The 115,343-nt window shown below is 72.6% G+C and carries 96 protein-coding genes and 1 tRNA gene (1 of these 97 running past the window's edge); 40 read left to right on the top strand and 57 right to left on the bottom strand.

The genetic code is table 11. The annotated features are described in order from the left end of the window. Positions 1-210: 210 nt before the first annotated feature. Entirely contained in the window at positions 211-1,401 is a 1,191-nt protein-coding gene (locus tag FKN01_RS12030; protein ID WP_143619439.1) for a trans-acting enoyl reductase family protein, read from the top strand. A 3-nt stretch (positions 1,402-1,404) separates the two neighbouring features. Here FKN01_RS12030 and FKN01_RS12025 read toward each other — a convergent pair whose 3' ends face one another. Then, positions 1,405-2,067, bottom strand: a complete 663-nt coding sequence (locus FKN01_RS12025) for an endonuclease V (protein WP_143619437.1) — start codon at positions 2,065-2,067, stop codon at positions 1,405-1,407. 59 nt (positions 2,068-2,126) lie between these two features. On the opposite strand from FKN01_RS12025, the gene FKN01_RS12020 reads away from it, so the two are divergent. From FKN01_RS12020 to FKN01_RS12005, 4 genes are all read left to right on the top strand, one after another. After that, complete coding sequence (locus FKN01_RS12020) at positions 2,127-2,420, top strand: YciI family protein (protein WP_143619435.1); 294 nt, start codon at positions 2,127-2,129, stop codon at positions 2,418-2,420. A gap of 148 nt (positions 2,421-2,568) precedes the next feature. Further along, complete coding sequence (locus tag FKN01_RS12015) at positions 2,569-2,982, top strand: SsgA family sporulation/cell division regulator (protein ID WP_143619433.1); 414 nt, start codon at positions 2,569-2,571, stop codon at positions 2,980-2,982. Between the two features lie 317 nt (positions 2,983-3,299). Then, complete coding sequence (locus FKN01_RS12010) at positions 3,300-4,931, top strand: ABC-F family ATP-binding cassette domain-containing protein (RefSeq protein WP_143619431.1); 1,632 nt, start codon at positions 3,300-3,302, stop codon at positions 4,929-4,931. 174 nt (positions 4,932-5,105) lie between these two features. Beyond that, positions 5,106-6,080, top strand: a complete 975-nt coding sequence (locus FKN01_RS12005) for an acyl-ACP desaturase (RefSeq protein ID WP_143619429.1) — start codon at positions 5,106-5,108, stop codon at positions 6,078-6,080. A gap of 33 nt (positions 6,081-6,113) precedes the next feature. Here the strand turns inward: FKN01_RS12005 and FKN01_RS12000 are convergent, their stop codons facing one another. After that, a complete protein-coding gene (locus FKN01_RS12000) occupies positions 6,114-9,521 on the bottom strand; it encodes a hypothetical protein (protein ID WP_143619427.1) in 3,408 nt (1,135 codons plus the stop codon). A 72-nt stretch (positions 9,522-9,593) separates the two neighbouring features. Here FKN01_RS12000 and FKN01_RS11995 point away from each other — a divergent pair, with 72 nt between their 5' ends. Further along, positions 9,594-10,511 carry a chitosanase gene (locus FKN01_RS11995; RefSeq protein WP_143619498.1) on the top strand — a complete coding sequence of 306 codons (918 nt, stop codon included), beginning with the start codon at positions 9,594-9,596 and terminating at the stop codon, positions 10,509-10,511. A gap of 115 nt (positions 10,512-10,626) precedes the next feature. Here the strand turns inward: FKN01_RS11995 and FKN01_RS11990 are convergent, their stop codons facing one another. The 4 genes from FKN01_RS11990 to ligD all read right to left on the bottom strand — a co-directional run bounded on the left by FKN01_RS11990 (position 10,627) and on the right by ligD (position 14,168). Beyond that, on the bottom strand, positions 10,627-10,881 hold the full coding sequence (locus tag FKN01_RS11990) for a WhiB family transcriptional regulator (RefSeq protein WP_143619425.1): 255 nt from the start codon (positions 10,879-10,881) through the stop codon (positions 10,627-10,629). Positions 10,882-11,003: 122 nt separating this feature from the next. Next, positions 11,004-11,954: a multicopper oxidase domain-containing protein gene (locus tag FKN01_RS11985; RefSeq protein ID WP_143619423.1), complete on the bottom strand. Its 951-nt coding sequence runs from the start codon at positions 11,952-11,954 to the stop codon at positions 11,004-11,006. A 145-nt stretch (positions 11,955-12,099) separates the two neighbouring features. After that, the gene (locus tag FKN01_RS11980) at positions 12,100-13,161 is read right to left on the bottom strand and encodes an ABC transporter permease (RefSeq protein ID WP_143619421.1); all 1,062 of its coding nucleotides are present in this window, start codon (positions 13,159-13,161) and stop codon (positions 12,100-12,102) included. Beyond that, a complete protein-coding gene (gene ligD / locus FKN01_RS11975; RefSeq protein ID WP_143619496.1) occupies positions 13,158-14,168 on the bottom strand; it encodes a non-homologous end-joining DNA ligase in 1,011 nt (336 codons plus the stop codon). Before ligD ends, FKN01_RS11980 begins: the two co-directional genes overlap by 4 nt. A gap of 97 nt (positions 14,169-14,265) precedes the next feature. On the opposite strand from ligD, the gene FKN01_RS11970 reads away from it, so the two are divergent. Further along, complete coding sequence (locus FKN01_RS11970; RefSeq protein ID WP_143619419.1) at positions 14,266-15,330, top strand: ATP-dependent DNA ligase; 1,065 nt, start codon at positions 14,266-14,268, stop codon at positions 15,328-15,330. A gap of 31 nt (positions 15,331-15,361) precedes the next feature. Here the strand turns inward: FKN01_RS11970 and FKN01_RS11965 are convergent, their stop codons facing one another. From FKN01_RS11965 to FKN01_RS11900, 14 genes are all read right to left on the bottom strand, one after another. Beyond that, positions 15,362-16,567: a lytic transglycosylase domain-containing protein gene (locus tag FKN01_RS11965; protein ID WP_143619417.1), complete on the bottom strand. Its 1,206-nt coding sequence runs from the start codon at positions 16,565-16,567 to the stop codon at positions 15,362-15,364. 27 nt (positions 16,568-16,594) lie between these two features. After that, on the bottom strand, positions 16,595-17,344 hold the full coding sequence (locus tag FKN01_RS11960) for a nuclear transport factor 2 family protein (protein ID WP_143619415.1): 750 nt from the start codon (positions 17,342-17,344) through the stop codon (positions 16,595-16,597). 33 nt (positions 17,345-17,377) lie between these two features. Then, positions 17,378-17,908, bottom strand: a complete 531-nt coding sequence (locus FKN01_RS11955) for a nuclear transport factor 2 family protein (RefSeq protein ID WP_143619413.1) — start codon at positions 17,906-17,908, stop codon at positions 17,378-17,380. 75 nt (positions 17,909-17,983) lie between these two features. Then, positions 17,984-18,616 carry a hypothetical protein gene (locus FKN01_RS11950; protein WP_260696857.1) on the bottom strand — a complete coding sequence of 211 codons (633 nt, stop codon included), beginning with the start codon at positions 18,614-18,616 and terminating at the stop codon, positions 17,984-17,986. Continuing rightward, positions 18,613-19,134, bottom strand: coding sequence for a hypothetical protein (locus FKN01_RS11945; protein WP_143619411.1), 522 nt, complete (start codon positions 19,132-19,134; stop codon positions 18,613-18,615). Before FKN01_RS11945 ends, FKN01_RS11950 begins: the two co-directional genes overlap by 4 nt. Continuing rightward, positions 19,131-20,393, bottom strand: a complete 1,263-nt coding sequence (locus FKN01_RS11940) for an MCE family protein (RefSeq protein ID WP_143619409.1) — start codon at positions 20,391-20,393, stop codon at positions 19,131-19,133. Before FKN01_RS11940 ends, FKN01_RS11945 begins: the two co-directional genes overlap by 4 nt. Then, entirely contained in the window at positions 20,393-21,562 is a 1,170-nt protein-coding gene (locus FKN01_RS11935; protein WP_143619407.1) for an MCE family protein, read from the bottom strand. Before FKN01_RS11935 ends, FKN01_RS11940 begins: the two co-directional genes overlap by 1 nt. Further along, the gene (locus FKN01_RS11930; RefSeq protein ID WP_143619405.1) at positions 21,559-22,689 is read right to left on the bottom strand and encodes an MCE family protein; all 1,131 of its coding nucleotides are present in this window, start codon (positions 22,687-22,689) and stop codon (positions 21,559-21,561) included. The genes FKN01_RS11935 and FKN01_RS11930 overlap by 4 nt, the downstream gene beginning before the upstream one ends. A 1-nt stretch (position 22,690) precedes the next feature. Next, entirely contained in the window at positions 22,691-23,707 is a 1,017-nt protein-coding gene (locus tag FKN01_RS11925) for an MCE family protein (RefSeq protein WP_143619403.1), read from the bottom strand. After that, on the bottom strand, positions 23,704-24,735 hold the full coding sequence (locus FKN01_RS11920) for an MCE family protein (RefSeq protein WP_143619401.1): 1,032 nt from the start codon (positions 24,733-24,735) through the stop codon (positions 23,704-23,706). Before FKN01_RS11920 ends, FKN01_RS11925 begins: the two co-directional genes overlap by 4 nt. Beyond that, positions 24,732-26,033, bottom strand: a complete 1,302-nt coding sequence (locus tag FKN01_RS11915; RefSeq protein ID WP_143619399.1) for an MCE family protein — start codon at positions 26,031-26,033, stop codon at positions 24,732-24,734. Before FKN01_RS11915 ends, FKN01_RS11920 begins: the two co-directional genes overlap by 4 nt. Then, positions 26,033-26,830, bottom strand: a complete 798-nt coding sequence (locus FKN01_RS11910) for an ABC transporter permease (RefSeq protein WP_018100210.1) — start codon at positions 26,828-26,830, stop codon at positions 26,033-26,035. The genes FKN01_RS11915 and FKN01_RS11910 overlap by 1 nt, the downstream gene beginning before the upstream one ends. 9 nt (positions 26,831-26,839) lie before the next feature. Continuing rightward, on the bottom strand, positions 26,840-27,700 hold the full coding sequence (locus tag FKN01_RS11905) for an ABC transporter permease (RefSeq protein ID WP_143619397.1): 861 nt from the start codon (positions 27,698-27,700) through the stop codon (positions 26,840-26,842). Next, the gene (locus FKN01_RS11900) at positions 27,697-28,692 is read right to left on the bottom strand and encodes an ABC transporter ATP-binding protein (RefSeq protein WP_143619395.1); all 996 of its coding nucleotides are present in this window, start codon (positions 28,690-28,692) and stop codon (positions 27,697-27,699) included. Before FKN01_RS11900 ends, FKN01_RS11905 begins: the two co-directional genes overlap by 4 nt. 769 nt (positions 28,693-29,461) lie before the next feature. On the opposite strand from FKN01_RS11900, the gene FKN01_RS11895 reads away from it, so the two are divergent. Beyond that, positions 29,462-30,397: a hypothetical protein gene (locus tag FKN01_RS11895; RefSeq protein WP_260696856.1), complete on the top strand. Its 936-nt coding sequence runs from the start codon at positions 29,462-29,464 to the stop codon at positions 30,395-30,397. Positions 30,398-30,477: 80 nt separating this feature from the next. Here FKN01_RS11895 and FKN01_RS11890 read toward each other — a convergent pair whose 3' ends face one another. The 3 genes from FKN01_RS11890 to FKN01_RS33100 all read right to left on the bottom strand — a co-directional run bounded on the left by FKN01_RS11890 (position 30,478) and on the right by FKN01_RS33100 (position 33,345). Continuing rightward, a complete protein-coding gene (locus FKN01_RS11890; protein WP_143619393.1) occupies positions 30,478-31,995 on the bottom strand; it encodes a DUF6801 domain-containing protein in 1,518 nt (505 codons plus the stop codon). A 63-nt stretch (positions 31,996-32,058) separates the two neighbouring features. Next, a complete protein-coding gene (locus FKN01_RS11885) occupies positions 32,059-32,613 on the bottom strand; it encodes a hypothetical protein (protein ID WP_143619391.1) in 555 nt (184 codons plus the stop codon). A 114-nt stretch (positions 32,614-32,727) separates the two neighbouring features. Next, a complete protein-coding gene (locus FKN01_RS33100; RefSeq protein WP_260696855.1) occupies positions 32,728-33,345 on the bottom strand; it encodes a hypothetical protein in 618 nt (205 codons plus the stop codon). A gap of 746 nt (positions 33,346-34,091) precedes the next feature. Between FKN01_RS33100 and FKN01_RS11870 the strand changes: the two genes are divergently transcribed. The 6 genes from FKN01_RS11870 to FKN01_RS11845 all read left to right on the top strand — a co-directional run bounded on the left by FKN01_RS11870 (position 34,092) and on the right by FKN01_RS11845 (position 40,679). Beyond that, on the top strand, positions 34,092-35,306 hold the full coding sequence (locus FKN01_RS11870; RefSeq protein WP_143619387.1) for a helix-turn-helix domain-containing protein: 1,215 nt from the start codon (positions 34,092-34,094) through the stop codon (positions 35,304-35,306). 217 nt (positions 35,307-35,523) lie between these two features. After that, the gene (locus tag FKN01_RS11865) at positions 35,524-35,787 is read left to right on the top strand and encodes a hypothetical protein (RefSeq protein WP_132901570.1); all 264 of its coding nucleotides are present in this window, start codon (positions 35,524-35,526) and stop codon (positions 35,785-35,787) included. 91 nt (positions 35,788-35,878) lie between these two features. Beyond that, positions 35,879-36,352 carry an SCP2 sterol-binding domain-containing protein gene (locus FKN01_RS11860; RefSeq protein ID WP_143619385.1) on the top strand — a complete coding sequence of 158 codons (474 nt, stop codon included), beginning with the start codon at positions 35,879-35,881 and terminating at the stop codon, positions 36,350-36,352. A 4-nt stretch (positions 36,353-36,356) separates the two neighbouring features. Then, positions 36,357-37,571, top strand: a complete 1,215-nt coding sequence (locus FKN01_RS11855) for an acyl-CoA dehydrogenase family protein (protein WP_143619383.1) — start codon at positions 36,357-36,359, stop codon at positions 37,569-37,571. 94 nt (positions 37,572-37,665) lie between these two features. Further along, positions 37,666-38,493: a hypothetical protein gene (locus tag FKN01_RS11850; protein ID WP_143619381.1), complete on the top strand. Its 828-nt coding sequence runs from the start codon at positions 37,666-37,668 to the stop codon at positions 38,491-38,493. A 113-nt stretch (positions 38,494-38,606) separates the two neighbouring features. Continuing rightward, the gene (locus FKN01_RS11845) at positions 38,607-40,679 is read left to right on the top strand and encodes an MDR family MFS transporter (protein ID WP_143619379.1); all 2,073 of its coding nucleotides are present in this window, start codon (positions 38,607-38,609) and stop codon (positions 40,677-40,679) included. A gap of 13 nt (positions 40,680-40,692) precedes the next feature. Here FKN01_RS11845 and FKN01_RS11840 read toward each other — a convergent pair whose 3' ends face one another. Genes FKN01_RS11840 through FKN01_RS11830 form a run of 3 tightly spaced genes read right to left on the bottom strand, consistent with a single transcriptional unit; the run spans position 40,693 to position 42,289 of the window. Further along, a complete protein-coding gene (locus tag FKN01_RS11840) occupies positions 40,693-41,148 on the bottom strand; it encodes a YchJ family protein (RefSeq protein ID WP_143619377.1) in 456 nt (151 codons plus the stop codon). A gap of 44 nt (positions 41,149-41,192) precedes the next feature. Beyond that, a complete protein-coding gene (locus FKN01_RS11835) occupies positions 41,193-41,429 on the bottom strand; it encodes a DUF397 domain-containing protein (protein WP_143619375.1) in 237 nt (78 codons plus the stop codon). Beyond that, on the bottom strand, positions 41,429-42,289 hold the full coding sequence (locus tag FKN01_RS11830; RefSeq protein ID WP_143619373.1) for a helix-turn-helix transcriptional regulator: 861 nt from the start codon (positions 42,287-42,289) through the stop codon (positions 41,429-41,431). Before FKN01_RS11830 ends, FKN01_RS11835 begins: the two co-directional genes overlap by 1 nt. Before the next feature lie 206 nt (positions 42,290-42,495). On the opposite strand from FKN01_RS11830, the gene FKN01_RS11825 reads away from it, so the two are divergent. The 3 genes from FKN01_RS11825 (at position 42,496) to FKN01_RS11815 (ending at position 46,905) form a co-directional block, all read left to right on the top strand. Then, positions 42,496-42,957 (top strand): ATP-binding protein, encoded by a 462-nt coding sequence (locus FKN01_RS11825; protein WP_143619371.1) that lies wholly within the window; start codon positions 42,496-42,498, stop codon positions 42,955-42,957. Next, the gene (locus FKN01_RS11820) at positions 42,951-43,394 is read left to right on the top strand and encodes a hypothetical protein (protein WP_143619369.1); all 444 of its coding nucleotides are present in this window, start codon (positions 42,951-42,953) and stop codon (positions 43,392-43,394) included. The genes FKN01_RS11825 and FKN01_RS11820 overlap by 7 nt, the downstream gene beginning before the upstream one ends. A gap of 127 nt (positions 43,395-43,521) precedes the next feature. Further along, positions 43,522-46,905, top strand: coding sequence for a DUF4132 domain-containing protein (locus tag FKN01_RS11815; protein ID WP_260696854.1), 3,384 nt, complete (start codon positions 43,522-43,524; stop codon positions 46,903-46,905). Here the strand turns inward: FKN01_RS11815 and FKN01_RS11810 are convergent. From FKN01_RS11810 to FKN01_RS11770, 9 genes are all read right to left on the bottom strand, one after another. Next, the gene (locus tag FKN01_RS11810; RefSeq protein WP_143619367.1) at positions 46,900-48,252 is read right to left on the bottom strand and encodes a 6-phospho-beta-glucosidase; all 1,353 of its coding nucleotides are present in this window, start codon (positions 48,250-48,252) and stop codon (positions 46,900-46,902) included. The two genes, FKN01_RS11815 and FKN01_RS11810, sit on opposite strands and share 6 nt — an antisense overlap. 32 nt (positions 48,253-48,284) lie before the next feature. After that, positions 48,285-49,853: a cytochrome P450 gene (locus FKN01_RS11805; RefSeq protein WP_143619365.1), complete on the bottom strand. Its 1,569-nt coding sequence runs from the start codon at positions 49,851-49,853 to the stop codon at positions 48,285-48,287. 89 nt (positions 49,854-49,942) lie between these two features. Then, positions 49,943-50,557, bottom strand: a complete 615-nt coding sequence (locus FKN01_RS11800) for an ATP/GTP-binding protein (RefSeq protein WP_143619363.1) — start codon at positions 50,555-50,557, stop codon at positions 49,943-49,945. After that, positions 50,538-50,909, bottom strand: a complete 372-nt coding sequence (locus tag FKN01_RS11795; protein WP_143619361.1) for a DUF742 domain-containing protein — start codon at positions 50,907-50,909, stop codon at positions 50,538-50,540. Before FKN01_RS11795 ends, FKN01_RS11800 begins: the two co-directional genes overlap by 20 nt. Continuing rightward, positions 50,906-51,313 carry a roadblock/LC7 domain-containing protein gene (locus FKN01_RS11790; RefSeq protein WP_143619359.1) on the bottom strand — a complete coding sequence of 136 codons (408 nt, stop codon included), beginning with the start codon at positions 51,311-51,313 and terminating at the stop codon, positions 50,906-50,908. The genes FKN01_RS11795 and FKN01_RS11790 overlap by 4 nt, the downstream gene beginning before the upstream one ends. Further along, positions 51,310-52,923, bottom strand: a complete 1,614-nt coding sequence (locus FKN01_RS11785; protein WP_143619357.1) for a sensor histidine kinase KdpD — start codon at positions 52,921-52,923, stop codon at positions 51,310-51,312. The genes FKN01_RS11790 and FKN01_RS11785 overlap by 4 nt, the downstream gene beginning before the upstream one ends. 320 nt (positions 52,924-53,243) lie before the next feature. Next, entirely contained in the window at positions 53,244-53,750 is a 507-nt protein-coding gene (locus FKN01_RS11780; protein ID WP_143619355.1) for a MarR family winged helix-turn-helix transcriptional regulator, read from the bottom strand. Next, on the bottom strand, positions 53,747-55,426 hold the full coding sequence (locus FKN01_RS11775; protein WP_143619353.1) for an FUSC family protein: 1,680 nt from the start codon (positions 55,424-55,426) through the stop codon (positions 53,747-53,749). The genes FKN01_RS11780 and FKN01_RS11775 overlap by 4 nt, the downstream gene beginning before the upstream one ends. Before the next feature lie 73 nt (positions 55,427-55,499). Continuing rightward, the gene (locus FKN01_RS11770; RefSeq protein ID WP_143619351.1) at positions 55,500-56,075 is read right to left on the bottom strand and encodes a helix-turn-helix domain-containing protein; all 576 of its coding nucleotides are present in this window, start codon (positions 56,073-56,075) and stop codon (positions 55,500-55,502) included. A 117-nt stretch (positions 56,076-56,192) separates the two neighbouring features. On the opposite strand from FKN01_RS11770, the gene FKN01_RS11765 reads away from it, so the two are divergent. Then, entirely contained in the window at positions 56,193-57,317 is a 1,125-nt protein-coding gene (locus FKN01_RS11765; RefSeq protein ID WP_143619349.1) for an aryl-sulfate sulfotransferase, read from the top strand. 8 nt (positions 57,318-57,325) lie between these two features. Then, on the top strand, positions 57,326-58,657 hold the full coding sequence (locus FKN01_RS11760) for a uracil-xanthine permease family protein (RefSeq protein ID WP_143619347.1): 1,332 nt from the start codon (positions 57,326-57,328) through the stop codon (positions 58,655-58,657). 69 nt (positions 58,658-58,726) lie between these two features. Here the strand turns inward: FKN01_RS11760 and FKN01_RS11755 are convergent, their stop codons facing one another. Then, positions 58,727-59,572 (bottom strand): phospholipid scramblase-related protein, encoded by an 846-nt coding sequence (locus FKN01_RS11755; RefSeq protein ID WP_143619345.1) that lies wholly within the window; start codon positions 59,570-59,572, stop codon positions 58,727-58,729. A gap of 116 nt (positions 59,573-59,688) precedes the next feature. On the opposite strand from FKN01_RS11755, the gene FKN01_RS11750 reads away from it, so the two are divergent. The 4 genes from FKN01_RS11750 to FKN01_RS11735 all read left to right on the top strand — a co-directional run bounded on the left by FKN01_RS11750 (position 59,689) and on the right by FKN01_RS11735 (position 62,854). Then, on the top strand, positions 59,689-60,108 hold the full coding sequence (locus FKN01_RS11750) for a hypothetical protein (protein ID WP_143619343.1): 420 nt from the start codon (positions 59,689-59,691) through the stop codon (positions 60,106-60,108). A gap of 94 nt (positions 60,109-60,202) precedes the next feature. Further along, positions 60,203-60,883: a DUF3105 domain-containing protein gene (locus tag FKN01_RS11745; RefSeq protein ID WP_143619341.1), complete on the top strand. Its 681-nt coding sequence runs from the start codon at positions 60,203-60,205 to the stop codon at positions 60,881-60,883. Continuing rightward, positions 60,880-61,530 carry a DUF305 domain-containing protein gene (locus FKN01_RS11740; protein ID WP_143619339.1) on the top strand — a complete coding sequence of 217 codons (651 nt, stop codon included), beginning with the start codon at positions 60,880-60,882 and terminating at the stop codon, positions 61,528-61,530. The genes FKN01_RS11745 and FKN01_RS11740 overlap by 4 nt, the downstream gene beginning before the upstream one ends. A gap of 88 nt (positions 61,531-61,618) precedes the next feature. Further along, positions 61,619-62,854, top strand: a complete 1,236-nt coding sequence (locus FKN01_RS11735) for an ROK family transcriptional regulator (RefSeq protein ID WP_143619337.1) — start codon at positions 61,619-61,621, stop codon at positions 62,852-62,854. 152 nt (positions 62,855-63,006) lie between these two features. On the opposite strand, the gene xylA is transcribed toward FKN01_RS11735, so the two are convergent. Then, on the bottom strand, positions 63,007-64,176 hold the full coding sequence (xylA, locus tag FKN01_RS11730) for a xylose isomerase (protein ID WP_143619335.1): 1,170 nt from the start codon (positions 64,174-64,176) through the stop codon (positions 63,007-63,009). Between the two features lie 229 nt (positions 64,177-64,405). Here xylA and xylB point away from each other — a divergent pair, with 229 nt between their 5' ends. From xylB to FKN01_RS11715, 3 genes are all read left to right on the top strand, one after another. After that, positions 64,406-65,896 (top strand): xylulokinase, encoded by a 1,491-nt coding sequence (gene xylB, locus FKN01_RS11725; RefSeq protein ID WP_143619333.1) that lies wholly within the window; start codon positions 64,406-64,408, stop codon positions 65,894-65,896. A gap of 84 nt (positions 65,897-65,980) precedes the next feature. Continuing rightward, a complete protein-coding gene (locus tag FKN01_RS11720; RefSeq protein ID WP_185992815.1) occupies positions 65,981-67,246 on the top strand; it encodes a VWA domain-containing protein in 1,266 nt (421 codons plus the stop codon). Then, positions 67,246-68,085, top strand: a complete 840-nt coding sequence (locus tag FKN01_RS11715) for a hypothetical protein (protein WP_143619331.1) — start codon at positions 67,246-67,248, stop codon at positions 68,083-68,085. The genes FKN01_RS11720 and FKN01_RS11715 overlap by 1 nt, the downstream gene beginning before the upstream one ends. 47 nt (positions 68,086-68,132) lie before the next feature. Here FKN01_RS11715 and FKN01_RS11710 read toward each other — a convergent pair whose 3' ends face one another. From FKN01_RS11710 to FKN01_RS11695, 4 genes are all read right to left on the bottom strand, one after another. Then, positions 68,133-69,320 (bottom strand): GDSL-type esterase/lipase family protein, encoded by a 1,188-nt coding sequence (locus FKN01_RS11710; protein ID WP_143619329.1) that lies wholly within the window; start codon positions 69,318-69,320, stop codon positions 68,133-68,135. Between the two features lie 22 nt (positions 69,321-69,342). Beyond that, positions 69,343-69,921 carry a TetR/AcrR family transcriptional regulator gene (locus FKN01_RS11705; RefSeq protein WP_143619486.1) on the bottom strand — a complete coding sequence of 193 codons (579 nt, stop codon included), beginning with the start codon at positions 69,919-69,921 and terminating at the stop codon, positions 69,343-69,345. A gap of 78 nt (positions 69,922-69,999) precedes the next feature. Further along, positions 70,000-72,270: an alpha-xylosidase gene (gene yicI, locus FKN01_RS11700; protein WP_143619327.1), complete on the bottom strand. Its 2,271-nt coding sequence runs from the start codon at positions 72,268-72,270 to the stop codon at positions 70,000-70,002. Positions 72,271-72,322: 52 nt separating this feature from the next. After that, positions 72,323-75,187 (bottom strand): glycoside hydrolase family 3 C-terminal domain-containing protein, encoded by a 2,865-nt coding sequence (locus tag FKN01_RS11695; RefSeq protein ID WP_143619325.1) that lies wholly within the window; start codon positions 75,185-75,187, stop codon positions 72,323-72,325. Between the two features lie 448 nt (positions 75,188-75,635). Here FKN01_RS11695 and FKN01_RS11690 point away from each other — a divergent pair, with 448 nt between their 5' ends. From FKN01_RS11690 to FKN01_RS11670, 5 genes are all read left to right on the top strand, one after another. Beyond that, positions 75,636-77,243, top strand: a complete 1,608-nt coding sequence (locus tag FKN01_RS11690; RefSeq protein WP_143619484.1) for an extracellular solute-binding protein — start codon at positions 75,636-75,638, stop codon at positions 77,241-77,243. Positions 77,244-77,325: 82 nt separating this feature from the next. Next, positions 77,326-78,402 (top strand): sugar ABC transporter permease, encoded by a 1,077-nt coding sequence (locus tag FKN01_RS11685; RefSeq protein WP_143619323.1) that lies wholly within the window; start codon positions 77,326-77,328, stop codon positions 78,400-78,402. Next, positions 78,399-79,361, top strand: coding sequence for a carbohydrate ABC transporter permease (locus FKN01_RS11680; protein WP_143619321.1), 963 nt, complete (start codon positions 78,399-78,401; stop codon positions 79,359-79,361). The genes FKN01_RS11685 and FKN01_RS11680 overlap by 4 nt, the downstream gene beginning before the upstream one ends. Before the next feature lie 50 nt (positions 79,362-79,411). Further along, a complete protein-coding gene (locus FKN01_RS11675; protein ID WP_143619319.1) occupies positions 79,412-81,388 on the top strand; it encodes a beta-galactosidase in 1,977 nt (658 codons plus the stop codon). Beyond that, positions 81,385-83,613, top strand: a complete 2,229-nt coding sequence (locus FKN01_RS11670) for a glycosyl hydrolase family 95 catalytic domain-containing protein (RefSeq protein WP_143619317.1) — start codon at positions 81,385-81,387, stop codon at positions 83,611-83,613. The genes FKN01_RS11675 and FKN01_RS11670 overlap by 4 nt, the downstream gene beginning before the upstream one ends. 69 nt (positions 83,614-83,682) lie before the next feature. Here FKN01_RS11670 and FKN01_RS11665 read toward each other — a convergent pair whose 3' ends face one another. From FKN01_RS11665 to FKN01_RS11645, 5 genes are all read right to left on the bottom strand, one after another. Beyond that, positions 83,683-84,705, bottom strand: coding sequence for a LacI family DNA-binding transcriptional regulator (locus FKN01_RS11665; RefSeq protein ID WP_398931962.1), 1,023 nt, complete (start codon positions 84,703-84,705; stop codon positions 83,683-83,685). Positions 84,706-84,882: 177 nt separating this feature from the next. Continuing rightward, a complete protein-coding gene (locus tag FKN01_RS11660) occupies positions 84,883-86,133 on the bottom strand; it encodes a cytochrome P450 (RefSeq protein WP_143619313.1) in 1,251 nt (416 codons plus the stop codon). After that, positions 86,130-87,425, bottom strand: coding sequence for a cytochrome P450 (locus FKN01_RS11655; protein ID WP_143619311.1), 1,296 nt, complete (start codon positions 87,423-87,425; stop codon positions 86,130-86,132). Before FKN01_RS11655 ends, FKN01_RS11660 begins: the two co-directional genes overlap by 4 nt. A gap of 148 nt (positions 87,426-87,573) precedes the next feature. Next, positions 87,574-89,640, bottom strand: coding sequence for a phosphocholine-specific phospholipase C (locus FKN01_RS11650; protein WP_143619309.1), 2,067 nt, complete (start codon positions 89,638-89,640; stop codon positions 87,574-87,576). Between the two features lie 227 nt (positions 89,641-89,867). Further along, positions 89,868-92,951 carry an Eco57I restriction-modification methylase domain-containing protein gene (locus tag FKN01_RS11645; RefSeq protein WP_143619307.1) on the bottom strand — a complete coding sequence of 1,028 codons (3,084 nt, stop codon included), beginning with the start codon at positions 92,949-92,951 and terminating at the stop codon, positions 89,868-89,870. A 354-nt stretch (positions 92,952-93,305) separates the two neighbouring features. Here FKN01_RS11645 and FKN01_RS11640 point away from each other — a divergent pair, with 354 nt between their 5' ends. From FKN01_RS11640 to FKN01_RS11625, 4 genes are all read left to right on the top strand, one after another. Then, the gene (locus FKN01_RS11640) at positions 93,306-94,034 is read left to right on the top strand and encodes a response regulator transcription factor (protein ID WP_260696853.1); all 729 of its coding nucleotides are present in this window, start codon (positions 93,306-93,308) and stop codon (positions 94,032-94,034) included. A 34-nt stretch (positions 94,035-94,068) separates the two neighbouring features. Next, positions 94,069-96,069: a HAMP domain-containing sensor histidine kinase gene (locus tag FKN01_RS11635; RefSeq protein ID WP_185992821.1), complete on the top strand. Its 2,001-nt coding sequence runs from the start codon at positions 94,069-94,071 to the stop codon at positions 96,067-96,069. 103 nt (positions 96,070-96,172) lie between these two features. Beyond that, positions 96,173-96,517, top strand: a complete 345-nt coding sequence (locus tag FKN01_RS11630) for a hypothetical protein (RefSeq protein WP_143619304.1) — start codon at positions 96,173-96,175, stop codon at positions 96,515-96,517. 90 nt (positions 96,518-96,607) lie between these two features. Further along, entirely contained in the window at positions 96,608-97,210 is a 603-nt protein-coding gene (locus tag FKN01_RS11625; RefSeq protein WP_143619302.1) for a class F sortase, read from the top strand. 10 nt (positions 97,211-97,220) lie between these two features. On the opposite strand, the gene FKN01_RS11620 is transcribed toward FKN01_RS11625, so the two are convergent. Together FKN01_RS11620 and FKN01_RS11615 are read right to left on the bottom strand one after the other, a co-directional pair. Beyond that, positions 97,221-98,042, bottom strand: a complete 822-nt coding sequence (locus FKN01_RS11620; protein ID WP_185992820.1) for an RNA methyltransferase — start codon at positions 98,040-98,042, stop codon at positions 97,221-97,223. A 109-nt stretch (positions 98,043-98,151) separates the two neighbouring features. Then, positions 98,152-98,236, bottom strand: a tRNA-Leu gene (locus FKN01_RS11615). A gap of 257 nt (positions 98,237-98,493) precedes the next feature. Between FKN01_RS11615 and FKN01_RS11610 the strand changes: the two genes are divergently transcribed. Further along, on the top strand, positions 98,494-99,798 hold the full coding sequence (locus FKN01_RS11610; protein WP_143619298.1) for a DUF2254 domain-containing protein: 1,305 nt from the start codon (positions 98,494-98,496) through the stop codon (positions 99,796-99,798). A gap of 14 nt (positions 99,799-99,812) precedes the next feature. Here FKN01_RS11610 and FKN01_RS11605 read toward each other — a convergent pair whose 3' ends face one another. From FKN01_RS11605 to FKN01_RS11575, 7 genes are all read right to left on the bottom strand, one after another. Continuing rightward, positions 99,813-100,817, bottom strand: a complete 1,005-nt coding sequence (locus tag FKN01_RS11605; protein ID WP_143619296.1) for a sugar phosphate isomerase/epimerase — start codon at positions 100,815-100,817, stop codon at positions 99,813-99,815. Positions 100,818-100,830: 13 nt separating this feature from the next. Then, positions 100,831-102,045: a Gfo/Idh/MocA family protein gene (locus FKN01_RS11600; protein ID WP_143619293.1), complete on the bottom strand. Its 1,215-nt coding sequence runs from the start codon at positions 102,043-102,045 to the stop codon at positions 100,831-100,833. 50 nt (positions 102,046-102,095) lie between these two features. After that, a complete protein-coding gene (locus FKN01_RS11595; RefSeq protein ID WP_143619291.1) occupies positions 102,096-103,136 on the bottom strand; it encodes a substrate-binding domain-containing protein in 1,041 nt (346 codons plus the stop codon). Between the two features lie 57 nt (positions 103,137-103,193). Further along, a complete protein-coding gene (locus tag FKN01_RS11590; protein WP_143619289.1) occupies positions 103,194-104,228 on the bottom strand; it encodes an ABC transporter permease in 1,035 nt (344 codons plus the stop codon). Then, positions 104,225-105,751, bottom strand: coding sequence for a sugar ABC transporter ATP-binding protein (locus FKN01_RS11585; protein WP_143619287.1), 1,527 nt, complete (start codon positions 105,749-105,751; stop codon positions 104,225-104,227). The genes FKN01_RS11590 and FKN01_RS11585 overlap by 4 nt, the downstream gene beginning before the upstream one ends. Before the next feature lie 65 nt (positions 105,752-105,816). Further along, positions 105,817-106,998, bottom strand: a complete 1,182-nt coding sequence (locus FKN01_RS11580; RefSeq protein WP_143619285.1) for an ROK family protein — start codon at positions 106,996-106,998, stop codon at positions 105,817-105,819. Between the two features lie 147 nt (positions 106,999-107,145). Further along, positions 107,146-108,096, bottom strand: a complete 951-nt coding sequence (locus FKN01_RS11575) for a beta-ketoacyl-ACP synthase III (protein ID WP_143619283.1) — start codon at positions 108,094-108,096, stop codon at positions 107,146-107,148. A gap of 250 nt (positions 108,097-108,346) precedes the next feature. Between FKN01_RS11575 and fdhD the strand changes: the two genes are divergently transcribed. Continuing rightward, positions 108,347-109,219, top strand: a complete 873-nt coding sequence (gene fdhD, locus FKN01_RS11570) for a formate dehydrogenase accessory sulfurtransferase FdhD (RefSeq protein WP_143619281.1) — start codon at positions 108,347-108,349, stop codon at positions 109,217-109,219. On the opposite strand, the gene FKN01_RS11565 is transcribed toward fdhD, so the two are convergent. Then, entirely contained in the window at positions 109,180-110,190 is a 1,011-nt protein-coding gene (locus FKN01_RS11565) for a bile acid:sodium symporter family protein (protein WP_185992819.1), read from the bottom strand. The two genes, fdhD and FKN01_RS11565, sit on opposite strands and share 40 nt — an antisense overlap. Before the next feature lie 462 nt (positions 110,191-110,652). Here FKN01_RS11565 and FKN01_RS11560 point away from each other — a divergent pair, with 462 nt between their 5' ends. Both FKN01_RS11560 and FKN01_RS11555 read left to right on the top strand, forming a co-directional pair. Then, positions 110,653-112,452 carry a long-chain fatty acid--CoA ligase gene (locus FKN01_RS11560; RefSeq protein WP_143619277.1) on the top strand — a complete coding sequence of 600 codons (1,800 nt, stop codon included), beginning with the start codon at positions 110,653-110,655 and terminating at the stop codon, positions 112,450-112,452. 92 nt (positions 112,453-112,544) lie between these two features. Further along, complete coding sequence (locus tag FKN01_RS11555) at positions 112,545-113,381, top strand: aldo/keto reductase (RefSeq protein ID WP_143619274.1); 837 nt, start codon at positions 112,545-112,547, stop codon at positions 113,379-113,381. A gap of 76 nt (positions 113,382-113,457) precedes the next feature. Here FKN01_RS11555 and FKN01_RS11550 read toward each other — a convergent pair whose 3' ends face one another. Then, positions 113,458-114,393 (bottom strand): trans-aconitate 2-methyltransferase, encoded by a 936-nt coding sequence (locus FKN01_RS11550; protein WP_143619272.1) that lies wholly within the window; start codon positions 114,391-114,393, stop codon positions 113,458-113,460. Between the two features lie 207 nt (positions 114,394-114,600). Here FKN01_RS11550 and FKN01_RS11545 point away from each other — a divergent pair, with 207 nt between their 5' ends. Next, positions 114,601-115,343, top strand: the 5' portion of a protein-coding gene (locus FKN01_RS11545; RefSeq protein ID WP_143619270.1) for a LysR family transcriptional regulator. Its footprint extends 220 nt past the window's final position; the window shows 743 of its 963 coding nt (coding positions 1-743); it begins with the start codon at positions 114,601-114,603; the stop codon falls past the right edge of the window.

Genomic DNA, 115,343 nt, shown 5'->3' with positions numbered 1-115,343 from the left:
GCCCCCAGCGGTATGACACAACTGATGTAACATCGATGATGCTAAGAATGTGCCGCGCTCCGCACAACCCCCTGGGCCGAGCAAGCGCTTAGTTCTTCTCGCGGATACTCATGGATGTTCCCCCATGACCCCCTCCCGCCCGCACACCGCCACGGCGTCCGCGCTAACCTCTGCTCGCTCCGTCCGGCGCCGTCCCCCGTGGAGGCTTTCGTGAACAGGCAGAACGGGCCCGCGCGCCCCCATGACGTGGTCCTCTTCGGCGCCACCGGCTTCGTGGGCGCGCTCACCGCCGAGTATCTGGCCCGGCACGCCCCCGACGGCTGCCGCTGGGCCCTCTCCGGACGCGACCGCGCCAAGCTGGAGAAGCTGCGCACCCGGCTGACCGCCCTCGATCCGCGCTGCGCGGACCTGCCGGTCATCCAGGCGGACGCGGCCGACGCCGGTTCGCTGCGCGCGCTGGCGGAGTCCACGCACGTGGTGGCCACCACCGTCGGCCCCTACGTCTGGTACGGGGAGCGGCTGGTCGCCGCCTGCGCGGAGGCGGGGACGGACTACGCGGACCTGACGGGCGAGCCGGAGTTCGTGGACCGGATGTACGTGGCGCACGACGTCCGGGCCCGCGAGACCGGCGCCCGGATCGTGCACGCCTGCGGCTTCGACTCGGTGCCGCACGACCTCGGCGCCTACTTCACGGTCCGGCGGCTGCCCGAGGACGTGCCGCTGCGCGTCGACGGCTTCGTCCGCAGCAACGCCGTCTTCTCCGGCGGTACGTTCGCCTCGGCGCTCACCGCGCTGGGCCGGGGCCCGCAGACGGCGCGCGCCGCGAAGGAGCGCCGGCTGCACGAACCCCGGCCGGCCGGCCGCCGCGTCCACGCTCCGCTGGGCCGCCCCCGCTTCAGCCCGGAGACCGGCACCTGGGCGCTTCCGCTGCCGACGCTCGACGCGCGGATCATCGCCCGCTCGGCGAGGGCGCTGCCGCGCTACGGCCCCGACTTCCGCTACCGCCACTACGCCTCGGTGAAGCGCCTCCCGGTGGCCCTCGGCGGCACCGCCGCGCTCGGCGTGCTCGTCGGCGCCGCGCAGGTGCCGGCCGCGCGGGAGTGGCTGATGGGGCGTTACGAGGCCGGCACGGGCCCGGACGAGGAGCGCAGGCGGCGCAGCTGGTTCACGGTGCGCTTCGTCGGCGAGGGCGGCGGGCGGCGGGTGTTCACGGAGGTGTCGGGCGGCGATCCGGGGTACGACGAGACGGCGAAGATCCTCGCGGAGTCCGCGCTGTGCCTGGCGCTGGACGAGCTCCCGGCCACCTCGGGGCAGGTCACGACGGCCGTCGCGATGGGCGACGCGCTGCTGGACCGGCTGGTCGCGGCGGGGCTGGGCTTCCGGGTGGCGGCGGAGCGCTGAGCTTCAGCCGGCGGCCTCGCGCAGGGCCCTGCGGCAGAGGGCGTCCGCCCTGCGCGTCGTCTCCGGCTGCCGGAAGTCCCGGGCGAGCGCGAGGGTGTGCGCGACGGCGTTGTCCAGACCGGTGCGGTGCCCGACCGAGACGTAGACCGGCTTGGTGCCGGCCCGGGTGCGCAGGGCCCGGCCGACCTCCTCCGCCCCGTCCAGCAGCGGCGACTGGTCCCCGCGCGCCGGGCCGGGCGGTTCGTAGCTGAAGGTGAACGGGTTCTTGGCGACTCCGATGACCGGGAGCCCGGTCAGGACGCCGAGGTGGCTCGCGAGGCCGAAGCGGCGGGGGTGGGCCCTGCCGTACCCGTCGCAGACGACGAGCCCGGGGTCGGCGCGCAGGTTCTCCAGGGCGGCCAGGACGGTCGGGATCTCGCGGAAGGCCAGCAGCCCCGGGACGTACGGGAAGCTGACCCGGCCGACCGCGGTCGCCTCCTCCACCACCTCCAGCGTCGCGGCGTCGAGCACGACGGCCGCCGCCGCCACGGTGTCCCGGTCGTCGTCATAGGCGACGTCGACCCCGGTCACCCGGCCGGTCCCCGGCGGCGGTCCCGGCTCGTCGAGGATCACCCGGCCGCGCAGGGCGTCCTGGAGGGCACGGGCCCCGGCGGCGTCGGAAGGCATCTGAAGCGCTGTCATGGTCCCCCCACACTACGGGCCGCGCCTGCCGGTAATCTGAGCGCATGTTCGTACTCGAGCTGTCCTACACCGCCCCGCTGGACCGCGTCGACGCGGCGCTCAGCGCGCACGTCGCCTGGCTCGACCAGCAGTACCAGGCCGGGGTGTTCATCGCCTCCGGGCGCAAGAACCCCCGGGACGGCGGGGTGATCCTCGCGGTCGGGGACGACCGGGCGGCGATCGAACGGCTGGCGGCGACCGACCCGTTCGTGGTCGAGGGCGTCTGCGCGTACCGGATCACCGAGTTCATCGCCACCAAGACCTCGGAGGCGCTCGCCCCGTACCGCCGGCGGCTCTGACGGGTGCCGCGCCCGTTACGGGGCACGTGAACAGGCAGCGGTGTGCGGTGACACAGCTCACGCCGTCTCCCGGTGCACGGATCGGCGGCTTCCGTCGTCTCCACGGGTGCCGGGAACCGTTCGTCCGGTCGCGAGAGGGAGCAGGTTCGTGTCCACGGTCATCGAAGAGTCCGTACAGGCCCGCATGGTGGCGTCCGCGCCGCGGATGGAGACGCTGCCCGCCGTCCTGAGCTACGACTGGGCGGACCCCTTCGCCGTGCGCATGGCGTTCCCGGCGCCGGCGACGCTGGAAGGGAGGGAGGTGTCCTGGCAGTTCTCCCGGGACCTGCTCGCCGCCGGGATGGAGGTCCCGTCGGGGCTCGGGGACGTACGGGTCAGGCCGTTCGGCTACGACCGTACGGTGCTGGAGTTCCACGCGGCCGAGGGCATCGCCATGGTGCATGTGCGCACCGCGGACCTGCGGCGGTTCCTGCGGCGGGCCGAGGATCTGGTGCCCCGCGGCCACGAGCACCGCTTCCTGGACCTGGACCGGAGTCTGACCGAGCTGTTCGGTCCCCGCTGAGTCCGCGACCCGCCCGCGCGCGGGGGCCGTTAATTCGATTGCTCCCTCCTACGGCCCCGCGTAACGTTCCCGGTGTCCTTGTCGTCGCCGATTGGAGCAGGCCGTTGAAGGTCTGAGGTCCCGAGACACCGTGTCGCGTGCCATGACCGGCCTGTGCCGTGTCCGCGCGCCCGAGTGCGACCTCAGCTCTCCGAGCCGTCCTCCGCGACCAGGGCCTTCCCTCCGCGATCCCGGAATTCCCCCCGGAACGCGTCGAACGCCAGTGGCCGGTGTCTCGTCCCGTTGCCCTGTCCTTCCTCGCAACCGGGAGACTCCTCATGTCAACCCCCACCGCCCACCTCACCTGCTCCGCCCTCTCCCTCGTCTGGCCCGACGGCGCCCGGGCCCTGGACGGCCTGAATCTGTCCGTGGGCCCCGGCCGCACGGGGCTCGTCGGCCTCAACGGGGCCGGCAAATCGACCCTGCTCCGGCTGCTCGCCGGGGAACTCGAACCCACCGAGGGCCGGATCAGCGTGTCCGGCGACGTGGGCCATCTGCCGCAGAACCTGGTCCTGGACACGGAGTTGCGCGTCGACGCCGCGCTCGGGATCGACGCGGTCCGCGCGGCGCTGCACGCCATCGAGTCCGGTGACGTCGGCGAGGAGCACTTCGCCGCCGTCGGCGACGACTGGGACGTCGAGGAGCGGGCCCGGGCCACCCTGGACGGGCTGGCCCTCGGCCACATCGGGCTCGACCGGACGATCGGCGAGATGTCGGGCGGCGAGTGCGTGATGCTGCGGCTGGCCGCGCTGCTGCTGGCCCGGCCCGACGTACTGCTGCTCGACGAGCCGACGAACAACCTGGACGTGTACGCCAGGCAGCGGCTGTACGCGGCGGTCGACGCCTGGCAGGGGGTGCTCGTCGTCGTCAGCCACGACCGGGAACTCCTGGACCGGGTCGACCGGATCGCCGACCTGCGGGACTCGACCGTCACCTGGTACGGCGGCAACCTCTCCGCCTACGAGGAGGCGCTGGCCGTCGAACAGGAGGCGGCCGAGCGCATGGTGCGCGTCGCCGAGGCCGACATGAAGCGGCAGAAGCGCGAACTGGCCGAGGCCCAGGTGAAACTGGCCCGGCGCAAGCGGTACGGGCAGAAGATGTACGAGCAGAAGCGCGAGCCCAAGGTCGTCATGGGGGCGCGCAAGCGTGCCGCGCAGGAGTCCGCGGGCAAGCACCGGATCATGCACGCGGAGCGGCTGGCCGAGGCGAAGGAGCGCCTGGACGACGCCGTCGGACTGGTCCGCGACGACGACGAGATCCGGGTCGAGCTGCCGCACACCCGGGTCCATCCGGGCCGGGGCGTGCTGGTGCTGCGCGATCTGGAACTCGCGTACGGGGCACGGGTGCGGGGCCGGTACGAGGTGCGCGGCCCGGAGCGCATCGCGCTGGTGGGGCGCAACGGAGCGGGCAAGACCACGCTGCTGCGTACGCTCGCCGGTGAGCTGGCCCCGGTGTCCGGGGAGGCGGTGACCGAGGTCCCGCTGCGCTTTCTGCCCCAGCGGCTCGATGTGCTGGACGACGGGCTGAGCGTGGTGGAGAACGTGGCGCGGTTCGCCCCGGACGCCACCGGCAACCACATCCGGGCGAAGCTCGCGCACTTCCTCTTCCGGGGCGCGCGGGCGGACCGGGCGGTTGGGACGCTGTCGGGCGGTGAGCGGTTCCGGGCGGCGCTGGCCGCACTGCTGCTGGCCGAGCCGGCGCCCCGGCTGCTGATGCTGGACGAGCCGACGAACAGCCTCGACATGGCGAGCGTGGCGCGGCTGACCGAGGCGCTGGCGGCGTACGAGGGGGCGCTCGTCGTGGCCAGTCACGACGTGCCGTTCCTGGAATCGCTGGGCATCACCCGCTGGCTGCTGCTCGACGGCGAGCTGCGGGACACCACGGCGGAGGAGGTGCGTGCCGGGCTCTGACGCGGGAAAACGGGGGGTGTGAGCCGGGCCCGGCACACACCCCCTTCGCGCTCTGATCACGCGGAGTGAGCACCACTCGCCCGTTCGGGCTTGGCCAGAGCCTTACCGCCGCTTTAACCTACGGTCTCGTAACCTACGAAGCCGTAGGTAGCCCTCCCGTCCCCAGGAGCCCTCGTGACCATTACTTCTCCCCACCTCGGCAGTTCACAGGCGTGGACCGATGCCCACCTCCTGTTCGCACTGGAAGAGGTGGTCGAGAAGGAGCTCAACCGGCACCTCAAGGTCGCCAAGGACTGGATGCCGCACGAGTACGTCCCCTTCTCGGACGGGCGCAACTTCCCCGGCGTCTTCGAGGACGGCGAGGCGTGGCAGGCCGATCAGTCCAAGGTCACCGACATCGGCAGGATCGCCCTCGTGGTCAACCTGCTCACCGAGGACAACCTCCCCAGCTACCACCACGAGATCGCCACGCTCTTCGGGCGCGACGGCGCCTGGGGCACCTGGGTGCACCGCTGGACGGCCGAGGAGGGCCGGCACGGCATCGTGATGCGGGACTACCTGCTCACCTCGCGCGCCGTCGACCCGGACAAGCTGGAGCGGTTCCGGATGGCGCACATGGCGGAGGGCTTCGAGTCCGACAACCGCCACTCGATGCTGCACTCCGTGGCCTACGTGGCCTTCCAGGAGCTGGCCACCCGAGTCTCGCACCGCAACACCGGGCACCAGTCGGGCGACCCGGTCTGCGACCGCATGCTGGCGCGCATCGCGACCGACGAGAACCTGCACATGGTGTTCTACCGCAACCTGCTGGGCGCGGCGTTCCAGCTGGCTCCGGACCTGACCATGCAGTCGGTGCGCGATGTCGTCGTGAACTTCCGGATGCCCGGCCACGGCATGCCCGGCTTCGAGCGGGCCGCCGCGCAGATGGCGATCGGCGGCATCTACAACATGCGCATCCACCACGACGACGTCATCCAGCCGGTGCTGCGCTATCTGAAGGTGCTCGACATCGACGGCCTGGGCCCGGACGGCCTGAAGGCGCAGGAGGAGCTGGGCCTCTACATGCACGGCCTGGACACCGAGGCCGCGAAGTTCGACGAGAAGCTGGCCGCGCGGAAGGCCCGGATGGCCGCCCGCGCCCAGGGCTGACCACCACGCGGAGGTGACGCCCCGGGAGGCCGCTCACTCCCGGACCGTCACCTCCGCGTACGCCGCGTCGCGCACCTCCGCCTCCGGGTGGCGCCGCAGCAGCCGGAGCTGGGTCCGCCACGGCCCGGTCCACCCCGTGTGCCGTCCGCCGGCCGCGACCAGCCGCACCGCCAGCAGGCCGTGCGCGAGGCCGCCGTCCTCGGCGAGGCGCCCCGCCACCTCGAGCAGCGTCGCCGCCCCGGCCTCGTCCTGGGGGACGCCGTGGCACGTGGCGTACCGGAGGGCGACGCGGGCGGCGAGCACGGGCCGGCCGGTGACCAGCAGGGCGACGCGGTCCAGCGCGGCGTGCAGCGCGTCCGCGTCGCCGGCCGGGTCCACGGCCCCGGCCAGCAGCTCGGCGGCCTGCGGCACGTAGTCGCGGTGGCGGGCCAGCAGGTCGCCGGCGGCGGCGAGGACGGGGCGCAGGGCCGCGTCCGGGCGCGTCCCGGCCGCCGAGGCGAGGCGGTTCACCAGGTGCACGGCCCGCTGCCGCTCGGGCCGGTCGCGGTCGCTGCCGGCGTCGTCCATGGCGACGGAGTCCGTGAGCGTGCCCAGCGCGCCCAACAGCGCCTGCGCGGCCTCCCCGGAGGCGGCGGGCGCCGCACCGGCCAGCGCTTCGGCGGCCGAGCGCCAGGAGCGGCGGCGCGCCAGGTCCGTCGTGGCGGCGGCCAGCACCTCGCAGATGCCCGGCTCCCACGGTATCCAGCGGGCCACCACGGCGTGGGCGGCGGCGGCCAGCTCCTCGTCGTCCGTGCCGCACACCTCCCGCACCAGGCGCGCGTAGCCGGTGCGGTGGGCGCCCGGCAGGTCCATGGGCCGCACGCGCAGGACGGCGGTGCGCAGCACGGCGGGCCCGGCGGCGGCGTCCGCGAGCAGCCGCCACATCCGCGCGTCGCCGAGCAGTTCGATGGCCCCGGCCACGCAGGCGGCCCGGACGTCCGGGTGCTGGCCGGGATGTGCGTAGCCCTCCGTGACCAGGTCGGCGGCGGCCCTGCGGGGCAGCCGGGCCACGGCGAGCCGGACGGCCTCCTTGCGGCTGGTGACCTTGCCGGTGCCGGGGGCCAGCCGGGCGCGGAGCATCGGGGCGAGGACGGAGGGGCGGACGTCCCGCGAGGCCCGGCCGGCCGCGAAGACGGCGACCCTGGCCCGGTCGTCCCCGGCGTGGGCGAGCAGGGTGGGCAGTACCTCGGGGGCGCGGTCGGTGTGGCCGAGCGCGGTGAGCGCGGCCTCGGCGAGCACGACGTCGTCGCAGCCGGTCCACTCCCCCAGCGCCTCGGCCCCGGTCCCGGGGACGCGGGCCAGGGCGGCGACGGCGCGCGCCCGCCCGTGGAGCGGGAGCTTTCCGTCGCGCGCCGCGTGGCGCAGGGCTCGTTCGGCGGCGCGGTGCTGGCGCGGCACCCAGCGGCGGATCTCGGGCCCGGGGTGGACGGTCCAGGGGCGGCCGGGCGTCAGGAAGCGGCCGTGCGGCGGCGGGGTGGCGAGGTAGGGGTCGAGGAGATCGGTGCGGGTGCGGGTGAGCACCGCCTGGACCTCGGGCAGGGTGCCGGCGGAGGGGTCGAGCGCGAGCAGCTGTTCGACGCGTGCGCCCCGGTCCGCGTCCGGTTCCAGCCACAGCCGGACGGCGGTCCGCGCGGTGGTGACCGAGCCGAAGCGGATCGCCTGCCACAGCAGGTCCTGGAGCTCGGGCAGCCCGGCCGCGCGGCGGCCCAGCGCCCGGACGAGCGCGAACGCGAGCCCGTAGTCGCTCTTCTCCGCGCCCGCCTCCAGCCAGGGCCGCAGCGCCTCGAACACGTCGTGCTCCTGGCCCCTGCGCAGGGTGCGGTCGAGCCGTCCGAGGTCGGCGCCGCCGGTGTTGCCGGAGATCCGGACCAGGGTGCGCAGCGACCAGCTGACCAGGCCCTGTCGTCGCCCGGCGGACGGGCATGCGTCGCCCGGGTCCGGGGCGCGGCGGCCGGTGACGGCGTGTTCGCGCAGCAGCCGCACGGCCAGGGTGCTGAGGGCGTGCCGGGTGGCGTGGGAGGAGTCGCGGGCTTCGACGGCGTCGGCCGCGATCCGGTCCAGGGCCGGTTCCATCGCCTCGGTGAACAGTCCGGCGGGGATGCCCGCGAGGGCGAGGAGGGCGGCCGAGCGGACGGGGTCCTGTTCGTTGCGGAGCCCGGCCATGTCGTCCAGGAGTACGGCGACGGGCCCGGGCGCGCCGGTGCGCCCGGCGTTGCGGACGAGCAGCGGCCAGACGAGGGCCCGGTCGGCGGCGGCCGGCCGGCGGGTGGCGGCCAGCAGCCGGTCCCGGACCTCGGCGGCCGGGAGGTAGGACTCGGCGAGCAGCACGGTGTGCCAGTCCTCGCCCCGTTCGGCGGCCCGGGCGGCCATGCGGCGCGCCTCGTCGGCGACGCCGCTGCGGGGCAGGGCGTCGAGCAGCGCCGCGTCGACGGCGGACCCGCCGGGGCCGCGTCCGGCGGTGACCGCGGTGTGCAGGGCGGTGCGCCGGCCGGGCGGGAGGGCGGTGAGGAGCCGGGCGAGACCGGCGGAGTCCTGGGCCATGGCCCGGCCCAGCTCCACGACGAGTTCTTCGGGCGCGGTGCGGGCCAGTCGGAACAGGACGCCGTCGGGCACCCCGCGCGCCCCGCGCTCCAGCATCGGCCGGGTCTCCGGGCACAGCAGCAGCCGGGCGGTCCGGGCCGGGTCGGCCGCGGCGAGGGCGCCGAGGCGGCGGGCCAGGGGCCACGGGAGGGTGGCGGGGCCGAAGCGGTCGAGCAGATCGAGGACGCGGGCGGGCCGGGCGGCGGCGGTGGCCGCGATCCCGGGTGCGTACCGCCGCCACCACTCCGGGCGCTGCGGCTCGGGCAGTTCGGCGAGCTGCCGTTCGACGGCGTCCAGGAGGGGGCCGGGGTGGCGGCGTCCCAGAGCGCTCCAGCCGCGTACGGCGTACAGCAGCTCGGGCAGCAGCCGGGTGACGGTGTCGGCGGGGCAGCCGGGCAGCAGCACGGCCGCCTCGGCGTCGCCCCAGTCGGCGCGCACCCGTTCGAGGAGCCGGACGGCGAGGCCGGTGCGCCCGTCGTGGACGACGGCCCGCAGCAGGCGGCGGCGCGCGGTGCGGGGCAGGTCGTCCAGGACCCGTTCGTATATTTCGTCCGGGATGCCCAGGCTCCGGGCGACCCGCAGGGCGTGGCCCTGCACGAAGGGGTCCGGGTCGGCGAGGTGCGCGGCGGTCCACTCCGCGTCGCCGCCGACGGCCGCCGCGACGGCGGCGATGCCCCGCTCGTACGGACCACCGCGGTTCAGCTCGTCCAGCACGGGGCGCAATTCCCCCGAAGCGGACAGAACGCGTGCCCGGGCGGCGAGTTCGCGCATGCGCCGGGGGTACGGAAGCGGATCGAGGGCCTTCAGCAGGGCATCGGTCATGGGGTGATTCTGCCGTGCGGGGGTGTGCCGCCCGGGGGCGGGCGGGGACCGTACGCTGTGCCGGTGAAACCTGTGACCCGCTTCGTTCTCATCGGTGCGCCGCTGGCGATAGCCGTCGCCCTCGTCTTCAACACCGGCGGCGACGACGCCGGGCTGCCCACGGACTCCCCCAAGGCCGCCGAGGCCTCGGCCACCGGGCCGGTGAACCCGGACCCGTTCGCGGCGGCGGACGACGAGGAGCGCGCGGAGATGAACAAGCGGGTCGACGGGGCGCCGGCCGGGCTCGCCGCGCCCAGGATGCGCGAGATCGCGTGGGAGCTGCTGGCCAGCGCGGAGGGCTCGACGCTGGACTGGCGCACCCAGTACGCGACGATCGAGGACAGCGGCGACGGCACCGGTTACGCGGCCGGTCTCGTCGGGTTCTGCTCCGGTACGCACGACATGCTCGCGTTCGTCGAGGCGTTCACCGAGGACCACCCGGACAACCCGCTCGCCCCGTACCTCCCCGCCCTGCGCAAGGTCGACGGGACCGGGTCGCACGAGGGCCTGGACCCGGGGTTCACCGGCGCGTGGCGGAAGGCGGCCGAGGACCCGGCGTTCCGCAAGGCGCAGGAGGAGGTCCGCGACAAGCAGTACTTCGAGCCGGCGGTGCGCCTCGCGAAGCTGGACGGCCTCGGCACGCTGGGCCAGTTCATCTACTTCGACACCATGGTGCTGCAGGGGCCCGGGCACGAGGCGGACTCCTTCTACGGCATCCGGCAGGCGGCACTGGCCGAGGCGGACACGGTCGCGGAGGGCGGCGACGAGTCGGCGTACCTGGACATCTTCCTGGACACCGCGCGGGCCGTGATGAAGTCGAAGAAGAACCAGCAGCACGACACCTCGCGCATCGACACCGCGCAGCGCGTCTTCCTGGAGGACGGGAACCTGGACCTGGAGCCGCCGCTGACCTGGAAGATGTACGGCGAGACGTTCCGCATCCCGTCGTGATCCGGGCCTGGTCCGCGCAGCCCCGGACCGGGCGTCCCGCCTGACCGGTCCGGCCCGGTCCGGGGGCCGCGTGCGGACACGGCGGAGGCCGAAGCCGCCCCCGTGCAGCGGGGTTTCAGGCCCGGGCGCGGCCGACTCTGCGCAGCCGCTCCCGCTCCTTCTCGGACAGGCCGCCCCACACGCCGAAGCGCTCGTCGTTGTCGAGGGCGTACTCCAGGCACGCCTGGCGCCCCTCGCAGGCGTTGCAGAGCTGCTTGGCCTCACGGGTGGAGCTGCCGGGGGCCGGGAAGAAGAACTCGGGGCCCGCCTGGGCGCACAGTGCTGTCTCCTGCCAGGAGAAGGCGGGGTCGGTCGCGGTGTTGATCAGCATGACGACCACAGTGCCGGGCCGCGATAAACGACTGATCAACGCCGCGTCAATGGCGCGTCCGCCCGGCCGGCGTGCCGGCACCGCGCGGGACGCCTCGGCGCGGCGGGCCGCCCCTGAACCGCCTACCCGTCGTGTCCGGGGACGGTGCCGTCCCGGTCGGCGACGAGGAGCATGCCGCCCATCCCCCGGTCGGCGTGGCTCTGCACGTGGCAGTGGTACATCCAGGCGCCGGCGCCCACGTGTTCGCCCGCGATCACCTGGAAGCCGAAGGAGTCCGCCGGGCCGACGATCTTCGTGTCGACCACCCGGCTCGGGTCGTCGGGCCCGGTGAGCGTGCCCGTACGGTTGTCGGCCCAGCGGTGACCGTGCAGGTGGAAGGTGTGGTAGAAGTCGCCGTGCGTGATCATGACGACTTCGAGCCGGTCGCCGAGCGTGGCGGTGAAGTCCGGGCTCTCCCCGGCCGGGGTGTTGTTGATCGACATGCCGTTGAAGACGATCGTGATCGTCCGGTCCGGCAGGATGTCGCCCCGGCGCCGGACGACCAGCGGTCCGTAGAGCCCTTCGCGGATGCCGACGGTGCCGTGGTCGGAGCCGACGGCGTGGTCGTGGTAGTGCCAGTAGCCCGCGCTGCCGGGCTGCCAGGTGCCGTCGCGGCGCAGGCCGGGGGCGTGGGTGCGCCAGGTGTACGTACGGGTGCCGCCGGGCTCGACGGTGCTGTGGTTCATCCGGGTGCCGTCGCTGGCGATGTCGTAGTCGACGCCGTGCGCGTGCAGCCCGGCCGGCACGTCCAGGGTGTTGACGAACTCGATGTGCAGGGTGTCGCCCTCGTTGAGCTCGATGAGCGGGCCGGGCACGGTGGCCTCGCCCTTCGCCAGCCCGTAGCCCGTCCGGCCGTCCGGCAGCTTCTCCGCGTACATGCGGATGTGCCGGACCACTCCCCCGGCGGGCGCCCGGCGGAGCCGGCCGGGCAGGGCGGCGGCGCTCGGCGCGGGCAGGGACAACGATGTCACCCCCGCCGCCGCCGCGACCGTGCCGCCCATCAGCATCCGCCGGCTGAGACTTCTGCGGTCCATGTCGAACTCCCCACTGCTGACGGGTGCTGCCGAGGATGTGGCGACGGGCCGTGACGACCCGGGAAAATCGCTTACCCACAGTAAGGAAAAGTCCGCCCCGGGACTGCCAAGCCCGGTGGGCGAGTCGCGAAATACGCCTACCCGATCAGGTGACCTTCGCCGCGTGCTGCGGCATGTGCGCGCGGCCGCCGGGGTGCCGGTGGCGCCACACCCAGAAGACGGTGCACGAGACCAGCGCCCAGGCCCCGAGGACCAGGTAGGGGAAGACCCGCTGGTGGCCCTGGTAGTAGACGGCGGTGTGCTGGGCGTTGACGGAGGCGCCCGGGGGGAGCCAGCGTCCGATGTGCCCGAGGACCGAGGGCAGCAGCGGCCAGGAGACGGCCCCGCCGGACGACGGGTTGCCCAGGAGCACCATCACGCCCCAGGTCGGCAGCATCGCCCAGCGGCCGATCAGGGTGTTGAACATGGTGAAGACCATGCCGGAGGTGAACATCGTGAACGCGAGGATCAGCCAGGACTCCACGAAGGGCAGGTCCACCGCGCCCAGCAGCCAGTCGACCACGGCGGCGATGGCGAAGGCGCCCAGCAGCGCGTAGAGGATCGTGAAGCCGATCCGCTCCAGCGGGATCAGGGCCCGGGCGTGCACGCTGAGCTGGATGGCGCCCACGAAGCCGATGATCACCGCGGCCAGCGAGATGTAGAAGAGCGCGAGCCCGCGCGGGTCGCCCTTCTGGAGCGGTTTGACGTCCTGCACGGCCACCGGGATGCCGAGCGCGTCGCCCACCTTCACGGCGGACTCGCCGAGCAGCTGGGCGACGGCGGCCCCGGAGGCCGCGGCCACGTCCAGAAAGACGCCCCGGTCCCCGGAGCGCACGATGGCGAAGACCTTCTGCTCCTCCAGCGCCTCGCGCGCGGCGGCCGCCGTCGGGTAGACCCGGATGACCAGGGAGGCGTCCAGGGCCTTGTCCATCCCGGCGACGAACTCCCGGCCGCGCGAGGTGTCCGGCTCGCTGACCACGGCGGTCGGGACGCTGTGCGGGGTCGGGTTGGCCATGGCGTAGGTGTAGGAGCCCGCGAAGAGCCCGGCGGCGGCGGAGAGGATGAACAGCAGGACGACCGCCGGGAAGTACGGGGACTCCTTGAAGCCCTGCCACTTCTGGCTCCGGGTCAGCGGACGGCCGTGCGCCCCGTGCTCCGGCTCGCTCACGCCTCGCCGCCCTCGTCACGGCGGGCGCGGCTCGGCTGCACGCGCTTCGGCTCGCCCGGCATCTTCGGGTACTCCGGCGGGTAGGGCAGGTCGCCGGGGCCGCCGTCGCTCGCGTGGCGGTCGGCGAGTTCGAGGAGCGAGTCCAGGCCGAACGCCTCCTGGTCCATGTCCGCGTGCACATCGCCGTGTTCCGCGTACCGCACGGGCATGGTGCGCAGGTCGAAGTCGCGGGGTTCGGCGTCGTCCACTTCCTCCCAGCGCAGCGGTGCGGAAACCGGGGCGTGCGGGAAGGGCCGTACGGAGTAGGCGGAGGCGATGGTGCGGTCACGGGCGGTCTGGTTGTAGTCGACGAAGATCCGCTCGCCGCGCTCCTCCTTCCACCAGGCGGTGGTGACCCGGTCCGGCATCCGGCTCTCCAGCTCGCGGCCGACCGCGATGGCCGCGCGCCTGACCTCGGTGAACGTCCAGCGCGGCTCGATGGGCACGAAGACGTGGATGCCGCGCCCGCCGGACGTCTTGGGCCAGCCGCGCAGCCCGTGCTCGTCCAGGACACCGCGCAGCTCGTGGGCGGCGCGGACCGCGTCGGCGTATCCGGTGCCGGGCTGGGGGTCCAGGTCGATGCGCAGTTCGTCGGGGTGGTCGGTGTCCCCGCCCCGGACCGGCCAGGGGTGGAAGGTCAGGGTGCCGAGGTTGGCGGCCCAGAGGACGGCGGCCACCTCGGTGGGGCACATCTCCCGGGCGGACCGCCCGCTCGGGAAGGCGATCGTGGAGGTGGGAATCCAGTCGGGGAGGTTCTTGGGGGCGCGCTTCTGGTAGAAGAACTCGCCCTCGACGCCGTCCACGAACCGCTGGAGGGTGGTGGGCCGGTCGCGCAGGGCGCGCAGGATGCCGGGGCCGACCGCGAGGAAGTACTCGGCGACGTCCCTCTTCGTGTAGCCCTTCTCCGGGAAATAGACCTTGTCCGGATGGGACAGCCGGACCGCCCGCCCGGCCGCGTCCAGTTCCACCGCTGTGCCAGCTGCTGCCATGTCGGCCACGGTAGGCCGGGCACACATATGCCGCATATCGGGAGACTCCGGTCGCCATACGGTCCACAATCGGTCCATGGACCTGCCGGTGATGCCGCCCGTGAAGCCGATGCTCGCCAAGTCCGTGAAGCGGATTCCGCCGGGCATGCAGTACGAGGCGAAGTGGGACGGCTTCCGGGCGATCGTGCACCGGGACGGTGACGAGGTGGTCATCGGCAGCCGGACCGGCAAGCCGCTGACCCGGTACTTCCCCGAAGTGGTCAGCGCCGTCCGGGAGAACCTGCCGGAGCGCTCGGTGGTGGACGGCGAGATCGTCGTCGCGCACGACGGCCGCCTCGACTTCGACCGGCTCAGCGAGCGCATCCATCCCGCCGAGTCCCGGGTGCGGCTGCTGGCCGGGCGGACCCCGGCCGCGCTGATCGCCTTCGACCTGCTGGCGCTGGGCGACGACTCGCTCCTGGACACCCCGCAGGCGGACCGGCGCACGGTGCTGGAGGCGGCGCTCGCCGGGGCGTCGGCGCCGGTGTATCTGGCCCCGGCCACGACCGACCCGGAGCGCGCCGGGGAGTGGTTCGAGCGGTACGAGGGGGCGGGGCTGGACGGCGTCGTCGCGAAGCCGCTCGACGCGCCGTACCGGCCGGACGTCCGGGCCATGTACAAGATCAAGCACGAGCGCACCGCCGACTGCGTGGTGGCCGGCTACCGCTTCCACAAGAGCGGCCCGGTCGTCGGCTCGCTGCTGCTCGGCCTGTACGACGACAGCGGCGCGCTCCAGCACGTCGGGGTGTGCGCGGCCTTCCCGATGAAGCGCCGCGCGGAGCTCCTCACCGAGCTGGAACCCCTGCGAACCGACGCCGACGACCACCCGTGGCGCGCCTGGGCCGAGGCCGAGGCGCACGCGGGCGCCCGGCTGCCGGGCGCCCCGCGCCGCTGGTCGGGCAAGAAGGACATGTCCTGGGTGCCGCTGCGGCCGGAGCGGGTCTGCGAGGTGGCGTACGACCACATGGAGGGCGACCGCTTCCGGCACACGGCCCAGTGGCGCCGCTGGCGGCCCGACCGTACGCCGGACGGCTGCACGTACGCGCAGCTGGAGGAGGTCGTGCGCTACGACCTCGGCCAGGTGCTGGCGGGCGGCGGCTGAGCCCTTCGGAACACCCGGCCGCCGCCCGGGCTCAGTCCGCCGTGGGCGGCAGGGTGGGGGTGGTGCAGGGCTCGTCCGTCTCGGTGGGGCCGGGCGAGGGCGAGCCGGTGGGCCCGGTGGTGTCGGCCGGGTCGGGCGCCGGGGCCGTGGTGCAGCCCGGGTCCGGCTTCGTGGTGGTCGGCTCGGGGTCTGGGGTGGTGCTCGGGTCCGGGGTGGCGGAGCCGGTGTCCGTGGGGTCGGGCGAGGGACCGGCGGTGTCCGTCGGGTCCGGGTCCGGCGTGGTGCTCGGGCCGGGGCCCTGGGTGCCGGGGGTGGTCGGGCGGGTGGTGGACGTGGGCTGCGGGCCGACCTCGATGCCACCGCCGTCGTCCTCGGAGCCGGACCCGCCCACGGGGTGCTCGGGCTTGTTCGGACTGCCCGCGCCGGGGCTCCTGGGGATGGGCCCCGTGCCGTCGGTGACCGGGTGGGTGCCCTTGCGGTAGAACTCCAGCCAGGACAGCACCGTGCGCAGATAGGTTTCCGAGTGGTTGTAGCTGAGGATCGCCCGGTTCATGTCGGAGGGGATCGACAGATCGCGCGTCCCCGCGCACAGGTAGGCCCCGGCGGCGAGCGCCGCGTCGTACACGTTGTTCGGGTCCCGGCGCCCGTCGCCGTTGCCGTCGCGGCCCCAGTGCGCCCATGTCGAGGGGATGAACTGCATCGGGCCGACCGCCCGGTCGTACGTCGCGTCGCCGTCGTAGGCGCCGCCGTCCGTGTCCGGGATGTCGGCGAACCCGGCGCCGTTGAGGACCGGGCCGAGGATCGGCGAGACGGTCGTGCCGTTCTTGTCGACCCGGCCGCCGGCCGCGTGCCCGGACTCGACCTTGCCGATCGCCGCCAGGAGCTGCCAGGGCAGCCGGCAGCCGGGGTCGCCGCGTCGCGTCGTCGCCTCGGCCTTGCGGTAGGCGGCGAGCACGGTGGCCGGGATGCCGGCCTCGGCCCAGGACTGTCTGGCCGCGGGGCTCTGCTTCTCACCCTTCTTCGGCGGCTTCGGGCTTTTCAGCGGCGGGAGTTCGGTGTGGTACGAGTCGTCGTTGGGGACCTCGGACCAGACGACGTCGTCCGTCTTCTGGCGCGGCTTCGCCGTCCCCTCGTGCGCGGCGAGCTGGGGTGCCTGGGACGCCGTGAGCGCGGCCATCGCGGCGACGGCCGCGGCGGTGCCGCCGAGTCCGCGGCGCATGGTGCCGTTGAACCTCATGCGTGCTCTCCTTGGGGGGTCGCCCGGTCACCGGGTGAAGGTGTCGATCGCGGAGATCCGCCAGCTGCCGCCCTTGCGGACCGCGTCCACGCTGAACATGGCGGCGGCGTACGTGGTCTCCTCGGACGTGCCGGTGCGGGTGTTGCGCTGGTCGGCGTAGATCAGCAGCCGGGCGCGGTCGCCGTCGAGCATCTCCACGCCGCTGTCGGTGACGGTCGTGGTGAGGACCAGCTTCTGCTTCGGCGCCTGCGCCCGGACCTCGGCGAGCATGTCCTCGTGCTGCTGGACCGCCTTGCCCGTCAGGTACTTCGTCACCGCCGTCTCGGCCTTGGCGGGTGAGGCGTAGTCGTACGAGAAGACCGCGCCGACGGCCTCGGTGATCTGGCCCTTCACCTCGCTGGTGCGGCTGATGTCGGTCAGGGCGGTGTTCTGCCGGCTCGGGTCGTCGCGCAGGCTCGCCGCCGAGGTGAACGCCCAGGCGGCGACGGCGCCGAGGAGCAGGGTGAGGACGCACAGGACGGCGGGCAGGCTCGGGCGCGGCCGGCGCCGGGCGGGGGTCTTCTGCGCCCCGGGCCCGTCCTCCTCCGGCCCGTCCTCCTCCGGCTCCTCCTCGTTCTCGTCCTCGGTGACCGCGTCGTCCGGCGCGGCGTCGGGCTTCTCCGGGTCCGGGCCGCGCCCGGTGCGGGGGCGGGGCGGGGCGGCCGTCGCGGCGCGCTCGGCGGCGGCGACGGTGGCCAGGCGGCGCTGACGGTTGACCAGGTGACGGGTGGTCGACATGTCCGGGTTCCTCTCGGTGCGGGGGCGGGGGTGTCAGCCGGCGGTGTTGCCGACGGGCGCCTGGCCGAGCGCGCTGAGCTTCCACCCGTCGGGGGTGCGGGTGAGCTGGCCGAGCATCCGGCTCTCCTTCACCGCGGGCTTGCCCTTCGGGGCGGTCACGGTCACCCGGAGCGCCACCATGACCCCGGCCTTCCCGGCCCGGTCGTCCAGCTCGGTGACCGCGCCGGCCAGCACCTTCGCGGTGCTGACGGTCTTCGCCTCCTGGATCTGCTTCACGAACCCGTCGCGTCCGTCGACCAGTTGCCGGTGCAGGTCCCCGGTGGTGGAGTCCTCCCAGCTGTCGAGCCCCTTCTCCAGCTGCGCGTGGTCGAGCGTGTTCATGTTCTGCACGGCCTGCTCCCCCGCCGCCAGCACCTCGTCGCGGGTCTGGGCGTACGCGGCCGAGCTGTCGTGTGCCGCCCGGTACCGGGACACCCCGCCCCAGCCCGCGGCGCCGGCCGCCGCGACCGTCAGCACGATCGCCGCCGCGACCAGCGGATTCCTCGTCATCGCTACCCGTGCCATCGCTGCCTCTCCCTGCCGGCGGTCCCGCCGTGCTGTGCTGTCGGTGCTCTGTGGTGCGGTGGTGCCTTGCCGGAGCTAACGGGAAGTGATCTCCACGATCGTCCAGTGCCCTTCGCGCAGTCGGGCCGTGACGGAGAGCTGAGCGGCCGCCTTGCTCGCGGCCTTCCCCTTGCGCTCGTAGACCTGGTCGAGGAAGACGAGCAGATGGGCGCTGTCGGGCGTCAGCCTGGTCACCCCGGCGCGCACGACGTGGGTGGTGAGGGTGAGCTTCTGGTCGGCCGACTGCTTCTCGACCTGGCCGAACAGTGCCGCGTACTGCTGGAGCGCCTTGCCGGCGAGCAGCTTCTGCGCGGACGCCTTGGTGGCGGCGGTGCCTTCGGGGCTGTACGAGAAGACCTTGCCGAGGGCGCTGGTGACCTCGCCGGCCACCTGGGCGGTCGCCGCGCTGTCGGTCAGCGCCCGGTTGGAGGTGGCGGGCGTGTCCCGCAGCTGCCTCCCCGCCACGTACATCACGGCCCCGGCGGCGAGCAGGGCGACGACGAGGACCGCGGCGAGGACGCGCGGCCACCGGCGGGCCGGGCGGGCGCCGGTGTCGTCGGTGTCCTCGGTGTCCTCGGGCGGCTCGACGGCGGCCTCGGGGGTCTCGGGGCTCTCGTCGGCCGCCTTCGCGGTGTCCTCGTTCTCCTCGACGTCCGTGTTCACGCTCATGCGCCGCTCCCTATGCCGAGCGCCGTGAGCGCCTTGATCTTCCAGCCGTCCCCGGTCCGGGCGAGCGTGGCCTCGAAGCGCTTGCGCTCGGTGCCCGCCTTGCCGGTGCGCGGGGTGACCTCGACATCGACGGTCGCGATCATCAGCGCGGTGCCGGTCCGCTCGTCCAGCTCCGTGAGCGCGGCGTCGGTGACCTTGCCGCGCGCGGTGGCGCCGGACGCCTTGAGGTCGGCGGCGTCCTTCTTCCGGGTCCGCTTCAGCTGGTCGTGCAGCGGGCCCGTGGCGGACTCCAGCCAGCCGGCCAGGCCCGCGTCCACGCTCGTCGCGTCCTTGCCGTCCAGGGTGTTCAGCCGGGCCAGGGCCTGCCGCCCGTCCGCGAGGGCGGCGTCCCGGCTCTTGGCGTAGGCCAGGTCGTCGTCGCCGCGCGCCTGGGCGTACGACCAGCCGCCCAGGGCACAGACGAGGGCCGCGATCAGCAGGACGGCCCAGCCGCCGAGGCCGCGGATACGGGGGTTCACTCGCCGTCCTCCTCTTCCAGGCCGAGCAGCCCGGCCATGCCCCGGGCCTCCGGTGCCGTGTCGGTCGCGGCGCCGAGCACACCGGGCAGCCGGTCCTCCTCGGTGTCGCCGAGGAGCAGCGCGCCGGCCTTCGCCGGTTCGGGGAGCGGGCCGCCCTTCGGGGCGTTGGCGCTGCCCCGGACGTCGATGCCGGTGCCGGGCGAGGCGGTGCAGCGGGCCTTGGTGTTGAGGGCGGGGGCGGGTGAGAGGTCGAGACCGTTGCGGTAGGTCGTGCCCTCGTAGCCCGCGGTGCAGGGCAGCGGCTCGAAGAAGGTGATCGACATGCCGAACCGGGCGCCGTCCTCGTCCACCGCGCTGGCCCCGGCGGCGGCGACGGCGGGCAGCTTCACGAGCAGTTCCTCCAGGCCGCGCTGCCGGGTGACGGCGACGTCGGAGGTGGTGAGGAGGTTGGCGACGACGACCCCGAAGCTGGGCTCGACGTCCCGGAGCAGTCCGCTGATCTGGTTCGTCGCGTCGGGGGCGGCGGCGATCAGCTTGCGCAGGTCGGTGTCGGACCCCTTGAGCTGGGCGGCCAGTTCCTTCGCGCCGGAGGCGAACCCCTTGAGCGCTTCGCCCTGTTCGACCTGGGTGCGCAGGACGGTCTTGCCGTCCTCCATCAGCCGGATGTTGACGGGCAGCGCGTCGTCGGCGGCGTCCACGAACTCGCTGCCGGTGTCCAGGAGGACCTGGAGGTCGTCGCCGCGCCCGCTGAACGCGGTGCCGAACTCGTCCACCACGGTGCGCAGGGACTCCAGGTCGACCGAGGAGGTGAGGTCGTTGACGCTGGTGAGGACGTTGGTGACGGGCGCCGGGACGGTGGTCTCGGCCTCGTCGATGACCGAGCCGTTCGCGAGGTAGGGGCCCTCGGTGCGGGTCGGCCGCAGATCGACGTACTGCTCGCCGACGGCGGAGAGGTTGGCCACGACCGCCTTGAGGTCGTCGGGGATGCGGGGCGCCGACTTGTTGATCCGCAGCTCGGCCTCGACGCCGTCGTCGGTGAGTTCGATGGCTCCGACCCGGCCGACCGACACCCCTCGGTAGGTGATGTTGGAGTGGGTGAAGAGGCCGCCGGTGCGCGGGAGTTGCATCTTGACGGTGTAGTAGTCGCGCATGCCGACGTAATGGCCGAGGTCGGCGTAGCGCACGCCGAGGAAGCCGAGCACCAGGACGGAGATGATGAGGAAGGCGATGTTCTTGAGCCGGATGGCGAGGGTGATCATCAGTTGCTCCCCTTCGAGTCCGTGGGCCGGCTCGTCGTCGGCGCCGAGGTCGCGGGAAGGGGCAGCGGCAGTCCGGCGCCGGCGACCGCCTGGGCCTGGGCGGGCGGGGTCTGCGTGTCGGGCTCGTAGGCGGGGATGATCTGGGTGCCGGGTTCGGCCGTCAGGTCGAGGTACACGTTGAGGTAGTCGCCCTTCACGCCGCGCAGCACCTCGTCGGTGAACGGGTAGGTGAGCAGCACCTGGAGGGAGTCGGGCAGATCGTTGCCCGAGTCGGCGAGGGCCCGCAGGGTCGGTGCGAGGGCCTTGAGGTCGGCAATGGTGTCCGCCTTGCTCCGGTTGATGGTGGTGACGGCGACGTCGGAGAGGGTGTCCAGGGAGCGGAGCATCGTCATGAGCGATCCGCGCTGCTTCTCCAGCACCTTCATGCCGGGGCTGAGCTCGGTGAGGACGGTGCCCACCTGCTGTTTGCGGCCGGCCAGGGTGCTGGAGAGCCGGTTGACGCCGTCGAGCGCGGCGGTGATGTCGCCGCGGTGGTCGTCCAGGTCGGTGACGAGCTCGTCGACCCGGTGGAGCATGGATTTGACCTGGGGTTCCTGCCCGCTCAGGGCCTTGTTGAGTTCGGTGGTGATGGTCTTGAGCTGCTGGACGCCGCCGCCGTTGAGGAGCATGGACAGGGCGCCGAAGACCTCTTCGACCTCGGGGTTGCGGTTGGTACGGGTGAGCGGAATGCGGTCGCCGTCGGCGAGTGTGCCCTGCTCCTTGCCCTTGGCGGGCGGGGTGAGCTGGATGTACTTCTCGCCGAGCAGGCTGGACTGCTCCAGGTGGGCGTAGGCGTTGGCGGGCAGGTCGATCCTGCCGTTGACCTTCATGGTGACCCGGGCCCGCCAGCCGTCGGGCGCCAGCGAGATCTTGGTGACCCGGCCGACGGCGACGTCGTTGACCTTGACCGAGGACTGCGGGGAGAGGCTGAGCACGTCCCCGAAGTCCGCGGTGATCTCGTACGGGTGGTCGCCGAGGTCGGCCCCGCCGGGCAGCGGCAGGTCCTCGATGCCGGAGAAGTGCGGGGCTCCGCATCCGGTGGCGAAGAGGGTGCAGCACAGGCCGAGCGCGATGAGTGCCGGCCCGCCCGTGGTGCCGAGGGCGGCGGGTCTGCGCGGTCTCCGGTTCATCGGTTCGCCCCCTTCGTGTCCTTGGCGTCCTTGTCGCCCTCGGCGTCCTCCGGCGTTCCGTAGACCGTGCCCACGGCCGGGAGCGGCAGCGTGGGCAGGGCCTTCTGCCGTTCGGTGTCCACCGGGGAGAGGCCCTGGAGGGCGAGGGAGGACTCGAGGAGCGGGCCGCCCATGCTGAGTTCGTTGAGGTTGGTCCGGCCGTTGAGTGTGCGGTGCTCGGGGTCGTAGGCGTTGAGGACGTTGCCCGCCGAGAGCGGCAGGACGTCCATCGACTCGGCCAGCGAGGCGCGCTGGTCGACGAGGGCCTGGGTGATCGGCACGAGCGCGTCCACGTTCTTCTTGAGCTCGCCCCGGTTGTCCTGGATGAAGGTCTTCACCTGGCCGAGCGCGGTGCCGAGCTCCTTGAGCGCGGCGCCGAGGTTCTTCTTGTCGTCGGCGAGGAAGCCGGTGACGGAGTTCAGCTGCTCCTCGGCGGCGCGGACGTTGCCGTCGTTCTCCTTCAGCATGGTGGTGAAGGTCTGGAGGTAGGACAGCGTGTCGAAGAGGTTGCCGCTCGACTTGTCCAGGGTCTTGGTCGCCTTGCCGAACTGCTCGATGGAGTCGCCGATGTCCTTGCCGTTGCCCTTGAGGTTCTTGGCTCCGGTGTCCAGGAGACCGGCGAAGGCCCCTTCGGCGTTCGCCCCGTCGGGGCCGAGCGCGGTGGACAGTTCGGTGATGGACGCGTAGAGCTGGTCGACCTCCACGGGAACCGCGTTGTTGGCGGCGGGGAGCTGGGCGCCGTCCTGCATGGCCGCTCCCCCGGTGTAGGCGGGGGCGAGCTGGACGTACCGGTCGGCGACCAGGCTGGGCGCGACGACGACGGCGTGTGCGTCCTTGGGGACCTGGACGCCCTTGTCGATGTGCAGGACGACCTTGACGTCCTTGCCGCGCGGTTCGACGGATTCGACGCGGCCGACGCGTACGCCGAGTATGCGCAGGTCGGACCCCGCGTAGACGCCGGTGACCTGGTCGAAGTAGGCGGTGACGGTGGTGCCGCCCCGCTCCTCCAGGGCCGAGGCCCCGGAGATGGCGGCGACGGCCACGACGACGAGGCCGGCGCCGATGCCGATGACGCGGGTGGGTCTCATCTCAGTGCCCGCCTTCCTGCTTCGGAGGCATGCAGCCGGTCGCCGGGGGTGTGTTCGCGGGCAGGTAGTTCTTCGGGACGACACCGCAGACGTAGTTGTCGAACCAGCGGCCGTTGCCGAGGGTGTTGCCGACGAGCCGGTTGTAGGAGCCGGCGAGCGCGAGCACCTGGTCGAGGCTCTTGCGGTTCTTCTTGAGCACCGCGGTGACCCGGCCGAGCGCCTGGAGGGTCGGCTTCAGCTGCTTGTTGTTGTCGGAGACGAGACCGGTGAGCTGGGTGCCCAGGTCGCGGGTGCCGGTGAGCAGCAGGTGGATGGAGTCGCGGCGGGCCTGGATCTCGCCGAGGAGCAGGTTGCCGTCGTCCAGGAGGGTTTCGAAGCCGCTCTTCTTGTCGGCGAGGGTCTTGGTGAGCTGCTTGCTGCCCTTGAGCAGGGTGGCCAGCTGGGCGTCGCGTTCGGAGACGGTCTTCGACAGCGCGGAGAGCCCCTCGGCGGCGCTCTTCACGTCGGGCGGGGAGTCCTTGAAGGTGGCGGAGATCGTCTCGAAGCTCTTGGCGAGCTGTTCGGTGTCGATCTCGCCGATGGTCTCGCCCAGTCCGTTGAACGCCTGGGTGACGTCGTACGGGGATGTGGTGCGGGAGGCGGTGATGCGCTCGTCCGGGTCCTGCGCGGAGTCGCCGAGCGGGTCGACGGCGAGGTACTTCTCGCCGAGCAGCGTCTTGATGGCGATGCCGACGGTGCTGGCGTTGCCGATCCAGGCGTCCTTGACCTTGAAGGTGACCTTCACCTTGGCGCCGTCCAGGGAGACGCCGGTGACCTTGCCGACCTTGACGCCGGCGATGCGGACCTCGTCGCCCTCGCTGAGTCCGGCGGACTCGGTGAAGTCGGCGCTGTAGGTGGTGCCGCCGCCGATGAAGGGGAGCGAGTCGGCCCGGTAGGCGCCGAATCCGATGAGGGCGAGCAGGAGGAGGCCGACGATGCCGACGGCGACGGGGTTGCGGTGGCGTATCGGCTTGATCATGACAGGCACCTCGGCTGGGTGATCTCGATGCCGGTCGGCGGGGTGCTGCCGTCGCTCGTCGTCACGCCGCTGACCTTCGCCTCGCAGAGGTAGAGGTTGAGCCAGGAGCCGTACGAGGCGAGGCGGCCGATGGCCTCCATCTTGGCCGGGGTCTTCTGCAGGAAGTTCTCGATCTTCGGGGTGTTGTCGGCCAGGTTCCCGGAGAGCCGGCCGAGCTCCTTGATGTCGTCCTTGAGGGGCTTCCGCCCGTCCTCGAAGAGGTCCGCGGTGACGGTGGTGAGCGCGCCCATCGCGGTGACGGCCTCGCCGAGCGGCTTGCGGTCGCCCGCGAAGCCGGTGACGAGGGCCTGGAGCGTGTCGACCAGGTCGTTGAAGCCGTCCTCCCGGTCGTTGACGGTCTTCAGGACCGAGTTGAGGTTCTTGATCACCTCGCCGATCACCTTGTCCTTGGCGGCGACCGTGCCGGTCAGCGAGCCGACGTGCTGGAGGATGGAGTCGACGGTGCCGCCCTCGCCCTGGAGCACCTGGACGATCGAGCCGGCCAGCTCGTTGACGTCCGGCGGCGAGAGCCCTTCGAAGAGGGGCTGGAAGCCGTTGAAGAGCTGGGTCAGGTCGAGCGCCGGGGTGGTGCGCGACAGCGGGATGGTGGCGCCCGGGGCGAAGGTCTCGCCGACCGGGCCCGCGCCCTGGTCGAGGTCGATGTAGCGCTGGCCGACCATGTTGAGGTACTTGATCGACGCGGTGACCGAGGCCGGGAGCTTCTTGGTCCTGCGGACGCTGAAGCGGACCTCGGCGACCCGGCGGTCGGCGACCTCGATGGACTCGACCTGGCCGACCTTCACGCCGGCGACCCGGACGCTGTCCCCGACGATGAGTCCGGTGGCGTCGGTGAACCGGGCCTTGTACGAACGGGTCTCGCCCACACCGGTGTTGGCGATGGACAGGGCCAGGACCGTGGTGGCCAGGCTCGTCACCACGATGAACACGATCGATTTCGCGAGCGGTCCCGCGATGGAACGGCGCTTCACTTGAGTTTCACCTCCACACCGCGGAAGGCCGGGCCGATGAGCACGCTGCTCCACTCGGGCAGGGCCTGCGGCCGGACTTTCAGTGAGGGAGCGACCAGCTCGTTGACGAGGCGGCTCTCCTGTGGTGAGTTGGGCATGCCGAGCGACGGGTCGGCCGCGGGGACCTCGACCGGTGTGGCCGGGTCCGCCGCCCGGGCGGTGCCGGCGGAGGCCCTGGCGTCGGCGGTCGGCACGGTCTGGCCGACGTACGGGATGGAGTAGCAGTGCGGTCCGCCGGTGGCGTTGTACACCGGGGTGTCCTCGCCGGCGACGTACTTGCCCTTGGACGGCACGGTCTTGAGGGTGACGTGCAGCCCGGGCTGGTCGGTGCCCTTGCCGAGCGCCTTGTCCATGGCCGGGACGAAGTTGGCCACGGTGCGCAGGGTGCAGGGGAACTCCGAGGAGTACTTCGCCAGGGTCTCCAGGGTGGGCCTGCCGCTGGCGGCGAGCCGGATGAGGTTGTCCTTGTTCCGCTGGAGGAAGGCGGTGACGTCGCGGGCGGACGCGGTGGTGGACCCGTAGACGTTCGCGAGGTTCGCCTGCTGTTCGGCGAGGGTGCCGCTGGTGGTGGTGAAGTCGGTGAGGGCGTCCAGGACGTCGGGGGCGGCGTCCGCGTAGAGCCGGCTCACCTTGACGAGTTCCTTGATGTCCTCGTTGAGCGTGGGGAGCTGGGGGTTGAACCTCTTGAGGTGGGCGTCCAGCTTCACGAGGGTGTCGCCCAGCTTCTCGCCGCGGCCCTCGAGTGCGGTGGAGACCGCGTTGAGGGTGGCGGACAGCTTCTCCGGCTTCACCGCGGTGAGCAGCGGCAGGACGTTGTCGAGGACCTCTTCCAGCTCGATGGCGTTGCTGGACCGGTCCTGCGGGATGACGTCACCCGCGCCGAGCGTCTTCGCCGACGGCACGGGGGGCGGTACGAGGGCGACGAACCGTTCCCCGAAGAGCGTGGTGGGCAGCATCTGGGCGGTGACGTCGGCCGGGATGCGGTCCAGCTTGTCGGGCTTGATCGCGAGGGTGAGCCGGGCCCCGTCGCCGTCGGCCGCGATGTTCCGGACCTGGCCGACGACGACGCCGCGCAGCTTCACGTCGGCGTTCTCGTGCATCTCGTTGCCGACGCTCGATGTGCGTACGGTGACGGTCGCGTCGTGCGTGAAGTCCTTCTCGTACACCGAGACCGAGACCCAGATGAGGACGGCGGGCACGAGGAAGAGTGCGACTCCCGCGGTTCTGCGGGTGGTGGTGCGGATGGCGCGTGAGGTCATCAGCCGGCCACCTTCACCGTCGTCGTGGCGCCCCAGATGGCGAGCGAGAGGAAGAAGTCGGTGACGCTGATCAGCACGATCGCGTTGCGCACGGACCGGCCGACGGCCACTCCGACCCCGGCGGGCCCGCCGGTGGCGTGGAAGCCGTAGTAGCAGTGGGCGAGGATCACCATCACGCTGAAGATCAGCACCTTGAGCACCGACAGGAGCACGTCGGCCGGGGACAGGAAGAGATTGAAGTAGTGGTCGTACGTGCCCGCGGACTGTCCGTTGAACAGGACGGTGACATAGCGGGAGGCGACGTACGAGGAGAGCAGCCCGATCGCGTACAGCGGGATGATCGCGACGACCCCGGCGATGATGCGCGTGGTGACGAGGTAGGGCATCGAGCGCACGCCCATCGATTCGAGGCCGTCGACCTCCTCGTTGATGCGCATGGCGCCGAGCTGCGCGGTGAAGCCGGCCCCGACGGTCGCGGAGAGGGCGAGTCCGGCGACGAGCGGGGCGATCTCGCGGGTGTTGAAGTACGCGGAGATGAAGCCGGTGAAGGCGGCGGTGCCGATCTGGTTGAGGGCCGCGTAGCCCTGGAGTCCGACGACCGTGCCGGTGGCCAGGGTCATCGCGATCATCACGCCGATGGTGCCGCCGACGACGCCGAGGCCGCCGCTGCCGAAGGCGACCTCGGCCAGGAGGCGCTGGACCTCCTTGAGGTAGCGGCGCAGGGTGCGCGGAATCCAGATCAGTGCCCTCACGTAGAAGGTGAGCTGGTCACCGGATCTGTCGAGCCAGCCGAGCATTGACAAGGGTCAGCTCCCCTTCGCGGGGACGATCTGCAGGTAGATCGCCGTGAGGACCATGTTCACGAAGAACAGCAGCATGAAGGTGATGACGACGGACTGGTTGACCGCGTCGCCCACCCCCTTCGGGCCGCCGCGCGGGTTGAGGCCGCGGTAGGCGGCGACGATGCCGGCGATGAAGCCGAAGATCAGCGCCTTGACCTCGCTGACGTAGAGGTCGGGCAGCTGGGCGAGGGCGGAGAAGCTGGAGAGGTACGCGCCCGGGGTGCCGTTCTGCATGATCACGTTGAAGAAGTAGCCGCCGAGGGTGCCGACGACGGAGACCAGGCCGTTGAGCAGGACGGCGACGAGCATGGTGGCGAGCACGCGCGGGACGACCAGGCGCTGCACGGGCGAGACGCCCATGACCTCCATCGCGTCCAGCTCCTCGCGGATCTTGCGGGAGCCGAGGTCGGCGCAGATCGCGGACCCGGCGGCCCCCGAGACCAGCAGGGCCACGATGATCGGGCTGGCCTGCTGGATGACGGCGAGGACGCTGGCGCCGCCGGTGAAGGACTGGGCGCCGAGCTGCTGGGTGAGCGAGCCGACCTGGAGGGCGATCACCGCGCCGAACGGGATGGACACGAGGGCGGCGGGCAGGATGGTCACGCTGGCGACGAACCAGAACTGCTCGATGAACTCCCGCACCTGGAACGGCCGTCGGAAGGTCTCCCGGCTCACGGTCCCGGCGAGCGCGAACAGCCGCCCGGTCTCGCGCAGCGGCGCGGCGAGCTTGCTGGGGCGCGGGGCCTCGGGCGCCTTCGCGGGCTCCGGCGCGCGGTCCACCGGCTCCGGTTCGCCGGGGGGCCGTACGGGCATGGGGGCGGTCACCGGCGTCCACCGCCCACGGCGGGGCTGTAGCTGTTGAGGATCGCGGTACGGGCGGCCTCCGGCAGCTCGCCGAGCATCGACATGACGCGCTCCCGGCGGCGCAGGGCGCCCTGGCGCACCGGCAGGCCGGGGGTGGGCTCCAGCTGGGGGACGACGGTGCGCGGGGCGTTGGCCGAGGTGATGCCCTGGCCGTAGCCGTCTCGCTCCTCGGCGGCGAGGGTGGCGGCGTCCTTCTCCTCGGACATGCCGATGGGCCCCTCGCAGCGGCCGGCGAGGAACTGGTTGACGACGGGCAGGTCGCTGGTGAGCAGCACCTCGCGGGGCCCGAAGGTGACGAGGTTGCGGCAGAACAGCATCCCCATGTTGTCCGGCACGGTGGAGGCGATGTCGAGGTTGTGGGTGACGATGAGCATCGTCGCGTCGATCTGTGCGTTGAGGTCGACGAGGAGCTGGGAGATGTACGCGGTGCGGACCGGGTCGAGGCCGGAGTCCGGTTCGTCGCAGAGGATGATCTGGGGGTCCAGGACGAGGGCGCGGGCGAGGCCGGCCCGCTTGCGCATGCCGCCGGAGATCTCGCCGGGGAGCTTGTTCTCCGCGCCCAGGAGGCCCACGACGTCGATCCGCTCCATGACGATGCGGCGGATCTCGGATTCCTTCTTGCGGGTGTGCTCCCGGAGCGGGAACGCGATGTTGTCGAAGAGCGACATCGACCCGAAAAGGGCGCCGTCCTGGAACATGAGGCCGAAGAGCTTGCGGGTCTCCATGATGTCCCGCTCGGAACCGTTCACCATGTCGACGCCATTGACGAGAACGCGTCCGCGTTCAGGCTTGAGGAGGCCGATGATGGATTTGAGGAACACCGTCTTTCCCGTCCCGGACGGGCCGAGCATGACACTGACCTCGCCTGCGGGAAGCGTGAGCGACACATCCTGCCAGATGTTCTGCTTGCCGAAAGACTTGGTGAGCCCTTCGACCACTACTTCGATTCCCATCCCACCTCCTGCGTGCGCTCACGAAGTGACAGAAATGCGCTGAGGGGCGCACGTTAAGTTCACCGGCACCGCCAGGACAAGCCCTTGAGCAGCCCATTCGCAAAGATCCGGACCATTTGTCATCGGATGACAAGTTCCGTTTCCGATCTTGTGAAGTACTGCGCACTGCCGTCCGTCGGTGCAGGCCGGAACCCCGCGGCCCAGAGGGCCGGACACGCGCCCGGGCCCCCTGCCGACGGGTGAGCAATCCCCGGACGCGCCGGAGGAGTTGCTGACGGAGGTGACGCTACGGGTGGGTAACCTGGGCCGCAATACCAGGTCATCAAGTTTTCGCGCGAGACCGCGAAGGGGTCGATTCCTTCTCATCGGCTGAGCAGGACGGCCGGAAAAACTGTCTCCGAGTGACAAGTTCCGGGGCCGGCGAGCAGGGCCCGTACGCCCCGCGGGCCACCGGGGACCGCCGGGGACCGGCTCGGACACACAAGTGACAGACGGGATTCCGCATCTCCGGGCGGCCGAGGCCACGGCGGCGCCCGCACGGGTCTGCGCAGGAAGTGACAAGAAGGCCGGTGCTCGTACTCATCCCTGACGGATATGCACGACCCGTCCATAGATTCTCATACGACGGGATTGTGTACCGGTGTTTCCCGCCAGTAACCTCACGGCTCGGTGAATGGGATTTCGTACCGGACCCGTCCGACGCGTCCCGGCACCCGCATTCCGCATTCCGTGCTCAATTCGCTGCGCACATCGGAAACAAGGGGAAGACATGAGAACCTCGAACCGGGTACGTGTGGGGCTGCTGGCCTCCTTCACCGCGCTCGCCGCCATCGCGTCGATGGGTACGGCCACGGCCGCCACGACGACGCTGAACGGCAGCTGGGCGCCCTTCAGCCGCTGCCCGGTCGACGACCCGGCGATGCTGGCGGCCGACGGGGCGACGGACACCGCGATCTGTGTGTCGTCCCACTCGGCGAGCGGCTCCATCAAGCTCGGCAACACCGAGGTCCCGGTCGGCGCCAGCGACCTCCAGGTCGGCGTGGTCAACCACCCGGGCGGCACGTCCACCGTGATCTCCCCGGCCGGCGGCGCGCTCATCGCCGACTCCGCGAAGGTACCGGGCGGGCTGCTCGGGCTGATGTGCCCGAACGACGTGCCCGTCGTCACCGGCATCTGCAACACGCTCACCGACGTCAACCTGAACCGGGTGACGGCGACCATCGAGTCGGTCAACACCCCGACCGGCTTCCAGCTCGTGGCGGGCACGACGACCGGCAAGCCGATCCTCACCCTCCCGGTGCGCATCCACCTGGAGAACCCGCTCCTCGGCGACAAGTGCTACATCGGCTCCTCCTCGAACCCGATCCTGCTCAGGCCGCAGAACCTCACCCAGCCGGTCATCTCCAGCGAGAAGTTCGCCGGCGACGGCACCCCGGACACGGCCGGCCAGATGAACCGGCTCAACCTCCTGGGCGCCACCCAGACCGACACGACGTACTCGGTCCCCGGCACCAACGGCTGCGGCCTGCTCGGCTCGCTCAACTGGGCCGTGAACCTGAAGACGGGCCTGCCGTCGGCCTCCGGCAACAACAACGTCACGCTGAACGACGCGCAGACCTACGTGGCGACGATGAACCGGCCGCGCGACACCGCGCCCGACGCGGGCAAGCTGCTCGCGCAGTACTGGCACTCGGCGGTGCGGTAACCGCTCCCGCGCGTGAAGGCTGAAGGGGCCGCCTCGTGAGAGGCGGCCCCTTCGGTGTGCCGGGCGGACTACGCGGCGGACTACGCGGCGGGCTTGGTCCCGGGCAGTTCCGGCAGCGGGGGCGGGCAGTAGGACCGGGTGGGGTTGTCCGGGATGCAGGTCGGGGCCTGGTTCATGAAGACGCGGTTCCCGGGGCCCGAGATGGAGGCCGTGAAGAGCGGGTTGAGGTCCTCGCCGCCCGTACCGCAGCCGGTGAAGGACGGAATGTCCACCTGGCCCTCTAGGACACCGCCCAGGGCGACGTTCTTGTACGCCTCCCCGCCGTTCAGAACCACCTTGAACGGCTTCGACGTCCTGCAGTCGCTTCCCACGTCCAGCGGTGTGCCGTTGACCTTGACGTCGTGGAGACGCAGCGACTGCGTGAAGTACGCGGTGGAGAAGGAGACCCGGGTGGCACCGGTGCCGTAGCTGCCCGTCGAGATGGTGATGGGGCCGTTCTCGAACGAGACCTTGGCCGTCACCGGCTGGAAGCCGAAGGTGAGGAAGGTGGATTCGGCGTCGGGAAGGTCGAGATTCGCGAGCGAGTCGATGCGGAGGTATGCCCCTCCTTCCGCCTGCGCCGACCGGGACGCCGAGCGCTTCGAGGCCAGCACGCTGATGAGTGCGGGGCTGTCCGGGTCGTTGATGATCATGGCCCCGTTCAGCTTGCTCACGTTGGCCAGACCCAGCGCGTTGGCGCAGCTGAAGGTTCCGCCCGTGGGGGTGTCCCGTTCGGTGACGGGTCCGCCCGGCGCCGGCTGCGGCGCCTCGCTCGCGTCCATCTCGCCCACCGGCGGATCGACCGGGCAGAAGTCGGGGTCCTCCTCGTCGGCGCCCGCCGCCGGCTCCACCGTGATCTCCTTCCGCTCCGCCCTGGCTGAGCCACCCGCCGGGGTGGTGGGCGTCGGGCTTCCGGACGGCTCCGTGCCGGCCCCGTCCGTGACGCGCGTGGTCGCGATGTGCCCGCTCTCGCCCTCCTCCGGCCGGCACGTCAGCGTGGCGAGGGCCGGCGGGGTCTCCCCGGCCGCCGACGCGGCGGACAGCAGCTCGATGGTGAACTCCCCCACCGAGAAGTCGACATCGCCCGGAGACCCGAATGTCACGTAGGGGACCTCGCCGGAATGGACGAGCACCACGTCCCCGTCCGCGGCAAGCGGTGTACTCGCCGCGGTGAGCTCCCAGGACGCCTCGGCCGACTCACCGTTCTGGGCGACCTTCACCTTGAGCGCGGCCCGGCTCACGAGGGCTTCGGTGCCCTCGGGGAGCAGTCCCGCGACGTCGGCCCGGGCGAGCGTCACGGCGAGCGTCACGGGCCCCGGCTGGACGGGCCAGCCGGTCTCACCGGTCGCCGGGACGTCCGCCGTCAGTGCCACGGAGGCGGCCACGGCCGCCTCGCCGCCGTCCTCGTTGCCGCAGGTGGCAGCCAGGCCAAGCGGCCCGGGGCTCTCGTCGGCGGCCGAGCCTCCGCCCGACAACAGCCCGGCGAGCAGAGCGAGCCCGGCGACGGAGGCGACCCGCACGGAACGCCCCGCACGGGTCACAGGGATCTGGGTGTGCATAGGGGCCTGTCCTCCACGGGGGTGCGAGCGGTGGTTCGTAGCGGAACCGGGGCGGCCGGCGGCCTAACCGGTGATGTGGTACGTGGCGTTGAAGGGCACCAGGTCGTAGTCGGAGACCAGCCCGAGGCAGTCCGCGTTGAACGCGGTGAGGTCGTCGTCGATGACGAGGTCGCCGGTGGTGTTGTCGAAGTATCCGTGGAGGGAGCCTTCGAGGTCGACCCCGCACCCGAACCCCCCGACGTGGATCCCGACGTCCTCGATCAGGACATCGTTCGTGTCCGGGTTCGAGGCGCTCGGCCCGAGGTCGAAGGCCCGCACGGAGGTCGAGACGTCCACGAGGTCGACGGCCAGGCCCGTCATCGCGCAGTCGTCGAACGAAAGGGCGTCGACGTAGGCGACGGCGCCGGTGGCACTGGTGTCGCCCTGCGCATCGGAGGATTCGCATGTCAGGGGGAAGTACATCTGCATGCTCGGCTGATCGGCGTGAGCGGTGTACGAGTCCGACGGCGACCACGCGACGGCGGTCCTGGTGCCCGCCGTCGCGGAGGGCCCCGCCGCGACGCCGGCCGCGACGAGGAGGGCCGTCACGACGACGGACGCCCGGGTGGGAAGTCGCATGGGTCCACATCCTCACTGCTGGCTGCGCCGCACTCCGCGACGCCTCGAACGAGAAGGCCGGGCCGGCCGCGGAGAGGCTCCGCGGCCGGCCCGTATCGTGTGCTCCCGCGCCCCTTACGGGGTGCTGATCACCGGCGACGTGCCGGTGGAGGTGACCTTGACGTGGTACGAGGCGTTGAAGGACGCCACGTCGCCGTCGTTGATGAGCCCGAGGCAGTCGGCGTTGGACGCGACCAGGTCGCTGCCCGTTCCGTCGATGACCAGGTTGCCGGTGCTGTTGTCGTAGTGCCCGTAGACCTTGCCGGTGAAGTCGGCGGAGCAGCCGAAGCCTTCGATGTGGGCGGAGATGCCGGTGACGTTGCCCTTGACCCGGCTGGAGTTCGCCGGGTCCACACCGGAGACGTTGATCGTCCACGGCGCCGCGGTCATCGAGACGTCGAAGTCGAGACCCCCGACCGTGCAGTCGGTGAAGCCGATGTTGGCGATGGTGGCCATGTTGGCGCCCGTGCTGCTGGTGGCGTTGACGGTGCCCGACGTCACGTCGGACGACACGCACTCCAGGTTCGCGAACGGGACGTCCAGCGTCGGGTAGTCCGCGTGGGCGGTGTACGCCCCGGACGGGGTCGCCGACCACGAGGACGTGGTGCCGGCGGAAGCCGAGGTGACCGCCATCCCGAGGGCGGCGCCGGCGGCGGTGACGATGATGGCGGCTCTACGTGCAAGGGTGTTCACGGAATCCGGTTCCCTTCGAGGGTGTGTGACCTACACCGGGGGGCCACTTCCGGCCGGGTGAGCGGCGCTCCCGGAGTGGGGGGTCACGAGACAGGAATGTGGCAGTCCGACCTGACCGACTGCTCGACCTCTTGCGTTCGGCGATGACGCTACGGGCGGGTAATGTCGCTCCGCAACACACTGGAACAAAGAATCTCCACAATCATCGCTCCCCCTCAGAAATTGCTTGCGAGGCGAGTACGGCCCGCCGATTTTTTGTCGAGAAGTGAGTAGTTCCCCCGGAGTCGGAGCGCCGACTCCTGCTCACCCGGTGAGGGCGCACCCCCCGCCGCCGCCCAACGCCCCACGTCACAGCCCTGCCGTGCGCCTGCCCCCGCCGCCCCTGCCACACCCTTGACTTCCGCCCGCCGGCGCAGTGGAATTCACCGCGAATTGCGAAGGAGACATTGTCCGGGGAGCTCGGAGTACAGCTCGGAGCCACCGCCGCATTACCGGAATCCGAGCCCCCGCATCAGCCCCGCACGCGTGGTCCGCGAGCCGGTCACCAGCGCGGCGGCCACTCGGGCGGGTGGCCGAAACCCGACGGTACGTGCCCCCTGCATTTCGTCTTGTCCTGCCTGTGTTCAGGGCCACATACGTGGACTATCTTCGGCAACCGATGTTGGTACGCACCTGACGACGGATGGGAGCGCTCTCCCGTCCGTCCACCCCCCATCGGGCGCCGAAGAGCAAGAAGGGGTCAAGGTATGCCGGGAGTCGCGCAACCCTCGGAGCTGGGCGAGCCGCTGGGACCGCTGCCGCAGGAGTTCGCCACGATCGTGCGGCCCGAACTGCCCAGCCTCATCAAGGAGATCGGCCTTGAGGTCACCCGCGCCTACCCCGAGTACGCGCGACTCCTCGACGGCCCGTACGGCCAGGGCATCCGGGTCGGTGTCGAGCAGAGCATCTCCGTGTTCGTGGACCAGGTGGCCGAGCCGGCCGCGCCCTCCGCGCTGCGCGACGAGATGTGCCGCAGGTTCGGCAGGTTCGAGGCGTACGAGGGGCGCAGCCTGGACCAGTTGCAGGGGGCGTACCGGCTGGGCGCCCGGGTGGCTCTCCGCCGGGCCAAGAAGATCGGCAGGCGCTACAACCTCTCCCCCACCATGATGCTGACGTTCGCGGACGCGCTGTTCAGTTACGTGGACGAGCTGGAGGCCCTGTCGCGCGAGGGGTACTTGGAGGTGAGGTCGGCCTCCGACGACCACACGGACACCCTGCGGCGCCGGCTGCTCCATCTGATCCTCGCCGGGCGGCCCGTGCCGCGGGTGGCCATCGCCGAGCTGTGCGAGCAGACCGGCTGGGCTCTCCCGGACGAGGTGACGCTCGTCGCGGTGCGCCCGTCGCCCGATCTGGACCGGCTGGCGATCGACCGCGACGTCCTGGTCGACTTCACCGACCCGCAGCCGCACTTACTGATCCCGGGCCCCTTCGACGACATGCGAAGACGCATGCTGGAACACGCGCTGCCGGGCGTCCGCGCCGCCATCGGCCTGACCGTCCCCTCGTCGCTGGCCTCGGACTCGATCCGCTGGGCCCGGCGGGTGCTGGAACTCGTGGACGCGGGCGTCATCGACGACGCGCCGGCCATCCTCTGCGACGACCACCTCATCACCCTGTGGCTGCTCTCCGACCCGGTCCTCCTCGACCAGCTCGCGCGCCGCGAACTCGCCCCGATGGCCAACATCAGCGCCAACCGGCGCGAACGGCTCATCGAGACGCTGCGGATCTGGCTCGACACCCGGGGCACGGCGGCCCAGATGGGCGAGCTGCTCGACGTACACCCCCAGACCGTCCGCTACCGGATGCGCAATCTGGAATCGATCTTCGGCGATCAACTGGTCGATCCGGAGGCGCGGTTCTCGACGGAGACCGTGCTGCGCGCCATGCGGCTGCGCGCCCGCAGCAACGACACACCCATCTGAACAGCGCGCGACGCACCTTCGGCCCGACGAGCACATCACGCGACGTCAACCTACTTGCTGGTAAGAGGAAATAGCCGGTCATTCCCAAACGGTTGCCACACGGAGACGTACTCAACGAGAAACCAGGAACTGCGTCTCGTTATATGGAGTGGAGTCGGTCCGCCCACCCGGCGGACCGACGCCCGACCTCCTGGCCACCATCGAGAGGGAACCCCCCATGACCGCCTCGCACCTGCTCGTCCCCGTCCCGATCCCGGATCGCATCGCCGCGCTCATCGGCGCCTGCACCCCCGCGCACATCCTCCAGGCCGAGTTCGACGCCGACTGCGCCGCGCGCGAGGTCCGCAGGTTCCGCGGGCCCCGGCTGGGCATCGAGGACCAGGCCGACCGCGAGCTGGCCCTGTCCGAGCTGGCCCGCGCCAACAAGGTCCTCGCCGCCCACCACCCCCGCCTGGTGGTGCGCCCCGGTTCCGCCTGGTGACCCGTGGAGCGACCCGCACCGCACCTTGCGAAGAGACCGCCGCACCCTTACCTTACTCAAAAGTAAGTTGACTCCAGAGTAAGGAACTGGCGTGGCCGACAACAGCAGCGGCAAGGTCACCGACGAACTGGCCGCCCTCGACTTCGCAGCCGTCTCCCCCGAGGAGTTCGCGCGGATCGTGAAGGGGCTGTCCGCCAAGCAGCTCGCCGAGATCATGCACGGGGAACTGCGCGCCCGGGTGCTCGGCGAGGTCTTCGGCCGGATGAAGCAGCAGTTCCGCCCGGAGGCGGCCGGGGCGCTCACGGCGCTGATCCGCTGGAAGATCACCGGTGACACGGAGGTGGTCTACGAGACCTCGATCGCGGACGGCGCCTGCGCCGTCAGCGAGGGCCGCTCCGACGCGGAGCCGCGGACGACGCTGATCATGGCGGACGCGGAGTTCCTGAAGCTGGTCTCCGGCAACGGCAACCCGATCACCATGTTCATGATGCGCAAGCTGAAGGTGGCCGGTGACGTCGGCCTGGCCTCGGGCCTGACGCGCTACTTCGACATCCCGAAGGCGTGAGCCGATGAGCTACTTCTCCCTCGCGCTCACCGAGGAGCAGCAGGACCTGCGCGACTGGGTGCACGGCTTCGCCGCCCAGGTGGTGCGCCCGGCGGCGGCCGAGTGGGACGCCCGCGAGGAGACGCCCTGGCCGGTCATCCAGGAGGCCGCGCGGATCGGTCTCTACGGTTTCGAGTCGCTGGCCGACATGTACGGCGACCCCTCGGGGCTCTCCCTCCAGATAGCCAACGAGGAGCTGTTCTGGGGCGACGCCGGCATCGGCATGGCCCTCTTCGGCACCTCGCTCGCCGTCGCCGGCATCTTCGCCTCCGGCACCCCGGACCAGCTCGCCGAGTGGGTGCCCCAGTGCTACGGCGACGAGGACGACCCGAAGGTCGCGGCGTTCTGCGTGTCCGAACCGCAGGCCGGCTCCGACGTCTCCGCGATGACCACGAAGGCCCGGTACGACGAGGCCAGGGACGAGTGGGTGATCTCCGGCCAGAAGGCGTGGATCACCAACGGGGGCATCGCCGAGGTCCACGTCGTCGTCGCCTCGGTGGACCCGGCGCTCGGCGCGCGCGGGCAGGCCGCGTTCATCGTGCCGCCCGGCACGGCGGGCCTGGCCGCGAGCCGCACCATCAAGAAGCTGGGCCTGCGCGCCTCGCACACGGCGGACGTCTTCCTGGACGACGTGCGGGTGCCCGGGCACTGCCTGCTCGGCGGCAAGGAGAAGCTGGACGCCCGCCTCGCCCGCGCCCGCGAGGGCTCCACCGCCAAGGGGCAGGCCGCGATGGCGACCTTCGAGGTCAGCCGCCCGACGGTCGGCGCCCAGGCGCTGGGCATCGCGCGGGCCGCGTACGAGTACGCGCTGGAGTACGCCGGGGACCGCGAGGCGTTCGGGCGGCCGATCATCGAGAACCAGTCGATCGCGTTCGCGCTGGCCGACCTGCGTACCGAGATCGAGGCCGTACGGCTGCTGATCTGGCAGGCCGCGTGGATGGCCCGCAACGACCGGACCTTCGACGCCGGTCAGGGCTCCATGTCCAAGCTCCGCGCCGGCGAACTCGCGGTGGCCGCGACGGAGAAGGCCGTCCAGATCCTGGGCGGCGCCGGATACAGCCGGGAGCACCCGGTGGAGCGGATGTACCGCGACGCCAAGATCTACACGATCTTCGAGGGGACCAGCGAGATCCAGCGGCTGGTCATCGCCCGGGCGATCTCGGGACGGCACATCCGCTGACCCGGGGGGGGGGGGGGGGGCGGCGGGCCGGGGCGGGGGCGGGCCAGCGAGGATGGGCGGGTCCGCACCACCGCCGCACCCGGGGGAGACGCCCATGCCCGCCGTCCCGCGCCCGTCCGTCCTCTTCGTCACCGACCTCGCCTACGAGGCGCGCGGCCGGCGCTACTGCGACGAGGACATCCGCCTGACGGCCCGCCTCCGCGAGGACTTCGACCTCGCGCTCTGCCACCCGCGCGACGCCGCCGCCCTGCTGGAGGGCTTCGACGCCGTCGTCGTACGCAACAGCGGTCCGGTCCTGCACTACCGGGAGGCGTACGAGGCGTTCCGGGCGCGGGCCCTGGAGCTGGGAACCCGGGTCTACAACCCGCTGACCGGGCGCGGTGACATGGCGGGCAAGCAGTACCTCGTGGACCTGAGCAGGGCCGGATACCCGGTCATACCCACGGTGGACCGGACGGCGGACCTCGGGCTGCTGCCGGACGCCGAGGGCTATGTCGTCAAGCCGAAGCTGGGCGCGGACTCGGAGGGCCTGCGCTTCGTGAGGACGCCCGAGCCCGACCCGGGCGCCGACGGCACCCTGCTCGTCCAGCCCCGGATCGACTTCCGCTACGAGGTGTCCTTCTACTACGTGGACCAGGACTTCCAGTACGCGCTGCACGCCCCGGACCCGGAGCGGCGGTGGGTGCTCGAACCGTACGAGGCGAGCGAGGCGGACCTGGCGTTCGCCCGGTCGTTCGTGGAGTGGAACACGCTGGACCACGGCATCCAGCGGGTGGACGCCTGCCGGACGGCGGACGGCGGCCTGCTCCTCGTGGAGCTGGAGGACCTCAACCCGTATCTCTCGCTGGACCGGGTGGCCGCCCCCGTACGGGAGGCATTCGCCATCCGGATGACGGCCTCGCTGCGGGACCTGCTCGCTTAGGGGCCGCCTCTCGTTCGGATCGGGCCGGCTCGCGGGCTGATCCGAACGAGAGGCCCCACACGTCCGGACGTGCCCCGCATGCGGGTGACTCCGAGCGATGTGAGGGTGCAAAGGTGACCACTGCCAGCGAGACCGCCCCCGCCGCGCAGAGTGCCGCCGCGCCGCCCGTGCTCGATCCGCGCCGCCGCAACATCGTCTTCGCCACGATCGTGCTGGGCATCCTGCTGGCCGCCCTGGACCAGACGATCGTCGGCACCGCGCTGCCGACGATCGTCTCGGACCTCGGTGGCGCCGCGCACATGTCGTGGGTGGTCACCGCCTACCTCCTCGCGGAGACGGTGGCCACCGTGCTGGTCGGCAAGTTCGGCGACCTGTTCGGGCGGAAGATCGTCTTCCAGCTGTCCGCCGTCATCTTCATCACCGGCTCGTTCCTCTGCGGCCTCGCCACGAACATGACGCTGCTGATCGTGTGGCGCGGCCTCCAGGGCATCGGCGCCGGCGGTCTGATGGTCACCTCGATGGCGCTCATCGCCGACGTCATCCCGCTGCGCGACCGGGGCAAGTACCAGGGCGCGATCGGTGCCGTCTTCGGTGTCTCGACGGTGATCGGACCGCTGCTCGGCGGGCTGTTCACCGACCACCTCACCTGGCGCTGGGCGTTCTACGTCAATGTGCCGATCGCGATCGCGGTGGTCATCGCGGCGGCCCGGACGATCCCGTCCGTGAAGGCCGCCGGGCGGCCGGTCATCGACTACCTGGGCATCGCGCTGGTCACGGTCGGGGCCAGCGCCCTGATCCTGGCCACCAGCTGGGGCGGCAACGAGTACGCCTGGGGCTCCGGCGTCATCATCGGCCTGTTCGCCCTCGGGCTCGTGGCGCTCGCGCTGTTCTGCCTGGTCGAGTTCCGGGCGAAGGAGCCCATGCTGCCGATGCGGCTCTTCGCCAACCCGGTCTTCACGGTCTGCTCGATCCTCAGCTTCATCGTCGGGTTCGCCATGCTCGGCGCGATGATCTTCCTGCCGACGTACCTCCAGTACGTGGACGGGGACTCGGCGACCCTGTCGGGCGTGCGCACGCTGCCGATGGTCGTCGGTCTGCTCGCCGCGTCCGTCTTCAGCGGCAACGTGGTCAGCAAGACCGGCCGCTACCGGATCTTCCCCGTCATCGGCTCGCTGGTCATGGCGGCGGGGCTGTTCCTGCTCTCCCGGATGGGCCCGGACAGCGGGGTCTGGCTGGAGTCGCTGTACATGCTGGTGCTCGGCATCGGCATCGGGCTCTCCATGCAGGTCCTGACGATCGCCGTGCAGAACACCGTGGACTACGCGGACCTGGGCACGGCGACCTCGGGCGTCACCTTCTTCCGTACGCTCGGCAGCTCCTTCGGCACCGCCGTCTTCGGGACGATCTACGCCAACGCCCTCGGCCCGCACCTCAGGGACGGGATCACCGAGGCCGCGCGGGCGGGCGGCGATCCTGCTGTGCTGGCGAAGGCGTCCCAGAGCCCGGAGGGGCTGCACGCGCTGCCCGCCGCCCAGTCGGAGCCGCTGGCCCAGGCATACGCGGACACCCTGCACACGGTGTTCCTGTGGACGGTGCCCGTGGCGCTGCTCGGGTTCGTCGTCGCGCTGTTCCTCAAGCAGGTGAAGCTGCGCGACACCGTACGGGCGGGCTCCACGGACATGGGTGAGGGCTTCGCCTCGCCGAACACCCAGGACTCGGCCCAGCTGCTCGAATTCTCGGTGGCGAAGGTGCTGCGGCGGGTGGAGCCGGAGACGGCACGGCGGATCGTGGCGGAGTCGGACACCCGGCTCGACATGGCGGGCGCCTGGGCGGTGATGCAGGTCGAGCTGTTCACGCGGATGGTCGGCCACGCGGGGCTCCGGCTGATCGCGGCCCGGCACCGGATTCCGCCGGAGGTCCTGGTGCCGGTCTTCGACCGCATGATCGAGGAGGGCTTCCTCAGCGGCGACGGCCGTCTGTTCACGCACACCGCGGCCGGCAGCCGCGAGGCCCGGACCATCACGGACGCCTGGGCCCGCTGGCTCAACGACCAGCTGGGCGAGGACGGCGAGCGCCCGGACGACGCCCGGCTGCGCGCCGCGGTCGACGTGATCGCGAAGCGGCTGCTCGCGGAGGACCTGACGCAGGAGCTGGCCCCGGTGGCGCCGGCGGGCGCGCCGGTCTGAGGGGACCTGCCCCTCAGTCCGCGAAGACGGCGGTCTCGTAGACCCAGGCGCCCTCGTACCGGACGAAGCGGCTCTTCTCGTGCAGGGAGCCGGCGCGCCCGGCCACCGTGTAGTGGGCGCGGAAGGTGACGGTGCCGGTGGTGTGGAAGGCGCTGGCCTCGGTGGTCTCCAGGATTTCCAGACCCTGCCAGCGCTGCCCGGGGTCGAGGTCGAGGACGCCGGGCCGGTGGTCGGGGTGCCAGGTGCGCAGCAGGTACCCGGCGTCCCGGACGGCGAAGGCGGCGTACCGCGACCGCATCAGCGCCTCGCAGGTGGCCGCCGGAGCCCCCGCGTGCAGCCGGCCGCAGCACTCGGCGTAGGCGGCTGGCAGCCCGCAGGGGCACGGCGAGGCCGCGCCGATCTCAGGGGCGGGGGCGGGGCGGGGGCTCGCGGCGGACGGGCGCCGGGAGCGGGAGGTGCGTCGGGACATGGGTCCATTGTGACGTGCGCGGGTGCGCGGCCCCGACGGGCGGCTCAGGTCAGCAGGAAGTCGGCCTGGCCGGCCTTGGCGCCCTGGATGAACGCGGCGATCTCGTGCGGGGTGTAGATGAGGGCCGGACCGTCGGGGTCCGCCGACTGGCGCATGGCGATTCTCCCGTCGGCCAGTTTCATGGCCTCGACGCAGGTACCGCCGTTGCCACCGCTCCATGGCTTGGACCAGCCTTCGGAGCCGAGGTCAGCGGCGGGCATGCCGTTGTATATGGGTGTCATCACAGCTCCTTGCGGAAGTCCCGGAGGAGTTCCTTCGTGCGTTGTGCCGTCGCGGCCTGGGCCGCCATGCGGTCCATGACCTCGAGATAGGAGGCCACCTCCGGGCGCGCGTCGAAGTAGACGGCCCCGGTCAGATATTCGCTGTAGACCATGTCGGGCAGTTCGGGCACGGCGAACCGGAACAGCACGAACGGCCCGTACGTTCCCGGGTGGTGACCGGTGGAGAATTCCGCGATCTGCAGCGTCACATTGGGCATCGACGTCGCTTCGAGGAGCTTGTCCACCTGGGCGCGCATGATGCCGGCGCTGCCGACCGGGCGGCGCAGGACGGTCTCGTCCATCACCACCCACAGGCGCGGGGCGTCCGGCTTGGTCAGCAGGGCCTGCCGCTCCATCCGCAGCGCCACGTGGCGCTCGATGTCCTCGGCCCTGACCTGGCCCACGGCCCCGGTGCGCATGACGGTGCGCGCGTAGTCCTCGGTCTGGAGGAGTCCGGAGACGAAGTGGGGCTCGTAGACGCGCAGCAGGCTCGCCGCGCCCTCCAGGCTGACGTACATGGAGAACCAGTCGGGCAGTACATCGTGGAACCGCTGCCACCAGCCGGGCTTGTTGGCCTCCTCCGCGAGCTCGACGAAGGCGGCCGTCTCGGCGTCCGGGACCCCGTACGCCCTGAGGAGCGCCTGCACGTAAAGGATCTTGAGGGCGACCTCGGCGGTCTCCATCCTGCGTACGGTCGCCGGGGCGACGTGCAGCACCTTGGCGGCCTGGTCCCGGCTCATGCCGGCACGCTCCCGCAGATCCTGCAGCCGCTTGCCGAGAACGACCTGGCCCACGGTCGGGGCGGACCGCGGTTCGCTCACTTCAGACCTCCCCCTGCGCTGTATGCGTGCAGTGTGCCATGCGGTCGCCGCCATGGACACAGCCACTCTGCAATTTTCAGAGTGCCCCTTGCCAAGTGTTCGAGACAGGGGGAGAGTTGGGGGGCGAAACCAGTTGACCTGTCGCGCCCGCCGCCTTTTCGAAAGATCGCGAAGCGTGACGCAGCCCCCACTGTGAGGATTCGGTCGTGGCACCTGGCAGTGCGCTCATCCCCCGGCTCGTGGAGACCGGCCCGGGGACCGAAGCGCTCCGATACTGCTTCGCGCTGCGCGCGCATCCCGAATCGGTCGCCGCCGCCCGGCGCCTGACGAAGGCCCGGCTCGGCGAGTGGCGCACGGGCGGCGACACCCTCGACGCCGCGGTCCTGATCGTCTCCGAGCTGGTCACCAACGCGGTGGTGCACACCGCCGGCGCGCGCGTCCTGTGCGAACTGCGGTGCCTGGACGGCCTGCTGCGGGTCTCCGTGCAGGACCAGGGGCACCAGCCGGACGGACCGCGCCTCGGCAGGGGCGCGGACGACGACGAGCACGGACGCGGCCTGCTCCTCGTCGACTCACTGGCCCGCTCCTGGGGCTCACGCGACGCCGGGGACGGCTCGGGCCGCATCGTCTGGGCAGAACTGCCGCACGGCTCGGAGTACGCATGCTGAAGAACGCCATGAACCACTTCCTCGGACCCCGCCGCTCCCGCGAGCCCGTCGGCTCCCCCGGCTCCGCCGGCCGGGTCCAGCTGCCGCTGCCCACGACCCTCTCGGCGAGCCTCGGCTGCGACGCGGTCGGGGTGCCCGCGCGCCACGGTTTCCGGCTGATGTCCCATCTGCCGCGCACCGGCTGCGTCTTCGCGGACGCCGAGCGCTGGTGGTGGATCGTCCCGGCCGGTTCCGACCTCGACCTCGACTGGCCCGAGCAGGTGGCGTACGCGCGCGGGACGTGTGTGCCCGCGGTACGGCCCCGGCTCATCCATCAGCCCGACAGCCGGACGCCCTACACCCCGCCCATCCCCCTGTTCCTGATGGTCTGCCAGGTGACGGGCGTGGCACCGTCCTGGACCCAGGCGTACGGGCCCCGGGCCGTCTCCGCTCCCTGATCCGGACCGCGTCCCCGGCCTCTCCCGGCCTCGGTCACCCTGCGTTGTCAGTGGCGGGTCCTACGGTGGAACCACTGATCGAGAACCCGTCGAATACGGGGTCAACGGGCATGAAGGGGGCGGGCCGGTGCGTGCTGTGGAGCCTTTCGGGGGCGGTACGTCGCAGTTCGAGGAGACCGGGACGGACGAGGACACGTTCGTCTTCCCGGAGGGCTGGCGAAGCCTGGTCCATCCCCGGCGCGGGGGCATCCCGAGGACGCCGGCCCGAGTGGACCGGAAGCTGCTCGACGCGGTGGCGGAGCGGACGGACCAGGAGCGCGCCTGGATTCAGGAGTACCTGGACGCACCGCGCAGCGACGCCGCCCTGGTCGCCGAGGTCCAACACCATCTGAGCGGAGAGCCCTCCCCCGCCGGCGCGGCGGCGGTGGCGCGGATGGTGGGGATGTACGAGCCCCCGGCCAGCGCGTGGGCGGACAGCTGGGTGCGGCTGCACGGGCTGCCGTTCGCGGCCCGCGCCGCGGTGGAGCTGTTCATGATCAAGACGCACTGCATGCAGAGCGGGAGACGCCGTTACGACGCCCGGCTGGAGGCGGCGTCCACGGCACAGGAGACCGGGTCCGGGCACTACAGCCGGATCGCCGCCGACCGGGTGCGGGCCCTGCTCGCCGCCGCGGACGACGAGACCTACCGGGACACCGTCGAGGCGCTGTCCGCCTGCCGCACCGACCCCCACCGGAAGATCGTCACGGCCTACCTGGCACCGAGCGAGTCCGACTGGGTCGCCGAGCTCCGCGACGTCCCCGGGACGGTCGAAGAGCTCGACTCCGGCCTCCTCTCCCTGATCTTCTGCACGCTCGACGCGCCGGAGCAGGCGGCGCTCCACACGCCCTCCGCCGGATTCGACCGGTCCCCCGCCGTGATCGCCACCGCCGCCGAGGGCATCGGGACGGCGATCGTGCCCATGCTCACGAAGGAGCTGGAGCGGGGGTACTTCTACGCGGACGGGATGAGGAAGCTGGCCGAGGCGCTCGTGGAGTTCCCCACCGACGACGCCTTCGGTGCCCTGCTCGCCCACTCGGACAACAAGCAGGTCCGCCCGGCTCTCCTGGCCGCGATGGACCGCTACCCGGCCCGCGCCCTGCGGCTCCTCGCCGCGGACGCCCGGGACCGGGCGGAGTTCCCCGCGGCCTCCCCCTCCGTCCTGCTGCGCACGCACATCGCCCACCACCGCGCCCTCGCCGAGCAGCTGCTGCCGACGCTGGACGACGACCTCGCGGCCGTCGTGGAGCCCCTGCTGAATCCCGGCGGCCGCCTCCCGGACGCGCCCGCCGACGCCCTTCCGGCCGTGCTCACCACACCGCCGTGGACCCGGCAGCGGACCGTGCCGCGGCCCAGGACGATCACCGGCCTGACGCCGGACACGGGGAAGGCCGCGCTGTGGCGGCCCGGCGAGCGGGAGAAGTGGGCGGCCACCAGCAGCTGGTACACCCGGCGCGAGGCGGTGGTGGACTGGGATCAGACGCTCGACTCGCTGCGCCACGGGCTCGGCTCGTCGGACCTGCGCCCCGCCTGGATCTACGTCCACGGGCCGAAGGAGCGCGTCGCGCCCCTGCTCGACACCTGGGACCCGGCCGATGTGTGGGACGCCGCGGACACGCTGAAGCCGGTGGCCGCCCGCTTCGGCCTCGGGGCGCTGCCCCTGCTGCTGCGTGTCGTGCCGCGCCGGCCCGCCTCACTCGCCCCGCTCCTGATGCCGTACGTCGACGCGCGGGTCGCCCGGCTCATGGCCGACTGGGCGGTGCGCCTCAAGTCCACGGCGGACGTCGCCCGTGCGTGGTTCGAGCGGCACGGCGTACGGGCGGCCCCGCTGCTCGTGCCGGACGCGCTCGGCAAGGCCGGGACCGCGCGCCGCGCCGCCGAGCAGGCGCTGCTGCTGATCGCCGGGCTGCATGGGGACGCGGCGGTGCGCGAGGCCGCCGAGGGATACGGCGAGCAGGCGGCGGACGCGGTGGCCGGGCTGCTGGCCGCGGACCCGCTGGAGCGGGCGCTGCCCGCCGTCATGCCGGAGCTGCCGCAGTGGGCGGACCCGGTGCTGCTGCCCCAGCTCGCGGTCGGGTCGGGCGGGGCGCTGCCGGAGGAGTCCGTCCGCCATCTGCTGACCATGCTCGCCCTGTCCAGGCCCGGCGAGCCGTACCCGGGTCTCGCCGACGCGCTCGGGATCGTGGACGCGGCCTCGGCGGCGGAGTTCGCCTGGGCGCTCTTCGAGCAGTGGCGCGCCGCCCTCCTGCCCGCCGAGGAGGCGTGGGCGCTGCACGCCCTGGGAGTGCTCGGCGACGACGGGACGGTGCACCGGCTGACCCCGGTGATCCGCGCCTGGCCCGGTGAGAACGCCCATCACCGGGCGGTGGAGGGCCTGGACGTCCTGGCGGCGATCGGCAGCGACGTCGCGCTGCTCCAGCTGCACGGCGTGGCGCAGCGGGTGAGGTTCAAGGCCCTGAAGGTGCGGGCGACGGAGAAGATCGCCGAGGTGGCCGCGGGTCTCGGCCTGACGGGCGAACAGCTCTCGGACCGGCTGGTCCCCGACCTCGGGCTCGACGCGGACGGTTCCACGGTCGTGGACTACGGCGGCCGGACGTTCACCGTGGGCTTCGACGAGCAGCTGCGGCCCTGTGTCCGGGACGGCGACGGCAAGCTCCGCAAGGACCTGCCGAAGCCCGGGGCGAAGGACGACCCCGAGCTGGCTGTGGCCGAGCGCAAGCGCTTCATGGCCCTGAAGAAGGAGGTGCGGGCGATCGCTTCCGACCAGGTGCGCCGGCTGGAGGCCGCCATGGTGACGGACCGCTCCTGGACGGCGCGGGAGTTCACCGAGCTGTTCGTCGGCCACCCGCTGGTGTGGCACCTGGTGCGCCGGCTGGTGTGGGTGAGCGAGGCGGACGGGGTGACCACGGCGTTCCGGGTGGCGGAGGACCGCGCGTTCACCGGCGTCGGGGGCGAGGCGTTCGCGCTGCCCGAGGGGGCGGCCGTGCGGCTGCCCCACCCGTTGCGGCTGGGCGAGGAGGCGGTGGCCGCCTGGTCGGAGGTGTTCGCGGACCGGGGAGTCGTGCAGCCGTTCCCGCAGCTCGGGCGAGCGGTGTACGCCCTGACCGCGGAGGAGGCCGCCGGCCACCGCCTCAGGCGCTTCGAGGGGACGAAGGTGCCCACGGGCAAGGTCCTCGGCCTGGAGCGGTACGGCTGGCAGCGCGGGAATCCGGAGGACAACGGCGTCGAGCGCTGGATCTCCAAGCGGCTGGGAGACGCCGGCCACCTGGTGATCGCCCTGGCCGAGGGCATCGCGATCGGCGCGGTCGACACCTACCCGGAGCAGACCCTGGAGACCGTCTGGCTCGACGTCGAACCGTCCGACTACTGGCACCACCGCCCCCACGACCTCCGCTTCGGCGGCCTGGACGCGGTGACCGCTTCCGAGCTGCTGGCCGACCTGACCGCACTCACCGAGGGCGCGGTGTCATGACCGTACGCCCCCCAGATAAGCCAGCCCGGGGTGCGCCTTCACATAGCCGTCCACCAGGCGGCGGGCCACGGAGACCGAGTCGACCAGGGGGTGCAGGGCGAAGGCCTTGACCGCGTCCGCGCGCGATCCGCTCGCCGCGGCCTCCAGGACCGCGCGCTCCACGGCCTTCACCGCGGTGACCAGGCCGACCGCGTGGTAAGGCAGGGGGTCGGCCGAGACGGGGCGGGCGCCGTTGGCGTCGACCAGGCAGGGGACCTCGATCACGGCGTCCGCGTCCAGGACCGCGAGGGTGGACCGGTTGCGGACGTTGAGGATCAGGGTGGTCCGCTCGTCGCGGGCGATGGCCCGCATGAGGGCGAGGGCGACCTGCTCGTAGCCGCCGGAGTCCAGGTCGCTCTCGTCCCGCTCGCCCGCCCCGGCGACGTCCCGGTTCTCCGACATGTAGGTCGCCTCGCGCTCCGCGCGGGTGCGGTCCCAGGTGGCCAGGGCGGGGGTCGCCGGGTCCTTCATCCGGCCGTAGAAGCCCTCCTGCTGCTCGCGGAGGAAGGCGCCCCGGGTCTGCGCGGCCTCCTGGTAGGCGCGGACGGCCTCCCGGTTGAAGTAGTAGTAGTGGAGGTACTCGTTGGGGATCGCGCCCAGCGATGCCAGCCAGTCGGCGCCGAAGAGCCGGCCCTCCTCGAAGGAGCCCAGCAGCCCGGGCTCGCTGAGCAGGCGCGGGAGTTCGTCGCGCCCGTCGACGTACAGTCCGCGCACCCAGCCGAGGTGGTTGAGGCCGACGTAGTCCACGCGGGCCAGGTCCGGGTCGGCGCCGAGGACGCGGGCGATGCGGCGGCCGAGGCCCACCGGCGAGTCGCAGATGCCGATGACGCGGTCGCCGAGGTGCCGGGACATCGCCTCGGTGACGAGCCCGGCCGGGTTGGTGAAGTTGATGACCCAGGCGTCCGGGGCGAGCCGGGCGATGCGCCGCGCGAGGTCGTCGGCGACCGGTACGGTGCGCAGCCCGTACGCGATGCCGCCGGCGCCGACCGTCTCCTGGCCGAGGACGCCCTCGTCCAGCGCGACGCGTTCGTCGGCGGCCCGGCCCGCGAGGCCGCCGACCCGGATCGCCGAGAAGACGAAGTCGGCTCCGCGCAGGGCCTCGTCCAGGTCGGTCGTGGCGCGTACGGCGGGCGCGTCCGGGAGGGGACCGGCCTGCTCGGCGAGGACCCGGGCGACGGCGTCGAGCCGGTCGGTGTCCGTGTCGTAGAGGGTGACGGCCGTGACCCGGCCCTCGGCGTGGTCGGCGAGCAGCGCCCCGTAGACCAGGGGTACCCGGAATCCGCCGCCGCCCAGAATTGTCAGCTTCACGCTTCCGCATGGTACGTGGGGCGGCTCCGGCGTCAGTCGCCGCTCCACCAGCGGGTCACGACGCGCCAGAGGCGGGCGGGGCCGCCGGGCTTGCGCTGGCGCGGGACCCGGCCGCCGGCCGTGCCGTCGCCCGCCGCCCCGGACAGCGCCTCCGCCGATCCGTCGACCGTCGCGGTCGCCCCCGCCGGGGTGGCGGCCGACGGCGCGTGGGCCGGGTCCAGGGGGGCGCGGACGGGGGTCGGGGCGGTGTGCCGTACGGCGGACTGGACCTCCCAGTCCTGGCGGGCCGCGCTGGGCCGGCCCATGGACGGCGGCTCCCGGTCGTCCTGCGGGGAGCGGGGGGCGAATTCGGCGGGCAGCTCCACCAGGTGACGGCTCATGAAGTTGCCGACCCAGCGCAGTTCGTTCTCGTCCACCGCGAGTTCGAGGTCGGGCAGTCGCAGCAGCAGGGCGTCCACACCGACGTCCGCGATGGCCCGGCCGATGTCCTGTCCGGGGCACTCGTGGGGGCCGCCGCTGAACGCCAGGTGGGAGCGGTTGCCCTCCATGTTGGCGGTCAGGTCGGGACGGACCACGGGGTCGGTGTTGGCCGGTGCGATGCCGACGATCAGGGCGTCGCCGGCCTTGATGTGCTTCCCGCCCAGTTCGGTGTCACCGACGGCCCAGCGGCCGAAGACGGCGGTGAACGGCGGCTCGTCCCACAGGGTCTGCTCGACCGCCTCGGGGACGGTCATGTGGCCGCCGCTGAGCCGGGCCCGGAAGCGCGGGTCGGTGAGCACCATGCGCAGGACGTTGGCGATCAGGTTGACGGTGGCCTCGTAGGACGCGATCAGGATGAGCCGCAGATGCTCGGCGACCTCCTGGTCGTTCATGTTCGCGGGGTGCTCGACGAGCCAGGTCGCGAAGTCGTCGGCCGGTTCGCGGCGGCGGCGCTCGACCAGGCGGGTGAGCACTCCCACCACGTAGGCGTTGCTCTGCACGGCGGTCGCGGTGCCCTTGATCATGTCGCGGGCCGCCTCGACCATCCGGTCGTTGTACTCCTCCGGCATGCCGAGGATGGCGCACATGACCATCATGGGCAGCCGCTCGGCGAAGTCGGCGACGAGGTCGGTGCGGCCCTCCCGGCAGAAGCCGTTGACGAGCCGGTTGCTGTACCGGTTGACGTGGCGCCGCACGCCGCGCGTGTCGATGCGGGCCATCGAGTCGGTGACGGCGCCGCGCTGGCGTTCGTGGGTGGCTCCGTCGGCGAAGACGCAGATCGGCTGCCAGGTGAAGATCGGCGCCAGCGGGTGGTCGGGGGCGACGCTGCCGTCCTGCAGGGCCCGCCAGCGGCGCGAGTCGCGGGAGAACTGCGAGGGAGTACGGGTCATGTGCAGGTTCTCGCTGTGGCCGAGGACCAGCCAGGCGGGCACGTCGCCGTGCAGCAGGACCGGGGCCACCGTGCCGTGTTCGGCGCGCAGTTTCTCGTACAGGCCGTGCGGGTCCTGCTCGGCCTCGGGGCCGTAGAGCCGGCGCAGGCCGCCGGGTCCGACGCCCAGGCCGTGGGCCGGGCACTCGGGGGGCGGGACCGGGCCGTGCTCGTAGGGGAAGGGGGTTGTCACGATCGCTCCAGGGGTCGGGCCTCGGGGCCCGACGGTCGGGGGCGCGGTGGGGACGCGCGGAACGGGTTCGGGAAGGGTGCGCGCAGGGGTCAGCCGAGCGGGAGGGCGAGGCTGTGCAGATAGCGCATCAGGGTCAGCAGCACATCGCGGCTGGAGCCGCGCAGCCGCGCGTCGCAATCCACTATCGGGACCTCTTCCGGGAGGTCCAGGGCGGCGCGCAGCGCTTCGACGGGGTGCTTCGGTGCGTCGGGGAAGGTGTTGATGGCGACGACGAACGGCACCCCGCGCTCCTCAAGCCGCCCGATGACGTCGAAGCTCGTTTCGAGCCGGCGGGTGTCGAGCAGGACGACGGCTCCGAGAGCGCCTTCGAACAGGCCGTTCCAGAGGAACCAGAAGCGTTCCTGGCCGGGCGTGCCGAAGAGGTAGAGGACCAGTTCCTCGCTGATGCTGATCCGGCCGAAGTCCATGGCGACGGTGGTGGCGGTCTTGCTCTCCACGCCGAAGTTGTCGTCCACGCCGACGCCGGCCTGGGTCATCGTCTCTTCGGTGGTCAGCGGCCGGATCTCGCTGACCGAGCCGACCATGGTCGTCTTGCCGACCCCGAAGCCTCCGACGATCACGACCTTCACCGCGGCGGTGGCCGTGGTGGGCAGGACGTCCTCGCTGCGGGGGCCCGTGATCGTGTCAGAGTTTCTGAAGTCCATGCATCACCGCTTCGAGGAGGGAACGGTCCGGGAGGGTCGCGCGGACGATCGGCGCGCGCGATTCGATCAGACCGGTGGCGAGGAGTTCGGTGAGGAGCGAGGTCACCACGCTGAACGGCAGGCTGAGGTAGGCGGAGAGCTCGGCGACGGATAACGGGGCCTGGCAGAGCCGGAGGATCACGGCCTGCTCGGGCTGGACCGTCGGCGTCGGCTCCGACTTCGAGACGATCATCGTGACCAGGTCGAGCGCTGCCCGCTCGCTGCCGTCGGGATCGCCGGTGATGACGTAGAGCCTCTCCGGGTCGCTCAGTGCCGGATCGGCCGTGCGGCGTTCTCGTCGGGGAGAGTTCATCCGGCCTGCCCGTCGTGGCGGGGCGGACTCGTGAGGTGGCCGCCGATGCGTACGACCATGTCGCGCATCCGCGCCCCGACGTGCCCGGCGTCCACCGTCTCGCCGGCCAGGACCGCGAGGTAGGCGCCGGTCCCGGCGGCCATCAGGTAGAAGAAACCGCCGGTGACCTCGATGACGACGAGCCTCATCCGGCCGTCGCTGTACGGGATCTCGGAGGCGACGGCCGCCGCCAGGCTCTGGAGCCCGGCGCAGGCCGCCGCGAGCCGGTCGGCGACGTCGGGGTCGCCGCCGTGCTGGGCGATGCGCAGTCCGTCGGCCGAGAGGACGACGATCTGGTGGATGTCCGGGACGTCGTCGGCGAGTTCCTTGAGCATCCAGTCCATGTTGCCCCGCTGCTGGATCACCGCTGATCTCCCTTGTCCCACGCGTCGTCTGAGTCTTCGTCCGCCCTCGGCTCCTGGGGCACGCCGTTGGCGGCCTTGGTGAACGCCTCCAGCCAGATGCCGGGGGGCGGTTCCTTGCTGTTGTCCTGGCCGTAGCCGTGGCCGTTGGTGCGGCCGGCGGTGGGGTCGGCCGCCTGTGCGGGGAGGTTGTGCGAGCCGAGCGGGGCGCGGCCGCGGCTGCGGCGCTGCGGGAGTCCGCCGGCGGTCCACTCGGTCACGACGGGCACGTCGTCCTGCATGGCGAGGGCCGGGGTGGCCGGGGCGGCCGGGCCGGGCTCGGAGACGACCGGGCCGGTCGCGGGGCGTGCGGCGACGGGGCTGGGCTTGCGGCGCTTGCCGCGGGGCGGCACGACGTGCTGCATGTCGGCGAGGTCGATGTCGCTGGTGGGCCGCGAGGTGGCGCCGATGCCGTGGGCGATGCCGGGGGCCGGGCCGGTGGTGATCATGGCGCGGGGCACGATGAGCACGGCGCGGACGCCGCCGTACGCGGACTGGCGCAGCGAGACCTGGAGGTCGTACATCCGGGCGAGGCGGCCGACGACGGCCATGCCGAGGCGCGGGGACTCACCGAGGTCGTTCATGCTGGACCCGGCCCGTGCCCGGGCGAGCATGTTCTCGGCGCGGGCCCGGGCCTCCTCGCTGAGGCTGACGCCGCCGTCCTCGATCTCGATGGCGATGCCGGTCTGCACCTCGACCGCGGTGACGTGCACCCGGGTCTGCGGGGGCGAGTAGCGGGTGGCGTTGTCGAGTAGTTCGGCGCAGGCGTGGATGAGCGGTTCGACCGCGGTGCCGATGATGGCGACCTTGGCGATCGAGTGCAGATCGACGCGCGGGTACTCCAGGATGCGCGACATGGCGCCGCGCAACACGCTGAACAGCGGGACGGGCTTGGGCCACTGGCGGCTGGGGCGGGCGCCGCCGAGGACCGCGATGGAGTCGGCGAGGCGGCCGATCAGCGCGGTGCCGTGGTCGATGCGGAGCAGGTCGTCGAAGACGTCGGGGTTGCGCCCGTGGTGCTCCTCCATCTCACGGAGCTCACTGGCCTGCCGGTGGACGATCGCCTGGACGCGCCGGGCGACGTTGACGAAGGCGCGCTGCGCGGAGTCCCGGGTCGCTTCCTCGTTGTCGATGATGTCGAGAACCGTGTAGACGAGGGAGCGCTGGGAGTCGGGCAGGTGGCGGTAGACCGGGTCGGAGTCCACCACGTCGCGCAGCACCTCGTCGGGCGAATTGCCCACGCGCAGACGGTGGATGGCGGACGGCAGCAGCTCCTTGCTGATGCGGGTGGTCTCTTCGTCGTGCTCGGCGATGCGCCGTTCCAGGGCGGAGACGCGCTGCTGGTACTCGGCGTTCCGGCGGCGGATCGTCCGGCCGCGGCGGGCGATCTCCACCGCGAGCGCGGCGACCACGACGGTGGCGAATGCCCCGCACCACACGACTGCTATCCGCGCGGGCTCGGCAACCAGCGCCGCCGCGGCGGTGGTTGCCCCCGCCATCACGACGACGGGCAGCAACAGGGCGCGGGCGACGGGGGCTTCCCGGCCGGCCGGCGGTGATTCAACACGGGCCATCTGAACCTCTGGCGGTTGATTCGGGATGTATTCCGGAGATTCGGCGCTTGTATGAACGAAGAGAACAAGCGCGCGAATTCACCTCAACTCGGCTTCACTGCGCGTGAGCTTAGTCAGATCGAATCAGCGCTTTTGCACATTCCTCCAACCCCCTGCGCGAGCGCTCCCGCGGTAGTACGCTCACGAGTTTTCATACGCACCGCCTTCGGGCGTGTGCGGGGAGTGACGGGGCGGAGGAATAAGGAAGAATCGCCCTGCGGGGCGAGAGATGGGCACATATGAACGAAGGCGCCCGTATGAGTGATGCCGTGCGGCGCCGCCTACCGGCGGGCGCCCCCGATGCGCCCCTCCAGCTGCACCAGGAGCTCGCTGAGCTGCGCGCTGAGCCGGTCGCGGGTCCCGGCGTCGAGGCCGGAGAGCACCGCGCGTTCGTACGCCAGCTGCCGGGGCAGCAGTCCGTCGACCAGGTCGCGGCCCTCGTCGGTGAGGCGGACGTAGGCGACCCTGCGGTCGCGCTCGTCCCCGCGCCGGGCGATCAGGCCGCGCTCCTGGAGGACCCGCAGCCGCTTGGTGACGGCGGCGCCGGAGGAGAAGGTCTCCCGCGCCAGTTCACCGGGGGTGAGTTCGCGGTCGGTACGGCGTACGGCTCCGAGGAGGTCGAACTCCGCGCGGGTCAGCCCGGCCGCCCGCAGCGGGGCGTCCTCGGCCTGCTGGAGCAGCGCGGAGCAGCGGTTGATCCGGCCGATGAGCTCCATGGGCCCGGTGTCCAGTTCCGGGTTCACGGCCTGCCACTGCCGGACCACCGAGGCGACGATGTCGTCGGTCACACCGCTCCGTTCTCCTGGGCGGGGACGAACAGCCCCTGCCGTTTCGCTGTCGCCGCGAGCGTACGGTGTCCGGCCTGCTCGGCGGCGAGCACCGCCTCCCGGGGCAGGGCCGGCTGCCACCACTCGCCGGCCGCGGTCTCGTCCGCCTCGCGCAGCTCGACCAGGGTGCCGGTGAGCCGGCGGCGGGCGGCGTCCAGGGCGGCGGGCGCGGTTCCGGGCTCGGCGAGGGCCCGCACGGCGTGGGCGCGGGCGCGTTCGGCGTCGGCCAGCGCGCGCTCGACGCGTCCGGTGGCGCGGCGGTTGGTGACCAGGACGGCGGCGAGGAAACCGATGGCGGCGCCGATCACGGTGTCCAGGACCCGGTCGCCGATCAGCTCACCGGCCGGATGGCTGCCCGCGTACTCCAGGACGAGCAGGGCCATCGGGGTCACCGCGACGGAGCCGAGCCAGTAGTTGCGGGTGATCAGCGCCTCGGCCGAGAAGGCGAAGAGGAGGCAGAAGCCGATGAGGGCGAGCGGGGCGGTCCGGGCGGCCGGGAGGACGGCGGCGAAGACCAGGACGCCGATGAGGTTGCCGAGGGTCCGCTGGAGGGTGCGGTTCCAGGAGAGCGTGACGTTGGCCTGGTAGAGCGAGGCGGCGGTGACGATGGCCCAGTACGGACGGCCGACGCCCACCGCCGAGCAGACGTACCCGGCCAGGGCGCAGCCGACGAGCGTGCGGGCGGCGACCGGGAGCAGCGGGGAGCCGGGGGCCATCCGGCTCAGCAGTGCGCGGAGCGGGGCGCCGGCCAGGGCGGTGCGCTCGGCGTCGATCCCGAAGAGTTCGGCGCCGGTGCCGGGGGCGGGGGGCGGGGTGGGCACGGGGCCCCGGGCGCGGGTGAGCCGGGCCCACTCGCGGAGCCGGCCGGCGTCGGCGGGGTCGGGGGTGCTCGCGAGGACCGAGGTCTCGGCGTGGACGAGGAGGCGTTCGAGGGCCCGGCGGGCCGGGGTGGGGCGGCCGGCGGCCAGGAGGGTCTGCCAGGCGGCGTGCACGGCGGCGACGGCGGCGCGGCGGGTGGCGGGGCCGGGGGCGGCGGCGTGCGCGGCGGCGGCGTTCAGGGCGCGGGCGGTGGCCCGGCGCTCGGGTCCGTCGCGGCGGACGAGGGCAGGGGCGACGACGGCGACGAGCCAGGCGACGGCGCCCGCGCCGAGGGTCAGGGCGAGGTGGCCGGGGACCTGGGCGAGCGTCTGGGGGACGAAGAGGGCGGCGGAGCTGACGAAGGTGAAGATCACCGGTCCGGGCGGCCCGATCCGGGTCGCGTCGCAGAGCAGCTTCTGGCCGGCGGCCAGCAGCGCGCCGGCGGCGATGAGGACGGCGGCCGATCCGGTGAGCGAGGCGACGACGAGGGCGGCGCCGAGGCCGGCGGTCATGCCGAGGACCACCGCGGCGACGGTGCCGGCGCGGCGGGCGTACGGGAGGTTGTGGCCGTACAGCGCGCAGAGCGAGCCGGCCATCGTGTACATCACCAGATCGAGCCGGCCGAGAGCGAGGAGCACCAGGTTGGGTATCGCGGTGGCCACGACGACGCTGGTGGCGGGCTTGAACCACATGTCGGACGGCCGCGCCAGGCGCAGCGGGCCGGTCAGCGGGAGCCTGCGGACGGAGGGCCGGCCGGCCCTTATCGATGTATCACTCACCCATACACCTTAGCAGGTATTACACCCGTAAACTATTTGCCCGCGGCGTACCGGTGTCCGGGGGCGCCCGCCCTCACCCGCTCTGTTCGTCCATCACCTGGACGTGGTCCGCGATACCGACCACGAGGACCCGGGTGCCCGGCTCGATGGGGCGCCAGCGGTGCACGAGACCTCCGGCGCAGTAGAGCGTGTCACCCCGCTCCAGGCGGTAGAAGTCGCCGTCCGCCTCGACCTCCGCCGAGCCGTCGGCGACGTAGAGGATCTCGTCGTTGCGGTGCCGGAACTCGCGGCCCCAGTCATGGTCACCGGTGAACTCCAGCGCGTGCAGGCGCTGGTGGCCGCGGACCAGGGGCCGCATCCGGCCGTCGCCGTCCGCGCCGGACTCCCGCACGGAGGCGGAGGTGCCGCGCACCACGTCGACGGGGCGGGGCGCCTGTGCCGTCGCCATCAGCTGCACCGCCGTCGTGTCGAGCGCGTCGGCGATGCGCTGCAGCGATCCCATGCTCGGCCGGGAGCGGCCGTTCTCGATCTGGCTGAGGAAGGGGACGGAGAGCCCCGCCCGCCGCGCGACCTCCGCGAGGGTCAGTTCGAGCGCCCGCCGCCGGCGGCGGATTCCCGGCCCGACCAGCAAGGTGTCCGCTTCGCTCATCTCATCCACTCCGTGTCCCACGTGCCGCACGCCACAGCCGGCGGGGCAGTGAGCAGCCTACCGGGCCGGTTAATCTTTTAACTGCCACCTAAAAAAATTAACCAGGAGGGCCGATTCATGCCTCTCGTCGACCAGAACCAGCGACGGCGCCGCGGTACCGGGCTCATGGCCCTGGACGAAGACGCCAGCTATGGCGGATACACCCTTTTCGCCCCGCTGACCGGCGGCGGCGAGGTGTATCTGATCGACCTCCGCGGCGAGGTGGTCCACCAGTGGAACCTCCCGTACCGGCCGGGGCGGCACGCCCGCATCCTGCCCAACGGCAATCTGGCCTACAGCGGTGTCCTGCCGGACGAGCCGGCGCTCTTCCCGATGTGGCACAAGTACCGCGGCGGGATCATGCAGGAGATCACCCCGGACGGCGCGGTCGTGCGTGAGCACCGCGACCGCTACCAGCACCACGACGCCCACCACTACGGCGACGGCCGCATCCTCTACACCGCGCTGGAGCCGCTGACCGGCGACGCCGCCGCTGCGGTCCGGGGCGGCGTGCCCGGCTCGGAGGCCGAGGGGACGGTGTGGGCGGACACCATCGTCGAGGTGGACGCGGACGGGAAGACGGTGTGGGAGTGGAAGGTCTCCGAGCACCTCGACCGCGAGGCCTTCCCGCTGCACCCCGACTACGCGCGCGAGCACTACCCGCTGATCAACAGCGTGCTGCCGACCAGTGACGGCAACATCCTGGCGAGCTTCCGGTCCGTCTCCGCCGTCGTCGTCATCAGCCGCGCGACCGGTGAGATCATCTGGCGCAGCGAACCCGGCGTCGTCTCGCAGCAGCACTGCCCGACCGAACTCGACAACGGCAACTTCCTCGTCTTCGACAACGGCGTCTTCCGGCCGCACTGGGACGTGCCGTTCAGCCGGGTCATCGAGATCGACCGGTCGAGTGGCACCATTGCCTGGGAGTACCACGACCCGGCCCGCGAGTCGTTCTTCGCCCCGTTCATGGGCAGCGCCCAGCGCCTGCCCAACGGCAACACCCTGGTGACGGACTCCCCGGCGGGACGCCTCTTCGAGGTGACCGCGGACGGCTACCTCTGCTGGGAGTACGTGGTGCCGTTCTTCGGCGGCTACCAGGAGGAAGAGGTGCGCAAGCTGTTCCCCTCCGAGCCCAACGCCGTGTTCCGCTCCTACCGCTACTCGGCCCAGGAGCTTCCCTGGCTCGACGTCCCGAAGGGCTGAGCCGGACCGTGGCCTCCCCCGTCCCCGCCGCCGCCCCCGAGGCACCGGCCCCGTCCGTCGCACCGGTCGACGAGCGGCTGCCGCTCCCCCGGCTGGCCCCGCTCGCCTTCCAGCACCTGCTCGCGGGGGTCGCCGCCCCCGTCTCCTCCGTCATCCTGATCGGCACCACCCTGTCGCTCACCGCGTCCCAGACGGCATCGCTGCTCAGCGCGACGCTGCTGCTCTGCGGCATCGGCGCGCTCCTGCAGTCCCTGGGGGTGAGGGCCCTGCGGATCGGTGCCCGGCTGCCGTTCCTGATGCTGCCGGGCGGCGCGGCGGTGGCGATCTTCCTCCAGGTCGCCAAGGAGCACGGTCCCGCCACCGCCTCCGGTTCGGTCCTCATCGCGGCGGTCTTCCTGATCGCCGTGCTGCCGCTCTACGGGCGCCTCGTGCGGTACTTCCCGCCGCTGGTCATGGGCACCACGGTGGTCCTGATCGGCATCAACATGATCAAGATCACCGCGCCGATGATCGCCTCAGGGCCGGGTCTCGGCTTCGCCACGCTCGGCATCACCGCGCTGTTCTTCCTGCTCCTGCGCGGCATCTGGCGGCAGATGTCGGTGCTCTTCGGGCTGGCGGGCGGCACGCTGGTCGCCGCGCTCAGCGGTACGGCCTTCCACATGGCGCACGGCAGCGCGTTCGCGCTGCCCGACCCGTTCCCGTACGGCACCCCGCACTTCGATCTGCTGGCGGCCGTGCCGCTGCTGGTGTTCGCGCTGGCCTCGCTGGCCGAGGCGACCGGGCAGACCGTGCTCAACAGCGAGGCGGTGGGCCGGACCCCGGACGCGGCGCGCGATGTGCCGCGGATCTCCCGCGCCGACGCCGTGACCTCGCTGGGCGCCGGTGTCTTCGGTACGTCGCTGATGGTGACCAGTGCCGAGAACATCGGCATCGTCCAGCTCACCCGGGTGCGCAGCCGGTTCGTCACGGCGGGCGCCGGGGTGCTGCTGATCGCGTGCGGTCTGATCACGCCGCTCACCCGGCTGCTCGCCGCCATCCCGGAGCCGGTGGTCGGTGCCGCGGGGCTGATCATCTACGCCGTGATCGCGACGATGGGGTTCTCCATGCTCAGCAGGGAGGACCTCGGCCACGGCACGAACGGCATCGTGGTGGCCCTGGCACTCTGCGTCGGCCTGCTGCCGGTCTTCGCCCCCGACATGTACGCGGGACTGCCGGTGTGGGCCCGTACGGTGTTCGGCAGCGGGGTGGCCGCCGGAGCCCTGGCCGCCGTGGTCCTCGCCGCGGTGTTCTCCCGGCTGGGGCCCGCCGACGAGGGGCCGCCGGACCGCGCCCCCCGCTGAGCGCACGAGGACGCCCGCACCCGGTCCGGGGTGCGGGCGTCCCTGTGCCCGGGCGCGCGGGGCCCGGGCTCAGCCCAGGCCGCGGGCGTCCTGCTTGAGGGCGGTGTCCACGGTCAGGGCCGTCGCCACCACGAGGCTCAGCAGCGGCTCCGGCAGCTGGTAGTGGATCTGGAGGACGTAGTTGTCCGCCGTCGTGAACAGCGTCTTCGCCAGCCCTTCCCAGGTCTTGGTGATCCGGGCGATCTCCTGGTCGTTGTGGTCGACGATCGCGAAGTTCCAGGCGCGCCAGTTCTCGGCCTTGATCGCACCGATCTGCTGTCCGCCGGCCATGATCGCGAAGTTGATCTTGCCGATGGCGTTCTGCTGGACGATCTCGCCGACCGGCTGACCGTCGGGGCGCTCCACGACGACCCGGGACTTGATGAACTTCGCGGGGCGGGTCAGCAGCAGCTGCGGCCGGCCGTGCGCGTCGCGGATCTCCAGGCGGTGGGTCAGGTACTGGTCGATGCTGGTCAGGAACCGCAGCACCTTGCGCATGGCGCCCTGGCCGACCTGGACGACCGAGCCGATGGTGTTGCCGTGCTGATCGAAGACGCTGTACTCGTTCGTCACCTCGATCAGCTTGGCCTTCTGGTTCACGACCAGGACCTGCTGATCGAAGAGCGAGCCGCCGGGGGCGCCGCCCTGCGGGTGCTGCGGGGCACCCTGCTGGGGAACGGCCGTGGGCTGCGGCGCCGCCGGCTGCTGCGGCACCTGGGCCTGCGGCTGCTGCTGCGGCTGCGCGGGGGCCTGGGCCTGATCGCCCGCGGGGTGGGTGTGCTCCGTCCACTGGGAACCGTCCCAGTAGCGCAGCAGCTGAGGGGCGCCGTGCGGATCGGGATACCAGCCCGCAGATACGTTCGAGTGCGTGGTCACCGGGGCACACTATCTCGCCACGGCCGGAACCGAGCTCCCGCCGGTGGAATCCACAGGTTCGCCGCTTCTTCCCGCGCACTGCTTGAATCTTCAACGCGCCGCGTACGATGTGCGGGATGAACAGGGTGAGCGAGGGGGCGGAGCGGCTGCGCGGCACCGGTGCGCCGGTCGCGCTCGCCTGGCTGTTCGTCCTGGTCACACTCGTCTCGTGCTGCGCGACGCAGCCCGTACGCCCCCACCCCTCCCCCGAGTTCGCCCCGGCCTCGGCCCTCGCGACGCAGACCGACCTCACGGTGGTCCGGGTCGTGACGGCCGACGCCCCCGGCGACCGGGGCGTGGGGGATTCCTGCCACGACGCCTCGCAGCATTCGGCGCCCGTCGTGCTGCCCGCCCAGCCGGGTCCGGCGGCGGTCCCCTCGACGGCCGTGGCGCTGCTCCCGCACCGCCCCCTGACCGGCGGTGAGTCGATCCGGGGCCCTTCCAACGACGCGGTCGGCGAGGTCGACCCCCTGCGCCTTCAGGTTCAGCGGACCTAGGACGGCCGGGGACGCCCGTGCCCGTTCGCGGGTGCGGCGGCTCCCCCTGCCGTACGCAGTCCGTCTCACGACCCTATGAACCGAAGGACCCGTCATGGCTTCCGCCGACAAGCAGAACACCGGCAAGCAGAACACCGGGAAGCAGAACAGCCCCGCCGCCGCCCGCCGCGCCAAGCTGGAGGAGGCCCGCCGTCAGGAGCGGGCCCGTGAGCGCCGCTCCCGCGTCATCACGCTCGCCGTAGGCGTGCTGGTGGTCGCCGGGCTCGTGGTCGGCGGCGGTTATCTGATGAATGCGGCCGATGAGCAGGACAAGGCCGAGGCCGAGGCCAAGACCTCGCCCGTCACCGGCGAGAAGAGCTGGGACAAGCTGACCCAGAACCATGTCGACAAGACCGTCGACTACCCGATGAACCCGCCGGTCGGCGGCGACCACAACCCGGTGTGGATGAACTGCGACGGTGACGTCTACACCGACGCCATACCGAAGGAGAACGCCGTGCACTCGCTGGAGCACGGCGCGGTGTGGGTCACGTACACCAGCGAGGCGAAGCCCGCCGACGTCAAGAAGCTGAACGAGCGGGTGTCGGCCACGCCGTACTCGCTGATGAGCCCGGTGGAGGACCAGGCCGCGCCGCTGATGCTGAGTGCCTGGGGGAAGCAGCTCACGGTCAAGAGCGCCACCGACCCCCGTGTCGCGCAGTTCTTCACGAAGTACGTGCAGGGCCCGCAGACCCCTGAGCCGGGCGCCGCCTGCACCGGCGGGATCGCCGGGTGACGGCCGCCCCGCGCACCTCACGGCCCCTGGTGGTGGCCGGTGGTGCGGTGCTGCTGCTGGCGCTGGCCCTGATCGCGCTGACCTTCGTACGCCCGTCGACGTCGGCGCCCTCGGCGGCGGCGTCCGCCGCCGCGCCGGCCGAGACCTCGGCCGATGTGGGGTTCGCGCGGGACATGGCGGTCCACCATCAGCAGGCGGTCGAGATGGCGTTCATCGTCCGGGACCGCACCTCGGACGAGGCGGTGCGCCGGCTGGCGTTCGACATCATCAACACCCAGGCCAACCAGCGCGGCATGCTCCTGGGCTGGCTGGAGATGTGGGGCCGGGCGAAGAGCTCCCCCGGGCCGCCCATGGCGTGGATGGGGCACACCTTCACCCCGCGGGGTGACGGCGCGCTGATGCCCGGCATGGCCACCGACGCCGAGCTGGACGAGCTGCGGGCCGCTAAGGGCAGGGACGCCGAGATCCTGTTCCTGAGGCTGATGACCACGCACCACAGGTCCGGCGCCGAGATGGCGCGGGCGGCGGCCTCGGCGGCGAAGACCGAGGAGATCAGGAACCTGGCGTCGGGCATGGCCCTGGCCCAGAAGTCGGAGATCGCGCTCATGGCGGACATGCTCGAGGAGCGCGGGGCGTCCGCCTCCTGAGCCCCGGGCCGGGCCCCGCGGTGCGGGGCCCGGTTCGCCCGGATCGCGACCGTACTGGCGTACGGAATCGCATAGGCTCAGGTCCGATATGAAGAGCAACCTCACACCGCTGGGGCCCAAGGCCGACAAGGACACCGTCCGGCGCAGCAATCTGAGCCTCGTGCTGCGGGCCGTCCGCGACGAGGGCGAGGCGACCCGGGCCGGTGTCGCCGCGCGCGTGGGGCTGACCCGGGCCGCCGTGTCCTCGCTGGTCGAGCAGCTGCTCGAAACCGGGTTCCTGACCGAGTCCGGCAAGACGTTCAGCGGGCAGGCCGGCCGCCCCGGGACCGCGCTGAGAACCGCCCGCACGGGGCCGGCCGGGCTCGGGGTCGAGGTCAACATCGACTACGTGTCGGTGTGCGTGGTCGACCTGGCCGGCACCGGCCGGGTCCGTCTCACCGAGCACCTGGACAACCGGGGCACCCCGCCCGCCGAGGTCCTCGCGCGGGCGGCCGGGATCGCCGCGCGCACCCTGGACTCGGCGCGGGAGCAGGAGCTCTACCCGGTCGGTGTGGCCCTGGCGCTGCCGGGCCTGGTCTCGGGCGGCGCGGTGCGCCAGGCACCGAACCTGGGCTGGAACCAGGTCCCGGCCGAGGAACTGTTCGCCGCCGCGCTGACCGCCGAGCACCCGGGCCACCAGGAGCTGCCGGTCCGCTCGGAGAACGAGGCGAATCTGGCGGCCCTGGCCGAGCTGTGGTTCGGCGGCCTGGAGCGCATCCGCAGCTTCCTCTATCTGACCGGTGAGATCGGCGTGGGCGGTGCGCTGGTGATCGACGGCGAGCTGCTGCGCGGGGCGCACGGCTTCGCCGGGGAGATCGGCCATGTGGTGGTGGACCCGAGCGGTCCGCAGTGCCGGTGCGGTTCGCGCGGCTGCCTGGAGCAGTACGCGGGACAGGCGGCGCTGCTGCGGGCGGCCGGGATCGACGGGGGCGGCGGACTCGGGGTCGCGGAGCTGGAGCGGCGGGTGCGGGCGGGCGACGAGCGGGCGGTCGGCGCGGTCGCGGAGGCCGGGCGGATGCTGGGGCGGGTGCTGTCGGGCGCGGTCAATCTGCTGGACCCGGACGCGGTGGTGCTCGGCGGGATCTACCGGAACCTGATGCCGTGGCTGGCCGCGCCGGCCGACGGGGAGCTGACGGGCCGGGTGGTCTCCGGGCTCTGGGCGCCCGACGGGGGCCGGCTGCGCGCGTCGTCGGTCGCGGGGGACGCGGCCCGGGGCGCGGCGGCGCTGGTGATGACGGACGTGCTGGCCGACCCGGTTGCGTACGCGCGCCCGGCGCCGGCCTGAGAGGTACGGAAGGCGCCGGCCCGGGACGTACGGAAGGCGCCGGCCCGGGACACACGGAAGACGGCGGCCCGGGACATGCGAAAGACGGCGGTCCGGGACACGCGGAAGGGGCGGACGCTTCGTGCGTCCGCCCCCTTGCCGGCCCCGTGGGGTCAGCGGACGCCGAGCAGGTGGTCCATCGCCAGCTGGTCCAGGGCCTCGAAGGCCATGCCGCGCTCGGCCGCCGCGTCCACGTCGAACTCCTCGAACGCGGAGCGGTCGGCGAGCAGCCCGGCCACGCCGTCCTCGGCGGTGCGCTGGGCCAGCTCGTCCAGGCGGGCGGCGCGCAGGGCGTCCTGGACGGCCGGGTCGGCGCGGAAGGCGGCGGCGCGCTCCTTGAGGATGAGGTAGTTGCGCATGCAGCCGGCGGCGGAGGCCCAGACGCCGTCGTAGTCCTCGGTGCGCGGCGGCTTGAAGTCGAAGTGGCGCGGGCCGGCGTAGTCGGAGTTCTCCAGGAGGTCGACCAGCCAGAACGCCTGGCGCAGGTCGCCGGCGCCGAAGCGGAGGTCCTGGTCGTACTTGATGCCGGACTGGCCGTTGAGGTCGATGTGGAAGAGCTTGCCCGCCCACAGGGCCTGGGCGATGCCGTGCGGGAAGTTCAGCCCGGCCATCTGCTCGTGCCCGACCTCCGGGTTGACGCCGACCATCTCGGGGCGCTCCAGGCGCTCGATGAAGGCGAGGGCGTGGCCGATGGTGGGGAGGAGGATGTCGCCGCGCGGCTCGTTCGGCTTGGGCTCGATGGCGAACTTCAGGTCGTAGCCCTGCTCGGTGACGTAGTCGCCCAGGAGGTCGAAGGCTTCCTTCATCCGGTCGAGCGCGACGCGGATGTCCTTGGCGGCGCCGGACTCGGAGCCCTCCCGGCCGCCCCAGGCGACGTAGGTGGTGGCGCCCAGCTCGACGGCCAGGTCGATGTTGCGCATGGTCTTGCGCAGGGCGTAGCGCCGGACGTCCCGGTCGTTGGCGGTGAAGGCGCCGTCCTTGAAGACGGGGTGGGTGAAGAGGTTCGTCGTGGCCATGGGGACGACGAGGCCGGCCGCGTCGAGCGCCTGGCGGAAGCGCTTGACGATGCCCTCGCGCTCGGTGTCCGAGGAGCCGAAGGGGATCAGGTCGTCGTCGTGGAAGGTCACGCCGTACGCGCCGAGCTCGGCGAGGCGCTGGACGGAGTCGACCGGGTCGATCGCGGCGCGCGTCGCGTCACCGAAGGGGTCGCGGCCCTGCCAGCCCACGGTCCACAGACCGAAGGTGAACTTGTCCTCGGGGGTCGGTGCGAAGCGTTCCGTCATGGTGGTGCCGCCTTCGGGGCCGTGGGTCCGCAGCCGGTCGGGCGGCCGAACCTCAATTTGTTCACTGTCATGACTAATCATGCACGGACAGCCCGTGCGACGTAAAGCCCCAGGAGCGGAGAGGTCCGGACGCCGCTCCGGCGAACCCGGTCCTGGGCCTGTTCCGCGCGGGTTCGATCACGTAATTTGTTTTGCGTACGATCAAATACATCAGCGAATGAGGTCAGCCATGCCGCCGCATACCGTCGTCATCGGTGTGGACAGCTCCACCCAGTCCACCAAGGCGGCGTTCACCGACACCGCCACCGGCCGGCTGCTCGCCGTCGGCCGCGCCCCGCACGTGGTCACCGGCGAGGGCGGTGCGCGCGAGAGCGACCCCGAGGTCTGGTGGCAGGCCCTGCGCGACGCGGTCGCCGCCGGGCTGAAGGAGTCCGGGATCGCCGCGACGGACGTGGTGGGCATCGCGGTCGCCGGCCAGCAGCACGGCCTGGTCGTCCTGGACGCCGAGGGCCGTCCGCTGCGCCCGGCCCTGCTGTGGAACGACACCCGGTCCGCCCCGCAGGCCGCGGCCCTCACCGCCGCGCTCGGCGGCCCGGACGCCTGGACCGCGCGCACCGGTTCCGTCCCGGTGGCCGCGATGACCGCGTCGAAGTGGCAGTGGCTGCGGGAGAACGAGCCGGAGACCGCCGAGGCCGTCGCCGCGGTGCGCCTGCCCCACGACTTCCTGACCGAGCGGCTGTCCGGCCGCGCGGTCACCGACCCGGGCGACGCCTCGGGCACCTGCTGGTACTCCACCGCGACCGGCGCCTACGACCCCGAACTCCTCGCGCTCATCGGCCTCGACCCGGCGCTGCTGCCCGAGGTGGCCCCGAGCGGCGGGGCCCGGGCCGGTTCGCTGACGGACGCCGCCGCCGAGGCGCTGGGCCTGCCCGCCGGGATCGCCGTCGCGGCGGGCACCGGGGACAACATGAGCGCCGCCGTCGGGCTGGGCCTGGGCGGCGGCGGGCTCCTGGACCACCCGGTGCTGAGCCTGGGCACCTCGGGCACGGTCTTCGCGGCGTCCCGGACCCGGCCGGCGTCGGCCGCGCTCTCCGGCTTCGCGGCGGCGGACGGTACGTATCTGCCGCTGGCCTGCACCCTCAACTGCACGCTCGCCGTGGACAAGGTTGCGGCGCTGCTGGGCCTGGACCGCAATGACGCGGCGCCCGGCGGCGAGGCGGTGCTGCTGCCCTATCTGGACGGCGAGCGCACCCCGGACCTGCCGACGGCCGCCGGTCTCCTCACCGGACTGCGGCACGACACGACCCCGCGGCAGCTGCTCGGCGCCGCCTACGAGGGCGCGGTGGTGACCGTGCTGCGGGCGCTCGACGAGCTGTCGCGGGCCTGCGGTCTCGACCCGGCGGACCCGGAGGTGGCGGCCCGGCCGCTGCGCCTGATCGGCGGCGGCGCGCAGGGGCGCGTGTGGGTGGAGACCGTGCGGCGGCTGTCCGGGCGGCCGGTGATCGTGCCGGGCGCCGGGGAGCTGGTGGCGCTCGGCGCGGCGGCCCTCGCCGCTTCGGCGGCGACGGGCGCGGACCCGGTCGCGGTCGCCGCCGGGTGGGAGACCGGCGAGGACGTGCTGCTGGAGGCGGTGGAACGGGATCTGACGGCGTGGGAGCGGGTCAACTCCGTACTGGAGCGGGCGGCGGGGCCGCTGCTCGGCGGGGACCGCTCCGCCTGACCGGCCGTCATGTCGCCGCCGTGCGCGCGTACGGCGGCAACCAGCCGTTTTGGATAGCGAACTGATGTTCACTACTATCCGGCGATGATCATAAGAAGAAGGCTGACGGTCGGGGTGGGCGTCCTGCTCGCCACCCTGACCGCCGGGCTCGGCTCGGCGCTGCCCGCATCGGCCGACGAAACCCCCACGAAAGCCTCCCCCAAGGTCGAACTGGTCCTCGACGTCAGCGGTTCCATGCGCACCCGCGACATCGACGGCCAGTCCCGGATGAGCGCGGCGAAGCAGGCGTTCAACGAGGTCCTGGACGCGGTGCCGGAGCAGGTGCAGCTCGGCATCCGCACCCTCGGCGCCGACTATCCGGGCGACGACCGCAAGGTGGGCTGCAAGGACACCAAGCAGCTGTACCCGGTCGGCCCGCTGGACCGCACCGAGGCGAAGACCGCCGTCGCCACGCTCGCCCCCACCGGCTGGACCCCGATCGGCCCCGCGCTGCTGGGCGCCGCCGACGACCTGGAGGGCGGTGACTCCACCCGCCGGATCGTGCTGATCAGCGACGGCGAGGACACCTGCGGCCCGCTCGACCCGTGCGAGGTCGCCCGCGACATCGCGGCGCGCGGCATCCACCTGGTCATCGACACACTGGGCCTGGTGCCCAACGCGAAGATCCGCCAGCAGCTGACCTGCATCGCGGAGGCCACCGGCGGCACCTACACGGCCGTCCAGCACACCGACGAACTGTCGGGCCGCGTGAAGCAGTTGGTGGACCGGGCGGCCGAGCCCGTGGTCACCCCGGTCGCCACCAAGGGCGCCGGCAGCTGCACGGACGCGCCCGAGCTGAAGCCGGGCCTCTACACCGACCGCGAGAAGTTCGCCGAGCACCGCTGGTACAAGGTCGAGCTGCTGCCGGGCCAGGAACTGCGCGCCTCGGTCAGCGTGTTCGCCGACCGCGCCGTCAACAACGACTACGGGATGCTGCTGCGCGCGGTGACCACGCACGGCCGCGAGATCGTCCGGGGCGCCGAGTCCGGGACGGGGCGCACCGACGCCATCTCGTCCGGGCTGCGCTATCCGAAGCCCGAGCAGGACGAGGACGAGCGGACCCCGGAGACCGTGTGCCTCCAGGTCAGCAACTCGTTCTCGGCCCCGGCCTCGGTGAAGACCGCCCCCGGCATGCCGCTGGAACTGACCGTCGACGTGGTGGACGCCCCCGACGAGGCGGCGGACGTCGCCGCGTTCGGCCTGGGCCACGGCTGGTGGCTGCTGGGCCTGCTCACCCTGACCGGCCTGATCGTGGGTCTGCTCTTCGGCTGGATCTCGCGCTGGCGCATCGCTGTCTGGAGGACCCGCTGATGTCCCGTACGAGACGCGTGCTCGCGGGCGCGCTGCTGACCGGCCTGGCCCTGCTGACCGGGGCGGGCGCCGCCGCGGCCGACGACGCGTCGCCGAGCCCGAGCGCTTCCGGTGACGGCTCGGGCCCCACGGAGGCCGGCACCGCCTTCCGTACCGCCACCGCGATCCAGCAGGGCGAGACCGCCACCGCCGGGGCCTCCACCGGCGACTACCTGTACTGGGTCTTCCCGGCCGACGCCGGGCAGCGCGCCACGGTGACGGCGAAGGTCACGCTGCCCGAGAGCGCCAGCCGGCACGGGGCGCAGACCTGGCAGGTCGACGTGTACGACGGGCTGCGCCGCCGCCAGGCGTGCATGTACGGCAAGCAGACCGGCACCGCCGCGGCCGACGCCGCCACGGTCGAGCTGACCTGTGTGCTGCGCACGGTGCGGGCCAACGCCGAGCCGTGGGCCAACGACCCGCTGCCGGGCAGTTACTACGTCCGCCTCACGGTCGTGGACCTGGCCCAGGCCGACCTCGGTCTGCCGGTGCGCACCGAGGTCGAGGTGAACTCGAAGGACCAGGGCGGGTCCGTCGACGTGGACGGCAGCCTGTCGAAGCCGCTGGTCCCGGGGGTCTCCACGGCCGAGCGGGCCTCGGACGACGCGGCCGGCACGGACGCCTCCGCCGAGCCGGTCGCGATGGCCGGTGAGCCCGAGGACGGCTGGTCCTCCGGCTGGTGGACCAGCCGCTGGCTGTGGACGGCCGGCGGCGGTGTGCTCGCCGCGCTGGCGGGCGTCTTCGGCTACTCGGTGACCCGGGGCCGGGGCCGCCCGTCCCACGTGCCGCCGGGCGTCTGACGGTGTGCCGGGGCCGGGCGGGCGCGGACCCGCCCGGCCCCGGCGCTTCACGAGAAGGCGAACGCCCCCCGCGTTCCGAAGGCCAGCGCGGCGAAGCGGTCGCCCATGCGCAGGTGCGTCGCGGCGTCCGGGTGGAGGGCGTCGGGGAGGGGGAACTCCTCCGCGTCCGCCTCGCCGTACAGCTCGCGCCCGTCCAGATAGCGCAGCCGCGGGTCGCCGGCGGACCGCTGAGCCACCAGCCGGGCCAGTTCGTCGCGGATGACGCGGAGCGTCAGCTTGCCGGTGGCGCTGTCCTCGGGGTCGCCCATCGCCGCGAAGCGGACCCGGCCCTCGCCGAGGCGGCCGAAGTCGGGGACGCTGGGCCCCGGGGTGTCCTCGTGGATGGGGCACAGCACGGGTGAGACCACCAGGAGCGGGGTGTCCGGGTGGCCCTCGCGGATGGTGTCGAGGAAGCCGTGCACCGCCGGGGCGAAGGCGCGCACCCGCATCACGTCGGCGTTGACGAGGTTGATGCCGATCTTGACGCTGATCAGGTCGGCGGGGGTGTCCCGCATCGCGCGGGCCGTGAACGGGTCGAGCAGGGCGCTGCCGCCCAGGCCCAGATTGACCAGCTCGACGCCACCGAGCAGCGCCGCACGCGCGGGCCAGGTGGTCGTGGGGCTCGCGGCGTCGGAGCCGTGGCTGATCGAGCTCCCGTGGTGCAGCCACACCTTGCGGCCGGAGGCCGGGGCGGGCGTGACGGGCGCGTCGGTGTGCAGGGCGACGAGTTCGGTGCGCTCGTCGTACGGGAGCCAGATCTCGACGTCCTTCTCGCGGTCCGCGAGTGCGTCGAACCGTACGGACCCGACCGGTCCGGCGCGCAAGTGTGTCGCCCCGGTCGTCATGTCGACATCGAGGACGTTGCCGCCGCTCGCCGATCCCCGCGCCGCGAGGACGCCGTCCACCAGCAGGTCGTACACCCCGCCGGACCGAGAGGGTGCGCCCTGGTAGGCGGTGCGGGTGCGCCGCGCCTGCAGTTCGACCGCGGTGGCCCGGGTCCGGAAGGCCAGCCGTACGCCGGAGGGCTGGGCCTCGGCCAGGGCGATCTGGCCGTCCGGGGCCTGGGCGCGGGCGGCGGCGGGCAGGCGGTGCGGGAGCAGCCCGGTGTCGGTGCGCTCCACGGCGAGCGCGCCCCGCAGGAGGGCGGGGGTGACCGGGGTGGTGAACGGGAGGGGTGCGGGCGTGTCGGTGCTCATGGCTCCACCTGGGGCTCGGGGGTTACGAGGTCCGGGGTGCGGGCCAGTTGCGCAGGAGGGCGTCCAGCGCGTCGAGGGTGCGGGTCCAGGACTCCTGCGAGCCGGGGGCGCTGTGGCTGAACCCGCCCTGGGCCTCCAGGCTGACGAATCCGTGGAAGACGCTGCCGAGGAGCCGCACGGCATGCGTCTGGTCCGGCTCGGTCAGGTCGTAGCCGCGCAGGACGGCCCGGGTCATCCGCGCGTGCCGGCCGCCGGCACTGGCCGCCGCCGCCTCCGGGTCGAGCTTCATCTGGGCCGCCGCGTAACGGCCGGGGTGCTCGCGGGCGTAATCCCGGTAGACGTCGCCGAAGGCGCTCAGCGCGTCCTTTCCGGCCCGGCCCGCGAGCGCGGCGGCGCCCCGGTCGGCCATCTCCTCCAGGGCGAGCAGGGCGATCCGGGTCCTCAGGTCGTGGGAGTTCCTCAGGTGCGAGTAGAGGCTCGCGACCTTGACGTCGAACCGCCGGGCGAGCGCCGAGACCGTCACCCGGTCGAAGCCGACCTCGTCGGCCAGCTCGGCGCCCGCCCTGGTCAGGCGTTCGGCGGTCAGTCCCGCGCGCACCATGGTCGCCTCCTCGTCCGGGACGACCATCATGCGCGTGCCTAAGGGGCTTAGGCAAACACGGAAGGTGTCAAGGCGCGGTCACGCCCCGCGCACCGTCACCGTCCCCCTCCCCTCCGCCGCGGCCCCCGTCGCCTCGGCGACCACGCGGTAGGGGCGGTCGATGCGCTCCGAGGTGACCGTGAGGGTGTCCCCCTCGCGCGTCACCCGGAAGGTGGCGGCGGTGGCGCCCGCGTGGTCCGGCACGGTGACCGTCGTACCGTCCCCCTCGCCGAAGACCCGCAGCGTGAGCCCGTCCAGCCAGTCGCCGTCCGGGCGCCGGTCGTCCCCGCCCCAGGGCAGGACCGCGCCGGGGCGGACGAGGAGCGGGAGGCTGTCGAAGCCGTGGGTCTCCTGGCGCCAGGCGGGACCGGTGACCGTCTCGCCGGTGAGCAGATGGGTCCAGGTCCCCTCGGGGACGTAGTACTCGACCTGCCCGTCCTCCGTGAAGACCGGGGCGACCAGCAGGTCGGGGCCGAGCATGTACTGCCGGTCCAGGGTGCGGGTGGCCGGGTCGCCGGGGAATTCGAGCAGCATGGGCCGCATCACGGGGACGCCGGTGCGGTGGGCGGTGGCGGCGGCGCCGTAGAGGTACGGCATGAGCCGGTGCTTGAGCAGGGTGAACCTCCGGGCGACGTCCACCGCTTCCTCGCCGAACTCCCACGGCACCCGGTAGGACACGTTGCCGTGCAGCCGGCTGTGCGAGGAGAGCAGGCCGAAGGCGAGCCAGCGCTTGAAGACCGCCGGGTCCGGGGTGCCCTCGAAACCGCCGATGTCGTGGCTCCAGAAACCGAAGCCGGAGAGCGACAGGGACAGGCCGCCGCGCAGCGACTCGGCCATCGCCGTGAACGAGGCGAAGCAGTCGCCGCCCCAGTGCACCGGGAACTGCTGGCCGCCGGCCGTGGCCGAGCGGGCGAAGAGCACCGCCTCGCCCCGGCCGCGCTCCTCCTCCAGGAGTTCGAAGACGGTCTGGTTGTAGATCTGCGCGTAGTAGTTGTGCATCCGCTCGGGGTCCGAGCCGTCGTGCCAGACGACGTCGGTCGGGACGCGCTCGCCGAAGTCCGTCTTGAAGCAGTCGACGCCCTGGTCGAGCAGCAGCCGCAGCTTGCCGGTGTACCACTCGCGCGCGGCGGGGCTGGTGAAGTCGACCAGGGCCATGCCGGGCTGCCACAGGTCCCATTGCCAGACGTCGCCGTTGGGGCGGCGGACCAGGTGGCCGAGCTCGGCGCCCTCCGCGAACAGCGCCGACTTCTGGGCGATGTACGGGTTGATCCACATGCTGATCCGCAGCCCGCGTTCCTTGAGCCGGGCGAGCATGCCCTCCGGGTCCGGGAAGACCTCCGGGTCCCAGAGGAAGTCCGACCACTGGTACTCGCGCATCCAGAAGCAGTCGAAGTGGAAGACGGACAGCGGGATGTCGCGTTCCGCCATGCCGTCCACGAACGAGGTGACGGTCTCCTCGTCGTACGAGGTGCAGAAGGACGTCGTCAGCCACAGGCCGAACGACCAGGCCGGCGGGAGCGCCGGGCGGCCGGTGAGCGCGGTGTAGCGGGCCAGCACCTCCTTGGGCGTCGGTCCGGCGACGATGTAGTACTCCAGCGACTGGTCCTCGACGCTGAACTGCACCTGTCCCACGGACTCCGAGCCGACCTCGAAGGAGACCCTGCCCGGGTGGTTGACGAAGACGCCGTAGCCGCGCGAGGAGAGGTAGAACGGGACGTTCTTGTAGGCGAGTTCGCTGCTGGTGCCGCCGTCCGCCTGCCAGATGTCGACGCTCTGGCCGTTCTTCACGTAGGGGGTGAAGCGCTCGCCGAGCCCGTAGACGTTCTCGCCGACGTCCAGGGCGAGTTGCGCGACCATGTGGTGGGCGCCGTCCGGGGTGGTGGCGAAGGCGGTGCCCTTGGGATCGACCCCGGTCAGGCGGCGCCCCGCGGCGTCGAGGAAGGTGAGGCCCCAGGGCCCGCCGGCGTCCATGCGCAACGTCAGCGGGCCGCTGGTGAGTTCGGTGACCTCGCCGTCCTGCCGGGTGCGGGCGCCGGAGCCGGCCGGGTCGAGCCCGGGGAGGGCGAAGTCCGGGCCGCGGCGGGCCTTGCCGGCGTGGTGTGTGGTGCGGACGCCGATGATCCCCTCGGCCGGGGAGAAGCAGTCGACGGTGATGAGCGGGGTGTTGAGGGTGTCGCCGCGCGCGGCCACCCGTTTCACGGCCGCGTAGGCGGTGAAACGGTCGGCGCTCACGCGCAGATCGCGGATCTCGGTCGCGTAGGAGGCGCGTACGCCCTCACGCATGAGCCAGAAGCCGTCGGTGAACTTCATGCGGACTCCTTGCCGGGGGCAACGGAAGGGGGAACGGGGAGACTGCGGTGTGTCACGCGCCGGTCCCGGTGAAGCCGAGCCGGGCCAGCCGGACGGTGCCGCGCAGGGCGACGCGCAGGTCTTGCGCGCCGGAGGCGGTCAGACCGGCGTGGAAGGTGCGGTGGTCGTAGGGTCCGTCGGTGGCGGGCACCGGGACGGTGACGGTGGAGCCGTCGACGGTGATCAGGACGGCGCCCTCGCCCGAGGCGAGCACCTCGGCGCCGCTCACGCCCGCGCCGAAATCGCATCGCCGGTAGAGGAGTTCGTTGGCCTCCGCGGTGGCGGTGACCGCGTCGCCGTCCGTCTTCGCCCGGTCCACGATCGCGGTGCCCAGCTGCTCGTCGTAGTCGGCCGCCTCCAGACCGCGGACCAGGACCGGGCGCGGCCCGGCCGGTTCGCCGTCGACGGTGACGACCGTGACGCTCCGGATGTCCGAGCTGGAGGCGCCCGCCTGGATCTCGTAGGCGCCGGGCTCGACGGTCCAGCGGCCGTGCGCCACGTCCCAGTGGCCCAGCTCTTCGACCGGCACGGCGAAGGCGACGCGCTCCGCCGCCCCGGGCGCCAGGTGCAGCCTGCGGTGTCCGGCGAGTTGGCGCAGCGGCCGGGTGACGGACGGGGCCACGGCCCGTACGTACAGCTGGGCGACCTCGTCGGAGGCGACGGCGCCGGTGTTGGTGACGTCCAGCGAGACGTGCAGCAGGCCGTCCTCGACCGAGGCGGTCAGGTCGCTGTACGTGAAGTCGCTGTAGGTGAGCCCGTGGCCGAACGGGTACAGCGGGGTGCCGTTGTAGTAGAGGTAGGTCTGCCGCGAGCCGATGATGTCGTAGTCCAGGAGGTCCGGCAGCTCCGCGTCGGAGGCGTACCAGGTCTGCGGCAGCCGCCCGGCCGGGGAGACGTCGCCGGCGAGCACGCGGGCGAGCGCGGTGCCCGCCGCCTGGCCGCCGTGCGCGGTCCACAGCAGCGCGGGCAGCGTGGCGGCGGCGTCGGCCAGCGCGTACGGGTAGGCGGAGGTGACCGCCAGGACGGTGCGCGGGTTGGCGGCGTGGGCGGCGCGCCAGAGGCGTTCCTGCTGGGCGGGCAGGTCGAGGGTGGCGCGGTCCTCGGTCTCACGGCCGTTGATGTGCGGGTCGTTGCCGACGACCACGATCACGGTGTCGGCGGCAGCGGCGGCGCGGGCGACGGCGTCCTCGCCGCACTCGGTCACCTCGATCTCGAAGACGGTGGCGCGGGGCGCGGAATTTTCCTCGTCCGGGACGGCAACCTTCACGCCGTCGGCGGCGACTGAGACATACCCACCCGTTCCGATGTGCAGAAGGCGGTGACCGCCGGCATGCCCTTCCACCGCCTCCCACCGGAAGGTCTCCTGGACGATCCAGCCGCCCGGCTCGTCCGCGGAGGCGCGTACGCGGCCGTCCTCGGCGACCGAGAGATAGCGGCCGTCCGGCTCCCGCAGGGTGATCACACCGCCGCCCCAGTCCACGAGCGCCAGCTCGGACGGGGTGTCGGCGCAGGTCAGCGGCGGCAGGTCGGTGCGGCCCGCGAGCAGTGCCGGGTCCAGGGCGCCCTCCGCGCCGCGCTCCGCTTCCCCGGCCGGGCCGGCCTCGGGGATGTGCAGCCAGCCGTCCGCGCACTTGACGCGGATCAGGTCGGCGCCCTCGGCGTGGACCACGCGGTCGGCGCCGAAGCGCTCGCGGAGTCCGTCGAGGGGCGTCGACCGGTGGATCAGGGTGCCGCTGTACCAGTCGAGTTTGCAGGCGTCCGCGAGGAGCCCGACGACGGCGACGGTCCGGCCGGCGTCCGGGTCGAGGGGCAGCAGTCCGTCGTTCTTGAGGAGCACGACCGCCTGCTCGGCGGCCTCCAGGGCGAGCGTCCGGTGCTCCTCGGTGTCGAGGGCGTCGGTGTCCGCGTACGGGTCGAGGCCGGGGTCGAACTCGCCGAGGGCGAAGCGCATGTGGAGCAGGCGGCGGACGGCGGTGTCGATGTCCTGCTCGTCGATGAGGCCGCGCTTCAGGGCGCCCTGGATGCGGCCGGTCATGACGGAGGAGTCCTGGCCGTGGTCGGTGAAGCTGTCGACGCCGGCGCGCAGGGCGGCGGCGGTCGCCTCCTCGTGGGTGTCGAAGTAGTGCTCGGAGTCGACCAGGTTGCTGGGCGCCCCGGCGTCGGAGCAGACCGCGAGGGGCTGTTCGGTCCAGCTGCGCAGGTGCCGGGAGAGCAGCGGGGACACGTGGTTGGGGCGGCCGTTGACCAGGTTGTACGCGGGCATCACCCCGGCCACCGCGCCCGCCCGGACGGCGTCGCGGAAGGCCCTGAGGTCGTATTCGTGCAGCACCCTCGGGCGGACCGAGGAGGACGAGGTGTCGCGGTCGGTCTCGTTGTTGTGGGCGAGCCAGTGCTTGAGGACGGGGGCGGTGCGCCAGTAGTGCGGGTGGTCGCCGCGCAGGCCCCGGGTGTACGCGACCGCGATGGCGGAGGTGAGCCCGGCGTCCTCGCTGTACCCCTCCTCGCCGCGTCCCCACAGCGGGTGGCGCAGCAGATTGACGGTGGGCGCCCAGACGTTGAGCCCGACCCGGTCGTCGTGGGCGCGCTTGGTGCGGACCTCGTCGCCGACGGCCGCGCCGATGCGGCGGACCAGCTCGTCGTTCCAGGTGGCGCCGAGGCCGACGGCCTGCGGGAAGACCGTGGCCCGCCCCATCCAGGCGACGCCGTGCAGGGCCTCCTGGCCGGTGCGGAAGGCGGCGAGCCCGAGCCGGTCGACCGCGGGGGCGAACTGGTGCAGCATCGCGACGCGCTCGTCGGGGGTCAGCCGCCGGAGCAGGTCGTCGACGCGCTCCGCGAAGGGCAGTCGCGGGTCGCGGAAGGGCTGCGGTTGTTCCGTCACGTGCGGGTCCTTCGTCAAAGGTGGGAGGTATGGCGGTGCCGGCGCGTCGTGCGGGCCACTGAGCAGCCTCGGACGATCTTTCGAAGCGCTTCGATGCTCAAGGGCTCACCCCAGGTGTGTCAAGGCCTTGTCCTCGACCCTTGCCGCCCGCGCCTCCTTGCTGCACCAGGAGGGCCGGAGCAACAGGTCGGAGGTATCTGTGAACGGACTCTTGTGCGACCGGGACCCTTCACTTAACCTCGCTGCAACATCGAAGCGCTTCGACAGAGCTTCGACAGATTTGCGACGGGGCGCCCTCGCCCCTGATTCCCCGGGACGGCGACACCGTATGGCGCCTCCCTGTTGAACCGCCGCACCTGGTGCGCCTCGAAGGGTTGACGCAATGACGCCGAATGACTCCCCCTCCGCCTCCGCCCCGAGCCGGAGAAGCTTCCTCGCCACGGGCGCGGTGGCGGCCGTCGCCGTGGCCGGCGGGGTGCCGCTGCTCGCCGCGTGCGGCGGTTCCGGCTCCGGCGCCGGGAGCAAGGAGGGCACGACCACGGGCAAGGCCCTCAAGAAGGTCGTACCGAGCTACGTGCCGCTGAATCTGGTCCAGCCCGACGTCCCCGGCGTCAACGGTTCGAGCCCCGGCTTCACGAAGCTCCCCGACCCGCTGGTGGTCTCGGTCAAGTCGGTGCCGGGCAAGGGCTCGGAGTTCCGGGTCATGACCCCGCTGTGGGGCACGGTGCCGAAGAAGAACAACCCGTACTACACGGCCGTGAACAAGGCGGTCGGGGCGACGCTGAACTTCGACCCGCAGGACGGCAACACCTACCAGGACAAGATCGGCGCGGTCCTCGCCGGCTCGGACATCCCGGACGTCATGACGATCCCCGGCTGGAACATGCAGGGGCAGATCCGCAACGCCATCACCGCGAAGTTCGCCGACCTCTCCCCGTATCTCGCGGGTGACGCCGTCAAGAAGTACCCCAACCTGGCCAACATCCCCACCGGCGCCTGGCAGTACTCGGTCTTCGGCGGCAAGCTGCGCGGCCTGCCCATGCCGACGCCGATCATCGGCAACGCGATCTTCTACCGCAAGGACCTGATCGGCTCCGGGGCCGTCCCGGCGAGCGCGGACGACCTGCTGGCCTTCGGCAAGGAGTACACCTCCCCCAAGAAGAAGGTGTGGGCCTTCGACGATCTGTGGGTCTGCATCCAGAAGATGTACGGGCTGCTCCCGGACGCGCCCCACTACTGGCAGCTGGAGGGCGGCAAGCTGGTCCACAAGATCGAGACGCAGGCGTACCGGGAGGCGCTGGCCTTCGCCCGCAAGCTCCACGACGGCGGGTACGTCCACCCGGACGCCGAGGCCGGCAAGGACGCCGACTCCAAGATCCGCTTCACCAGCGGACATGTCGTCATGTACAACGACGGCACGGGCGGCTGGAAGGGCATGGTCACCGAACAGGCCACCGCCAACCCGAAGTTCGACATGCAGGCCCTGGACTTCTTCAGCCCCGACGGCGGCAAGCCGACCCTGTGGCAGGACGACCCGGCGGGCATCTTCACCTTCCTCAGCAAGGAGCTGTCCAAGGAGAAGATCGAGGAGTTCCTCGCGATCGCCGACTACGCCGCCGCGCCGTTCGGCACCGAGGAGTTCATGCTCACCAACTACGGCGTGAAGGGCACCCACTACACGATCAAGGACGGCACCCCGACGTACACCCCGCAGGGTGTCGAGGAGGCGCAGCCCTCCACGTTCCTGTTCGTGGCCTCCCCGCCCACCTCCATCGCCTACCCGGACCAGCCGCAGCTGGCCAAGGACTACGCCGGCTGGATGGCGCGCCAGGCGCCGAACATCAAGAAGCCCCTCTTCTTCGGCATGCAGGTGGTCGAACCGCAGCGCTACGCCTCCCTGTACACCCCCTTCGACGACCTCCAGAAGGACATCCGCCGCGGGCGCAAGAAGGTCGCCGACGTCGAGGACGCGGTGAACACCTGGAAGAAGAGCGGCGGCGACAAGCTGCGCGACTGGTACCAGGACATCCTCGACAAGAACGGCTCCGGCAACTGACGCGCAGGTACGGGAACGAAGGGGCCGCCGGGCACACGCAGCCCGGCGGCCGGGGTCAGGAGCACGACATGGGGAGCACAGGGTGAAGGCACGGGCCACGGTCGCGGCCGACCCGGGCGGCACCGCCGGCGGGGCGAGCGCCCCGGCCGCCGGGAGCGGCACCGGGGACGGCGACGGCGAGGAGACGAGGAGCGCGGGCAGGTCGCGGGCCCGGGGCGTCCCCGGACCACGGAAGGAACAGGGCGGTATCACCTGGCGGCACCGGCTGCGGCGGGACCGCACGCTGATCCTGATGACGATGCCGGCCATCGCGCTGCTGCTCGTCTTCAACTACGTCCCGCTGCTCGGGAACATCGTGGCCTTCCAGGACTACGACGTCTACGACCTGGGCATCACGGGCAGCCCGTTCGTCGGGTTCGACAACTTCACCCGGATCTTCGAGGACTACCGCTTCTGGGAAGTCCTGGTGAACACGCTGGTCATCTTCGTGACCCAGCTGGTCCTGTTCTTCCCCATCCCGATCGCCATCGCGCTGCTGCTCAACACGATCATGAGCGCGCGGGTCCGGGCCTGGGTCCAGGCGGTCGTCTATCTGCCGCACTTCTTCTCCTGGGTGCTCGTCGTCACCGTCTTCCAGCAGATGTTCGGCGGCGCCGGGCTGGTCGCCCAGTGGCTGCGGGAGCACGGCCACGAGGGCTTCGACCTGATGACCAACCCGGGCTTCTTCAAGTTCCTGGTCAGCGCGCAGGCCGTGTGGAAGGACGCCGGCTGGGGCGTCATCGTCTTCCTGGCCGCGCTCGCCGCCGTCAACACCGATCTGTACGAGGCCGCGGCCGTGGACGGGGCCGGGCGCTGGCGCCGCATGTGGCACGTCACGCTGCCCGCGCTGCGCCCGGTCATCGCCCTGCTGCTGGTCCTGCGGGTGGGCAGCGCGCTCAACCTCGACTTCGAGCAGATCCTGCTCCAGCGCGACCAGGTCGGCGCGGGGGCCTCGGAAATCCTGGACACCTACATCTGGTGGACGGGCATCAAGACCGGTGACTTCGGCTACGCGGCCGCCGCCGGCATCTTCAAGGGGGTGTTCAGCGTCGCCATGGTGCTGGGTGCCAACAAGGTCGCCCACATGCTGGGCGAGCAGGGGGTGTACTCCAAGAAATGACGACTCTCCTGGACCAGCGGGCGGACCCGGCGCCCCGCGGCGAGACACGCCTCCAGCGCGCCCTGCGCATCGAACCGCGCCCCGTGTGGGAGGAGGAGCCGACGAAGGCCGGCCTCGCCTTCAAGGGCTTCGGGCTCGTCGCGATCTGCGCGGTCATCATCATCCCGATCTGGGTGGTCCTGGTGACCAGCCTCTCCGACACCAAGACCATCAATGACGCGGGCGGCCTGGTCGTCTGGCCGAAGCACATCACCTTCGTCGCGTACAAGGAGCTGCTCAGCGGGGGCGCGGTGACCCGTGCCGCCGCCGTCAGCGTCGGCCTCACCGTCGTCGGCACGGCCGTCAGCATGGTCGTCTCGATCCTCTGCGCGTACGGGCTCAGCCGCCGCGACTCGTACGCGCACCGGCCCCTGCTCATGACGCTGATGGCGACCATGTTCTTCGGTGCCGGGCTCATCCCCACGTATCTGCTGGTCACCGGGATCGGGCTGAGCAACAGCTACTGGTCCATGATCCTGCCCAGTGCGATCAGCGTGTTCAACGTGCTGGTGCTGCGCGGCTTCTTCATGGACACCGCGCCCGAACTCATCGACGCGGCACGCATCGACGGGGCCGGCGAGTGGCGCATCCTGCTCCAGATCATCATGCCGCTGTCGCGTGCGGTGATCGCCGTGATCTCGCTGTTCTACGCGGTGGGCTACTGGAGCCAGTGGTTCAACGCGATGCTCTACATCCAGGACAGCGACAAGTACCCGTTGCAGATGATCCTGCGTCAGCTGGTCCTCCAGCACCAGGTGCCGCCGGGCGCCATGGGCGCGGCCGTGAGCAACGGGCAGATCAACAGCCTCGCCGTGCAGATGGCGGTGATGATCCTCGCGCTGATCCCGGTCGCGGTGCTGTCGCCGTTCGTCCAGAAGCACTTCCAGAAGGGCATGCTCACCGGCGCCGTGAAGGGCTGACCCGCCGCTCCTCCCCCGCACACCCCCACCCCAGCAGAACCGGAGACGCCATGCCGTCCCTGCGCGACGCGGCCCGTGGCCGCATCCTCTTCGGAGGCGACTACAACCCCGAGCAGTGGCCCGAGGAGGTGTGGGAGGACGACGTCCGGCTGATGAAGGAGGCCGGGGTCAACTCCGTCACCCTCGGCGTCTTCTCCTGGGCGAAGATCGAACCCCGCCCCGGCGCGCGGGAGTTCGGCTGGCTGGACCGGCTGATGGACCTCACGCACGCGCACGGCATCGGCGTCGTGCTCGCGACCCCGACCGCGTCCCCGCCACCCTGGATGGGGGCGCGGCACCCGGAGACCCTGCCGCGCGCGGAGGACGGGTCCATCGTCTGGTACGGCTCGCGCCAGCAGTTCTGCCCCAGCTCGCCGGTCTACCGGCGTTACGCCGCCGCGCTCACCGAGGACCTGGCCGCGCGGTACGCGGAGCACCCGGCGCTCACCGTGTGGCACATCAACAACGAGTACTGCACGCACTGCTGGTGCGACGAGACGGCGGGCCACTTCCGCCGCTGGCTGCGCGAGCGGTACGGGACGCTCGACGCGCTCAACGAGGCGTGGGGCACCGCCTTCTGGAGCCAGCGCTACGACGCGTGGACGGAGATCCTGCCGCCGCGCAAGGCGCAGTACATGAGGAATCCCACCCAGGTCCTGGACTTCAAACGCTTCACGTCCGACGCGCTCATGGAGTGCTTCACCGCCGAACGCGACATCGTCGCCCGGCACACCCCGCACGTCCCGGTGACGACGAACTTCATGCCGCTGTGGTCCGGGCAGGACGCCTGGGCCTGGTCGGCCGAGGAGGACATCGTCTCGGTCGACGTCTACCCGGACCCGCGCGACCCGTGGGGCGGGCAGTACAACGCCATGCTCGCCGACATGACGCGCTCGCAAGCCGCCGGCCCGTGGATGCTGATGGAGCAGGCCGCGGGCGCGGTCAACTGGCGGGGCGTCAACCAACCTAAGCCGGAGGGGCTGAACCGGCTCTGGTCGCTCCAGTCGGTGGCGCGCGGCGCCGACGCGATCTGCTACTTCCAGTGGCGGCAGTCCCGGCAGGGCTCGGAGAAGTTCCACTCGGGGATGCTCGGCCACGCCGGCGAGCAGGGCCGCGCCTTCCGCGAGACCCGGCAGCTGGGCGGCGAGCTCGCGGCGATCGGCTCCGCCGTGTCCGGTACGGGCGTGTCCGCCGAAGTGGCCGTCCTGCACGACTGGGACGCCTGGTGGGCGGGCGCCCAGGAGGGCGGCCCGTCCGCGCTCCTCGACTACACGGAGGTGATCCGGCGCTGGCACCGCGCCCTGTGGGAGAACGGCACGCCCACGGACTTCGCCCGCCCCGACGCCGACCTCGGCCGTTACAAGGCGGTCCTCGTCCCGCACCTCTACCTGCTCGACGACCCGGCGATCGACAACCTCCTGGCGTACGTGCGCGGCGGCGGGCGCCTGGTGTGCGGGTTCTTCAGCGGCGTCGCGGACGTGGACGACCGCGTCCGGCCGGGCGGCATGGACGTCCGGCTGCGCGAGCTGTTCGGGATCGCCGTCCTGCACGAGTGGTGGCCGCTGGACGCGGACGAGACCGTGGAGTGCGACGGATTCCGGGGCACCCTCTGGTCCGAGGAGCTGGAGGCGGCCGAGGGCACCGAGGTGCTGGCCGCCTACCGCGAGGGCGAGCTCGCCGGGCTGCCCGCCGTGCTGCGCCGGGGCGGCGCGGTCTATGTGTCGACGCTGCCCGAGCCGCCGGCGCTGCGGGCCCTGCTGGCCGACGTGGTCCGGGAGGCCGGGGTGGAGCCGGTCCTCGCCGGGCTGCCCGAGGGGGTGGAGGCGGTGCGCCGGGGCGAGGTGCTCTTCCTGCTGCACCACCGCCGCGAGATGGTGACCGTCGCCGTGCCCGGCGCGTACGAGGACCTGCTCACCGGGCGTGCGGTGCGGGACCGGATCGCGCTCGGCCGCTACGGCGTCGCGGTGCTGCGGAGATCCGCGCCGTGACCGGGCGCACGGACATCGACGGCAGCTGGGAGCCGCGCCCCGCAGCCCGCTGGGAGGACGCCTTCCTCGGCGGCAACGGCCGGCACGGGGCCATGGTGTACGGCGACCCGGCCGACGACCGCGTGATCGTCAACCACCACACCCTGGTCCGGCCCAACGGCAGTCAGCACGTCCGGCCGCCCGAGCTCGCGGACCGGCTCGGCCGGCTCCAGAGCGCGCTGCTCGCCGGGGACACCGAGGCGGCGGAACACTTCGGCGCCGGCCGGCCGCTGGTGTGGGTGCAGCCCTTCCACCCGGCCTTCCAGACCCGCGTGCGGCCGGTGCCCGGGAACGCCGCCGACCCGGCCGCCGGCTACCGCAGGGCGGTGGACTTCGCCACGGGTGAGATCACCGCCGGCTGCGAGTCGTGGCGCAGCCGGGTCTTCGTCTCGCGCGCCGACGACGTGATCGTCCAGTACGTCACCGGGCCGGGGCTGGCCGTGGACGTGACGCTCGACCACGCCCTGCCCGGCGCCCCGCCCCGCCTGGCGGTCGGCCGGAGCACCGTGCTCACCCCGGACGGGGCCCGGCTCGCGCTGCGCGCGGGCTACCCGGACAGCGACCTCGCGTACACCGGCGCGACCGTGCTCCGCGCGGAGGGCGGGCGCGTCTCGGTGGCGGGCGAGGGGGTCCGCGTCGAGGGGGCGAGGAGCCTGCTGCTGCTCACCCGGGTGCGCCGTCACCCGGGCCACCTGGACCTGGCGGCGGAGTGCGCCGCGCTGCCCGGGGACGGGTACGACGCGCTGCTGGCCCGCCATGCGGCGCTGCACCGGCCGGCCTTCGAGCGGGCGGCGCTCACCCTGGACGCGGACCCGGCCGAACGTGCCCTGCCCGGCTCCGAGCTGGTCCGGCGGCCGGACAGCCCCGCGCTGCTGGAGCGGCTGTGCGCGGCGGGCCGCTACCACCTGCTGTCCGCGTCCGGGGCCCTGCCGCCGCGGCTGACCGGGCTCTGGACGGGCGACTGGGACACCGCGTGGTCGGGGGCGTTCACGACGAACGCCAATCTGAACCTCCAGATCGCCTCGGCCGCGGCGGCGGCGCTGCCCGAGGTGTCCGAGGCCCACGCGGCGCTGGTGTACGGGCAGCTCGCGGACTGGCGGGACAACGCCCGGGCGGTCTTCGGGGCGCGCGGCATCGTGGCACCGTCGCACACGGACGGCGAGTCCGGGCACACCCGCCACTACCAGCGCGCCTACCCGCTGCACCTGTGGACGGCCGGCGCGGACTGGCTCCTGGAGCCGCTGATCGAGCACGCGGAGACGACGGGGCACGAGGACGCCCGGCTGACCGCCGCCCTGCACGAAACGGCCCTGTTCTACGAGGACTTCCTCACCCGGACCGGCCCGGACGGGCGGGTGGCCGTCGTGCCCTCGTACTCACCGGAGAACCGCCCGGCCAACGCCAGCTGGGTCACGGTCGACGCGACGATGGACCTCGCGGCGGCCCGCCACGCGCTCACCGCGTCGGCCGACCGCTCCCCCGGCGCCCCGGTCGCCGAGCGCCGCCGTGCGCTGGCGGACCGGCTCGCCGACTACCGGGTCAACGAGGACGGCGCGCTCGCCGAGTGGGCGTGGCCGGGGCTGGCGGAGACGTACGACCACCGCCACCTCAGCCACCTGTACCCGGTGTGGCCGCTGCACGCGATCAACCCGTACGACACCCCCGGGCTCGCCGCCGCCGCGCACCGGGCGCTCGAACTGCGGGGCGCGGAGAACGACTCGGCCCACGGCCACCTGCACCACGCGCTGATCGCGGCCCGGCTGCGGGACGGGGCGCGGGCCTCGGCGGCGGTCCGCTCGGTGCTCGCCGGCGACTTCTTCCACGACTCGCTGATGAGCGCCCACTACCCGGCCCGCGATGTGTACAACGCGGACGCGGCGCACGCCCTGCCCGCGGCCGTCATCGAGTCGCTGATCCAGTCGGCCCCGCACCGCCTGGTCCTGCTGCCCGCACCGCTCGCGGGCTGCCCGGGCGGTGAACTGCGCGGGGTGCGTACGCGGTTCGGGGCGAGGGTGGACCTGCGCTGGTCGGCGGACGGCACCGCGACGGCGGTGCTGCGCCCGGAGCGGGACGCCCGCGTCGATGTCCGTACGGGCGAGGGGCACGTGCTCGCCGGTGCCGCCGCCCCGGCCCCGCTGGAGCTGACGGCGGGCGTGGACCACGTTCTGGAGCTGGGGCCCCGCTAGGGCCTGTCCGGCGGATCTTCAGCGGGCCCACGAAGATCCGCCGGGCAGGCCCTGGGGCCTGCCCGTGCGTCACACCGGGGCGGGCCCGGTGCTCTCACGTACCGTCAGTTCCGGTGCCAGGAGCTCGACTTCGTCCTTGCCCCGGCCGGACAGCTTGGCGACGACGTGTTCGACGGAGCGACGGCCCATCTCCTGGGCCGGTATGGCGACGGAGGTCAGCCGCACCGACGCCTGGGTGGCCACCTGCTCGGGGCAGATCGCCACCACCGACACGTCTTCGGGGACGGCCCGGCCCTGCTGGCGCAGCAGGTTGAGCAGGGGCTCCACGGCCGCCTCGTTCTGCACGATGAAGCCGGTGGTGCCGGGGCGCTCGTCGAATATCCGGGACAGGGTCTGGGCCATCGCCGCGTACCCGCCCTCGCAGGGCCGGTGCAGGACGCGCACACCGGTCTCCTGCGCCTTGGCGCGTATGCCGTCGACGGTCCGCTCGGCGAATCCGGTGTGGCGCTCGTAGACCGCGGCGGCCTCGCCGATGACGGCGATCTCGCGGTGCCCGAGGCCGGCCAGGTGCTCCACGCAGAGCGCCCCGGTCGCCTCGAAGTCGAGGTCCACGCAGGTCAGTCCGGCGGTGTCGGCGGGCAGGCCGATGAGCACGGCGGCCCGGTCGGTCTCCCGGAGCAGGGGGAGCCGTTCGTCGTGCAGCTCCACGTCCATCAGGATCATCGCGTCGGCCAGCGAGCTGCCGGCGATCCGCCGCACCGCGGCGGGGCCCTCCTCACCGGTGAGGAGGAGGACGTCGTAGCCGTGGGTGCGGGCGGTGGTGGCGACCGCGATGGCGATCTCCATCATCACGGGCACGTACATGTCGGTGCGCAGCGGGACCATCAGCGCGATGATGTTCGACCGGCTGCTGGCGAGCGCCCGGGCGCCTGCGTTGGGGTGGTAGCCGAGCTGCTGGATGCTCTGCTCGACGCGCTCGCGGGTGGCGACGGAGATGGAGCGCTTCCCGCTGAGGACGTAGCTCACCGTGCTCGCGGAGACTCCGGCGTGCTGCGCGACCTCGGCCAGGGTGACCATGCGGCTCTCCCTCACGGTCAGATGTGGCGAAGCGCTTCGACTCCGCTCTCTCCACCCGTGACGTGGAGAGACAGCGCGAGCCTAGCTCTGCCGTGACGGCATGTCCAGACCACTGTCGAAGCGCTTCGACTCGGGGAGCGCCTCGGGTCACCGCAACGATATGCCCGCCGGCCGCTCCCCCGTCGGACCGGCTCAGCCGCCCAGCAGGACGGGGAAGGACTCCATGTCGTTCTGCGTCATCACCGGGAGGTTGCGCAGCTCCGCGTCGGGGATCGCGAGCCGCAGATCCGGGAAGCGCGCGAAGAGCGCCGGGAGGGCGATGCCCGCCTCGACCCGGGAGAGCGCCGCGCCGGGGCAGATGTGCGGGCCGTGCCCGAAGGTGATGTGCCGGATCGGGGTGGGGCGGGTGATGTCGAACGCGTCGGCGTCGGGGCCGTGTTGCCCGGGGTCGCGGCCGATCACCCGGTAGGAGATCACCACGCCCTCGCCCTTGGCGATGACGGCGTCGCCGACCTGGATGTCCTCGGTGGCGAACCGCATGAGCAGATGGGTGGTCGGGGTGTCCCAGCGCAGGGTCTCCTCGATGACGGTGTCCCAGGACACCTCGCCGTCGAGGACCATCCGCAGCTGGTCGGGGTGGGCGAGCAGGGCGCGTACGGCGTTGAGGATGAGCCCGATCGTGGTTTCGTGCCCGGCGGCGACCATCGCCTTGAGGTTGCCGATGACCTCCTCCTCGGTCAGCGGCTCGCCGCCCTCCTCGGCCAGGATCAGCGCGGACGTCAGGTCGTCGGTGGGGTGCGCGGTCTTCTCCCGTACGAGTCCGGCGTAGAAGACGTCCAGGTCGGCGAGGAGCGCGAGCCGCTCGTCCTGCGGGGTGAGCATGGAGAAGAACGCCTTGTACTGACGGGTCAGCATGGCGTTCTCCGCCGGGTCGACCCCCATCAGCATCCCGACGACCCGCATGGGCAGCGGCTGGGCGAACACCGACTTGAGGTCGACCACCGCCCCGTCCCGGCCGCCCTCCTCCAGCGCGTCCAGCAGCTCGGCGGTGAACTTCTCGATGTCGGGGCGGATCGCCTCCAGGCGGCGGGGCGTGAGCGCCTGGGAGGTCTTGGTGCGCAGCCTGCGGTGCTCCGCGCCGTCGACGGTGAACATGGACCGCCCGGCGTCGATCATGCCGATGAGCGGCCAGGCGTGCGTCACCTCGCCGCTCCGCCAGAGCCCCCAGGCGTTGATGTCCTTGACCAGGCGCGGGTCGACCAGGAGCCGCCGGGCGTCCGCGTGCCGGGTGAGGGTCCACGCCGGCACGCCGAGGAGTTCGATCCGGGCCAGCGGTCCGGCGTCGCGCAGCCGCGCGGTCTCGCCGTCGAGGTCCCGCACCAGGGGGTCGATGACGACGGTGGCACCCTGCTGGGCCGCCTGGGCGGCGTGGGGGCAGTTCACGAGAGGTCTCCTGTCGTGCGTACGGGGGTGAACCGGACGGGGAGGGTGGTGTTGCCGCGCAGGAAGGGGGAGGGCCGGCGGACCAGGTCCTCGACGGCGACGTCGAGCCGGAGGTCGGGCAGCCGGTCGAGCAGCACCTCGATGCCGGTCCTGGCGATGATCTCGGCGATCTCCTGGGCGGGGAACGGGCAGCGGTACTCGCCGTGACTGAAGGCGAGGTGCGCGCCGTTGCCGCCCTGGGCGGGGCCCGCGCCGCCGGAGACGCCCTGGCGGATCAGCGGGTCGGTGTTGGCGGCGCCGAGCCCGAGGAGGAGCATGTCCCCGGCCCCGATGCGCTGCCCGCCCAGCTGGGTGTCGCGCGCCGCCCAGCGGCCGGCCAGGATCTGGGTGGGGGTGTCCTCCCACAGCACCTCGTTCATGGCCTCGCCGACGCTGCGCCGGCCGCCGGCCATGGAGTCGGCGAACTCGTCCTCGGTGAGCATCAGCCGGACCGAGTTGCTGATCCAGTCGGCGGTCGGGAGGTGCCCGGCGGCCGTGACGGCCATCAGGTCGAGGGTGTACTCCTCGTCGGTGAACTCCTCGGGGAAGTCCAGCATCCGGGAGGTCACGTCGTCCCCCGGCGCGGCCCGCTTCGCGGCGAGCAGCCGGGCCATGTGCTCCCCGAACCGCTGATGGGCGCTCTGCGCCTGCGGCCCGCCGTCCGCGAGGTCCTTCAGGACGCGGGCGATGGCGGCGCCCTCCTCGTCGGGGAATCCGACGAGCCGGGCGAGGACGAGCACGGGCAGGGGCTCGCAGAACTCCGCGACGAGGTCGGCGGTGCCCCGGGCGCACACCGCGTCGAGCAGCCGGTCGGCCAGTTGCTCGCAGAGCCGGCGGATGCGGAACGGGTCGGCCGCTTCGAGGGCGGGGGTGACCATGCGCGCGTGCCGCAGGTGCTCCTCGCCCGCGCTGAAGTAGATGGACGGCAGGGGCCGCCCGACCATCGGCAGCAGGGGCCAGTCGTCGGGGACGTTCGGCCACTGGTTCCACAGGCCGACGTCGCGCGGGAACAGCTCGCCGTCGCTGGTGACCCGGTGCAGCTCCCGGTATCCGATGACCAGCCAGGCCGGGAAGCCGCCGGGCAGCTGCACGGGGACGACCGGCCCGTGGTCGCGGCGCATCGCGCGGTAGACGCCCTGGGGCTCGGCCTGGAAGCCGGGTCCCCAGAGCGGCACGGCGCCGGCGTGGGCCGGGCAGCCGGACGGGGCGTTCGGGGACGCCGGCGCGGACTCGGCCGGGGAGGGGCGCGTCATGAATCCTGACTCCTGTGGCGGACGACTGCACGCGCCAAGATCACGCGGTCAACTCCCGCCCACTATAAGGATTTTATGTGCAGCAGGATGGTCATTCGCGATCAATCCCGAACGGTGGACGGCCGCACCGGCCGGCCCGCGCCGAGCCTCACCCGGTGCGCAACCCCGGATCGCTCACCCCGGGCTCGCCCGTCTCGACGTGCCCCGCGAAGCGCCGCAGGAAGGCGGCGTCCGCGTCGCTCGTGACGGTGATGTCGTACCAGCGCCCGCTGCGGCGCAGGTCGACCGTGTGCGTCACGGTCCGGCCCGCGCGCACGGCGAACGTCCACACCTCTCCCCCGTAGGCGGCGGCGCTGCGCACGGTCAGCCGGACGGAGCCGGTGCCGGTGTGGGCGAGCGTGAGTTCGAGGTTGCCCGTCGCCGCGTTGTGGCGGGCCGTCACCTCGGGGCCTGCGGCCTTGCCGGGGCCGCGGAACGAGCGCAGGAAGCCGTTCGGGCCGTGGACGGTGAGGTCGGTGACGCCCTTGGAGTACGCGGTGTTCCAGGTGTCCGCCACGGAGGCGCCCGCGTGCGTGGTGTAGGTCCAGGGCCCGTCCGTGCGGTTGCCGGACGTCACGAGGAACTGCGCCCCGGCCGCCGCTCCCCCGCCGAAGGTGAGCCGGAAGGTGCCGGCGGCCGGGTCGGCGGCGCCGTCCACCAGCGGGGCGTAGGGCAGCGGGCGGGTGGGACGCACCCCGGGCTCCTGCTTCGGCACCGCGCCGGTGGCGGGCGGCAGGGGCCGGTAGTCGGGGTGCCGGTCGCCGTCCGGCGGCTCGTAGCCGGCGGTGGACGGCAGACCGGGCGCCGAGGGGTCCGTACGCCGGAAGTCGAAGGCGGAGGTCAGGTCGCCGCAGACGGCCCGCCGCCAGGGCGAGATGTTCGGCTCGCGGACCCCGAAGCGCCGCTCCATGAACCGGATGACGGAGGTGTGGTCGAAGACCTCCGAGCAGACGTAGCCGCCGGTGCTCCACGGCGACACCACGGTCATCGGCACCCGCTGGCCGAGGCCGTACGGTCCCGCCGTGTAGCGCAGGTCGCCCGGGAAGTAGTCGGCGGCGGTCTCCACGGTGGACAGCCCCTGCGCGGGCCCGGACGGGACGTACGGCGGCACGACGTGGTCGAAGAACCCGTCGTTCTCGTCGTAGGTGATGAACAGGGCGGTGCGGCCCCAGACCTCCGGGTCGGCGGTCAGTGCGTCCAGCACCCGCGCGATGTACCGGGCGCCGTAGTTGGCGGGCCAGTTGGGGTGTTCGCTGTACGCCTCGGGCGCCACGATCCAGGACACCGAGGGCAGCGTGCCGGCCTCGATGTCGGCCTTCAGGTCGTCCAGCAGGCCGCCCCCGTTCCGCACGTCACTGCCGGTGCGGGCCTTGTCGTACAGCGGGTCACCGGGCCGGGCGTCCCGGTAGGAGTCGAAGTACAGCAGCGAGTTGTCGCCGTACGTGCCCCGGTAGGCGTCCCCGATCCAGCCCCAGGACCCGGCGGCGTCCAGCCCGTCGCCGACGTCCTGGTACACCTTCCACGACACCCCGGCCTCCTCCAGGCGCTCCGGGTAGGTCGTCCAGCCGTACCCCCGCTCGTCGTTGCCCAGCTCGGGTCCGCCGCCGGCGCCGTCGTTGCCGGTGTACCCGCTCCACAGGTAGTAGCGGTTGGGGTCGGTCGAGCCGATGAACGAGCAGTGGTACGCGTCGCAGACGGTGAACGCGTCGGCGAGCGCGTAGTGGAACGGGATGTCGTCCCGGGTGAGGTGGGCCATCGTGGTCGCCGTCTTGGCGGGCACCCACTGGTCGTAGGCCCCCTTGTTGAACGCCCGGTGGCCGCCCGCCCAGTCGTGGTTCAGGTCCTGGAGGAACTGCATGCCGAGCTTGTCGGCCGGCGGCCGGAACGGCAGCACCTCCCGGCCGGCCGCGTCCGTCTGGTGCCACACCGGTTTGCCGCTGGGGAGCGTGACGGGGCGCGGGTCGCCGTAGCCGCGCACGCCCCTCATCGTCCCGAAGTAATGATCGAAGGAACGATTCTCCTGCATCAGGACGACGATGTGCTCGACGTCCTCGATGGTGCCCGTACGCACGCGCGCGGGGAGGGACGCGGCGCGGGCGATGCTGCTCGACAGGGCGGTGAGGGCGACGGAGCCCCCGGCGAGCTTCAGGAGCCGGCGGCGGTCGATGTCTGCCATGGGAGGAAAGCCTTCGCGGTGGGGGGATGCGGGGTGGAGGGCGTCTGGAGTGTTCCAGTCCCGCCGGTCCGCGCGTAAGGCCCTTGCGGTGTGCGCGGAGTGACACCGGGCGGAACAGTCGGCGAACCTACCCGCCGGGGCCGGAACCATTCCCCGGGCCCGGGCACACCGCCCGGCCGGCCGTGCGCGGCGGCGGCACCGGGCCTGTCACGACGTGCTCGCGGAGATCACGCGCGGCACCGGTGCCGGGGTCCGGCACCCGGTGGCGGGCTGAGCGGTGAGGTGTACGCGCCGCCCGTCGCGAGGCCCGCGGCGGCCATGCGGTCGTACGCGGCCAGGACGAGGTCCTTGGTGCGGTAGCCGCCGTACCGGGCCACGTCCCTGCGCCGCACGATGGGGAAGGTGTCCAGGATGTACGCGCTGTCGGCACGGCCGATCCCGTACAGGCGGAAGAAGAACGCGTCGAGTTCCGCGCGGATGTGGTGGCGGCGGTCCTCGTCCCAGTGGAACGGGCCGTCCGCGTCGCCCAGGTCGGCGGCGAAGGGGGCCATGTCGTGCGCGGTGAAGGTGAGTTCGAGGACGCGCGGGATCAGGAAGTCCGTGTGGCGGCGGACGGTCTCGGGCGGCAGGACGGGGAGTTGGCGGATGTGGAAGAAGTTGAGGTTGAGGCCGGCGGCCTTCTGGCGGGTGACGTAGTCGTAGACGAAGGAGTTGAAGTGGGCCACCAGGACGGCGCTGTCGCGTGAGCTCCTGGTGTGCAGCAGGAAGACGGAGTCGCCGATCGCCGCCGGGGGCAGGATCGCGGAGATCATGGTGCGCTGGTTGGTGGGGCTGCTGATCCGGAGGAAGGCGAGGCGGCCCGGCGGGGCGGCGGGTGGTGTCTCGGCGCGGTCCACCCAGTGGCCGGGAACGGCGAGACGGGACGCGGAGGCCCAGGCGTCGGGTGTCAGGTAGGCGGGCTGGTTCTGGCGCTTGACGGCGGTCGCGCTCCTGACCACGTCGGCCGCGCGGTGGTTGTAGGCGTCGACCATCTTGGCCTCGTACAGCGGGAGCATGACCCGGTCGCCGTTGACATAGTGGTTTCCGGCCGCCTGCCAGCCGGTGGCCGTCAGCTCCTCGCGGCTGCGGAAGCGGTGCGAGTCGTTGGCCATGTGGAACATCGTGCCGAAGGTGACACCCCACGGGTTGCCGTCCGGGTCCCCCTCCTTGATCAGGACGGGCAGCCGCGCGTAGACGCCCAGGGTGATCTCGGCGTCCCGGCGGGTCCGGAAGACCGGGCAGGTGCCGGTGTTGGGGTTGAGGAGGGTGATCTCCTCGGGCGTCAACGCGAACGCCCGTTCCGGCTCGTCGAGTTCGGCCGGGTCGCGGAGGAAGAAGGCGAACCGGGCGGCGGGTTCGCTCAGGGCCCGGCCGGTCAGGGACAGGATGCTGAATTTGAACGAGCGGTGGACGTCGGGGAAGACGGGCGCGGCGTTCTCGAAGTCGTACAGGGCGGCGAGCGCACCCCTGTCGACCAGGTCCTTGAAGAAGAAGCGGGTCGTCGCGTCCGTGGCGATGCCGGTCGGCACGATCATGCCCATCCGGCCGCGCGGGCCGGTCAGCGCGCGGCCCGCCTCGGCGAAGACGGCGTACGTGTTGATGTCGCCCCGCCCGGTGAGCGGATACCGTCCGCCGTTGCGCAGGAAATGACTCGTCCCTTCCGCCGTGCGCCTGGCCGCCTCGAACGCGGTGTGCAGGGCGGCCCGCTCCGGGTCCTCCCTGAGGGCGGCGATCAGGCGTTTGCGGGCGGCGGCGGTCTTCGCGGCGGCGATCTCCGCGTCGTGCTGGGCGAAGAACTCCTGCTCCTGGAGCTTGATGCGCTCCCAGGGCGGGTTGCCGATGACGCAGTCGAAGCCGCCGGCGCCGTCCGGGCCGAAGACCTCGGGGAACTCCAGGTGCCAGTGGAAGAACCGGTACCGCTCCCGCAGCCGCGCGATCTCCTCGCGGGTGGCCCGGGGCGCGCTCCGCGGGTCGCGGAGGGCCGCGTCGGTGACGGCGGGCGGCGCGTCCGCCGTCCCGCGCCACAGGAACGCGGCGCACCAGGCGTCGGCGGCGTCGCGCCCCGGTGCGGCGGCCCGGCCGCACGAGGCCTCCCGCTCGGCCCTGTTCCGCTTCCTCAGGGCCCTGGCGTGCGCGCGGTCGTCGCCGGCGAGCGGGGTGAACGCCGTGTCCGGGATGCCGCGTCGCAGCAGCTCCGGCGCCGCGCCGATCAGGGCGTTGCCGTGCTTGACGCGCGCGTCGAGGAAGGTGAGCGGCCGGCCGGGCTCCGGGGCCTCCAGCCACAGGGCCATTCTGGTCAGTTCGACGGCCATCGGGTCCAGGTCCACGCCGTGCAGGCAGCGGGCGACGACCTCGCGGAGCGCCTCGCGGTACGGCTCGGCGGTGTGGCCGCGGGCGGCCGCGAGGCGCCGGGCGATGCGGCGGGCCGCCGCCACCAGGAAGTGGCCGGAGCCGCAGGCCGGATCGCAGACGGTGAGGGCGAGCAGCTCCCGGGCCGCGGCCTCGTCCGGGCCGGCGGCGCCGGACGCCTCGGCGCGCGCTGCGGCGGCGTCGAGGACGGGTTCGAGGGCGGTGTCGAGCAGGCGCTCCACGAGGGCGGCCGGGGTGTAGTAGGAGCCGGACGTCTTACGGGCGTTGCCCGCCACCCCGACCAGCGCGAAGGACCGGTCCGCCGCGTCGATCCGGGGCACGAGCTGGAGGAGCGATTCGTGGACGGACCCCAGCTCCTCCGCCGCTTCCAGGCGGCCGAAGTCGACCTCCCGGGCGCGCCGCGTCTCCGGGTCCGGGGCTTCGGCCAGCCGGCGCACCGCGCTGAGCAGATCCTCGTCGAAGAGGGCGAGCCCGTGCAGCGGGGCGTCGGCCTCCGTGACGGTGAAGAGGCCGCCGAGACCGGGCAGGCCGAGGGCGGGGTCCCCGGCCGGGTCACCGAGGGCGTCGAGTACGGCGCGCAGCGCAGGGTACAGCTCACCGTGCTCCGCACGGCCGCGCGCGTGGGCCCGCAGGCGGGCCGTGGAGAAGTGCGTCGCGTACCGCGCCCCGGCCCGGGCGGTCGCGTCCGGGGACAGCAGGACACCGCGGTCCTCGGCGACGAAGAGGAAGAGGAGCCGGAAGACGAGGCGCAGCAGGGCGTCGTGCAGGGCGGGGGCGTCCGCGTGCGCGCGCAGGGCCGCGTTGGCGGGGTGACGCAGGAAGCCGGTGCCGAGGATGGTGAGCGCGGCACGCACCCCCTTGCGGAGCCGGCCGGGGGTCCGGCAGCTGGCGAGGGCGGACATCAGGCAGGCTTCCCGGCGGTGACGATGCCGAGCGTGGTGAGCGCGGCACGCACCCCCTTGCGGAGCCGGCCGGGGGTCCGGCTGCTGGCGGGGGCGGGCATCAGGCGGACTTCCCGGCGGTGACGGTGCGGAGCGGGGACGGGGACCGGAATCGTATCCGAGGCGGTCGGCGTCCGAGGCCCCCGCCCGGTACCGGCCATCCTGACGGCCGTTGCGCATGTGATCGCGGGTGCACCGGCGTCAGCGGGCGGTCGGCCGGGTCGGGGGGCCACGGGCGCTGCCGGCGCCGGCGACGAGCTGATGGAGTCGCACCGGGACGCGGAGGAGGCGTAGCCCCTGTCTACGATCGATCGCGTGTGCGCACATGTGATCGTCGCCGAAGACGACGAGAATCAGGCCGAACTCCTCCGCCGCTATCTCGAACGGGAGGGCCACCGGGTGACCGTGGCGCCCGACGGCCTCGCGGCTCTCGACGCGGTCCGGCAGCGGGAACCGGATCTGCTGGTCCTCGATGTGATGATGCCCCGGGCGGACGGCCTCGACGTGGTACGCGTGCTGCGCGCGGAGCTCCGGGAGCTGCCGGTGCTGATGCTCACCGCCCGCACCACGGAGGACGATCTGCTGCTCGGCCTCGATCTGGGCGCCGACGACTACATGACCAAGCCGTACAGCCCGCGCGAGCTGATGGCCCGGGTGCGTACGCTGCTGCGCCGCAGCCGGCGGGGCGCGGGCGGCGAACCGGAGGACGCCGGGGTGCTGCGGGTGGGGGCGCTGGTCGTCGACCCGGTCCGGCACGTGGTGTCGGTGGAGGGGCGGGCCGTGGAGTGCACCCCGGGCGAATTCCGCATCCTGTCCGCGCTCGCCGCCGAGCCGGACCGGGTCTTCTCCCGGCAGCGGCTGCTGGGCGAACTGCACGGCTTCGACCGCTACATCAGTGACCGGACCGTCGATGTGCATGTGATGAACCTGCGCAAGAAGATCGAGCAGGCCCCGCGCCGGCCCGTCCGGCTGCTCACCGTCTTCGGTGTCGGCTACAAGCTGACGGACCCGGCGAAGGCGGCGGCCCGTGCGGCGACTTCGTAGGTCTTCCGGCACCGGTGCGCGGCGGCCCGTGCCTCTGCGCAAGAGCCTGTTCGCCCGGCTGCTGGCGGTCTCCGCCCTGGTCGCGGCCTGTTCGGTGGCGGCGACCGCCTGGCTCGCCGTGCAGACGACCTCGGGCGCGATCCGCCAGGAGCAGGGGCAGAACCTGGCGGCCGACGCCCGGATCTACCACCGGCTGCTCGGTTACGCGGCGGCTCATCCGACCTGGGACGGCGTCGGGGCCACGGTGCGCGAGCTGGCCGAGCAGTCCGGGCGGCGGATCGCGCTGACGACCCAGTCCCGCGCCCCGCTGGCCGACTCGGCGGCCCGGGGCGCGGCGGCGCTCCCGGCCCAGGTGTCGGCGGTGGTCGATCCGCTGTCCGTGGACACCGCGCTGTCGGCGGGCGCCGGGGCGGCGGGCACCACCACGGACCGGGTCGACCCGCGCGCGGTGGGGCCGTTCCGGCTGCCCGCGGCGGAGCGGGCCGGGCTGCGGAGGACCGCCGAGCGGGGCGTGGCCTGCCTGGGCGACTTCGGGATCGCCGCCGATGTGGTGGCCGGCGCGAGCGGGCGCCCGCTGATCCGGGTGGTGGGCGGCAACGACCCCGACCGCATCCGGGGCACCGGCTGCGCGGTGGACGCCCTGGACACCCCGACGTCCACGGAGCGCAAGGCGCTGAACGCACTCAACCAGCTGGCGGACGCCTGTCTGGCGCGCCAGGGCCGCGACGGCGTCCACCTCGCGCTGGGCCTGTCCTGGGGGCAGGCGGCCGAGCCCGTGCCGGCGGAGGCGGTGCCGGTGCCCGCGGCGCCGATGGCCACGATGCCGCCGACCCCCGTGCCCAGCCCGGCGCCGACCGAGGCACCCCGCGCGGAGCCGAGCGCGGTGCCCGGCGCGGTGCCGGGCCCCGGCGACCAGCAGGCGGCGGCCACCGGCGAGAACGACCGGGCCGTCGCCTCCTGCGTGGGCACGGCCCGCCGGGAGCAGCTGAGTTCCTACGTGGCCTCGCCCGCCCTGCTGTTCATCGGCGACCCGGGCGGCGCGACCGTGCCCGGCTTCGACCTGTCACCGGCGAACACCGCGCGGATCGCGGGCGCGGCGGCCCTGGTGCTGGCCCTGACCGTGGGCGCGTCGGTGCTCGTCGGCGCCCGCCTCGTACGCCCGCTCCGGGCGCTCACGGGGGCCGCCCAGCGGATGCGGGACGGCGAGGACACCGCGCCGGTGGTGGTCGCCGCGGACAACGAGATCGGGCGGCTCGCCGCCGCCTTCAACGACATGTCCGCCCACCGCGCCCGCCTGGAGGCGCAGCGCAAGGCCATGGTCAGCGATGTCGCCCATGAACTGCGCACCCCGCTGAGCAACATCCGGGGCTGGCTGGAGGCGGCGCAGGACGGAGTGGCCGACCCGGACCCGGACTTCATCGCCTTCCTGCACACCGAGGCGGTCCAGCTCCAGCACATCATCGACGACCTCCAGGACCTGGCGCAGGCGGACGCCGGAGCGCTGCGGCTGCACCCCGAACCGGTGGCCGTGCCGGAGCTGTTGGGGCAGGTCGCCGCCGCGCACCAGGCCCGGGCCGACGCGGCGGGCGTCGCGCTGGGCGTCCGGCCGCCGGACCGCCCGCTGCCGCCGCTGACGGCCGACCCGGTCCGGCTGCGGCAGGCGGTGGGCAACCTGGTGTCCAACGCGGTGCGTCACACCCCGGCGGGCGGGGAGGTCACGCTGCGGGCGTACGGCTCCGAGGACGGGGACGCGGTGCTCCTGGACGTCGCCGACACGGGCAGCGGCATCCCGGCCGATGACCTGGCCCGCGTCTTCGACCGGTTCTGGCGCGGCGAGAAGTCCCGGTCCAGGCGCACCGGCGGCAGCGGGCTCGGCCTGGCGATCGTGCGGAAGCTGGCGGAGGCGCACGGCGGTACGGCCACGGCGGTCAGCACACCCGGTGAGGGCTCGGTGTTCACGCTCCGCTTTCCGGCCGGGGAGACGCCCGCCGCCGACACCGGCCCCGACGCTGATGCGATGAACACAACGATCTGACAGCTTCCTCACAACTTGGCGCGAGCCTGTCCGCACGCCTCGCGCCGCGGTGCGCACCCGCCCCGCGGCCGCTCCTGAGGCCATCCGGAACGGAGCCCTGCCCATGCCCCTGCGCACCACCCTGCGTACCGCCCTGCTCGCCGCCGTCGCGGCCGGTGCGGTCTGCCTGCCGGCCACGTCGGCCCTCGCCGACTCCTCGGCCACCCCCTCGCCCGCGCCGACCGAGCAGTCCGCCGAGCCGACCGTGGCGCCGTCGGCCGAAGCGACGGAGCCGCCGTCGGCGGTCCCGTCCGAGGCACCGCGCGGCGGGGTCGCGGCCGGTGAACAGCCCGCCGGTTCCCCGGACAGCGGCACGACCGCCGTGGCGGGCTTCGCCGCCGCCGCGCTGCTGCTCGGCGGCGGCGGGACGTTCGTCGTGCGCCGCCGTACCGCCCGCCGCGACGGCTGACCAGTCCCGCAGCCGATGAACCGCAGTGGCGCCGCCTGTGCGAATGGGGCGGCGCCACTGCCGTACGTACGACCCCTGGAGCCCTGTCCCATGCCCCGCACCGCCTTCCCCGTCACCGCCGCCCTGGCCCTCGCCGCGCTCGCCGCGCTGACCGGCTGCTCCGGCGACCCCGCCCCGCAGCCCTCGAAGGCCCCCGCGTCGACGGCGGCCCGCGAGGCCCCCGCCCCCGCCCCCGAAGCCACCGCCACCGCTCAGCCCCCCGCCCACGTCTCCATCCCGTCCCTGGGCGTGGACAGCGACATCATGCGGCTCGGTCTCAACCCGGACCGCACGGTCGAGGTGCCGCCGGCCGACAAGGGCATGACGACCGGCTGGTACACGGGCAGCGCCGTCCCCGGCGAACCCGGCGCCGCGGTCCTGATCGGCCACAACGACACCCGCTACGGCCGGGCCGTCTTCCACGACCTGAAGAAGATCGCCGAGGGCGCGGAGATCGTGGTCCGGGACGCCGGGGGCAAGGACGTCCGCTTCGAGGTCACCGCCCGCGAGACGGTGCGCAAGGACGCCTTCCCCACCGCCCGCGTCTACGGCCGCACCACGGAACGGGCCCTGCGCCTGATCACCTGCGACGGCGCGTTCGACGCCGCCGGGCACCCGGTGGACAACCTGATCGTGTACGCGAAGCGGAAGTAGGCGGGCGCTCTCAGCCCCGCGCCTTCGCCAACCGCTGCCGCCGCGCCTCGTACAGCACGATCGACGCCGCGTTCGAGGCGTTGAGGGAGCTGGCCGAACCCGTCATCGGGATGCTGATGACGTGGTCGCAGCGGTCGCGCCAGGCGTTGCTCAGGCCCGCCGTCTCGTTGCCGATGAGGAGCAGGACCGGCTGGGTCAGGTCGAATTCGGAGGCGTCGCACTCGCCGTCCTCGTCGGTGCCGACGACGAGGACCGGGCGGCCCCGGCCGCGCTCCGCGTCCAGCCAGTCGCCGACCTCGCGGTGCGAGGGGGCGCGGACGACGGGGAGGGCGAAGAAGGAGCCGGTCGTCGCGCGGACCGCCTTCGGGTCGTACGGGTCGGCCGCGTGCCCCGTCACGATGAGTCCGCGGGCGCCGAAGGCGTCGGCGGAGCGGACGATGCTGCCGATGTTGCCGGGCTGCGTCGGGCGGTCGAAGACGAGGCCGAGGAAGTCCTCGTCGACCCGCAGGCGGGTCAGGTCGTCCGGCTCCATCCCGACCACGGCCAGGACCTCCGGGGCGCCCTCGGCCTTCTCGCTCAGCTCCGCGAGCAGCTCGGGGGCCATGGCGATGCGTTCCGTGGTGATCCCGCGCACCAGCTCCTCCGCCCAGCGGGAGAGCGGGCGGCTCGCGTCGTACAGGAGGGAGCGGATCGTCCAGCCGTGTTCGACGGCCATGGTGATCGGCCGGACGCCCTGGACGATGAACTCGCCGGCGCGTCCGCGCTTGGTCCGGTTGGTGAGCAGCGTCTGGAACTGCTGAAAGCGGGCGTTGCGGGTCGTGATCCGCTGCACAGCCACCGGGGGTCCTCCAAAGGTGATCGGCTCCTCCGGAGACGGCGCGGGACCGCCCCGGAAACCAGAAATTCCCACGGTTCGCGATGAACCGTGGGAACTGGATGAGTGTCCGAGGGGGGACTTGAACCCCCACGCCCGATAAAGGGCACTAGCACCTCAAGCTAGCGCGTCTGCCATTCCGCCACCCGGACCAGGTGATCCGCCCCGGTTTCCCGCGGCGACAAAGAAAACAATACCAGGGGTTTGGGGTGCCCTTCACCCGCTTATCGGGGGCCTGCCCGTGGACATTGCGCTGGTCAGTGCGGTGCGGGGGCGCCACGGCGCGATCTCGCGGGGCCGTTTGGCCCATCGGCGTACGGACCGTCGCCGGGCACGCACGGAACGTACTGCCGGAGGGTCGGCCGCGGGTTCCGCCGGTGGCCGGACGGGGCGGGTTACGTTCGCCGGCATGAGTGATCGCGGCTCCCGCCCTCCCCGCGCGCTGTCGCCGCTGCGTGAGCACCTGCGCGAGACGTTCTGGTTCGCCCCGGCCCTGACCCTGGTGTGCGCGTGCGTGCTCTGGTTCGCAGCGGCGGCGCTGGACGAGCGGATCGTCACGTTCCTGCGCGAGGAACAGGCGTACGACGAGATCAGGGACCTGGTGAAGGTCGCCGAGGACACCAAGCAGATCGTGGTCACGGTCAGCTCGGCGATGATGACCTTCATCGGTGTGGTGTTCAGCATCTCGCTGGTCGCGGTGCAGATGGCGAGCGGCCAGCTCACGCCCCGGGTGGTGCGGATCTTCGTCCGGAGCCGGATCAGCAAGCTGACCCTGTCGGTGTTCCTCGCGACGTTCGTGTTCTCGCTGCTGGTCCTCAGCTCGTACGAGAGCGAGACCGACCCGCGCCGGGTCACCTCGCTGCCGTTCGTGCAGAGCGTGCTGACCGCCCTGCTCGTCGGGCTCAGCCTGCTGCTGTTCATCGCGTACGTGAGCTCGACGCTGCGCCTGATGCAGATCGGGCCCGTCCTCGACCACATCACCCGGGACACCTTCCGGGCGCTGGGCCGGATGCCCGCCGGCCGCCCGGGCGGGGAGCCGCTGCCCGGCGAGACCGGGCAGATCCTGTACGAGGGACGGGCCGGGGTGCTCCGGGACGTCAACGTCGCCCGGCTGGTCCGGGCGGCCCGGCGCCAGGGCGTGGTGCTGCGGCTGATCCCCCGGCTCGGGGACTTCGTGGTGCCGGGGACGCCGGTGCTCGCCGTGCACGGCGGCGCGGCGCCGCCCCGGCGCGCCCTGCGGTGCACGGTCTCGGTGGGCGTGGAGCGCACCTTGCACCAGGACCTGGCGTTCGGGCTGCGCCAGCTGTCGGACATCGCGCTGCGGGCGCTCTCCTCCGCGGTGAACGACCCGACGACGGCCGTGCAGTGCCTGGACCGGATCGTGCAGTTCCTGGCGGCGGCGGTACGGCTGCCGCTGGGCACGGTGCACCACCGCGACCGCACGGGGGCGGTGCGACTCGTGCGGGACATCCCGGGGTGGGAGGACCTGGTGGACCTGGGCTTCGAGGAGGTGCGCCGGTGTGCGGCGGGCGTCCCGCAGGTGTCGCGGCGGCTGCTCGCCGGGATCGACGACCTGGTGCCGCCGGCCGGGCCGGACCGGCGGGGGCCGCTCCTCCGGCACCGCGCGCTCCTCGTACAGGCGGTGGAGCACGCGGTGCCGGACGCCGACGAGCGGGCGTTCTCGTTGCTGCCCGACCGGCAGGGCATCGGCTGAGGCGGGCCGGCCCCTCAGTCCTTGCCGCCGAACGCCGCGTCGAAGGACGCGCTCGGCGGGTCGAAGTCGTACCGCTTCAGGGCGGCCAGCGCTTCCGGTGCGCCCGCCAGCCGGTCCATGCCGGCGTCCTCCCACTCCACCGACACCGGGCCCGCGTAGCCGATGGACCGGAGCATCCGGAAGACGTCCTCCCAGGGCACGTCCCCGTGACCGGCCGAGACGAAGTCCCAGCCCCGGCGGGGGTCGCCCCAGGGCAGATGGGAGCCGAGGCGGCCGTTGCGGCCGTCGAGGCGCTTGCGGGCCTCCTTGCAGTCCACGTGGTAGATCCGGTCCCGGAAGTCGTACAGGAAGCCGACCGGGTCCAGGTCCTGCCAGACGAAGTGGCTCGGGTCGAAGTTCAGGCCGAAGGCCGGCCGGTGGTCCACCGCCTCCAGCGCGCGGTGGGTGGTCCAGTAGTCGTAGGCGATCTCGCTGGGGTGCACCTCGTGGGCGAAGCGCACGCCCTCCGCGTCGAAGACGTCCAGAATCGGGTTCCAGCGCTCCGCGAAGTCCTCGTAGCCGCGCTCGATCATGTGCGGCGGGACCGGCGGGAACATCGCGACCAGGTGCCAGATCGAGGACCCGGTGAAGCCGATGACGGTGTCCACGCCGAAGGCGGCGGCGGCCCGCGCGGTGTTCCCGATCTCCTCCGCGGCGCGACGGCGCACCCCCTCCGGCTCGCCGTCGCCCCAGATGCGGGCGGGCAGGATGCCCTGGTGGCGTTCGTCGATCGGGTGGTCGCAGACGGCCTGGCCCACCAGGTGGTTGGAGACCGCCCAGCACTTCAGGCCGTACTTGTCGAGCAGAGCCCGCCGGCCGTCCAGGTACGCCGGGTCGGCGAGGGCCTTGTCCACCTCGAAGTGGTCGCCCCAGCAGGCGAGTTCCAGGCCGTCGTAGCCGAAGTCGCGGGCGTACCGGCAGACCTCCTCCAGCGGGAGGTCGGCCCACTGGCCGGTGAAGAGGGTGAAGGGACGGGGCATGGGGCGGGACCTCCTAGAGGGTTACGGGGACGAGGGCGGAGTTCTTCGCGGCGCTCTCCTCCACCGCGGCCAGCACCCGCTGCACCTGGAGGCCGTCCGCGAAGGACGGCACGGGCGCGCCGCCTCCTCCGGCGATGGCGCACACCACGTCGCGGGCCTGGTGGACGAAGGTGTGCTCGTAGCCGAGGGTGTGGCCCGGCGGCCACCACGCCTCCAGGTACGGGTGCTCGGGCTCGGTGACGAGGACGCGCCGGAATCCGGCCGTGGCGGCGAGTTCGGTGTGGTCGTGGAAGGACAGTTCGTTGAGGCGTTCCAGGTCGAAGGCGAGCGAGCCGCGCTCCCCGTTGATCTCCAGGCGCAGGGCGTTCTTGCGGCCGGCCGCCATCCGGGTCACCTCGAAGGACGCCAGGGCGCCGGAGGCGAGCCGGCCGGTGAAGACGGCGGCGTCGTCCACGGTGACCGGGCCCGTGCCCCCGGCCGCCGCGCCGCCGCGAAGGCCCCCGGACGGTCCGGCTGGCCGGGGGCGTTCGCGTACGAAGGTCTCGGTCAGCGCCGACACCTCGGTCAGCGGCTCCCCCGCGAGGTACTGCGCGAGGTCCACCACGTGGGCCCCGAGGTCGCCGAGCGCGCCGGAACCCGCGCGGTCCTTGTCGAGACGCCAGGTGAGAGGGGAGGCGGGGTCGGTCAGCCAGTCCTGGAGGTAGACGGCGCGTACGTGGCGCAGGGCGCCGAGGCGGCCTTCAGCGACGAGCCGCCGGGCGTGGGCGAGGGCGGGCACCCGGCGGTAGTTGAAGCCGACGAAGGCGGACCGGCCCCGGGCGGCGGCGCGGCCGGCCGCCGCCGCCATGGCCTCCGCCTCGGCCACGGTGTTGGCGAGCGGCTTCTCGCACAGGACGTGCTTGCCGGCCTCCAGGGCGGCGACGGCGATCTCCGCGTGGCTGTCGCCGGGGGTGCAGATGTCGACCAGCTGCACGTCGTCGCGGGCGATCAGGGCGCGCCAGTCGGTCTCGGCGGCGGCCCAGCCGTGCCGGTCCGCCGCGGCCTCGACCGCGGTGCGGTCGCGTCCGCAGACCGCGGCCAGCACCGGCCGCAGCGGCAGGCCGAAGACGTGTCCGGCGGTGCGCCAGCCCTGTGAGTGGGCGGCGCCCATGAACGCGTATCCGACCATGCCGATCCCGAGCGCCGGCGGCGCTGCCGTCTCGTGCTGCGTCTGATCCCTCTGGGCCATCCGGGGCTTCCTCCTCGTCGGTGGTGCGGCACGTGCGGTCGCGGGGCGGGTCAGTTGAAGCCCGTCGGCAGGTACTGGTCGACGTTGTCCTTGGTGACGACGGCGGAGTACAGGGTGAGGCTGGTGGGGATCTCCAGCTCGGAGAGGCCGGTCACGCCCTTGGACTGGCCGAGGGCGCGGGCCAGGTCGATGGCGGAGGCGGCCATGGTCGGCGGGTAGAGGACGGTGGCCTTCAGGACGCTGTCGTCCGCCTTGATGGCGTCCATCGCGGACTTGGCGCCCGCGCCGCCGACCATCAGGAACTCGTCGCGGCCGGCCTGCTGGATCGCGCGGAGGGCGCCCACCCCCTGGTCGTCGTCGTGGTTCCACAGGGCGTCGAACTTCTTCTGCGCCTGGAGCAGCTGCGCCATCTTGGCCTGGCCCGACTCCACGGTGAAGTCGGCCGCCTGACGGGCCACCAGCTGTATGTTGGGGTAGTTCTTCAGCGCGTCGGCGAAGCCCTTGCTGCGCTGCTTGGTGAGCTCCAGGTTGTCGATGCCGGCGAGCTCGACGACCTTGGCGTTCTTCTTGTCCTTGAGCTGTTCGCCGATGTAGGTCCCGGCGTTGAGGCCCATGCCGTAGTTGTCGCCGCCGACCCAGCAGCGGTACGCCTGCGGCGAGGCGAAGATCCGGTCCAGGTTGATGACGGGGATGCCGGCGCGCATGGCTTCCAGGCCGACCTGGGTGAGGGCCTTGCCGTCGGCGGGCAGGACGACCAGGACGTCGACCTTCTTGTTGATGAGGGTCTTGACCTGGCCGATCTGGGCGGCGGTGTCGTTGGAGCCCTCGGTGGTCTCCAGGGTCACTTCGGAGTACTTCTCCGCCCGGGACCTGGCGTTCTCGTTGATGGCGTTGAGCCAGCCGTGGTCCGCCTGGGGTCCGGCGAAACCGATGGTGACGGGCTTGCCCGGCTTGTCGTCGGCGGCGGGCGCCCCGCTCCGCGCGGGCGCGTCCTTCTCCTTGGGTTCGTTGCTGGTGCAGGCGGTGAGGAGGGCGCCGGCGGAGACGGCGGCGGTGCCGAACAGGAGCCCTCTGCGACTGGTTTGCGGCATGGCTGTGGAACCCTTCGTCCGGTGGGTGGGTGCGGGAGGTGAACGGGCCGGGGCCGGTCAGGTCTCGGTACGGGCGGTGCGGCTCTGGACGAGGACGGCGGCGACGATGATCGCGCCCTTGGCGATCTGCTGGACGTCGCTCTGGAGGTTGTTGAGCGCGAAGATGTTGGTGATCGTGGTGAAGATCAGGACGCCGAGGACGGAGCCGGTGATGGTGCCGCGTCCGCCGCTGAGGAGGGTGCCGCCGATGATCGCGGCGGCGATGGCGTCGAGTTCGTAGAGGTTGCCGGCGGTGTTCTGGCCGGAGCCGGACAGGATGATCAGCATGAAGGCCGCGATGCCGCAGCAGAGCCCGGACAGCAGGTAGAGGCAGAGCCGCTGCCTGCGGACGTCGATGCCCGCGAGCCGGGCCGCTTCGGCGTTGCCGCCGATGGCGACGGTGCGGCGGCCGAAGGTCGTACGGTTCAGCAGCAGCCAGCCGGCGGCGGTGACCGCGGCGAAGATCAGGACGAGCGGCGGGACGCCGAGGACGTAGGAGTCCGGGAGCCCCAGGTCCAGGACCGCGTCGACGGTGACGATCTGGGTCTTGCCGTCGGTGATCATGAGGGCGACTCCGCGCGCCGAGGCGAGCATCGCCAGCGTCGCGATGAACGGCACCACCCTCCCGTACGCGATGAGCACCCCGTTGACCAGCCCTGCGCCGAGACCGACGAGGACGGCGGTGAACAGGATGCCCGCGAGCCCGTACTCCTGGGTGGCGACCGTGCTCGCCCAGACGGAGGCGAGGGCGACCATGGCGCCGACCGAGAGGTCGATGCCGCCCGAGGTGATGACGAAGGTGACGCCGACGGTGACGACACCGATCACCGACGCCTGGGTCAGGACGAGCTGGAGGTTCCCGGTGTCCAGGAAGGCGTCGGGCTCGGTGAATCCGCCGACGGCCACCAGCACGGCGAGGATGCCGAGCAGGGACAGGGTGTGCAGGTCCGGGCGCAGTCCGAGGGTGCGCGGAGGTGCGGGCTTCTTCGGGGTCACGGGGGCGGGGGCCTGGTCCGGCCCGCTCTGCCGCGCCGTGGGAACGGGGTGGGTCATGGCGTCGGGCTCCCTTCCATCACGAGGTCGAGTACGCGGTGCTCGTCCAGGTCCGCGGCGTCGGCGGTGTGCACGACCCGCCCCTCGCGCAGCACGAGCACCCGGTCGGCGAGGCCCAGGACTTCGGGCACTTCGCTGGAGACGAGCAGCACGGCCAGCCCTTCGTCGGCCAGCCGGCGGATCACGGCGTAGAGCTCGGCCCGGGCGCCGACGTCGACGCCGCGGGTCGGTTCGTCCAGCAGCAGCACCCGGCAGCCGCGCAGCAGCCAGCGGGCCAGGACCGCCTTCTGCTGGTTGCCGCCGGAGAGGGTGCGGACGGCGGTGTCCGGGTTGTCGGGGTGCAGCGACAGGGCACGGGCGGCCTCGCTCGCCGCCCGGCGCTCCGCGACGCGGTCGAGCCGGCCGGCCCTGGAGTAGCGGGACAGGGTGGACAGCGAGACGTTGCGGGTGACGGACTCGAGCATCAGCAGGGCCTGGGCCTTGCGCTCCTCGGGGGCGAGGCCGATGCCGGCCGCGACGGCGGAGCGCACGCTCCCGGGCCGCAGCGCCTTCCCGTCGACGGTGACCCGTCCGGCGGTGGCCCGGCGGGCGCCGTAGACCGTCTCCAGGATCTCGGAGCGCCCGGACCCGACGAGCCCGGCGAGGCCGACGATCTCGCCCGGCCGCACCTCCAGGTCGACCGGGGCGAACTCCCCGTCCCTGGCGAGTCCTTCGACGGTGAGTACGGGGGCGGCCTCGGCGCGCCGGGCGGGCGGCGGGGTCCGGGGCGGGAAGACGTACTCCACCTCGCGGCCCGTCATCAGCGCCACGATGTCGTGCGTCGGGGTGGTCTCGGCGGGCAGCCCGGTGGCGACGGCCCGGCCGTCCTTCAGCACCGTCACCCGGTCGCCGATGCGGCGGATCTCCTCCAGGCGGTGCGAGATGTAGACGACGGCGACGCCCTGGGCGGTGAGCGAGGCGATGACCCGGAAGAGGTTGCCGACCTCGTCGGGGTCGAGCGCGGCGGACGGTTCGTCCATCACGATGAGCCGTACGTCGTGCGAGAGGGCGCGGGCCATGGACACGATCTGCTGCTGGGCGGCGGAGAGTTCACCGACCGGGCGGGCCGGGTCGATCTCCGGGTGGCCGAGCCGGGCCAGCAGGGCGGCGGCCTCGGCGCGGGCGCGGCGGGAGCGGACGACGAAGCCGGCGCTGGTGAACTCGTGGCCCAGGAAGACGTTCTCGGCGACCGACAGGCCCCGGACCAGGTCGAGTTCCTGGTAGATCGTGGCGATGCCGAGGCGCATCGCGGCCAGCGGCGACTTGAGTTCGGCGGGTGCGCCGCGCCAGGTGATCTCGCCGCCGTCGGGCTGGTGGGCGCCGGCCAGGACCTTGATGAGGGTGGACTTGCCGGCCCCGTTCTGGCCGAGGAGGCAGTGCACTTCGCCGGCCTGGACCTCCAGGTCGACGCCGTCGAGGGCGCGGACACCGGGGAAGGACTTGGTGATGCCGGACATGGTGAGCAGCGGTGGTTGCGGAGCCATGACGAATCCCCTCGGCGGACGAGGTGCGGGTGTGTGGGGCCGGCCGCACGGGCGGGCCGGGCGGGTCAGGCGGGTGAGAAGAGGTGGTCGCTGATGAGCCTGGCCGCGCCGGTGACTCCGGCGGCGGGCCCCAGCTCGCCCAGGACGATCGGTAGGTTGCCGGTGGCCAGCGGCAGGGAGCGCCGGTAGACCTGGGCCCGGACGGCGGCCAGCAGGGTGTGGCCGAGTCCGGTCACCCCGCCGCCGATCACCACCAGGGCGGGGTTGAAGAAGCTGACGAGGCCCGCGATGACCTGGCCGACGCGGTTGCCGCCCTCGCGGATCAGGAGGAGCGAGGTGGCGTCCCCGGCGGCAGCGGCGGCGGCCACGTCCGCGGCGGTGAGCCGGCCGGACGCGTCGAGGCGGGCCGCCAGCTCCGCGGACCGTCCGGACCGGGCCGCGTCCTCGGCGTCGCGGGCCAGGGCGGCGCCGCTGAAGTGGGCTTCCAGGCAGCCCCGGTTGCCGCAGGCGCAGAGCCGGCCGCCGGGTTCGACCTGGATGTGCCCGATGTCGCCGGCGCTGCCCGTCGCGCCCCGGTGGACGGCGCCGCCGACGACGATGCCGCAGCCGATGCCCGTACCGATCTTGACGCAGAGGAAGTCGCCCACGGAACGGGCGACGCCCGCCTGCTGCTCCCCGAGGGCCATCAGGTTCACGTCGTTGTCGACCATGACCGGGCAGCCCAGCTCCTGGCTGAGCGCCTCGCGGACCGGGAAGCCGTCCCAGCCGGGCATGATCGGGGGTGCGACGGGGACGCCCTCGGGGAAGCGGACCGGTCCGGGGACACCGATCCCGGCGCCGTCGAAGCCGGCGGCGAGCCCGGCGTCCCGGAGCTTCGCCGCCATGGACAGCACCTGCTCGAAGACCGCGACGGGGCCTTCGCGTACGTCCATCGGGTGGTTGAGGTGGCCCAGGACCTCCAGCTCCGCGTTGGTGACCGCCACGTCGACGGAGGTGGCGCCGATGTCGACGCCGAGGAAGCGCAGGTGCGGGGCGAGGCGGACGTTGTGCGAGCGGCGTCCGCCCCGGGACGCGGCCAGCCCGTCGGCGACGACGAGTCCGGTCTCCAGCAGCCGGTCGACCTCGACGGCCAGCTTGGACCGGGAGAGGTCGACCTGATCGCCCAGCTTCGCCCGGGAGTTGGGCCCGCCGTCGCGCAACAGCCGGAGCAGCCGCGCCTGGTGGGCGTTCGCGGGTCGTGCCGTCATGCGTCTCACGCGCCCCTCCCGCCTCGTCGGCCTGTCCGTCGGGCTTGGGAGGGGAACGTAGCAGCGGTTGCCGGGGCTGGGAAGAAGTCGCGCGGAAATCCGGCGAACTTTCTCCACTGCGAGGACAAAGGCTGGGTCACCCTCGGTTCACGGGCAGCTGATCACCTGTCCCGCGTAGCTGAGGTTGCCGCCGAAGCCGAAGAGGAGCACGGGCGCGCCGCCGGGGATCTCGCCCCGTTCGACGAGCTTGGACAGGGCCATCGGGATGGAGGCGGCGGAGGTGTTGCCGGAGTCGACCACGTCGCGCGCGACGACGGCGTTGACCGCGCCGATCCTCCGGGCGACGGGCTCGATGATCCGCAGGTTGGCCTGGTGCAGGACGACCGCGGCCAGGTCCTCGGGGGTCAGGCCCGCCTTCTCGCAGACCTTGCGGGCGATGGGGGGCAGCTGGGTGGTGGCCCAGCGGTAGACCGCCTGGCCCTCCTGCGCGAAGCGCGGCGGCGTCCCCTCGATGCGGACCGCGTCCCCCATGCCGGGGACCGACCCCCACAGGACCGGTCCGATGCCGGGGCGCCCGCTCCGCGCCGTATCGGCGACGACGACGGCCGCGCCGGCGCCGTCCCCCATCAGCACGCAGCTGGAACGATCCGTCCAGTCGACGATGTCGCCCATCTTGTCGGCGCCGATGACCAGGGCCCGGGTGGCGGCACCGGCCCGCAGCGTGTGGTCGGCGGTGGCGAGGGCGTGGGTGAAGCCGGAGCACACCACGTTGATGTCCATCACCGCGGGCGCCGCCATGCCGAGGCGGGCGGCGACCCGGGCCGACATGCTCGGCGAGCGGTCGATGGCGGTGGAGGTGGCGACCAGCACCAGGTCGATGTCGGACGGCTGGAGACCGGCCGAGGCGAGGGCCTTGGCGGCGGCGTGCGCGGCCAGCTCGTCCACCGGCTCGTCGGGGCCGCCGATGTGACGGGTCCTGATGCCGACGCGGCTGGTGATCCACTCGTCACTGGTGTCGACCATGGCAGCCAGATCGTGGTTGGTGAGCACCTTGGCGGGCTGGTAGTGGCCGAGCGCCACGACACGTGAGCCGGTCATAAACAAAGGTCCCCTCGCTCCATCTGTCAGGAACCAACCAGTCTTGGTCGCTACCGCCCGGTACGGGGGCAGGTGATCCCACAGGATTACCGGCCCCGGCTTGGAGGGCTCGGCACCACCCGCCGGTGGCCGGGGACCCGCCCCTCCCGTTGCGGCACCGCCCCGGAGGTGCAGGACAATGGCAGCGTCGGGTGCACCGCCGGTGCGCCCTCATCCCCACCTCACACACGGAAACACGGGTTCAACGGTCATGGGACGGGTCACCGAGCGCCGCCGCACCATCCGCATCCGGGACGGGGCCGTCTCCTCCCGCCCCGACACCCTGGTCGCCGAGGAGCCCCTGGAGATCCGGCTGAACGGGAAGCCGCTGGCCATCACCATGCGCACCCCGGGCGACGACTTCGCGCTGGCGGCGGGCTTCCTGGTCAGCGAGGGCGTGATCGGCGACCGGGGCGATGTGCGGTCGATCGTGTACTGCGCGGGCGCGACCGCGGAAGGGGTCAACACGTACAACGTGGTGGACGTCGGGCTCGCGCCGGGCGTCGAGGTCCCCGACCTCACGCTGGAGCGCAACGTCTACACCACGTCGTCGTGCGGGCTGTGCGGCAAGGCCAGCCTGGACGCCGTGCGCACCACGACCCGGCACCCCGTCGCCGACGCTCCCCCGCTGCTGCTGGCCCCCTCGCTGCTGGCCGGACTGCCGGACCGGCTGCGGGCGGCCCAGCGGGTCTTCGACCGGACCGGCGGCCTGCACGCGGCGGCGCTGTTCTCGGAGACCGGCGAGCTGATGGACGTACGGGAGGACGTGGGGCGGCACAACGCGGTCGACAAGCTGGTGGGCCGGGCGCTGACCGACGGGCGGCTCCCGCTGTCCCGGTCGGTCCTGCTGGTGTCGGGGCGGGCCTCGTTCGAGCTGGCGCAGAAGGCGGTGATGGCCGGCATCCCCGTGCTGGCGGCCGTCTCGGCGCCCTCCTCCCTCGCCGTCGACCTGGCCGCCGAGACGGGCCTGACCCTGGTCGGCTTCCTGCGGGGGCCCTCGATGAACGTGTACGCGGGAGAGCACCGCATCGCGCTGGAGGCGGGTCAGCCCACCGGTACGGCCTCCGGCGACGCCTCCGCCTGAGCGTCACGGGCGCGCCGTCCGGCGATCACCGCGCAGACCATCAGCTGCATCTGGTGGAAGAGCATCAGCGGCAGCACCGCCAGGCTCGCCTGCGCGCCGAAGAGGACGCTGGCCATGGGCAGCCCGGAGGCCAGGCTCTTCTTCGAGCCGGCGAACTGGATCGCGACGCGGTCGGCCCGGCCGAAGCCGAGGCGCTTCGCGCCGTACCAGGTCACCGTGAGCATCAGCGCGAGCAGGACCGCCTCGGCCGCGAGGAGCGCGCCGAGCCGGGCCGGGGTGACCTGGTGCCAGATGCCGGCGACCATGCCCTCGCTGAACGCGGTGTAGACGACGAGCAGGATCGAGCCGCGGTCGACCAGGCCGAGGACCTTGCGGTGCCGGGCGACGAACCCTCCGACGCGCCGGCGCAGCAGCTGCCCCGCGGCGAACGGTGCCAGCAGCTGGACGCCGATCTTCAGCAGGGCGTCACCGGAGAATCCGCCGCCGCTGCCGCCCAGCAGCGCGGCGGCGAGGAGCGGGGTGAGGAAGATCCCGGCGATCGAGGAGAAGGAACCCGCGCAGATCGCGGCGGGCACGTTGCCCCGGGCGGTCGAGGTGAAGGCGATCGACGACTGGATGGTCGAGGGGACGAGGCACAGGAAGAGGAAGCCGCTCTGCAGCTGCGGTGACAGGACATACGGCACGAGTCCCGCGCTCGCCAGGCCCAGGACGGGGAAGACGACGAAGGTACAGGCCAGCACCGTGAGGTGGAGCCGCCAGTGCCGCAGCCCGTCCAGTGCCTCGGCCGTCGACAGGCGCGCCCCGTACAGGCAGAAGAGGAGCGCGACCGCGCCCGTGGAGGCCCCGCCGGCCACCTCGGCGGCCGGGCCCGAGGCCGGAAGCAGCGCCGCGAGGACGACCGTGCCGATCAGCGCCGCTATGTACGGGTCGGCCGGCAGCCAGGACGGCGGCTTCGGTATGCGGCGGCTCAGGTGTTTCACGTGTTCTTCCGTTCGGGTCGTGTCGTGCCCGGACCCATCCTGCGCGCGGGGGGCCGCGATCGGGAAATGCGAGCGTCGGGCCGTTACCGCCCTCACCATCGGGGTGAGCAGGCATGACGGGGCGCCGGGCCGGGAAGGACGCACGGGACGCGAGGGCCGGTATCGGGCGGACCGATCCCCTCACACCGCCCGAAGCGGGACACAACCGCCCACACCGGCAGTGATCGCGGCGTACAGATTCGGTGGAGATTCCCGTGCGAGCCGCTTACCCCGCGGTCCCAAGCACGCCCGAGCCTTGCCCATCTGGCCGGATTTCGGCCCCTGACCTGTGCGGATGCCAAGTGGTGGGGACCGCTTTGGACCCTCCCGCCCCAAGGCCCCTTGGGGTAGCGTCGCGGCGCTGTGCGGAGCACCCCAAGGAGCAGGTCATTGCGCGAGTTCACTGTCCCACCCATGGCGGCCGCGCCCCTCGTGGGCGGCCTCGCCGACGTCGTGTTCGACCACGCCGACACGGAGCCGCACCGGGTGGCGCTCGGCCGGAAGGACGCGGACGGGAACTGGCAGGACGTGACGTCCGCCGCCTTCCGTGACGAGGTGCTGGCGCTGGCCAAGGGGCTGATCGCGCACGGGGTGCGGTTCGGCGACAGGGTCGCCCTGATGTCGCGTACGCGCTACGAGTGGACCGTGTTCGACTTCGCGCTGTGGGCGGTGGGCGCCCAGTCGGTGCCGGTCTACCCGACGTCCTCCGCCGAGCAGGTGCTGTGGATGCTGCACGACGCCGAGGTGTCGGCGGTGCTGGTGGAGCACGAGGACCACGCGATGACGGTGGCCTCGGTCATCGACCGGCTGCCCCGGCTGAAGCGGCTGTGGCAGCTGGACGCCGGCGCGGTGGCGGAGCTGGTCGAGGCGGGTGCGCACGTCGAGGACGAGGTGGTGCACCGGCACCGGCGGGCGGTGACCCCGGAGTCGGTGGCGACCGTCATCTACACCTCGGGCACCACCGGCCGCCCCAAGGGCTGCGTCCTCACGCACGCCAACTTCATGTTCGAGGCGGACACCATGGCCTCGCGCTGGGAGCCGGTCTTCCACTCCAGACCGGACGACGAGGCGGTGACGCTGCTCTTCCTCCCGCTGGCGCACGTCTTCGGGCGGATGGTGGAGGTCACCGCGATCCGGGGCCGGGTGAAGCTGGGGCACCAGCCGGAACTGTCCGCGAAGGCCCTGATGCCGGACCTGGTCTCCTTCCGGCCGACGTTCATCCTGGCGGTGCCGTACATCTTCGAGAAGGTCTTCAACGCGGCCCGGCGCAAGGCGGAGGCGGAGGGCAGGGCGGGCCCGTTCGACAAGGCGGTCGACATCGCGGTGAAGTACGCGGAGGCGATGGAGGCCCGGTCCTTCGGCACCGGCCCGGGGCCTTCGGCCGGGCTGCGGATGCAGCACCAGTTCTTCGACAAGGTCGTGTACAAGAAGGTCCGCGAGGCGATGGGCGGCCGTATCCGGCACGCCATGTCGGGCGGCTCCGGCATGGAGCGCCGGCTCGGGCTGTTCTTCGCGGGCGCCGGGGTGACGGTGTACGAGGGGTACGGGCTGACCGAGACGACGGCCGCGGCCACCGCCAATCCGCCGGAGCGCACCCGGTACGGCACGGTCGGGCAGCCGATCCCAGGCAGCACGGTGCACATCGCACAGGACGGGGAGGTGTGGGTGCACGGCGCCCATGTCTTCGGCGGGTACCTCGGCGACCCGAAGGCGAGCGACGCGGTGCTCAACGACGGCTGGCTGGCCACCGGGGACCTGGGGGCGCTGGACGAGGACGGCTATCTGACGATCACCGGGCGGAAGAAGGAGATCCTGGTGACGTCCGGCGGCAAGAGCGTGTCGCCGACGGCCCTGGAGGAGCGGGTGCGGGCGCATCCGCTGGTGGCGCAGTGCATCGTCGTCGGCAACGACCGGCCCTATGTGGCGGCGCTGGTCACCGTGGACCAGGAGGCCGTGGAGCACTGGCTGGCCATGCAGGGGCGGCCAACGCTGACCCCGGGCGAGCTGGTCCGCGATCCCGGCCTGGAGATGGAGGTGCGCCGGGCGGTGGTGGCGGCGAACACCGCGGTCTCGCAGGCGGAGTCCATCCGTACCTTCCGCATCCTGGCCCACCAGTTCAGCGAGCAGCACGGACTGCTCACCCCGTCGCTGAAGCTGAAGCGCAAGGCGATCGAGGCGGCCTACGAGGCCGAGGTGGACGCGCTGTACCGCTGAGCGCGGAACGGATCGGCGCGGGCGGGAATGCGTGGGCGTCCTTGATCGTTGATCCTGGGAGTCAGACCCCTCAACGTTAGGATCCTCAGCTCGTGAGCCAGGTCCCCTCCCTCACCCTCAACAACGGCGTCGAGATGCCCCAGCTCGGGTTCGGAGTCTGGCAGGTGCCGGACGACGAGGCGGCGAAGGCGGTCGCCACCGCCATCGAGTCCGGGTACCGCAGCATCGACACCGCCGCGATCTACCAGAACGAGGCGGGCACGGGCAAGGCCATCGCCGCCTCGGGCGTCGCCCGCGACGAGCTGTTCGTGACCACCAAGCTGTGGAACACCGAGCAGGGCTACGACGCGACGCTGCGCGCCTTCGACGCCTCGCTGGAGAAGCTGGGCCTCGACTACGTCGACCTGTATCTGATCCACTGGCCGGTGCCGGCCAAGGACGCGTACGTCGACACCTACCGGGCGTTCGAGAAGATCTACGCCGACGGCCGCGCGAAGGCCATCGGGGTGTCGAACTTCCTCCCGGAGCACCTGGAGCGGCTGCTCGGTGAGACCTCCGTGGTGCCGGCGCTCAATCAGATCGAGCTGCACCCGCAGCTCCAGCAGGCCGAGTCCCGTGCCCTGCACGCCAAGCACGGCATCCTCACCGAGGCGTGGTCGCCGCTCGGTTCCGGCAAGGGCCTCCTGGAGGTCCCGACGGTCCTCGCGGTCGCCCGCAAGCACAACCGCACGCCCGCCCAGGCGGTGCTGCGCTGGCACCTCCAGACGGGCAACGTGGTGATCCCGAAGTCCGTGACGCCGTCGCGGATCGCGGAGAACATCGACGTGTTCGACTTTGAACTGGACGCCGACGACCTGGCCGCCTTCGCGGCGCTGGACGAGGGCAAGCGGCTCGGCCCGAACCCGGGCGAGTTCAACGCCGGCGCCTGACCGCCTCGCTCCCGCGCAACCGCCGCCCCCGCTCCTGTGCGAGCGGGGGCGGCGGTTGCGTCGTCCTGGGACCGGCTCAGGCGTCGCGCCGGCCCAGGTGGAGGGTGCGGGCCAGGAGCAGGAAGACGTCCGGGCGGCGGTGCAGGGATGCCGGGTCCCCGGGGTCGAGGAGCCGGTCGAGCACCGCGTTGTCGTCGGCGCCGAGGTGGTCGCGCAGCCCCTCGCGGCGGCGGGTGAAGTCCGCGACGACCTGTTCCCGGGCCGCGTCGCCCAGGGGTGCGGGCAGGTCGAGCAGGAAGCTGCGGGTGCCCTGCGGGGTGAGCCCGGCGGCGTCGAAGAGGGCCGCCCAGTTCTCGACCTCGCGCCGGGCGTCGGGCAGCTCCGCGCGCATCTCCTGGAAGAGTTCCGCCTCGGCGGCCTCCATCCGGGCTTCCAGGCCGGGCCTGCCGAAGCCCAGGTCGCGCGGGAGCTGCCGGGGCTGGAGCCCGCCCTCGACCAGGGCGACGGTGCCGCCGGGGCGCAGCAGCCCGCCGAATCCGGCGAGCACGGCGCGCTGGTCGCCCATGTGGTGCAGGGTGTTGCCGGCCCAGATCAGGTCGGCCTCGCCGAGGGCGGAGAGCTCTTCGGGGAGGGTGGCGTGCAGGGTGGTGACGCGGCCGTCCAGCCCGAGCCGGCGCGCCCGGTCCCGGGTGCGCTCCAGGAGGGCGGGGGTGCCGTCGACGGCGACGACCTCGGCGTCCGGGAAGACCTCGGCGAGCAGGCAGGCGACGACGCCGGGGCCGGCACCGACGTCGAGGACCCGGCGGACCTCCGGGGCGGTGGGCAGGGCGGCGATCCAGCGGGCCGCCTCGGTGTACTGCGCGCTGCTGAGCTCGGCGTTGCGCTCCAGGAGCGGGGCCATGACGTCCCAGTCGGGTTCGGACCCGCCGTGGTGGTGCCCGTGCGCGGAGGGCTCGTGGTGCAGGCTGTGGTGGCCGTCGTGGTGATGGCCGTGGCCGGAGTGGTTGCTCATGGCACCAGGGTCACCAAGGCCCGCCCCCGAGGCAAACATCCTTGCCGTTCCGGCAAGCCGCCGGTCTCGTCGCAGTCCGTTGCCCCCTGATCGCGATCCGGTACCGGGAGGAGACTCCGGGCCCCGGCCGCCGCTCGCAGGGAACGGGCCAGAGGTCTGTACCAACGACGTATTGCCGTGCGGCCACGGGGGTCATAACGTGCGGTGATGGAGCTGGAGTTGCGCCATCTGCGAACCGTACGTGCCATCGCCGACACGGGCAGCCTGACGAAGGCGGCCACCGCGCTGGGCCTCGCGCAGCCCGCGCTCAGCGCGCAGCTGAGGCGGATCGAGAAGGCGCTGGGCGGCCCGCTGTTCGACCGCGACCACACGGGCGCGCGGGCGACGCCGCTGGGCGAACTCGTCCTGGAGCGGGCCCGGGTCGTCCTGCCCGCCGTCAGCGAGCTCCAGGAGGAGGCCGTCCGGTTCGCCAACGCGATGGGGTCCATGGAGCGGTTCCGGCTGGGCGGCACGCACGGCCCGCTGCTCGGCGGTCTCGTGGACCGGCTGGCCGCCGCGCACCCGGCGGCGCCGGTTTCCACGTACACCTCCTGGTCGGTGGCCGAGATCGCCTCGCAACTGGTGGACGGGCGGCTCGACTTCGCGCTGATCGGGACCTGCGGCGAGAGCGCCCCGCCGGAGACGGACCGGCTGGAGTGGCAGGTCGTGGGGGTCGATCCGGTCTTCGTGATGCTGCCGGAGACCCATCCGCTGGCCGCCCGGGCCGAGTTGGAGCTGTCCGAGCTGGCGGACGAGTGCTGGGCGGACGTGCCGGGCGACGGCTGCTTCGCCGACTGCTTCGTGGCGGCGTGCGCGCGGGCGGGGTTCCGCCCGGTGTCGGTCTACGAGACGGACACCTCGTCCGTCGTCCATCTCGTCCAGGTGGGGCGTGCGGTGGGGCTGTGCCGGGC

Source organism: Streptomyces sp. 130, from assembly GCF_007096885.1.
Taxonomy (GTDB): domain Bacteria; phylum Actinomycetota; class Actinomycetes; order Streptomycetales; family Streptomycetaceae; genus Streptomyces.
This window is presented reverse-complemented; position numbering and strand designations above follow the sequence as displayed.

What these genes read in the sequence shown, in the direction of transcription:
- FKN01_RS11865 (WP_132901570.1), top strand. Translation starts at nt 35,524, where the DNA reads ATGACCGCCTCGCACCTGCTCGTCCCCGTCCCGATCCCGGATCGCATC.
- FKN01_RS11915 (WP_143619399.1), bottom strand. Translation starts at nt 26,033, where the DNA reads ATGACCTCACGCGCCATCCGCACCACCACCCGCAGAACCGCGGGAGTC.
- FKN01_RS11580 (WP_143619285.1), bottom strand. Translation starts at nt 106,998, where the DNA reads ATGACGGCACGACCCGCGAACGCCCACCAGGCGCGGCTGCTCCGGCTG.
- FKN01_RS11745 (WP_143619341.1), top strand. Translation starts at nt 60,203, where the DNA reads ATGGCTTCCGCCGACAAGCAGAACACCGGCAAGCAGAACACCGGGAAG.
- FKN01_RS11575 (WP_143619283.1), bottom strand. Translation starts at nt 108,096, where the DNA reads ATGACCGGCTCACGTGTCGTGGCGCTCGGCCACTACCAGCCCGCCAAG.
- FKN01_RS11710 (WP_143619329.1), bottom strand. Translation starts at nt 69,320, where the DNA reads ATGAGCACCGACACGCCCGCACCCCTCCCGTTCACCACCCCGGTCACC.
- FKN01_RS11600 (WP_143619293.1), bottom strand. Translation starts at nt 102,045, where the DNA reads ATGGCCCAGAGGGATCAGACGCAGCACGAGACGGCAGCGCCGCCGGCG.
- FKN01_RS11675 (WP_143619319.1), top strand. Translation starts at nt 79,412, where the DNA reads ATGCCGTCCCTGCGCGACGCGGCCCGTGGCCGCATCCTCTTCGGAGGC.
- FKN01_RS11840 (WP_143619377.1), bottom strand. Translation starts at nt 41,148, where the DNA reads ATGTCCCGACGCACCTCCCGCTCCCGGCGCCCGTCCGCCGCGAGCCCC.
- FKN01_RS11720 (WP_185992815.1), top strand. Translation starts at nt 65,981, where the DNA reads ATGATCATAAGAAGAAGGCTGACGGTCGGGGTGGGCGTCCTGCTCGCC.
- FKN01_RS11820 (WP_143619369.1), top strand. Translation starts at nt 42,951, where the DNA reads ATGCTGAAGAACGCCATGAACCACTTCCTCGGACCCCGCCGCTCCCGC.
- fdhD (WP_143619281.1), top strand. Translation starts at nt 108,347, where the DNA reads ATGGGACGGGTCACCGAGCGCCGCCGCACCATCCGCATCCGGGACGGG.
- FKN01_RS11870 (WP_143619387.1), top strand. Translation starts at nt 34,092, where the DNA reads ATGCCGGGAGTCGCGCAACCCTCGGAGCTGGGCGAGCCGCTGGGACCG.
- FKN01_RS11645 (WP_143619307.1), bottom strand. Translation starts at nt 92,951, where the DNA reads ATGTCCGCCCTCGCCAGCTGCCGGACCCCCGGCCGGCTCCGCAAGGGG.
- FKN01_RS11585 (WP_143619287.1), bottom strand. Translation starts at nt 105,751, where the DNA reads ATGGCTCCGCAACCACCGCTGCTCACCATGTCCGGCATCACCAAGTCC.
- xylB (WP_143619333.1), top strand. Translation starts at nt 64,406, where the DNA reads ATGCCGCCGCATACCGTCGTCATCGGTGTGGACAGCTCCACCCAGTCC.
- FKN01_RS11770 (WP_143619351.1), bottom strand. Translation starts at nt 56,075, where the DNA reads ATGAGCGAAGCGGACACCTTGCTGGTCGGGCCGGGAATCCGCCGCCGG.
- FKN01_RS11895 (WP_260696856.1), top strand. Translation starts at nt 29,462, where the DNA reads ATGAGAACCTCGAACCGGGTACGTGTGGGGCTGCTGGCCTCCTTCACC.
- FKN01_RS11560 (WP_143619277.1), top strand. Translation starts at nt 110,653, where the DNA reads ATGGCGGCCGCGCCCCTCGTGGGCGGCCTCGCCGACGTCGTGTTCGAC.
- FKN01_RS11890 (WP_143619393.1), bottom strand. Translation starts at nt 31,995, where the DNA reads ATGCACACCCAGATCCCTGTGACCCGTGCGGGGCGTTCCGTGCGGGTC.
- FKN01_RS12000 (WP_143619427.1), bottom strand. Translation starts at nt 9,521, where the DNA reads ATGACCGATGCCCTGCTGAAGGCCCTCGATCCGCTTCCGTACCCCCGG.
- FKN01_RS11590 (WP_143619289.1), bottom strand. Translation starts at nt 104,228, where the DNA reads ATGACCCACCCCGTTCCCACGGCGCGGCAGAGCGGGCCGGACCAGGCC.
- FKN01_RS11985 (WP_143619423.1), bottom strand. Translation starts at nt 11,954, where the DNA reads ATGGACCGCAGAAGTCTCAGCCGGCGGATGCTGATGGGCGGCACGGTC.
- FKN01_RS11650 (WP_143619309.1), bottom strand. Translation starts at nt 89,640, where the DNA reads ATGGCAGACATCGACCGCCGCCGGCTCCTGAAGCTCGCCGGGGGCTCC.
- FKN01_RS11955 (WP_143619413.1), bottom strand. Translation starts at nt 17,908, where the DNA reads ATGGCACGGGTAGCGATGACGAGGAATCCGCTGGTCGCGGCGGCGATC.
- FKN01_RS11785 (WP_143619357.1), bottom strand. Translation starts at nt 52,923, where the DNA reads ATGGCCCGTGTTGAATCACCGCCGGCCGGCCGGGAAGCCCCCGTCGCC.
- FKN01_RS11705 (WP_143619486.1), bottom strand. Translation starts at nt 69,921, where the DNA reads ATGGTGCGCGCGGGACTGACCGCCGAACGCCTGACCAGGGCGGGCGCC.
- FKN01_RS11765 (WP_143619349.1), top strand. Translation starts at nt 56,193, where the DNA reads ATGCCTCTCGTCGACCAGAACCAGCGACGGCGCCGCGGTACCGGGCTC.
- FKN01_RS11550 (WP_143619272.1), bottom strand. Translation starts at nt 114,393, where the DNA reads ATGAGCAACCACTCCGGCCACGGCCATCACCACGACGGCCACCACAGC.
- FKN01_RS11935 (WP_143619407.1), bottom strand. Translation starts at nt 21,562, where the DNA reads ATGAACCGGAGACCGCGCAGACCCGCCGCCCTCGGCACCACGGGCGGG.
- yicI (WP_143619327.1), bottom strand. Translation starts at nt 72,270, where the DNA reads ATGAAGTTCACCGACGGCTTCTGGCTCATGCGTGAGGGCGTACGCGCC.
- FKN01_RS12020 (WP_143619435.1), top strand. Translation starts at nt 2,127, where the DNA reads ATGTTCGTACTCGAGCTGTCCTACACCGCCCCGCTGGACCGCGTCGAC.
- FKN01_RS11735 (WP_143619337.1), top strand. Translation starts at nt 61,619, where the DNA reads ATGAAGAGCAACCTCACACCGCTGGGGCCCAAGGCCGACAAGGACACC.
- FKN01_RS11625 (WP_143619302.1), top strand. Translation starts at nt 96,608, where the DNA reads ATGCCCCGCACCGCCTTCCCCGTCACCGCCGCCCTGGCCCTCGCCGCG.
- FKN01_RS11960 (WP_143619415.1), bottom strand. Translation starts at nt 17,344, where the DNA reads ATGTCGACCACCCGTCACCTGGTCAACCGTCAGCGCCGCCTGGCCACC.
- FKN01_RS11965 (WP_143619417.1), bottom strand. Translation starts at nt 16,567, where the DNA reads ATGAGGTTCAACGGCACCATGCGCCGCGGACTCGGCGGCACCGCCGCG.
- xylA (WP_143619335.1), bottom strand. Translation starts at nt 64,176, where the DNA reads ATGACGGAACGCTTCGCACCGACCCCCGAGGACAAGTTCACCTTCGGT.
- FKN01_RS11850 (WP_143619381.1), top strand. Translation starts at nt 37,666, where the DNA reads ATGCCCGCCGTCCCGCGCCCGTCCGTCCTCTTCGTCACCGACCTCGCC.
- FKN01_RS11750 (WP_143619343.1), top strand. Translation starts at nt 59,689, where the DNA reads ATGAACAGGGTGAGCGAGGGGGCGGAGCGGCTGCGCGGCACCGGTGCG.
- FKN01_RS11910 (WP_018100210.1), bottom strand. Translation starts at nt 26,830, where the DNA reads ATGCTCGGCTGGCTCGACAGATCCGGTGACCAGCTCACCTTCTACGTG.
- FKN01_RS11885 (WP_143619391.1), bottom strand. Translation starts at nt 32,613, where the DNA reads ATGCGACTTCCCACCCGGGCGTCCGTCGTCGTGACGGCCCTCCTCGTC.
- FKN01_RS11940 (WP_143619409.1), bottom strand. Translation starts at nt 20,393, where the DNA reads ATGATCACCCTCGCCATCCGGCTCAAGAACATCGCCTTCCTCATCATC.
- FKN01_RS11930 (WP_143619405.1), bottom strand. Translation starts at nt 22,689, where the DNA reads ATGAGACCCACCCGCGTCATCGGCATCGGCGCCGGCCTCGTCGTCGTG.
- FKN01_RS12010 (WP_143619431.1), top strand. Translation starts at nt 3,300, where the DNA reads ATGTCAACCCCCACCGCCCACCTCACCTGCTCCGCCCTCTCCCTCGTC.
- FKN01_RS11610 (WP_143619298.1), top strand. Translation starts at nt 98,494, where the DNA reads ATGAGTGATCGCGGCTCCCGCCCTCCCCGCGCGCTGTCGCCGCTGCGT.
- FKN01_RS11925 (WP_143619403.1), bottom strand. Translation starts at nt 23,707, where the DNA reads ATGATCAAGCCGATACGCCACCGCAACCCCGTCGCCGTCGGCATCGTC.
- FKN01_RS11595 (WP_143619291.1), bottom strand. Translation starts at nt 103,136, where the DNA reads ATGCCGCAAACCAGTCGCAGAGGGCTCCTGTTCGGCACCGCCGCCGTC.
- FKN01_RS11900 (WP_143619395.1), bottom strand. Translation starts at nt 28,692, where the DNA reads ATGGGAATCGAAGTAGTGGTCGAAGGGCTCACCAAGTCTTTCGGCAAG.
- FKN01_RS12025 (WP_143619437.1), bottom strand. Translation starts at nt 2,067, where the DNA reads ATGCCTTCCGACGCCGCCGGGGCCCGTGCCCTCCAGGACGCCCTGCGC.
- FKN01_RS11630 (WP_143619304.1), top strand. Translation starts at nt 96,173, where the DNA reads ATGCCCCTGCGCACCACCCTGCGTACCGCCCTGCTCGCCGCCGTCGCG.
- FKN01_RS11800 (WP_143619363.1), bottom strand. Translation starts at nt 50,557, where the DNA reads ATGGACTTCAGAAACTCTGACACGATCACGGGCCCCCGCAGCGAGGAC.
- FKN01_RS11990 (WP_143619425.1), bottom strand. Translation starts at nt 10,881, where the DNA reads ATGCTGATCAACACCGCGACCGACCCCGCCTTCTCCTGGCAGGAGACA.
- FKN01_RS11715 (WP_143619331.1), top strand. Translation starts at nt 67,246, where the DNA reads ATGTCCCGTACGAGACGCGTGCTCGCGGGCGCGCTGCTGACCGGCCTG.
- FKN01_RS11680 (WP_143619321.1), top strand. Translation starts at nt 78,399, where the DNA reads ATGACGACTCTCCTGGACCAGCGGGCGGACCCGGCGCCCCGCGGCGAG.
- FKN01_RS11655 (WP_143619311.1), bottom strand. Translation starts at nt 87,425, where the DNA reads ATGACGCGCCCCTCCCCGGCCGAGTCCGCGCCGGCGTCCCCGAACGCC.
- FKN01_RS11605 (WP_143619296.1), bottom strand. Translation starts at nt 100,817, where the DNA reads ATGCCCCGTCCCTTCACCCTCTTCACCGGCCAGTGGGCCGACCTCCCG.
- FKN01_RS11950 (WP_260696857.1), bottom strand. Translation starts at nt 18,616, where the DNA reads ATGAGCGTGAACACGGACGTCGAGGAGAACGAGGACACCGCGAAGGCG.
- FKN01_RS11855 (WP_143619383.1), top strand. Translation starts at nt 36,357, where the DNA reads ATGAGCTACTTCTCCCTCGCGCTCACCGAGGAGCAGCAGGACCTGCGC.
- FKN01_RS11970 (WP_143619419.1), top strand. Translation starts at nt 14,266, where the DNA reads ATGGACCTGCCGGTGATGCCGCCCGTGAAGCCGATGCTCGCCAAGTCC.
- FKN01_RS11795 (WP_143619361.1), bottom strand. Translation starts at nt 50,909, where the DNA reads ATGAACTCTCCCCGACGAGAACGCCGCACGGCCGATCCGGCACTGAGC.
- FKN01_RS11835 (WP_143619375.1), bottom strand. Translation starts at nt 41,429, where the DNA reads ATGACACCCATATACAACGGCATGCCCGCCGCTGACCTCGGCTCCGAA.